At 73.5% G+C, this 115,343-nt stretch carries 97 protein-coding genes and 1 pseudogene (1 of these 98 running past the window's edge); 53 read left to right on the forward strand and 45 right to left on the reverse strand.

The window, feature by feature from the left end; all coding sequences use genetic code 11:
• The 3 genes from ABD352_RS31865 to ABD352_RS31875 form a co-directional block, all read right to left on the reverse strand.
• The coding region (locus ABD352_RS31865) for a DUF6403 family protein (protein ID WP_344616217.1) at positions 1 to 257 on the reverse strand (257 nt) is incomplete at its 3' end.
• Positions 258 to 603: 346 nt separating this feature from the next.
• Complete coding sequence (locus ABD352_RS31870; RefSeq protein ID WP_344616218.1) at positions 604 to 1,275, reverse strand: cysteine hydrolase family protein; 672 nt, start codon at positions 1,273 to 1,275, stop codon at positions 604 to 606.
• A 73-nt stretch (positions 1,276 to 1,348) separates the two neighbouring features.
• Positions 1,349 to 2,323 (reverse strand): universal stress protein, encoded by a 975-nt coding sequence (locus tag ABD352_RS31875; protein WP_344616219.1) that lies wholly within the window; start codon positions 2,321 to 2,323, stop codon positions 1,349 to 1,351.
• A 214-nt stretch (positions 2,324 to 2,537) separates the two neighbouring features.
• Between ABD352_RS31875 and ABD352_RS31880 the strand changes: the two genes are divergently transcribed.
• Complete coding sequence (locus tag ABD352_RS31880; protein WP_344616220.1) at positions 2,538 to 2,741, forward strand: cold-shock protein; 204 nt, start codon at positions 2,538 to 2,540, stop codon at positions 2,739 to 2,741.
• A gap of 83 nt (positions 2,742 to 2,824) precedes the next feature.
• Here ABD352_RS31880 and ABD352_RS31885 read toward each other — a convergent pair whose 3' ends face one another.
• The 3 genes from ABD352_RS31885 to ABD352_RS31895 all read right to left on the reverse strand — a co-directional run bounded on the left by ABD352_RS31885 (position 2,825) and on the right by ABD352_RS31895 (position 5,310).
• Positions 2,825 to 3,379 carry a DUF4240 domain-containing protein gene (locus ABD352_RS31885; protein ID WP_344616221.1) on the reverse strand — a complete coding sequence of 185 codons (555 nt, stop codon included), beginning with the start codon at positions 3,377 to 3,379 and terminating at the stop codon, positions 2,825 to 2,827.
• 99 nt (positions 3,380 to 3,478) lie between these two features.
• Positions 3,479 to 4,555, reverse strand: coding sequence for a glycoside hydrolase family 18 protein (locus ABD352_RS31890; RefSeq protein ID WP_344616222.1), 1,077 nt, complete (start codon positions 4,553 to 4,555; stop codon positions 3,479 to 3,481).
• A gap of 206 nt (positions 4,556 to 4,761) precedes the next feature.
• Positions 4,762 to 5,310 carry a pyridoxamine 5'-phosphate oxidase family protein gene (locus ABD352_RS31895; protein WP_344616223.1) on the reverse strand — a complete coding sequence of 183 codons (549 nt, stop codon included), beginning with the start codon at positions 5,308 to 5,310 and terminating at the stop codon, positions 4,762 to 4,764.
• A gap of 65 nt (positions 5,311 to 5,375) precedes the next feature.
• Between ABD352_RS31895 and ABD352_RS31900 the strand changes: the two genes are divergently transcribed.
• The 5 genes from ABD352_RS31900 (at position 5,376) to ABD352_RS31920 (ending at position 13,777) form a co-directional block, all read left to right on the forward strand.
• Complete coding sequence (locus ABD352_RS31900; protein WP_344616224.1) at positions 5,376 to 6,230, forward strand: phosphotransferase; 855 nt, start codon at positions 5,376 to 5,378, stop codon at positions 6,228 to 6,230.
• A 66-nt stretch (positions 6,231 to 6,296) separates the two neighbouring features.
• Positions 6,297 to 7,211 (forward strand): helix-turn-helix domain-containing protein, encoded by a 915-nt coding sequence (locus ABD352_RS31905; protein WP_344616225.1) that lies wholly within the window; start codon positions 6,297 to 6,299, stop codon positions 7,209 to 7,211.
• A 196-nt stretch (positions 7,212 to 7,407) separates the two neighbouring features.
• Positions 7,408 to 9,390 carry a cell wall-binding repeat-containing protein gene (locus tag ABD352_RS31910; protein WP_344616226.1) on the forward strand — a complete coding sequence of 661 codons (1,983 nt, stop codon included), beginning with the start codon at positions 7,408 to 7,410 and terminating at the stop codon, positions 9,388 to 9,390.
• A gap of 209 nt (positions 9,391 to 9,599) precedes the next feature.
• The gene (locus tag ABD352_RS31915) at positions 9,600 to 11,603 is read left to right on the forward strand and encodes a cell wall-binding repeat-containing protein (RefSeq protein ID WP_344616227.1); all 2,004 of its coding nucleotides are present in this window, start codon (positions 9,600 to 9,602) and stop codon (positions 11,601 to 11,603) included.
• Between the two features lie 164 nt (positions 11,604 to 11,767).
• Positions 11,768 to 13,777: a cell wall-binding repeat-containing protein gene (locus tag ABD352_RS31920; RefSeq protein ID WP_344616228.1), complete on the forward strand. Its 2,010-nt coding sequence runs from the start codon at positions 11,768 to 11,770 to the stop codon at positions 13,775 to 13,777.
• 36 nt (positions 13,778 to 13,813) lie between these two features.
• Here the strand turns inward: ABD352_RS31920 and ABD352_RS31925 are convergent, their stop codons facing one another.
• Complete coding sequence (locus tag ABD352_RS31925; protein WP_344616229.1) at positions 13,814 to 14,299, reverse strand: hypothetical protein; 486 nt, start codon at positions 14,297 to 14,299, stop codon at positions 13,814 to 13,816.
• 51 nt (positions 14,300 to 14,350) lie between these two features.
• The gene (locus ABD352_RS31930) at positions 14,351 to 14,533 is read right to left on the reverse strand and encodes a hypothetical protein (protein WP_344616230.1); all 183 of its coding nucleotides are present in this window, start codon (positions 14,531 to 14,533) and stop codon (positions 14,351 to 14,353) included.
• A 147-nt stretch (positions 14,534 to 14,680) separates the two neighbouring features.
• On the opposite strand from ABD352_RS31930, the gene ABD352_RS31935 reads away from it, so the two are divergent.
• Positions 14,681 to 16,024 (forward strand): ABC transporter substrate-binding protein, encoded by a 1,344-nt coding sequence (locus ABD352_RS31935; protein WP_344616231.1) that lies wholly within the window; start codon positions 14,681 to 14,683, stop codon positions 16,022 to 16,024.
• 104 nt (positions 16,025 to 16,128) lie between these two features.
• On the opposite strand, the gene ABD352_RS31940 is transcribed toward ABD352_RS31935, so the two are convergent.
• On the reverse strand, positions 16,129 to 18,147 hold the full coding sequence (locus ABD352_RS31940; protein WP_344616232.1) for a glycoside hydrolase family 6 protein: 2,019 nt from the start codon (positions 18,145 to 18,147) through the stop codon (positions 16,129 to 16,131).
• Between the two features lie 260 nt (positions 18,148 to 18,407).
• Between ABD352_RS31940 and ABD352_RS31945 the strand changes: the two genes are divergently transcribed.
• Positions 18,408 to 19,172 (forward strand): endonuclease/exonuclease/phosphatase family protein, encoded by a 765-nt coding sequence (locus tag ABD352_RS31945; RefSeq protein ID WP_344616233.1) that lies wholly within the window; start codon positions 18,408 to 18,410, stop codon positions 19,170 to 19,172.
• Between the two features lie 33 nt (positions 19,173 to 19,205).
• Positions 19,206 to 20,039 (forward strand): MerR family transcriptional regulator, encoded by an 834-nt coding sequence (locus tag ABD352_RS31950; protein ID WP_344616234.1) that lies wholly within the window; start codon positions 19,206 to 19,208, stop codon positions 20,037 to 20,039.
• A 273-nt stretch (positions 20,040 to 20,312) separates the two neighbouring features.
• Here ABD352_RS31950 and ABD352_RS31955 read toward each other — a convergent pair whose 3' ends face one another.
• Positions 20,313 to 20,594, reverse strand: a complete 282-nt coding sequence (locus ABD352_RS31955) for a DUF2277 domain-containing protein (protein ID WP_344616235.1) — start codon at positions 20,592 to 20,594, stop codon at positions 20,313 to 20,315.
• A 95-nt stretch (positions 20,595 to 20,689) separates the two neighbouring features.
• Between ABD352_RS31955 and ABD352_RS31960 the strand changes: the two genes are divergently transcribed.
• From ABD352_RS31960 to ABD352_RS31980, 5 genes are all read left to right on the forward strand, one after another.
• Positions 20,690 to 21,562 (forward strand): DUF4132 domain-containing protein, encoded by an 873-nt coding sequence (locus ABD352_RS31960; protein WP_344616236.1) that lies wholly within the window; start codon positions 20,690 to 20,692, stop codon positions 21,560 to 21,562.
• Entirely contained in the window at positions 21,559 to 26,340 is a 4,782-nt protein-coding gene (locus ABD352_RS31965; protein ID WP_344616237.1) for a hypothetical protein, read from the forward strand. Before ABD352_RS31960 ends, ABD352_RS31965 begins: the two co-directional genes overlap by 4 nt.
• A gap of 103 nt (positions 26,341 to 26,443) precedes the next feature.
• Positions 26,444 to 27,604 carry an ATP-binding protein gene (locus ABD352_RS31970; RefSeq protein WP_344616238.1) on the forward strand — a complete coding sequence of 387 codons (1,161 nt, stop codon included), beginning with the start codon at positions 26,444 to 26,446 and terminating at the stop codon, positions 27,602 to 27,604.
• A complete protein-coding gene (locus ABD352_RS31975; protein WP_344616239.1) occupies positions 27,588 to 31,094 on the forward strand; it encodes a DUF5682 family protein in 3,507 nt (1,168 codons plus the stop codon). Before ABD352_RS31970 ends, ABD352_RS31975 begins: the two co-directional genes overlap by 17 nt.
• A complete protein-coding gene (locus ABD352_RS31980; RefSeq protein ID WP_344616240.1) occupies positions 31,091 to 33,331 on the forward strand; it encodes a hypothetical protein in 2,241 nt (746 codons plus the stop codon). Before ABD352_RS31975 ends, ABD352_RS31980 begins: the two co-directional genes overlap by 4 nt.
• 165 nt (positions 33,332 to 33,496) lie before the next feature.
• On the opposite strand, the gene murD is transcribed toward ABD352_RS31980, so the two are convergent.
• From murD to ABD352_RS32000, 4 genes are read right to left on the reverse strand one after another with little or no spacing between them, the layout of a single operon-like run.
• Entirely contained in the window at positions 33,497 to 34,849 is a 1,353-nt protein-coding gene (murD, locus tag ABD352_RS31985) for a UDP-N-acetylmuramoyl-L-alanine--D-glutamate ligase (RefSeq protein WP_344616241.1), read from the reverse strand.
• An 11-nt stretch (positions 34,850 to 34,860) separates the two neighbouring features.
• Positions 34,861 to 35,607, reverse strand: a complete 747-nt coding sequence (locus ABD352_RS31990; RefSeq protein ID WP_344616242.1) for a succinate dehydrogenase/fumarate reductase iron-sulfur subunit — start codon at positions 35,605 to 35,607, stop codon at positions 34,861 to 34,863.
• On the reverse strand, positions 35,607 to 37,544 hold the full coding sequence (locus ABD352_RS31995) for a fumarate reductase/succinate dehydrogenase flavoprotein subunit (protein ID WP_344616243.1): 1,938 nt from the start codon (positions 37,542 to 37,544) through the stop codon (positions 35,607 to 35,609). The genes ABD352_RS31990 and ABD352_RS31995 overlap by 1 nt, the downstream gene beginning before the upstream one ends.
• A gap of 1 nt (position 37,545) precedes the next feature.
• Positions 37,546 to 38,256, reverse strand: a complete 711-nt coding sequence (locus ABD352_RS32000; RefSeq protein ID WP_344616244.1) for a succinate dehydrogenase cytochrome b subunit — start codon at positions 38,254 to 38,256, stop codon at positions 37,546 to 37,548.
• An 82-nt stretch (positions 38,257 to 38,338) separates the two neighbouring features.
• Between ABD352_RS32000 and ABD352_RS32005 the strand changes: the two genes are divergently transcribed.
• Entirely contained in the window at positions 38,339 to 39,247 is a 909-nt protein-coding gene (locus ABD352_RS32005) for a LysR family transcriptional regulator (RefSeq protein ID WP_344616245.1), read from the forward strand.
• Between the two features lie 14 nt (positions 39,248 to 39,261).
• Here ABD352_RS32005 and ABD352_RS32010 read toward each other — a convergent pair whose 3' ends face one another.
• The gene (locus tag ABD352_RS32010; RefSeq protein WP_344616246.1) at positions 39,262 to 40,860 is read right to left on the reverse strand and encodes a diguanylate cyclase; all 1,599 of its coding nucleotides are present in this window, start codon (positions 40,858 to 40,860) and stop codon (positions 39,262 to 39,264) included.
• 57 nt (positions 40,861 to 40,917) lie between these two features.
• Here ABD352_RS32010 and ABD352_RS32015 point away from each other — a divergent pair, with 57 nt between their 5' ends.
• The 3 genes from ABD352_RS32015 to ABD352_RS32025 all read left to right on the forward strand — a co-directional run bounded on the left by ABD352_RS32015 (position 40,918) and on the right by ABD352_RS32025 (position 44,075).
• Positions 40,918 to 41,622 (forward strand): hypothetical protein, encoded by a 705-nt coding sequence (locus tag ABD352_RS32015; protein WP_344616247.1) that lies wholly within the window; start codon positions 40,918 to 40,920, stop codon positions 41,620 to 41,622.
• Between the two features lie 74 nt (positions 41,623 to 41,696).
• The gene (locus ABD352_RS32020) at positions 41,697 to 42,533 is read left to right on the forward strand and encodes an undecaprenyl-diphosphate phosphatase (RefSeq protein ID WP_344616248.1); all 837 of its coding nucleotides are present in this window, start codon (positions 41,697 to 41,699) and stop codon (positions 42,531 to 42,533) included.
• A gap of 81 nt (positions 42,534 to 42,614) precedes the next feature.
• Positions 42,615 to 44,075 (forward strand): sulfatase family protein, encoded by a 1,461-nt coding sequence (locus tag ABD352_RS32025; protein ID WP_344616249.1) that lies wholly within the window; start codon positions 42,615 to 42,617, stop codon positions 44,073 to 44,075.
• On the opposite strand, the gene ABD352_RS32030 is transcribed toward ABD352_RS32025, so the two are convergent.
• The 7 genes from ABD352_RS32030 to ABD352_RS32060 all read right to left on the reverse strand — a co-directional run bounded on the left by ABD352_RS32030 (position 44,063) and on the right by ABD352_RS32060 (position 50,901).
• The gene (locus ABD352_RS32030; protein WP_344616250.1) at positions 44,063 to 44,488 is read right to left on the reverse strand and encodes a ribosomal maturation YjgA family protein; all 426 of its coding nucleotides are present in this window, start codon (positions 44,486 to 44,488) and stop codon (positions 44,063 to 44,065) included. The two genes, ABD352_RS32025 and ABD352_RS32030, sit on opposite strands and share 13 nt — an antisense overlap.
• A gap of 107 nt (positions 44,489 to 44,595) precedes the next feature.
• Positions 44,596 to 45,294 (reverse strand): B3/B4 domain-containing protein, encoded by a 699-nt coding sequence (locus ABD352_RS32035; RefSeq protein WP_344616251.1) that lies wholly within the window; start codon positions 45,292 to 45,294, stop codon positions 44,596 to 44,598.
• Positions 45,295 to 45,368: 74 nt separating this feature from the next.
• Positions 45,369 to 46,214 carry a hypothetical protein gene (locus tag ABD352_RS32040; RefSeq protein WP_344616252.1) on the reverse strand — a complete coding sequence of 282 codons (846 nt, stop codon included), beginning with the start codon at positions 46,212 to 46,214 and terminating at the stop codon, positions 45,369 to 45,371.
• Between the two features lie 541 nt (positions 46,215 to 46,755).
• Complete coding sequence (locus ABD352_RS32045; protein ID WP_344616253.1) at positions 46,756 to 47,181, reverse strand: MarR family winged helix-turn-helix transcriptional regulator; 426 nt, start codon at positions 47,179 to 47,181, stop codon at positions 46,756 to 46,758.
• A gap of 9 nt (positions 47,182 to 47,190) precedes the next feature.
• Positions 47,191 to 47,607 (reverse strand): SRPBCC family protein, encoded by a 417-nt coding sequence (locus tag ABD352_RS32050; RefSeq protein WP_344616254.1) that lies wholly within the window; start codon positions 47,605 to 47,607, stop codon positions 47,191 to 47,193.
• Between the two features lie 66 nt (positions 47,608 to 47,673).
• Positions 47,674 to 49,905, reverse strand: a complete 2,232-nt coding sequence (locus ABD352_RS32055; protein WP_344616255.1) for an Hsp70 family protein — start codon at positions 49,903 to 49,905, stop codon at positions 47,674 to 47,676.
• Positions 49,906 to 50,241: 336 nt separating this feature from the next.
• Positions 50,242 to 50,901: an HAD family hydrolase gene (locus ABD352_RS32060; protein ID WP_344616256.1), complete on the reverse strand. Its 660-nt coding sequence runs from the start codon at positions 50,899 to 50,901 to the stop codon at positions 50,242 to 50,244.
• Between the two features lie 143 nt (positions 50,902 to 51,044).
• Here ABD352_RS32060 and ABD352_RS32065 point away from each other — a divergent pair, with 143 nt between their 5' ends.
• Positions 51,045 to 52,802 (forward strand): hypothetical protein, encoded by a 1,758-nt coding sequence (locus ABD352_RS32065; RefSeq protein ID WP_344616257.1) that lies wholly within the window; start codon positions 51,045 to 51,047, stop codon positions 52,800 to 52,802.
• Between the two features lie 25 nt (positions 52,803 to 52,827).
• Here ABD352_RS32065 and ABD352_RS32070 read toward each other — a convergent pair whose 3' ends face one another.
• The 4 genes from ABD352_RS32070 to ABD352_RS32085 are packed head-to-tail and all read right to left on the reverse strand — an operon-like array spanning position 52,828 to position 57,416.
• A complete protein-coding gene (locus ABD352_RS32070) occupies positions 52,828 to 53,949 on the reverse strand; it encodes an LLM class flavin-dependent oxidoreductase (RefSeq protein WP_344616258.1) in 1,122 nt (373 codons plus the stop codon).
• Entirely contained in the window at positions 53,946 to 55,046 is a 1,101-nt protein-coding gene (locus ABD352_RS32075) for an LLM class flavin-dependent oxidoreductase (protein WP_344616259.1), read from the reverse strand. The genes ABD352_RS32070 and ABD352_RS32075 overlap by 4 nt, the downstream gene beginning before the upstream one ends.
• Positions 55,039 to 56,370, reverse strand: coding sequence for an NtaA/DmoA family FMN-dependent monooxygenase (locus ABD352_RS32080; RefSeq protein WP_344616260.1), 1,332 nt, complete (start codon positions 56,368 to 56,370; stop codon positions 55,039 to 55,041). Before ABD352_RS32080 ends, ABD352_RS32075 begins: the two co-directional genes overlap by 8 nt.
• On the reverse strand, positions 56,367 to 57,416 hold the full coding sequence (locus tag ABD352_RS32085; protein ID WP_344616261.1) for an LLM class flavin-dependent oxidoreductase: 1,050 nt from the start codon (positions 57,414 to 57,416) through the stop codon (positions 56,367 to 56,369). Before ABD352_RS32085 ends, ABD352_RS32080 begins: the two co-directional genes overlap by 4 nt.
• 189 nt (positions 57,417 to 57,605) lie before the next feature.
• On the opposite strand from ABD352_RS32085, the gene ABD352_RS32090 reads away from it, so the two are divergent.
• From ABD352_RS32090 to ABD352_RS32105, 4 genes are read left to right on the forward strand one after another with little or no spacing between them, the layout of a single operon-like run.
• The gene (locus tag ABD352_RS32090) at positions 57,606 to 59,225 is read left to right on the forward strand and encodes an ABC transporter substrate-binding protein (RefSeq protein WP_344616262.1); all 1,620 of its coding nucleotides are present in this window, start codon (positions 57,606 to 57,608) and stop codon (positions 59,223 to 59,225) included.
• A 3-nt stretch (positions 59,226 to 59,228) separates the two neighbouring features.
• Positions 59,229 to 60,149, forward strand: coding sequence for an ABC transporter permease (locus ABD352_RS32095; RefSeq protein WP_344616263.1), 921 nt, complete (start codon positions 59,229 to 59,231; stop codon positions 60,147 to 60,149).
• Positions 60,150 to 60,154: 5 nt separating this feature from the next.
• Positions 60,155 to 61,003, forward strand: a complete 849-nt coding sequence (locus tag ABD352_RS32100; protein ID WP_344616264.1) for an ABC transporter permease — start codon at positions 60,155 to 60,157, stop codon at positions 61,001 to 61,003.
• On the forward strand, positions 61,004 to 62,599 hold the full coding sequence (locus tag ABD352_RS32105) for a dipeptide ABC transporter ATP-binding protein (protein WP_344616265.1): 1,596 nt from the start codon (positions 61,004 to 61,006) through the stop codon (positions 62,597 to 62,599). It abuts the gene before it with no gap.
• Here the strand turns inward: ABD352_RS32105 and ABD352_RS32110 are convergent.
• Complete coding sequence (locus ABD352_RS32110) at positions 62,561 to 64,147, reverse strand: pectate lyase family protein (RefSeq protein WP_344616266.1); 1,587 nt, start codon at positions 64,145 to 64,147, stop codon at positions 62,561 to 62,563. The genes ABD352_RS32105 and ABD352_RS32110 overlap by 39 nt on opposite strands.
• Positions 64,148 to 64,371: 224 nt before the next feature.
• Entirely contained in the window at positions 64,372 to 64,788 is a 417-nt protein-coding gene (gene tsaA / locus ABD352_RS32115; protein WP_344616267.1) for a tRNA (N6-threonylcarbamoyladenosine(37)-N6)-methyltransferase TrmO, read from the reverse strand.
• A 25-nt stretch (positions 64,789 to 64,813) separates the two neighbouring features.
• Here tsaA and ABD352_RS32120 point away from each other — a divergent pair, with 25 nt between their 5' ends.
• The 3 genes and pseudogenes from ABD352_RS32120 to ABD352_RS32125 all read left to right on the forward strand — a co-directional run bounded on the left by ABD352_RS32120 (position 64,814) and on the right by ABD352_RS32125 (position 67,852).
• Complete coding sequence (locus ABD352_RS32120; RefSeq protein ID WP_344616268.1) at positions 64,814 to 65,500, forward strand: GNAT family N-acetyltransferase; 687 nt, start codon at positions 64,814 to 64,816, stop codon at positions 65,498 to 65,500.
• Positions 65,501 to 65,505: 5 nt separating this feature from the next.
• Positions 65,506 to 65,868: pseudogene (locus ABD352_RS57780) on the forward strand (NACHT N-terminal helical domain 7-containing protein); the annotation flags it as partial.
• A 34-nt stretch (positions 65,869 to 65,902) separates the two neighbouring features.
• Entirely contained in the window at positions 65,903 to 67,852 is a 1,950-nt protein-coding gene (locus tag ABD352_RS32125; RefSeq protein WP_344616269.1) for an NACHT domain-containing protein, read from the forward strand.
• Here the strand turns inward: ABD352_RS32125 and ABD352_RS32130 are convergent.
• A complete protein-coding gene (locus ABD352_RS32130) occupies positions 67,807 to 68,409 on the reverse strand; it encodes a mycothiol-dependent nitroreductase Rv2466c family protein (protein ID WP_344616270.1) in 603 nt (200 codons plus the stop codon). The two genes, ABD352_RS32125 and ABD352_RS32130, sit on opposite strands and share 46 nt — an antisense overlap.
• Before the next feature lie 266 nt (positions 68,410 to 68,675).
• Here ABD352_RS32130 and ABD352_RS32135 point away from each other — a divergent pair, with 266 nt between their 5' ends.
• The gene (locus tag ABD352_RS32135) at positions 68,676 to 70,322 is read left to right on the forward strand and encodes a lectin (RefSeq protein ID WP_425553714.1); all 1,647 of its coding nucleotides are present in this window, start codon (positions 68,676 to 68,678) and stop codon (positions 70,320 to 70,322) included.
• Here the strand turns inward: ABD352_RS32135 and ABD352_RS32140 are convergent.
• The 4 genes from ABD352_RS32140 to ABD352_RS32155 all read right to left on the reverse strand — a co-directional run bounded on the left by ABD352_RS32140 (position 70,319) and on the right by ABD352_RS32155 (position 77,182).
• Entirely contained in the window at positions 70,319 to 72,625 is a 2,307-nt protein-coding gene (locus ABD352_RS32140) for an Hsp70 family protein (RefSeq protein WP_344616272.1), read from the reverse strand. The genes ABD352_RS32135 and ABD352_RS32140 overlap by 4 nt on opposite strands.
• 16 nt (positions 72,626 to 72,641) lie before the next feature.
• On the reverse strand, positions 72,642 to 73,760 hold the full coding sequence (locus ABD352_RS32145) for a glycoside hydrolase family 26 protein (RefSeq protein ID WP_344616273.1): 1,119 nt from the start codon (positions 73,758 to 73,760) through the stop codon (positions 72,642 to 72,644).
• Positions 73,757 to 75,703 (reverse strand): glycosyltransferase family 2 protein, encoded by a 1,947-nt coding sequence (locus ABD352_RS32150; RefSeq protein WP_344616274.1) that lies wholly within the window; start codon positions 75,701 to 75,703, stop codon positions 73,757 to 73,759. The genes ABD352_RS32145 and ABD352_RS32150 overlap by 4 nt, the downstream gene beginning before the upstream one ends.
• A 159-nt stretch (positions 75,704 to 75,862) precedes the next feature.
• Positions 75,863 to 77,182 carry an MFS transporter gene (locus tag ABD352_RS32155; RefSeq protein WP_344616275.1) on the reverse strand — a complete coding sequence of 440 codons (1,320 nt, stop codon included), beginning with the start codon at positions 77,180 to 77,182 and terminating at the stop codon, positions 75,863 to 75,865.
• A gap of 17 nt (positions 77,183 to 77,199) precedes the next feature.
• Here ABD352_RS32155 and ABD352_RS32160 point away from each other — a divergent pair, with 17 nt between their 5' ends.
• Positions 77,200 to 77,967, forward strand: coding sequence for an alpha/beta hydrolase (locus ABD352_RS32160; protein ID WP_344616276.1), 768 nt, complete (start codon positions 77,200 to 77,202; stop codon positions 77,965 to 77,967).
• Positions 77,964 to 78,845, forward strand: coding sequence for a phosphotransferase (locus ABD352_RS32165; RefSeq protein ID WP_344616277.1), 882 nt, complete (start codon positions 77,964 to 77,966; stop codon positions 78,843 to 78,845). The genes ABD352_RS32160 and ABD352_RS32165 overlap by 4 nt, the downstream gene beginning before the upstream one ends.
• Here ABD352_RS32165 and ABD352_RS32170 read toward each other — a convergent pair.
• A complete protein-coding gene (locus ABD352_RS32170; RefSeq protein WP_344616278.1) occupies positions 78,777 to 80,222 on the reverse strand; it encodes an MFS transporter in 1,446 nt (481 codons plus the stop codon). The two genes, ABD352_RS32165 and ABD352_RS32170, sit on opposite strands and share 69 nt — an antisense overlap.
• An 85-nt stretch (positions 80,223 to 80,307) precedes the next feature.
• On the opposite strand from ABD352_RS32170, the gene ABD352_RS32175 reads away from it, so the two are divergent.
• Entirely contained in the window at positions 80,308 to 81,264 is a 957-nt protein-coding gene (locus ABD352_RS32175; RefSeq protein WP_344616279.1) for an Lrp/AsnC family transcriptional regulator, read from the forward strand.
• Here ABD352_RS32175 and ABD352_RS32180 read toward each other — a convergent pair.
• The 3 genes from ABD352_RS32180 to ABD352_RS32190 all read right to left on the reverse strand — a co-directional run bounded on the left by ABD352_RS32180 (position 81,236) and on the right by ABD352_RS32190 (position 83,385).
• The gene (locus ABD352_RS32180; RefSeq protein ID WP_344616280.1) at positions 81,236 to 81,631 is read right to left on the reverse strand and encodes a hypothetical protein; all 396 of its coding nucleotides are present in this window, start codon (positions 81,629 to 81,631) and stop codon (positions 81,236 to 81,238) included. The two genes, ABD352_RS32175 and ABD352_RS32180, sit on opposite strands and share 29 nt — an antisense overlap.
• Entirely contained in the window at positions 81,628 to 82,032 is a 405-nt protein-coding gene (locus ABD352_RS32185; RefSeq protein ID WP_344616281.1) for a MarR family winged helix-turn-helix transcriptional regulator, read from the reverse strand. Before ABD352_RS32185 ends, ABD352_RS32180 begins: the two co-directional genes overlap by 4 nt.
• Positions 82,033 to 82,158: 126 nt before the next feature.
• A complete protein-coding gene (locus ABD352_RS32190; RefSeq protein WP_344616282.1) occupies positions 82,159 to 83,385 on the reverse strand; it encodes a diguanylate cyclase domain-containing protein in 1,227 nt (408 codons plus the stop codon).
• A 436-nt stretch (positions 83,386 to 83,821) separates the two neighbouring features.
• On the opposite strand from ABD352_RS32190, the gene ABD352_RS32195 reads away from it, so the two are divergent.
• From ABD352_RS32195 to ABD352_RS32210, 4 genes are all read left to right on the forward strand, one after another.
• Complete coding sequence (locus ABD352_RS32195; protein WP_344616361.1) at positions 83,822 to 86,146, forward strand: putative bifunctional diguanylate cyclase/phosphodiesterase; 2,325 nt, start codon at positions 83,822 to 83,824, stop codon at positions 86,144 to 86,146.
• A gap of 66 nt (positions 86,147 to 86,212) precedes the next feature.
• Positions 86,213 to 87,538, forward strand: a complete 1,326-nt coding sequence (locus tag ABD352_RS32200) for a condensation domain-containing protein (RefSeq protein ID WP_344616283.1) — start codon at positions 86,213 to 86,215, stop codon at positions 87,536 to 87,538.
• 35 nt (positions 87,539 to 87,573) lie between these two features.
• Entirely contained in the window at positions 87,574 to 88,317 is a 744-nt protein-coding gene (locus ABD352_RS32205) for an MBL fold metallo-hydrolase (RefSeq protein ID WP_344616284.1), read from the forward strand.
• Complete coding sequence (locus tag ABD352_RS32210) at positions 88,317 to 88,922, forward strand: DedA family protein (RefSeq protein ID WP_344616285.1); 606 nt, start codon at positions 88,317 to 88,319, stop codon at positions 88,920 to 88,922. The genes ABD352_RS32205 and ABD352_RS32210 overlap by 1 nt, the downstream gene beginning before the upstream one ends.
• A gap of 87 nt (positions 88,923 to 89,009) precedes the next feature.
• Here ABD352_RS32210 and ABD352_RS32215 read toward each other — a convergent pair whose 3' ends face one another.
• The 3 genes from ABD352_RS32215 to ABD352_RS32225 all read right to left on the reverse strand — a co-directional run bounded on the left by ABD352_RS32215 (position 89,010) and on the right by ABD352_RS32225 (position 92,187).
• A complete protein-coding gene (locus ABD352_RS32215; protein ID WP_344616286.1) occupies positions 89,010 to 89,789 on the reverse strand; it encodes a class I SAM-dependent methyltransferase in 780 nt (259 codons plus the stop codon).
• A gap of 41 nt (positions 89,790 to 89,830) precedes the next feature.
• Entirely contained in the window at positions 89,831 to 91,906 is a 2,076-nt protein-coding gene (locus ABD352_RS32220) for an alkaline phosphatase family protein (protein ID WP_344616287.1), read from the reverse strand.
• Positions 91,907 to 91,989: 83 nt separating this feature from the next.
• Complete coding sequence (locus ABD352_RS32225) at positions 91,990 to 92,187, reverse strand: hypothetical protein (RefSeq protein WP_344616288.1); 198 nt, start codon at positions 92,185 to 92,187, stop codon at positions 91,990 to 91,992.
• Between the two features lie 59 nt (positions 92,188 to 92,246).
• Here ABD352_RS32225 and ABD352_RS32230 point away from each other — a divergent pair, with 59 nt between their 5' ends.
• The 8 genes from ABD352_RS32230 to ABD352_RS32265 are packed head-to-tail and all read left to right on the forward strand — an operon-like array spanning position 92,247 to position 100,546.
• The gene (locus tag ABD352_RS32230; protein ID WP_344616289.1) at positions 92,247 to 93,755 is read left to right on the forward strand and encodes a CYTH and CHAD domain-containing protein; all 1,509 of its coding nucleotides are present in this window, start codon (positions 92,247 to 92,249) and stop codon (positions 93,753 to 93,755) included.
• Between the two features lie 60 nt (positions 93,756 to 93,815).
• Positions 93,816 to 94,172 carry an effector-associated constant component EACC1 gene (locus ABD352_RS32235; protein WP_344616290.1) on the forward strand — a complete coding sequence of 119 codons (357 nt, stop codon included), beginning with the start codon at positions 93,816 to 93,818 and terminating at the stop codon, positions 94,170 to 94,172.
• A 3-nt stretch (positions 94,173 to 94,175) separates the two neighbouring features.
• Positions 94,176 to 95,444, forward strand: a complete 1,269-nt coding sequence (locus tag ABD352_RS32240; protein ID WP_344616291.1) for a YqgE/AlgH family protein — start codon at positions 94,176 to 94,178, stop codon at positions 95,442 to 95,444.
• Positions 95,444 to 97,462, forward strand: a complete 2,019-nt coding sequence (locus ABD352_RS32245; RefSeq protein ID WP_344616292.1) for an SIR2 family protein — start codon at positions 95,444 to 95,446, stop codon at positions 97,460 to 97,462. The genes ABD352_RS32240 and ABD352_RS32245 overlap by 1 nt, the downstream gene beginning before the upstream one ends.
• A gap of 38 nt (positions 97,463 to 97,500) precedes the next feature.
• Entirely contained in the window at positions 97,501 to 97,851 is a 351-nt protein-coding gene (locus ABD352_RS32250) for a hypothetical protein (RefSeq protein WP_344616293.1), read from the forward strand.
• A gap of 38 nt (positions 97,852 to 97,889) precedes the next feature.
• Entirely contained in the window at positions 97,890 to 98,543 is a 654-nt protein-coding gene (locus ABD352_RS32255) for a hypothetical protein (RefSeq protein ID WP_344616294.1), read from the forward strand.
• 11 nt (positions 98,544 to 98,554) lie between these two features.
• Positions 98,555 to 99,136 (forward strand): HD domain-containing protein, encoded by a 582-nt coding sequence (locus ABD352_RS32260; RefSeq protein ID WP_344616295.1) that lies wholly within the window; start codon positions 98,555 to 98,557, stop codon positions 99,134 to 99,136.
• 12 nt (positions 99,137 to 99,148) lie between these two features.
• Positions 99,149 to 100,546, forward strand: a complete 1,398-nt coding sequence (locus ABD352_RS32265) for an FAD-binding oxidoreductase (protein ID WP_344616296.1) — start codon at positions 99,149 to 99,151, stop codon at positions 100,544 to 100,546.
• A 407-nt stretch (positions 100,547 to 100,953) separates the two neighbouring features.
• On the opposite strand, the gene ABD352_RS32270 is transcribed toward ABD352_RS32265, so the two are convergent.
• From ABD352_RS32270 to ABD352_RS32290, 5 genes are read right to left on the reverse strand one after another with little or no spacing between them, the layout of a single operon-like run.
• On the reverse strand, positions 100,954 to 101,907 hold the full coding sequence (locus ABD352_RS32270) for an ATP-binding cassette domain-containing protein (protein WP_344616297.1): 954 nt from the start codon (positions 101,905 to 101,907) through the stop codon (positions 100,954 to 100,956).
• Positions 101,908 to 101,918: 11 nt separating this feature from the next.
• The gene (locus ABD352_RS32275; protein ID WP_344616298.1) at positions 101,919 to 102,683 is read right to left on the reverse strand and encodes an ABC transporter permease; all 765 of its coding nucleotides are present in this window, start codon (positions 102,681 to 102,683) and stop codon (positions 101,919 to 101,921) included.
• A 16-nt stretch (positions 102,684 to 102,699) separates the two neighbouring features.
• Positions 102,700 to 103,854 (reverse strand): glycosyltransferase, encoded by a 1,155-nt coding sequence (locus ABD352_RS32280; protein ID WP_344616299.1) that lies wholly within the window; start codon positions 103,852 to 103,854, stop codon positions 102,700 to 102,702.
• Positions 103,851 to 104,129, reverse strand: a complete 279-nt coding sequence (locus ABD352_RS32285; protein ID WP_344616300.1) for an acyl carrier protein — start codon at positions 104,127 to 104,129, stop codon at positions 103,851 to 103,853. The genes ABD352_RS32280 and ABD352_RS32285 overlap by 4 nt, the downstream gene beginning before the upstream one ends.
• Positions 104,130 to 104,132: 3 nt before the next feature.
• Positions 104,133 to 105,050, reverse strand: a complete 918-nt coding sequence (locus ABD352_RS32290; protein ID WP_344616301.1) for a methyltransferase domain-containing protein — start codon at positions 105,048 to 105,050, stop codon at positions 104,133 to 104,135.
• 719 nt (positions 105,051 to 105,769) lie between these two features.
• Here ABD352_RS32290 and ABD352_RS32295 point away from each other — a divergent pair.
• From ABD352_RS32295 to ABD352_RS32345, 11 genes are all read left to right on the forward strand, one after another.
• The gene (locus ABD352_RS32295) at positions 105,770 to 107,188 is read left to right on the forward strand and encodes a class I adenylate-forming enzyme family protein (protein WP_425553717.1); all 1,419 of its coding nucleotides are present in this window, start codon (positions 105,770 to 105,772) and stop codon (positions 107,186 to 107,188) included.
• Positions 107,185 to 107,463: an acyl carrier protein gene (locus tag ABD352_RS32300; RefSeq protein ID WP_344616302.1), complete on the forward strand. Its 279-nt coding sequence runs from the start codon at positions 107,185 to 107,187 to the stop codon at positions 107,461 to 107,463. Before ABD352_RS32295 ends, ABD352_RS32300 begins: the two co-directional genes overlap by 4 nt.
• 38 nt (positions 107,464 to 107,501) lie before the next feature.
• On the forward strand, positions 107,502 to 107,705 hold the full coding sequence (locus ABD352_RS32305) for a hypothetical protein (RefSeq protein ID WP_344616363.1): 204 nt from the start codon (positions 107,502 to 107,504) through the stop codon (positions 107,703 to 107,705).
• A gap of 7 nt (positions 107,706 to 107,712) precedes the next feature.
• The gene (locus ABD352_RS32310) at positions 107,713 to 108,849 is read left to right on the forward strand and encodes a beta-ketoacyl-[acyl-carrier-protein] synthase family protein (RefSeq protein ID WP_344616303.1); all 1,137 of its coding nucleotides are present in this window, start codon (positions 107,713 to 107,715) and stop codon (positions 108,847 to 108,849) included.
• A gap of 174 nt (positions 108,850 to 109,023) precedes the next feature.
• Positions 109,024 to 109,533: a hypothetical protein gene (locus ABD352_RS32315; protein WP_344616304.1), complete on the forward strand. Its 510-nt coding sequence runs from the start codon at positions 109,024 to 109,026 to the stop codon at positions 109,531 to 109,533.
• On the forward strand, positions 109,530 to 110,768 hold the full coding sequence (locus ABD352_RS32320; protein WP_344616305.1) for a beta-ketoacyl-[acyl-carrier-protein] synthase family protein: 1,239 nt from the start codon (positions 109,530 to 109,532) through the stop codon (positions 110,766 to 110,768). The genes ABD352_RS32315 and ABD352_RS32320 overlap by 4 nt, the downstream gene beginning before the upstream one ends.
• Before the next feature lie 29 nt (positions 110,769 to 110,797).
• The gene (gene hppD / locus ABD352_RS32325; RefSeq protein ID WP_344616306.1) at positions 110,798 to 111,898 is read left to right on the forward strand and encodes a 4-hydroxyphenylpyruvate dioxygenase; all 1,101 of its coding nucleotides are present in this window, start codon (positions 110,798 to 110,800) and stop codon (positions 111,896 to 111,898) included.
• Between the two features lie 2 nt (positions 111,899 to 111,900).
• Positions 111,901 to 112,812: a phytanoyl-CoA dioxygenase family protein gene (locus ABD352_RS32330; protein ID WP_344616364.1), complete on the forward strand. Its 912-nt coding sequence runs from the start codon at positions 111,901 to 111,903 to the stop codon at positions 112,810 to 112,812.
• A 23-nt stretch (positions 112,813 to 112,835) separates the two neighbouring features.
• Entirely contained in the window at positions 112,836 to 113,636 is an 801-nt protein-coding gene (locus tag ABD352_RS32335; protein ID WP_344616307.1) for a DUF3050 domain-containing protein, read from the forward strand.
• 25 nt (positions 113,637 to 113,661) lie between these two features.
• Complete coding sequence (locus ABD352_RS32340; RefSeq protein ID WP_344616308.1) at positions 113,662 to 114,657, forward strand: thiamine pyrophosphate-dependent dehydrogenase E1 component subunit alpha; 996 nt, start codon at positions 113,662 to 113,664, stop codon at positions 114,655 to 114,657.
• A gap of 1 nt (position 114,658) precedes the next feature.
• Positions 114,659 to 115,343: the 5' portion of an alpha-ketoacid dehydrogenase subunit beta gene (locus ABD352_RS32345; RefSeq protein WP_344616309.1), read on the forward strand. Its footprint extends 293 nt past the window's final position; the window shows 685 of its 978 coding nt (coding positions 1-685); its start codon is at positions 114,659 to 114,661; its stop codon lies beyond the right edge, outside the window.

Genomic DNA, 115,343 nt, shown 5'->3' on the forward strand with positions numbered 1-115,343 from the left:
GCGGCCTCGCGGGCCGCGGCCTCGCCGCCCCGCCCGGCCGCGATCGCCCCGGCCCGGGCCAGCAGCTGCTCGGCCTCGGCCAGCCGCCGCGGCGCCGCGTCCCGGCTCACGCTCGCCACCCCGATCGCCGCCCGCGCCCCGGACCAGGCCACCGCCCGCTCCCGGGCCCCGGCCCGCCAGCGCGGCACGAACGCGGCCGCGAAGCCCGCGACGACGATCAGCAGCCCTCCGACCACCCACACCGGCCAGGCCGACACCAGCCCACTCCAACCCGATCGTCTCGTTCCCGCAGCTCGCCGCGGGCGCTTCCCGATCATGTCAACACGCCGGGTCGCCCTCGGCAACCGCTCGAAACCATGACAGATGTCATCTTCTCCGCCGTGGCGGATCGTAGCCGCGGCGCTCTTGATCGAAACTTGCCGTGATGGCTGTGAATGGCAGCGACGTGTCGTCGTTCCGGCAGGTCGCGCAGCACGACGCCGTGCGACGCCGCACCCCAGTCGACCCGCTTCACGGCCTCGCCGGCCCAGCTAGCGAGAACCCGGTCGTCAACGCTTCATGAGGCGCTGCCGGCGCGATGCCGTTGCGCCGGCAGCTCGGTGGTCACGCCGTGACGGCCGCTTCGATGACCGCGGCCGGGGCGTGCAGGGCGCCGAGCCGGGCCGCCTCGGCCAGGTGCCGCTCGTCGGTGCCGGAGATGGCGTCGGCCGCCACCACGACCCGGAAGTCCCGCTCGCTCGCGCCGACGATCGCCGCCCGCGGGCAGTTGGGGTAGTTGCAGCCGGCGACCACGACGGTCGAGACGTCGTGGGCGCGCAGGAACTCCTCGAGGCCCGTGCGGTGGAACGCGCCCCACCGCGGCTTCCACATCGCCCACTCGCCCGGCCCCAGCGGCTGGAACCCGCCGGCCAGCAGCCGCTCGGCGTCCAGCCGCGGCGCGCCCGGCGGCACGATCGGCGCGGCCAGCTCGGCGCCGGGGCTGCCGGGGCGCACGATCGGGGCGCCCTCGTCGAGCAGGGTGCGGCGGGCCAGGTCGACGTCCTCTCCGCGGTACAGCCGGATCACGTGCACGATCGGGCGCCCGGCCGCCCGGAAGGCCGCGGCCAGCCCGGCCACGGCGGGCAGGACGGCCGCGGTGCCGGGGATCGGGCTGGCCCCGCCCTCGATGAAGTCGATCTGGGTGTCGATGGTGAGCAGCGCCGCCCGGTCCCACTCGGGGCGCAGCCACCGGTCGTCGGCCAGCCCCGCCGGCTCGACCCCCCGCGTCAATGCCATGCGGGCATCATGCCGCACCCGGGCCGCCGCTGGTTCGCGGCCTGCGGCTCGATCGTCCGACCCGGGCCCTTGCTCAGCGCGCCCGGGGCGTCCGGGGGCGCACCACGGCGACCGGGCAGGGTGCGTGGTGCACCATCGCCCGGCTGACGGACCCGAGGAGCAGGCCGCGGAGCGTTCCGCGCCCGCCCGTGCCGACCACGAGCAGCTCCGCGCCCGTGCTGGCCCGCTTCAGCGCCCCGACCGGCCCGCCGAGCTCGACGTGCAGCCGCAGGTCCACCTCCGGGCACCGCTCGCGCCAGCCGGACATCGCCTCCGACAGCAGCCGCTGCGCCGCCTGGCTGCGGGCGCCCAGGTCGAAGTACCCGGGCAGGGTTCCGCCGAGGGCCGGGTCGACCGGCAACTGGTAGGCGTGCACCGCGGTCAGCCCGGCGCCACGAACCGCCGCCTGCTCGACGGCGAACGCGACGGCCGCCTCGGAGGCCGCGGTTCCGTCGACGCCTACGACGACGCGCCCCTGGTTCGGGCCGCCGACGCCGCGACGCTCGCGGACGACCACCACCGGACAGGCCGCATGCTCGGCCAGGTCGACGGCGGTCGAGCCGGCGACCACCGCGCCGACCTCCCCCATGCCCCGCCTGCCCACCACGACCGTCGCGGCGTGCTCGGACGCCGCCAGCAGGATCGGGATCGGCCGGCCACCGATGGTCTCCCCGGTGATGTCCAGCCCGGCGCAGACCTGGCGCGCGAGGACGGCCGCGTCGGTGATCAGCCGCGCGGCGTGTGTCGTCGGCCGCGGCGCGCCGGCCACCGGCAGCGAGAGGCCCGGTGGCGGGTACACCAGCGTCGGCCCGGCGCAGACGTGGAGCAGGTGCAGCGGCCGCCCCAGGCGCGCGGCGTCGTGCGCGGCCCACCGTATCGCCCGCTCACCTTCCGCGGTGCCGTCCACGCCGACGACCGCCGCCCGGGCTCGCGACCCCTTGGCCGCCATCTCGCTGAACGACATCGGCACGGCCCCCTCGACGTAACCGGTCCAGCAGGCGCTTCCCACCGCGGGCCGCTTCATACATCCGGCCGCACTCATACTCGGGCGACACCCGCGACGGTCGCGACATCTGTCGTGGCACACGTTCGAGTGGATCTTCGGAGTATGAAGGCAGACCTCGGTAGCGCAGTTCACGCCCGGAGCAGGTATGGTACGGGCGGGGCAGAAAGGCCATCGCCGACGATCTGCGATGGACTGCGCCCGCTAACAGGAGGAAAGTGTGGCTAGCGGTACTGTCAAGTGGTTCAACTCCGAAAAGGGCTTCGGCTTCATCCAGCAGGACGACGGCGGCCCGGACGTCTTCGTCCACTACTCCGCCATCGCGAGCACTGGATACCGCGAGCTTGCGGAAGGCCAGAAGGTGGAGTACGAGGTGACCCAGGGCCAGAAGGGTCCTCAGGCGGAGAACGTCCGCGGTCTCTGACTCGGACCTGGCAACAAATCCTGAGCGCCGTCGGAGCGCCGCATGCCCGCCATGCGGCGCTCCGGCTTTCTCGGGGTGACGAACTAGAGGTAGATCTCGGCCAGGCGAGGGTAGCGAGCGCGCACCTCGCCGGTATCGTCATGATCAAATTCGTCGCCGAGTAGCGGCCCGTTGAACGTCGCCGCGGGCAGCTCGGCGCGCGCCGCGTCGACCGCGGCGTAGAAGTCCTCGACCCTTTCGAAGGCCGCCCGCCCGACGTACAGCATGTCCTCGCACTCGAGGAAGTCGTCGTCGGGGTCCATGCCGAGCTCGGCGAGCGTGTCCGGGTCTCGAAGTGCCCGCTCCCACGTACTGCGACCCTGCGCGACGAGCCAGCCGCGGAAGTAGTCAAAGGCGTCGTCCGAGCAGCCCCCCTTGACGAGGTACGCGGCGCCCCAGAGGTTCCAGTCGTACGACTCCGGACCGAGCGCGTCGTAGCGGACCTGGAACGCGACGGCGGCCTCCCGGCCCAGCTCGGTCAGGCGGTGCCCGACCCGACCCGCCACTTCCTCGGCGCCTTCGCCGGTCCGGGTGTCGTCGACGCCCTCGCGCGCGCGGTCCACGATCGCCCAGAACTCGTCCCGATCCATGATCGCCATGCCCGCGATCCTGCCATGCCCCGCTCACCCCGGGGTTCGTCGGCGCCGCCCGATTCGGGGCGGCGCCGACGGCGTGCGATCGGCCCGTGCCGGCCTCGGTCAGCTCTGCCGCAGTGCGGGCATCGGGATCTGGATCTGGTACGCGGTGGCGCCGGCGCCGATGCCGCCCTCGCACGTGTTCGGCGGCACGGTGCCGATGCCGCGGGTGGAGGGCCGTTCGGCCGCCCAGAACATGTAGCCGAGCAGCCCGGCCGTGGTGCCCGCGCCGTTGGGCGCCGCCGACTGCACGAACGTGCCGGTGGACTTCTGCAGCGACGAGGCGAAGTTGGTGCACTCCGGCAGGGCCTTGCCACCGTTGGCGACGAACAACGCACCGGTGAACTTGGCCGGGGCCAGCGGGGGCACCGGCGGCGCGTAGTTCGACTTGCCGTCGATGTGCTCCTGCCAGCTCGCGACCGCCGCGCTGGCCGACGGCTGCCGCGCCGGCACCATCGCGTTGGCGTAGTCCAGGACCGGCTGGTCGGTGCGCAGCCAGTCGGCGGTGGCCTTGCGGTTGAGGGCGATGAGGTACCGGTCGCCGGCGGCCACGTCGATGGTCAGCCGCGCCGCCGGGTTGGCGCCGGTCGCGTCGTACGGCAGCGCCGCGCGGTACGCGTCGATGAACGCCTGCAGCCCGGCGAGGTTCGGACTGGTGCCCTCCTCGTAGTCGATCTCGATGCCGACCCGCAGCCGCTGCGCGACGGCGGCGGCGTTGCGGCCGAGCTGCGCCGCGTTCTCGGTGAGGGCGGAGTTCCAGGCGCCGGTGTAGGTGATGCCGCCGATCGAGAGCATCACGCGGACGCCACGGCCGCTGAAGTAGCCGACGATGTCCGGCGTCATGCCCCGCGGGACGCCCGCGACCGTGGTCGCGTCGTCGCTCAGGTGCAGCAGCTTCAGCGGGTCCACGAAGCTCAGCACGACGACGTTGACGGACGGACGGCCGTCGCCGCGGTCCACCAGCCAGTGGTTCTGGGAGTCGAACTCGGCCACCGTCCGCACGGCACCCCAGGTGCAGAAGTCGTTGCCGCAGTGCCAGGCGCCGTAGATCTGCAGCGGGGTCACCGCGGCGGCGGCCGGACGGGCGGGTGCGACGAGGACGGCGACGATCAGGGCAAGCGCAGCAAGGATTCGGCGCATCGGAGGACTCCCTCGGCCCGCACGACCATCAATTAGGAAAGAAGCCTAAGTGTTAGATCGACAGCTGTACACGGCGCCGGCCAGCGGCGATTTAGGGCCCAGAACCGTTACACCGCGATACCCTGCGGCACGTGTCGATCCCACCGCGCTGGCGCCTGCTCGACGAGGTAACCGGCGCCACCCTCACCGACTGCGTCCAGCTCGAACTACGCTGACGGAGCACCCCCGGCGTCGGCAGGCGGTCGCGCGTCGCGCCAGAACTGCCGTGGTGCGTAGCCCTCTCGGCGCAGCCAATGCTCGGTGTAGACGATCCGTTCGGCCGCGACCACGCCAAGTGGTCCAAGGGGCGGCTCGTCGAGGGGTCGGGACCGCTCGACGTGGTCGGACTGCCAGCGGACCACCGACCAGTACCGCTCGTAGTCAGCGTCACCCGGTTCGAGAATCCGGGCGGTGCCGAACAGCTGCGCTCCCCTACTGCTCGCCTGCCCGACCAGGGGCGCGAAGACGCCGATGGAGACCCGCGGGTCCGCGCGGATGTTGCGCATCTTCGGGGAGGTCCCCATCGCGGTGAAGACGACGGTGAAGTCGAGGTGGAAGTACCGCACGGGGGTCGCCAGCGGCCCATCGGGACCGGCCGTGGCCAGGACGCACATATTCTGCGACGACAGCAGATTGAGGATGCGTTCTTCCAGCCGCTCGCGATCCAGCCGCTTCGTCGGGCTCGGGCCGGCGAGCCACGGGTTCGTCACCACCATGATCGCACTCTGCCAGATCCCGGCTTCCTCGCCGCACCCCGGCGCCGCCTCGTACGATCCCTGCTGTGACGTCCGGCCTCGGGAACCTTTCGGTTCGGCAGCGGGCCCTGGTGGACCGGTGGCTGCCGGGCGCGACCGTCGAGCGGGACCACAGCTGGGGTCTGGTGGAGACGACGGTACTGGAGCTGGCCCACGCCGGATCGCGCTTCATCGTCAAGGCCGGCGGCAACGACGACGCGCACATCGAGCGCGAACTGCATGCCCATCGCCACTGGCTGCACCCGTGGACCAGCAGGGGCCGCGCGCCGTCCCTCGTGCACGGCAGCGCGGACGTGAAGGTCCTCGTCACCCGGTACCTGCCCGGTGAACTGGTACTCGGCAGCAAGCACGCCGACTACCCGGGCACGTATCGGCAGGCGGGCGAGTTACTGGCTTTGCTTCACGCTCAGACCGTCGTCGTGGACGACGACTACGAACGGCGCGAGAACGAGCGGGCGTTGGCGCGCTTCGGTGAGCCACACCGCATCGCCGCGGCCACGGTGGAGCGGCTGCGGGCCGAGATCGCGTCCTGGCCGACGCCGCCGGCGACCCTCGTGCCCACCCACGGGGACTGGCAGCCCCGCAACTGGCTCGCCTGCGACGGGGTCATCGGCGTCATCGACTTCGGCCGTGCGGGGATGCGGCCCGCGGCGACCGACTTCGCCCGGCTGGCCGCCCAGGAGTTCCGCCGCGACCCGAGCCTCGAGGCCGCCTTCGTCGACGGGTACGGTGCCGATCCCCGCGAGACGGGCGCCTGGCACCGCAACCGATGCCGCGAGGCGATCGGCACCGCGGTCTGGGCCTACCGAGTGGGCGACGAGGGGTTCGAAGCCCAGGGCCACCGGATGATCGCCGAGGCCCTCGCGTCCCGCGAGGCCTGACGGAGCGAGCCCGGCGAGGCGGGAAGCGCTTGAGCTTCCACCCGGTGGAACCTTCAAGCTTGGCGCGTGGATCGCGAATCGGAGCTCTACACGATCGGGCAGCTCGCGCAGTACGCCGGCGTATCGGCCCGGACCGTCCGATTCTGGTCGGATCGGGGCGTGTTACCGCCGGCCGGCCGTTCCAGCGGGGGGTATCGGCTCTACGACGTGGTGGCCGTCGCCCGGCTGGAGCTCATCCGGACGCTGCGTGATCTGGGCCTCGGCCTCGATGCCGTCGCGGCGCTGCTGGCCAGGCACGTCACGCTGGCCGACCTTGCGGCGGCTCACGTCAAGGCGCTCGATGCGGAGATCCGCACGCTGCAGGTACGACGCAAGGTCATGCACACCGTTGCCCGCCGGCAGAGCACGACCGAGGAGATGACCTTGATGGCCAAGCTCACCAGACTGTCCGCGAAGCAGCGCCAGCGCATCATCGACGACTTCGTCGAGGAGGCATTCGACGGTGCGGCCGACCCGGATGCCACCGTCATCGCCGGTTGGATGCGCGAGCTGCCCACCGCGGTCGGCGAGGATCTCACCGACGAGCAGATCGATGCCTGGCTGGAGCTGGCCGAGCTGGTCGCCGACCGGGACTTCCGGCAGAAGATCCGGGCGATGGTACTGAGCGCCGCCGATGACCCGCGGGTGGAGTTCGGCCTGAACATCCGGCCGCTCGTCCTCGCCCACGCCGGAGGCGCCGTCGAACGCGGGGTCTCACCCGCCTCCGCCGAGGGCCGCGAGACGCTCGACCGGGTCGTGCCGGCCGACCTGCCCGCCGAAGAAGCCACCGCGCTCGTCGCCTGGCTGGAGATGGTGGCCGACGCCCGGATCGAGCGCTACTGGCAGCTCCTCGGCACGCTCAACGCCACCGACGCGGGACCGCCGGCCGTACCCGCGTTCGCATGGCTGCTCGCGGCGATGCGCGCGCACCGATGCCCGTGATAGCGAGCCCGAGCACGACGACAGGACCATGGCGCAGTGCCATGGTCCTGTCTTCTCGCAGGCCGTTCGCCTTACACTGCGGGTCACCTTCGCGCGGCCGGCACCGCCCACACGCCGTACGCCCGGGGGCTCGACACATATTCGGGGAGGAAACACCTTGTCGTCCACGCTCAGCCGTAGGGCCATATTCCGGGCGGTGGCGGCTGCCGCGGCCACGACCGCCGCCGCGCCGCTGGTCATGTCAGCGACCGAGAAGGCCGCCTCCGCGACGTTTCCCGGCGAGGTCGGCCAGATCTCGTACGTCGTCGGAAACATCATCTACGTCGCGGACGCGAACGGGGCCAATGCGCACGCGATCGTCGACCTCGGCGCACCCGTCGTCGGTAGCGGTGCATGGGCGCCGGACGGCAGCCGGTACTTCTGCAGCGGTGGCGATTCGTTGGGCTCCGCGCCCCCCGGCGGCCCACACGGGACCGACCTGTCGGGTCGCATCATCCCGTCCGTGCGGAACCTCACGTTGACCCGGGACGGTCGCTTCATCATCTTCAGCAACGACAACGGCCTGCACTACTGCGCCGCGGGCGGCAACGGGGACGGCACGCAGCTGTTCTACGCCGGGATCTCGGTCGACCGGCCGACGGTGTCCATGGACGGCATGATCTTCTTCGACCAGGGCGGCACCCTCGACACCCGCTCGATCTTCCGCTTCGACGGCCAGGCCGAGCCCGAGGAGGTCATCACGAACGGCTGGGACGCGGACGTCTCGCCCGACGGGTCGCGGATCGTCTTCGTCCGTAGTGACAGCGCGAACGGCAAGGCCCAGCTGTGGCTGGCCGGCAGCGACGGCTCCAACCCCGTCCAGCTGACCACCGAGGCGGCAGCCGGCGCGTGGAACGTCCAGCCGAACTGGTCGCCGGACGGCACCATGATCGTGTTCGCCAGCGCCACCGGCAACGCCGCCGCCACCGGCATCAAGAAGATCGACGTGGCGAGCAAGACGGTCACGCCCGTGGTCGCCATCGGCGCCAACCCGGCGTGGCAGCCGATCAACCCGGGGCTGGTCGAGCGGGTCTGGGGGCAGACGGCCCTCGACACCGCGATCGCGACATCACGGTACAACTACGCCGACCACGGCAGGGCGGAGACGGGCCGCAAGCAGGCCAAGGCCGTGGTGCTGTCGCGCAACGACGTGTACTACGACGCCCTTGCCGGCTCGGCGCTCGCCGTCAACAAGCAGGCCCCGCTGCTCATCACCCCCCGCGACGGCCTGCCGGCCGGCATCGAGGCCGAGATCAAGCGCGTGCTGGGCAACTCCGGCGACGTGTACCTGCTCGGCGGCACCGCGGCCATCCCGGCCCCGATCGAGGCCCGCCTGCAGGGCATCGGGTTCACCACCCACCGCGTCGCCGGCAACACCCTCTTCGACACGGCCATCGCCGTCGCCAACGCGATCACCACGACGCCCGACACCATCATCGTCGCCACCGCGCTGAACTACTACGACGCCCTCGCCGCGGGCGCCGCGGCGGGCGCCAACCCGGGCACCGTCCTCACGCTGACCGCCGGCGACGACATGCCGGCCGAGACCGCCGCCTACCTCAACCGGTTCGACCCCACCCAGGTCAACATCGTCACCGCGGGCGGCCCCGGCGATCGAGCCTTGATCAACGCCTACCGCCGGGGACAGCTGCCGAACTGGGCCAACCGGAAGTGGGGACGCCACGGCATCATCGGCTTTACCGCCCAGCACACCGCGACGGGGATCGCCAACTTCTTCTTCGGCTCGCCACGCACGGTGGGCATCGCCACGACGGCGTCCTGGTACGACGCCCTCACCGGCGGCGCGATGATCGGCGCAAACAACGGCCCACTGCTGATCACCCTGCCCAACGCCCTGGACCAAGAGGTCATCGACTACCTCATGCCCCATTCGGCGGCCGTGGCCGATGTGGTCCTCATCGGCGGCCCCAACGCCCTGCCGCAGCACCTCGTCGCCCCGATCGGCAACGCGTCCTCGCTGCCGGGTCACTACACCACCAGCGAGACCACGCCGGAGAACTCACTCACGGCGAAGGCCCAGGCCAGGTCGATCGCCACGACGGACCCGAAGGCCGGCAGCCCGAAGGGCATGTCGGACAAGGCCCCGGGCCTCAAGACCAAGAAGACGATGGTGCAGTAGCACGGCCAACCGCCGTCGGGGCCAGAAAGGCCCCGACGGCGGTCAAGGCACGCGGTTCGGCGCAGTGCCACGGGCCTATCTTCTCGCAGGCAGCGGGCCTTACACTGCGGGTCGCCTTCCGCGCGGCCGGCGCCCACCCGCCGTACCCCGGGGGCTCAACGCATATTCGGGGAGGAAACACCTTGTCATCCACGCTCAGCCGTAGGGGCATGTTCCGGGCAATGGTGGCCGCCGCGGCCACGACCGCCGCCGCGCCGCTCGTCATGTCCGCGACCGAGAAGGCCGCTACCGCGACGGTTCCCGGCGAGGTCGGTCGCATCTCGTACTGGGCCGGCAACATCGTCTACGTCGCGGACGCGAACGGGGCCAATGCACGCGCGCTCATCGACAGCATCGTCGGCAGTGGTACATGGGCGCCGGACGGCAGCCGGTTCTTCTACAGCACCGGCACCGAGCTGAACTCCGTGCGAGCCGACGGCTCGGGCCGGCTGCGGCTGCTGAACCTGACCGGGGCGGGCGAGTACGCGCGGGACGTCACGGTGAGCCAGGACGGCCGCCTGATCATCTTCAACGGCGCCAGCGGCCTGCGGTACACCGGCACGGGCGGCAACTGGTACGGCTCGACGCTGCTCTACGCGGCCCCGGCGACCGGCACGATCGAGCGGCCGACGGTGTCCGTGGACGGCACGATCTTCTTCGACCAGGGCGGCGGCCCCGACACCCGCTCGATCCTCCGCCTCGACGGCCAGACCGGGCCCCAGGAGATCATCAAGAACGGCTGGGGCGCGGACGTCTCGCCCGACGGGTCGCGGATCGTCTTCGTCCGCAGTGACATCGTCAACGCCAAGGCCCAGCTGTGGCTGGCCGGCAGCGACGGCTCCAACCCTGTCCAGCTGACCACCGAGGAGGGGGCCGGCGGCGGGTGGAATGTCGACCCGAGGTGGTCGCCGGACGGCTCGACGATCCTGTTCGCCAGCGCCATCAACTCCGGCAACAGCAGGGGCATCAAGAAGATCGACGTGGCGAGCAAGGTCGTCACGCCCGTGGTCACCTACGGTGACACCCCGGCGTGGCAGCCGGTCAGGTCGGGCCTGGTCGAGCGGGTCTGGGGGCAGACGGCCCTGGACACCGCGATCGCGACGTCACGGTACAACTACGCCGACCACGGCAAGGCGGACCCGGTGCGCACGCAGGCCAAGGCCGTGGTGCTGTCCCGCAACGACGTGTACTACGACGCCCTGTCCGGCTCGGCGCTCGCCGTGAACAAGGAAGCCCCGCTACTGATCACCCCCCGCGACGGGCTGCCGGCAAGCATCGAGGCCGAGATCAAGCGCGTCCTGGGCAACTCCGGCGACGTGTACCTGCTCGGCGATGTCGCGGCGATTCCCGCGCCGATCGAGACCCGGCTGAAGAACATCGGGTTCACCACGCACCGGGTCGCCGGCTACACCCTCTTCGACACCGCCATCGCCGTCGCCGACGCGATCACGCCGACGCCCGACACGATCATCATCGCCACCGCGCTGAACTACTACGACGCTCTGGCCGCGGGCGCGGCGGCAGGCGCCAACCCGGGCACCGTCATCGTGCTGACCGCCGGAGCCGACATGCCGGCCGAGACCGCCCGCTACCTCAACCGGTTCGACCCGACCAAGGTCGACATCGTCACCGCGGGCGGCCCCGGCGACGATGCCCTGATCAACGCCTACTACCGGGGACAGCTGCCGAGCTGGGTCAACCGCGACTGGGGACGCTACGACCTCGTCGGCGATGCCGCGCAGGACACCGCGCGGATGATCGCGGAGTTCTTCTTCGGCTCGCCACGCACGGTCGGCATCGCCACGACAGCGTCGTGGTACGACGCCCTCACCGGCGGCGCGATGATCGGCGCGAACTACGGCCCGCTGCTGATCACCGTGCCCAACGCCCTGGACCACCAGGTCTCCGACTACCTCTCCGCCCAGTCGGCGGCCGTGGCCGATGTGGTCCTCATCGGCGGCCCGAACGCCCTGCCGCAGCACCTCGTCGCCCCGATCGGCAACGCGTCCTCGCTGCCGGGGCACTACACCACCAGCGAGACCACGCCGGAGAACTCGCTGCAGGCGAAGGCCCAGGCCAAGTCGCTCGCCGCGACGGACCCGAAGACCCGCAGCCCGAAGGGCACGCCGGACAAGGCCCCTGGCCTCAAGACCAAGAAGACGATGGTGAAGTAGTAACGCCAGCCGCCGCCGGGGCCCAGGAGGGCCTCGGCGGCGGCACAGTGCCACGGCCTACCTTTTCGCAGGCAGCGGGCCTTACAGTGCGAGTCGCCTTCCGCGCGGCCGGCGCCCACACGCCGTACCCCGGGGGCTTCACACGTATTCGGGGAGGAAACGCGTTGTCATCCACGCTCAGCCGCCGGTCCATGCTCCGGGCGGTGGCCGCCGCCGCGGCCACGACCGCCGCCGCGCCGCTCGTCATGTCAGCGACCGAGAAGGCCGCCTCCGCGACGCTTCCCGGCGAGGTCGGCCAGATCACGTACAGCGCCTTCGGCAAGGTCTACATCGCGGACTCGAACGGCGCCAACGCGCGCGTGCTCGCCAGCAGTGACGTCAGCGGTGGTGAATGGGCGCCGGACGGCAGCCGGTTCTTCTACGGCACCGGCGGCCAGCTGTACTCCGTGCGCCCCGACGGCACGGGCATGGTGTCGCTGATCGACGTGCCGACCCACTCCGCGCACAACCTCACGGTGACCCAGGACGGCCGCTTCGTCGTCTTCAGCGACCTCAACACCGGCCTGCGGTACGTCGGCACGGGCGGCAACTGGTTCGACTCGGCGCTGCTTGTCGCCTCCGCCTCCGAGCCCGACCGGCCGACCGTGGCCGTGGACGGCACGATCTACTACGACCAGGGCATCGGCGTCACCGGCTCGATCGTCCGTTTCAACAACCAGACCGGGCCCCAAATCATCACCAACGGCTGGGACCCGGACGTCTCGCCCGACGGGTCGCGGATCGTCTTCGTCCGCACCGAGACCATGCCCGGCCCGTCCCAGCTGTGGCTGGCCGACAGCGACGGCTCCAACCCCGTCCAGCTGACCACCGAGGCGTCGACGGGCGGCGCGTGGAACGTCCAGCCGAAGTGGTCGCCGGACGGCTCGACGATCCTGTTCGCCAGCGCCACCAGCCACCTCACCGCCACCGGCATCAAGAAGATCAACGTCGCGAGCAAGATCGTCACGCCCGTGGTCACCGTCGGCGCCTTCCCGACATGGCAGCCGGTGCGCTCGGGCCAGGTCGAGCGGGTCTGGGGACAAACGGCTCTGGACACCGCGATCGCGACATCGCGGTGGAACTACGCCGACCACGGCCAGGCAGACCCGGTACGCACGCAGGCCAAGGCCGTGGTCCTGTCCCGCAACGACGTGTACTACGACGCCCTGTCCTGCTCGGCCCTCGCCATCAACAAGGAAGCCCCGCTGCTCATCACCCCCCGCGACGGCCTGCCGGCCAGCGTCGAGGCCGAGATCAAGCGCGTGCTGGGCACCTCCGGCGACGTCTACCTGCTCGGCGGCACCTCCGCCCTTCCCGCCCCGATCGAGAACCGGCTCAAGAGCCTCGGGTACACCACCCACCGCGTCGCCGGCGAGAGCCTCTTCGACACGGCCATCGCCGTCGCCAACGCGATCACCACGACGCCCGACACCATCATCCTGTCCACCGCGCTGAACTACTACGACGCCCTCGCCGCGGGCGCGGCGGCGGGCGCCAACCCGGGCACCGTCATCGTGCTGACCGCAGGCGACATGCTGACGCCTGAGACGGTCGCGTACCTCAGGAAGTTCAACCCGACCCAGGTCGACATCGTCACCGCGGGCGGCCCCGCCGACCGGGCCCTGATCAACGCCTACAACCGGGGACAGCTGCCGGGCTGGGTCGGCTTGCGATGGGGACGGTGGGACCTCGTCGGCCAGTTCGCGCAGGACACGGCGCGGATGATCGCCGAGTTCTTCTTCGGCTCGCCGCGCACGGCCGGCATCGCCACGATGACATCGTGGTACGACGCCCTCACCGGTGGCGCGATGATCGGCGCGAACTACGGCCCGCTGCTGCTCACGGCGCCGAACAGCCTGGACCACCAGGTCTCGGAGTACCTGTCCGCCAACTCGGCGGCCATGGCCGACGTGGTGCTCATCGGCGGTCCCAACGCCCTGTCGCCCAACCTCATCCCGCAGCTCGGCAACGCCATCTCGCTGCCGGGGCACTACACCACCAGCGAGACCACGCCGGAGAACTCGCTGCAGGCGAAGGCCCAGGCCAAGTCGCTCGCCGCGACGGACCCGAAGAAGGCCGCCAAGCAGGACAAGGCCCCTGGCCTCAAGACCAAGAAGACGATGGTGAAGGAGTAACGCCAGCCGCCAGCCGAGGCCCGGAAGGGCCTCGGCTCAGTATGTGCGGTAGCGGCACCAGCCGCGCGCCGCCCGGGTGTTGAGCAGGATGACGAACAGCAGCGGGAACGCGATCGACATCAGCGTGGCGGTGTACGGGGCGCCCGAGGTGTAGCCCTGCCACACGCCGCCGGCGATGCTCACGGCGTTGAGCACGGTCAGCAGGACGCGGGCCCAGTTGCGGCCGCGCTGGACCTTGCGGCCCAGGACGATGAAGGCCAGGCCGATCGCGGCGACGGCGCCGACCACGACGTAGGTCGCGGTGGTGAGCATCTCGGGGCGGGTGGTGTAGACGTCGTTGCCGGTGTGGAACTCCCACTTCGGGGCGACGTTCGCCAGCGCCAGCGCCATCAGGGTGGCGCCCGCCAGCACGGCGAGGCCCATCAGGTACTGGAAGATGGCCACGACGTGCAGGGAGATCGGGGCGCTGGAGCGGACTGGGTAGGGGTGCCACGCCTGCTGCGGTTGGTATGCGTACGCCATGGCACTCAGCCTGGCGCCCCGCGACGGAAGCGGACTCCCCGGTTCGTGCCACTACCGGCAGGGTCCCACTGCGGGATAGCGGCCCGCGAACAGGCCCTCGCAGACCCGCCGCTCCAGGTCGGTCACCAACGGCAGCACCCCGGCGAGGGGGTCGGCGTCGACCGCGGCGGAGCGGCCGGTATCGATCTGGTCGCGGGCCTTCAGTGCGCGGCTCTTGGCGGCCGAGAGGGACATGGGCGAGTCCTTCCTACGTAGCGTTACGCAGGAAATGCGTTCCATCCCGTTCCATCGCAAGTTTTGCTCAAGGTTCGACGACGGACCGTGTTCCCCCTGCAGGGCGCCCATAGGGTCGCCGGGGTTATCCACAGGAGGCGGGAGCACGTGGGACGCAAGACATCGATGGTCGCCGCAATGGTCGGGGTGGCAGCCGTCGCCACCGGGTGCGGTTCCACACCCTCGAGCGGCGCCGACCCCGGCAAGCCGATCGTGGTGCACCTCTACGGCTCCGACGCCAACATGAGCAACTCGCTCAAGGACAAGCTGACCGACGCGCCCGCGTTGCTGTCCGGGATGACCGGCACGGCGCCGCTGCTCGCGCTGCCGCAGTCGTTCAAGGATCGCCTGCGTACGGTGGACCCGACCCTCGCCGACTACGGATACGCCGCCGAGGCCTACGACGCGGTGCTCATCGCCGGGCTGGCCGCCGAGTCGGCGCGCACCAGCGACGCGACGACGGTGGCGAAGTTCATGGTCGGGGCGACCACGTCGGGCACGATCTGCGACAGCGCGGCCACCTGCCTGCCGCTGGCCAGGAACGGCAAGGACTTCGCGTACCGCGGGGTGTCGATGCGCCGCAGCGGCTTCACCGACAACGGGGAGCCGTCGTCGGCCTCCTACGGCACGCTGCACTTCGGCCGGGACAACACCGTCAACGACAACCTGACCGAGTACGTGGGCGCCGGTGACGAGTCCCTCGCCTCGTCCACGCCCGCGCCGGCGTTCCCGCCCCCGCTCAAGGGCGGTTCGAAGAAGCCGCCGGCGCTCAAGGTCGGCGGGCTGATGCCGCACACGGGCCGCCTGGCCTTCCGCAGCGCCCCCCGCTTCGCCGGTGCCCGCCTCGCCGTGCAGGACCTCAACGCGGCCGGCGGGGTGCTCGACCAGCCGGTGGAGTGGGTGGACGGCGACGACGGCACGGACGCCGCCGTCGCCGCGGCCACCGTCGACCGGTTCATCGGCCTCGGCGTGCAGGTCATCATCGGCGCGTCCTCCTCCAGCGTGACGAAGTCGGTCATCCCGAAGATCGCCGCGGCCGGGCGCATCCTCGTCTCGCCGTCCTCGACGTCGGACGAGCTGAGCACGGTCGCCGACAACGGGCTGTTCTTCCGTACCGCTCCCCCGGACACGCTGCAGGCCCGGGCCCTCGCCGACGTCATCATGCGCGACGGCCCGCGGAAGGTGACGATCGTGGCCCGCGAGGACGCCTACGGCCTGGGGCTGCAGAAGAACGTCAAGGCCGACCTCGTCGCCTCCGGCATGCCGGACACGGCCGTGTCCCTCGTCTCCTACCCGACCAGCGCCGAAGACTTCGGCGGGATCGCGGCGCGGGTGCGCGCCGACGCGCCCGACGGGGTGCTGATCCTGGGGTACGACGAGACGGCCGCCATCGTAAAGGCCCTCGCGGCGCAGAAGGTCGGCACCTCGGAGGCCACCGCCACCATGCGTTGACGCCGCCTTTCGCCCGGCCCCGGGACCGCGCGGCGGCCGCCGGCCTGGGCGGGCTGAACGGCACAGGGTCCCCGCCGACCGGCGGGGACCCTGCTACGGCACTGCTACAGCGCCGGGTAGGCGTTCTGCATGAGCTGCTGGAACTGGGCGGAGAACCACGCGCCGGAGACCGGGGCGTTGGGCAGCGCGCCGCTGAGGCTGTTGCCGTTGCGGCCGTTACCGGTGTACGTCGGGTCGCACATCCGGTCGAAGCCCTTGCCGCCCGGGTTGTTCGGCCCGGTCGGGATCAGCGAGCTGGACCCGTCCGACTCGCCCGGCGGCTTGATCCACACGTAGGCGTCGATGCCCGTCGCGGGAGTGGCCCGCGGGCGCTCGCCCAGGCCGGCCCCGCTCTGGTTGCACCAGTTGCCGGCGTGGATGCGCCGGTCGATGCGGGACTGGTCGACGTACGTGTTCACGTCCGTCGACGTGCTCGCGGCGGTCGGGCGGGCCGAGCCGCCCCAGCCGTTGCGGCTGGTGTCGATCAGCATGCCGATGTTCGAGTTGAAGCCCTGGCCGACCAGCGCGGTGCGGAACGCCTGGGCGAAGGTGAGCTCATCGGTGTACTGGTTCCAGTCGACCCACTTGGACTGGCGCACGGACTGGCCGTTGACGGTGGTGCTCGGCTGCACCCACGGCTCGGACAGCGCCGAGTAGTTGGCGGTGTTGGTGATGAAGCCGTCGACGGTGTTCACGCCGCCGACGGCGCCCTTGGCGGTGCTGGCGAACAGCTGGGCGGACGGGGTGAAGTTGCTGTCCCAGCCGATCCAGCCGTGGTGGGCGGCGTCGATGTACTCGTAGTTGTTGGTGCCCGCCGCGTGCAGCTTGCCCAGGGCGTACTGGATGCCGGTGACGTAGTTGCCGTTCTGCTTCATGGTGGCGCAGGCGGCGGTCGCGCCGGCCTGGCCGTCGGCGTTGGTCACCAGGTTGGGCAGGGAGTCGATCTCGATGATGTTGACGATCCGGATCGAGGCGTACTTCGAGTCGGCCTCGATGGCGGCGATCGGGTCGATGTACTCCGTCTTGTACCGGCCGATATCCGTCGGCCCGAGCTCGCCGTTGGAGGCCAGCGCCGCGCAGTCGCGGCCCGGCAGGTCGTAGATCACGAACTGGGCCAGGGTCGCGCCCTGGGCCAGCGCGTTGTCGAGGTGCTTGCGCAGGCTCGTGGTGTAGCCGGAGCCCGACGGGGCGGTGATGGCCGCGATCGAGTCGAGCCAGACACCGGTCGGCTGGTTGGAGATGCGGCTGCCGCCCGACTCGGCGGCGGCCTTGGCCGACCAGTCCGGGTTCACGTAGACCTTGGCGCCGACGTACGGGTTGTCGACGTGGGTCCCGCCGCCGCCCGTGGTGGTGACGCTGATCGACACCGCGGCGCTGGTGGTCGTGGCACCGGCCGCGCTGGTCACCTTGGCGGTCAGCGAGTAGTTCCCGGCGGCGACGTTGGTCCAGCTGAAGGTGTACGGCGAGGTGGTGTCCGTACCGAGCAGCGTCGTGCCGTTGTAGAAGTCGACCTTGCTGACCGAGCTGCCGGGGGCGGTGGCCGAGGCGGCCAGGCCGACCGTGGCCGGTGCGGTGAAGCTGGAGCCGTTGGTCGGGCTGGTCAGCGCCACGGTCGGCGCGCCCGGGTTGGTCGAGGTGGACGGCGACGGGCTGGACGAGGACGGCCCGCCGGTGGTGGTGCCGCCGGTGCAGGCGGTGCCGTTGAGGGTGAGGTTCGCGCCGGCCGGGTTGCTGCCGCTCCAGGCGCCGTTGAACCCGAACGACAGCGCTCCGCCGGTGGCGACGTTGCCGTTGTACGACAGGCTGGTGGCGCTGACGTGCAGGCCGGACTGTGTCTTGTCCGCGTTCCAGATCTGGGTGATCGTCTGCGACGAGTTGCCGAAGTCCCAGCCGACGTTCCAGCTGGTGATGGCGTCGCCGAGGTTCGTCACGTCGACCTGGGCCTGGAAGCCGCCGGGCCACTGGTTCACGATCGTGTACTTCGCGGTGCAGCCGGCCGCCGCGAACGCCTGATTGGCGACCACGACGAGACCGGTGGTCGCCACGACTGCGGCGACCGATACTAGGGCGAGCTTGCGCCTCATCGGGTCTCCTCACTGAAGACTTACCGGGCTAGGGCGCAATCACGGTCCGCAGTGTCCCGGGACCGCGTCAAGGCCGCGGCCCGGGCCGCGACGTCTACCACGCGACGGGCCTGAAACTTACGTATCAGCAGGTCCAGCGGGTGAGGTCGATCGAGCCGGCGATCCCCGCCCGGCACGTCCCGGCGCCGTTGATCACGCAGCGCGAGCGGGGCGGATCCGCCGTACCCGCACGTATCGATGCCCGCGCAGTAGGATGCGGCGTGCTGCGGCTGCTGACCCTCAACGCGTTGTTCAAGGGCGACGTCCGCCCGCGGATGGCCGCGATCGGCGCGATGCTGCAGGAGCGCGCCTACGACGTGGTCTGCCTGCAGGAGGTGATGGCCCCGGGCAGCGCACGGCTGATCGCCCGGCTGGCCCCCGCCTACCCGCACCGGCGGCACAGCGGCGCCACTCTGGTCAAGGGCGGCCTGATGCTGCTGTCGCGCTGGCCGATCACCGCCGCGCGGTTCGTCCGGTTCCCGCTCACCCGCCCGGTCCGGCCGGAGCTGCTCATGCGCAAGGGCGCCCAGCTCGCCGTCCTCGACACCCCGGACGGCCGGCTGACCGTGGTGAACACGCACCTGTCGGCCAACCGCGACGACGACTGGGCGCCGCAGAACCGGTACTCGGCCGTGGCCCGCGCCGAGCTGGCCCGCCTCGGCCGGGAGCTGTCCGCCCTCGCCCCGGACGCGCCCGTGGTCGTCACCGGCGACATGAACCTGCCGCGGGAGTCGGCGGTCCTGACCGGGTTCCTGGCGGCGCAGGGGCTGCGCGACGCGATGGCCGGGGACACCCGCCCGACGTACCGGCCGATCCCGCAGTGGCCCGACCCGCCGGCCTTCGACCACGTGCTGCTGCGCGGCCCGGTGGCGGCCACCTGCCGGCTCACGCTCGAGGACGACATGACCACGCTCGGCGACGGACGGCGCGTGTACCTGTCCGACCACTACGGCATCGAGGCTGACCTCAGTACCGTTGCGGCTTGACCTTCACCCTGGGTCAAGGGGCATTGTCGGGGCATGGACACCACGGGGTTGCTCACGATCGGGGTCTTCGCCCGCCGGTCCTGGCTGTCGCCGCGGGCCCTGCGCCTCTACGAGCAGCAGGGCGTGCTGGCCCCGGCGCTGGTCGACGAGCGGACCGGGTACCGCTGGTACCGGCCCGCGCAGCTGGAGCACGCCCGGCTCGTGGCGCGGCTGCGGCGGCTGGACATGCCGCTGGCCCGCATCGCCGAGATCGTGGCGACCGGCGCGGAGGACCCGCAGGCCGCGGTGGCGCTGCTGGACAAGTACTGGACGGACGAGGAGTACCGGGTGGCGGCGCGGCGCGAGCTCGTCGGGCACCTGCGCATCCGGTTGCTCGGCGAGGAGGGGTTGCTGGAGATGTACGACATCGAGGTGCGCGACGTGCCGGAGCAGGTCGTGCTCACGGAACAGCGGCACGTGTACGTGCAGGACCTGCCGGCCTGGATCGACGAGGCGATCGGGCGGCTGCTCAAGCTGGCGCGAGGGCACGGCGACGGGATGGCCGGCCCGTGCTTCATCATCTACCACGGCGAGGTCAACGAGGACAGCGACGGGCCGGTGGAGATCTGCCTGCCGGTGCGCCCCGACCCCGCCCGGGCCATCGAGGCCGCGACCCGGGTCGAGCCGGCCCACCGGGAGGCCTACACCCGGATCACCAAGGCGCAGGTGGCCTTCCCGCAGATCCTGTCCGCGTACGACGCGGTGCGGCAGTGGACCGAGCGGGAGGGCGTGCTGCCGTCCGCCTCGCCGCGCGAGGTCTACTTCGCCGACTTCGGCGCCGCCGGCCCGGACGACCTGGTGTGCGACGTGGCCCAGCCCATCGAGTAGCCCGGCCCGCCGTCGTACCTCCCCGGGCCCGATCCGGTCCCCGGGCATGCACAGCAGGCGCTTGCCCGGATCTGACGGACCGCTATGTCCCGGTTTGGGCGGTGCGTCCAGCCGCGCCCCTGGACGTTCGGGCACAGGTCCAGGGGCACGGCCGGCACGGTCCCGCCCCCTCGGCGTGCCCCAGTGCGGCACAGGCGGGATTTCGGTGCGATGTCGATTGTCGCGGCCCGCGGCCGAACGCAACAGGTCGACCGGCGGCCCGCGGATCGCGGATCAGTTCGCGTCGCGGGGGCCGTAGCGCTCGGCCGCGCGGGCGCGGGCGCGGGCCGCCTCGACCTCGCGGTCGCGCGGCGGCGTGCGGGTGACCAGATTGTCCAGCAGCGTCCGGGTCGCCTCGGCCACGGCTTGCACGGCGGCGTCGAACGCCTCCTGGTTGACCGTGGCCGGCCGGGTCATGCCCGCGACCTTCCGCACGTACTGCAGCGCGGCCGCCTCGATCTCGTCCTCGGTGGCCGGCGGCTCGAAGTTGTTCAGCACCCGGATGTTCCTGCACATGTACCCCACGATGCCAGGCGCGCGAAAAAATGTCGCACCCCCTCGCTACTGTGCCCCGCATCCGATTGATCGCGGTGGAGCGGAGGACGGGTCAGATGGGTTGGCTGGCGGCGGCCGGTGGTTACGAGGTGACCCTGGAGGCGGGGCGTATAGCGTGTCGCAACCCGAAGGGCAAGGTGCTCAAGTCGCTGCCCTCGGCGTTGCGCGACGATCCGGCGGTGACCGGGCTGCGGCAGCTGACCGAGTGGCTGGCCCGGCACGAGGCCGAGGTCCGCGAGCAGATCGACCTGTGGATGATCCGCTCGCTGCCGGTGCCGGCGGCGCTGCTGGCCCGGGTGTGGGCCGACGAGACGTGGCGGGCCGCGCTGACCGACCTGGTGGTCGCCGTCCTCGACGACGACGGCGGCTTCGACCCGGACGAGGCCGGCTTCCTGCGCGACGCCACCGAGGAGGGCATCGGCGTGGTCAACCTCGACGGCGACACGGTGCGGCTGCCCGCCGAGCGGGTCGCGGTGCCGCACCCGGTGCGCCTGCCCGACCTGGAGGACCTGCGCGAGTTCGCCGCCGACCTGGGCGTCAAGCAGTCCGTCGACCAGCTGTTCCGCCAGACCTGGACCCGGCCCGGCGACCTGGAGCCGGGCGCGACCAGCGTGCGCGACTACGCCGGCGGGCGCTTCGCCGAGCTGCGGCACCTGCTGGCCCGCTCCGCGCAGCTGGGCTATCCGGTGCGCGGCGGCTACGCGGTCTGCCGGGTCTTCGAGGACGGCCGCGGGCTGGAGGCGCGCAGCTGGGTCGGGGCCGATGACCCCTATTACGAGGCGGAGACCGGCGACCTGGTCTTCGTCCACCCCGACGGCCGCTCGATCCCCCTCGCCGAGGTGGGACCGGTGGCCTGGTCGGAGGGCATGCGCATGGCCGCGGCGCTCTACGCGGGCCGCAACGTCGAGGAGAACGGGGAAGAGGCATGAGCGTCGAGGAACTGCTGGATGCCGGTGCCGTGCTGCCCGTCGGGACCGAGGCCGCGAAGGACACCACCGACACGCTGACCACGCGCGAGTACGCGCACCCGGTCCTCGGCGACCGGCGGGTGGTCCGGCTCGTGCCCGGCACCCTGGGCCAGGCCGAGGACCTCACCATGGAGTTCCTCGGGTTCGGCGCGCCCGGGACGGTCGCCGAGGTCGGCATGGTGCGCCAGCAGGCGCTGGGCTTCCCGGCCTGGGCCCTCGTGCACGACCCGGCCAACGGCCACCACGCCCTCGCCCTGGTCAAGGACATCGAGCGGCTGGTGCGCACGGCCCGCTCCCGCATCGGCCCGGCCCGCGACGGCTTCAACGAGCTCGGCGACCGGCTGGCCCGCTCGGTGCCGCACTTCCTGCCCACCTTCTACGAGGAGGCGGCCCGCGCGTTCCTCGCCGCCGACAGCCAGTCCTACGCGGCGAGCATGTTCGGCAAGGCCCGCGAGGCCGAGCGGCTCTACGCCCTCGACATCGACGAGGACCGCCAGCACGCGGTGTTCCTCGAGTTCGCCCTGGCCGGCGCGCTGACCGCGAAGGCCCTCGCCCAGCACGCCCGCGACCTCGCCGCCCGGTGCGCGCCCGCCGTGGCCTACGAGCGGTTCCGCCGGCTGTGCGTGGAGCGCACCCTCGGCGGGATGCCGCCCTACGCGCAGATGCACGTCGACCTCGGCCGGCTGGCCAAGGCGGCGAAGCTGGGCGCGGAGGAGGACGAGACGCTGCTGAGCGAGCTGCTGGCCGCCCCGTCGCTGCTGCGGGCGCCGGGCGGGTTCTGGAAGGCGTACCGTCCGGCGCTGGTCCGCATCGCCCGGCGCGACCCGCGGGTGCGCGGGCAGCTGCTCGGCATGTTCCCGCGCGAGGCCGGCTTCGGCACCTGGCTCGACATCCTCGAGGAGTGCGGCGCCACGGCGGCGTTGACCGCCCCGGCCGGCGAGGTCGAGGCGGGCGCCGCCTCCCCCGACGGCCCGGCCGGCTGGCTGGGCAGGGCCGACCGGGGCCGCGGCGGCTGGCGGCGCAACCGCGACGCCCAGCTCTACGGGCTGGCCGAGCGGATGGCCCCGCGGCTGCGGGACGACGCCGTCCCGGTCGACCTGGGCACCGGGCGCCGGGTCGACCTCGACCTCGTCGACCTCATGCTGTCCCTCGGCGTGCCGCTGGACGGCGACTTCTCCCGCTGCGACGTCGGTGACTGGCTCCTCGACGAGTGCGCGGGCCGCCGCGACCTGGCCGAGGCGGCGGCGCACGAGCGGCTGCGGCCCCTCATCGCCAACAGCATCGAGTCGTACCTCAAGACGTGGTACGGCGCCCACCAGGCCCAGGTCGCCATGGACCGGGTCGGCCGGGTGGTGGCCGTGCCGGGCCTGCGCTCCACGCTGCACTGGTGGCTCGACCAGCTCGCCGAGCGCTTCACCGGGCAGGGCCTCACCACGTTCGAGGACGAGCTCGACCGGCTCACGCTGATCGCCTGCCCGGCCGGCCTCGCGGTCAACCCGGAGGCGATCGCCCGCATCGGCGCGCTCGACCTCGGCCCGGTGTTCGGCCGCACGCTGCGGGCCGGGGTGATCGACGAGTTCGGCTGGCCGGCGCTGGAGGCCGCGATGGCGGCGCTACGGGCCGACCGGCGCACCGGCTCCCCGCAGACGACGGCGCAATGGCCGCACCTGGTGGTGCGCTGGGACGAGCGGGTCGTGGTGCTCGGCGACGACGCGACGGTGCTGGAGCACACGCTGCGCATCCCGTCGCAGACACAGACCTGGCGGGAGGCGGTGCGGTTCGTCGACGGCCAGCTCATGGTCGTCTGGCACGACCAGAACGGCCGGGCCGGCTACTGGTCCGGCGCCCCCGACGACGTCTTCACCGGCGACGAGGACGGCGTCCACGAGGTCGGCGAGCGCTCCGTCGCCCTGCCCGGCGGCGGGCGCAGCGCCGGCGGCCGGCCGCTGTTCCCCGGCGACCGGCAGGCCCAGGAGGTCGGCATGGTGAGCACCGACGGGCGGCACTACTGGGTGCTCGTGCAGGGGTCCGACTTCGAGTACAAGTGGGTGGAGTACGACCCGGCGACCGGGCAGCGCGGCCGCGCGTCGATGCCGGGCTTCTTCGAGGAAGGCGCGGTCGACGGGCAACCGCTGCTGCATTGGGAGTGCCGGCTGCTGCCCGCCACGCCGGCGATGGCCCACAGTCCGCTCGGGCAGCGCGACGGGCTCGTCGGCTGGCGCGTGCGCAACAACGGGGACGGCCAGGCCGGCGAGGGGGTCGACGGGCGCTCGTTCACGCTGCCCGCCGGCTCCACCCGGCTCGGCACGCTCATCGGCGCGATCCGCTTCCCCGGGGCCGGCACAGCGCACGGCATGGTCGTCGAGAACAACTGGCGGGAGACCTTGGTCCACCTGCAGACCGCCGACGGGCTGCGCCTGGCCACCGTCGCCGCCAACGACCTGAGGCCCGGGGCGTTCGCCGAGGGCACCGCGTTCGTCGCGCCGCCGGCGTTCTGGCACCTGCTGCGCCCGCGCGACGAGGCCGGCTCGCTGGCCCTGCGCGCCTTCGCCGACGAGCCGGCCGGCGCGCTGCTGGCCGCCGTCTCGGCGCTCGCCCGGCCGGGCAACGACGCGCAGCGCCCCGACGCCAAGGTCGTCTTCACCGACGACGAGGTGCGCGCCGCGGTGCGGGCGGCCCTGCCCGGCATCGGCGACCCGGCGCTGCTCGCCGGCGTCGCCGGGGTGGCCAAGCACGCCGCCCGGGCGGTGCTGCGCCTGGCCCGGCTGGTCGGCGAGACCGAGGCGATACAGGCGGCCCCGGCGGCGCAGGTCGACGACCCCGGCTCCCACCTGCCCACCGACTCGCAGATGAACGAGGCCGTCCAGGGGCTGATCCCGCACTGCCACGGCCACGGCCGCGAGTGGGAGAAGGTCTTCACCGACGTCGGTGCAGCGGTCACCGGCGGGGCGCCGCGCGCGCCGATGGAGGCCTGGCTGCCCGGCGTCGACCTGGACTGGTATGACCTGCTCGGCGCGGTCCCGGCGATCATGCTGCGGGCCGCCGCGCCGACCACCTCGGCCGAGCACCGCGAGACCCTCCTCACCCTGCTCGACGTGCTGGCCGGCTCGGGCCTGATCGATGGCGAGGCGCGCAGCCGCCGGCTGCTGCTGACCTCCGACACCGGCCAGCCGCAGGTCGCCGTCGGGCAGGTGGTGGCCACCGGCGAGGCCCGCCGGATGCTGGTCTTCCAGCTCGACCCCGGCAGGGGCGGGGCCGCCGCCCTCGAGCACGCCGCCGACGGCGTCTTCGGCCCGGTGCCCGGGCACGGCGTGTCCGTCGAGCACAACTACGACCGGCGCGGCGTCGACGGGGCCGCGGTGGCCGCGTTCGTCGCCGCCGGGCGGGCCCACGGCGGCCCGGCCGGGCTGCTGCGCCCCGACACGGTCCGGGCGCTGTCGGCCGCGGCGGGCATCAGCCTCGCCGAGGCCACGGTGCTGCTGTCCGGCGCCACCGAGGGGCGCCGCTGGAAGGCCGGCCGGCCCGAGGACTTCACCCCGGCCGCCGCGTCCGTCTCGGAGCAGGCCATCGAGGCCGCCCAGGATCGGCTGCGGCAGTGGTCGCGGGACACCTTGAACGCGGCCCACCAGCGGCTGATGCCGGCCGACCCGGCGCAGCTGTGGGCGGACGGCCCCGACGTGGCCCGCTTCGCCGCCTGGTGGGCCGAGCAGGTGGGCGTGCGCACCCCGGTCGACGACGACCTGATCGTCGACTGCCGGCGGGCCGGCGTGCCCTGCGACCTGTCCGCGTCGGAGTTCCTGCACGGCCTGAGCAACCCCGACACCTGCCGCTGGCTGCAGGGCCCGGTCCCCGGGATCGACGCCGACGACCTGCTCGTCACCATCGCCCGTGGCCTGCCCTGGCTGGCCCGGCGGCTGCCGGCCGGCGACCCGCTGCGCAAGAGCCTGCCCCGGGTGCTGGAGCTCGTCCGGGCGCTGGCCCTCGACCCCGCCTTCGAGCTGCCGGTCGGCGGCGCCAACGAGGAGGAGCTGGCCGAGGCCGTCGCCGCGCTCGGCCTGCCGGTGCAGACCACCGAACACCAGCTCGACGCCGGGCTCTTCGTCGCCTCGACGGGCAGCTACTACCGCAGGGTGCGGGTGCGCCCGGCGCGGATGGACGGGCTGGACGACCGGCGGGTCGACGCGCTGCTGGACACCATCAACGTGACGGCCCGCCCCGTCGTGGCGCTGCGGGCGGTCCTCGGCGGGGCGCTGGACGCCTGGGTCGCCCCGGTGGACACCGAGGCCCCGCACGACCCGTCCCGGTCGGCGCCGGAGCTGGTCGCCGCGGTGGCCGAGCGCCACGGCCTGGGCGCGGACGCGGCCACGCTGTACCTGCAGCTGCTCGCCCTGCCCGACCCGACCGACCGCAACGTTGCCGAGTGGACGGGCTGGAAGCCGGCCCGGCTGAAGCAGGCCCGGGCCGAGCTCGCCGCCACCGACCTGGTGGTGGAGGCCAAGCGCCCGCGGGCCGGCCGCTCGCTGTTCCTGCCCGGCGGGTGGCTCGCCTGGAAGGCGCCGCTGCTGCCGCTGGAGCGCTGGAAGCTGCAGCTGCTGGTCGGGTCGGACGAGGACGGCTCGGAGCTGGGCTCGGTGGTGCCGGTCGCCCCCGCGCCTCGCCTCTTCCACGTCGCCTGGCAGCGGGTCGTGGGCGGCGACCACCCGCGCTTCGAGGAGCTCACCACCCGGGGGCGTCGATGACCGTCTCCCCCGCCCGCCGCCGGCTTCGTCACGGGGTGCCACCGATGGCTTCCCGGCCGCTGCCGTCCCCGTGTTCTTGCCGCTTCGTCATGAGAGGCCGTCGATGACCGCCACCGTCACCAGCCCCCGGCAGGTCGACCCCGCCGAGCACGCCCACGCGACGGAGCTTGCGTTCCTGGCCGCGTTCGACGGCGGAGCGCGCCCGCCCGGCTGGCGGCTCATCCCGCGGGCCGTCGTCACGTTCATCGTCGGCAGCGACGGCGAGCAGCTGGCGCTGCCCAAGGGCGCCCGGCCCGACGGCGTGCCGGCGAAGCTGGAGATCTCCCGCAAGTTCGTCGGCGACCGGGCCCTGGTCGAGCGCTGCGTCGTCACCCTCGCCGGCGAGCGCGGCCTGCTGCTCGTCGGCGAGCCCGGCACGGCCAAGTCGATGCTGTCGGAGCTGCTGGCCGCGGCCGTGTGCGGCACCAGCGAGCTGGTCGTGCAGGGCACCGCGGGCACGACCGAGGACCAGTTGCGGTACGGCTGGAACTACGCCCTCCTGCTGGCCGGCGGCCCGACCCCGGAGGCCCTGGTGCCGTCGCCGGTGCTGACCGCGATGCGGGCCGGTCGGGTGGCCCGCATCGAGGAGATCACCCGCTGCCTGCCGGAGGTGCAGGACGCGATGGTGTCGATCCTGTCCGACCGGCGCATCGCCGTGCCGGAGCTGGCCGGCACGGAGGCCGCGACGGTGCACGCCGCCCCCGGGTTCACCCTCATCGCCACCGCCAACCTGCGCGACCGCGGCGTCTCGGAGATGTCGGCCGCCCTGAAGCGCCGGTTCAACTTCGAGACCGTGGGCCCGATCCCCGACCTGGCCGCCGAGACCGCCCTGGTCGCCCGGCAGGCCCGCGCCGCCCTGACCCGCGCGCAGACCCCGTTCGAGGTCGACGAGGCCGTCCTGGAGGCGCTGGTCACCGCGTTCCGCGACCTGCGGGCGGGCCGCTCGGTCGAGGGCTGGGAGATCGAGCGCCCGTCGACCGTGATGAGCACCGCCGAGGCCGTCGCCGTGGCCACGTCCCTGGGCCTGGCCGCCGCCTACTTCCCCGGCGACCGCGACGTGCTGTCCCTGCTGCCGGCCCACCTGCGCGGCGTGGTCTGCAAGGACGACCCCTCCGACGGCGCCAAGCTGCTCGGGTACTGGGACGGGCCGGTGCGCCGCCGCGCCGAGGAAGGCGCCCGGCTGTGGCGTCACCTGTGGGAGCTGCGCGATGTCCTCAACGCCTGATCCTGGGGCGGCGCTCGATCAGCTGGCCGGTTCGTCGGTGCCGCTTCTCATCGGGGTGCGGCACCACTCGCCGGCGCTCTCGGCCGTCATGGAGGAGCTGCTGGACGGGTTCCGGCCCGAGGTACTCCTGCTGGAGCTCCCCGCCGAGTTCGCCTCCTGGCTGCCGTGGCTGGCCTCCCCGGACACCCGGGCGCCGGTCGCCCTCGCCGGGGTGCACGGGACCGACGGCGCCCCCGCGTTCTACCCCTTCGCCGACTTCTCGCCGGAGCTGGTCGCGGTGCGCTGGGCGGCCCGCAACGGCGTCGAGGTCGTACCCTGCGACCTGCCCCTGGCCGCCCGCGAGTGGCACGAGCCGCGGTCCTTCCTCGGCCACGCCCCCGAGGTGTCGCTGGGCGACGCGCTCAAGCGGTCCGCGACCGGCCGCCCCGACGAAGACATGTGGGACCGCGTCGTCGAGGCCCGCGCCCCCGGCTCCACCCCGGAGTCGATCCGCCGCGCCGCCCTGCTGGTCGGCTGGGCGATGCGCACCGACGCGGCGGCCGGCGCCGGCGTCGACCCGCTCGACCTGCACCGCGAGGCGTGGATGCGCCGCTGCCTGGCCGCCGCGGGGTCCCGCCGCGTCGCCGCCGTGATCGGCTCGTTCCACGCCGCGGCACTGCTCGCCCCGGACGGCGCGGGCTCGTCCGCCTCCGCCGCGGATCCCGTGGCGGACGGGGTGGTGACGTCACTCGTGCCGTACAGCTTCGCCTTGCTCGACGCCCGCTCCGGATATCCGGCCGGGATTCGGGATCCGCGGTGGCAGCAGGCCGTGGTCGAGGCCGGCGGGCGGCCCGAGGCGGTCGAGGCGGCCGCCCTCGCGAGCGTCGTCGAGGTGTGCGCGCGGGTGCGGGCCGGTGGCCATCCGGCCGGGCCGGCCGAGGCCCGCGAGGTGTACCGGCTGGCCGCCGACCTGGCCCGGCTGCGGGGGCTGCCGGCGCCCGGGCGCGGTGAGCTGATCGAGGCGCTGCAGAGCGTGCTGGCCCACGGCGAGGTGCTCGGCCGCGGCCGGGTCGTCGCGGCCGCGATGGAGGCGGTGCTCGTCGGCGACGTCCGCGGCGCGCTCGCCCCCGGCGCGCCCCGCTCGGGCCTGCGCCCGGCGGTGGAGGCCCGGCTGACCGAGCTGCGCCTGCCCGGCCCCGGCCAGCCGGCCCGCAAGGACCTGCGCCTCGACCCGCTGCGCTCCGACCTGGACCGCCGCCGCGACGTCGCGCTGCGGCAGCTCGCGACGTGCCGGATTCCGTACGCGGAGCCGGCCGCGGTCGAGGGCACCGGCGGCGTCGACGCGCTGAGCACCCGCTGGAGCGTCGAGTGGACGCCGGGCACCGAGGCGATGCTGGACGTCGCCGGGCTGCGCGGGGTGACCCTGCCCCAGGCCGCCGAGGGTGCGCTGCGCGAACAGCGCCGCCGCGAGGAGGGCGCCGAGGGTGCGACCGCCGCCCAGGTCATCGCCGGTCTCGCCGCCGCGGCCGAGTGCGGGCTGCCCGCCCTGGCCGGCGAGCGCCTGGCGGAACTGGCCGAGGTGGTCCCGGCCAGCGCCACGCTCGACGAGCTCATGCGGGCCCTGGCCCTGCTCGACCGCCTCCGCAACGGGCACGTACCCGGGCTGCCGGCCCCGGCCGCGGCCTCCATCGCCGACCTGCCGGCGCTGGGCGAGGCGTTGGAGGCCGCTGCGGTACGGCAGGTCGACGGCCTCGCCGGCTCCGACGACGTCGCCGACGTGCGCGCCCTGGTCGCCCTCGGCCGACGCGCCGACGCCGCCGGGGTGGGCCTGCGGCTGGCCGACGCGCTGGAGCGCCTGAGCGCCGCGGGCACCCCGGCGATGTCCGCCGCGGCCACCGCGGTCCAGGTCATGCTGGCCCTGCGCCCGCCCGCCGACCTGGGCAGCCGGGTGGCCTCGTGGATCGACGCCGCCGAGGCCGACGAGGCCCGCCGCCGGCTGCTCGGCCACCTGCGCGGCCTGCTCGCCGCCGCCGAGCCACTCCTGCAGTCCGCCCCGGACGCCCTCGACGGCCTGCTCGACCGGGTTTCGTCGCTGCCCGACGCGGCCTTCCTGTCGCGCCTGCCGGCCCTGCGCGGCGGCTTCCAGGCGATGAGCCCGGCCGCCCGCGACCGGCTCCTGGCGGTGGTCGAGGACCGCCTCGGCGACGGCCTCACCCGCGACCTGAACGACACCGACCCGGCGACGCTGCTGCGCCACCTGCTGGCCGACCGCGCCGGCCGGGCCGCCGCCGAGGCCCTGGGCGTCCTGCCCAACCCGGCTCCGCCCGCGGCCGATCCCGCGGCGGCTCCGGCACCCGCGGCCGACCCGGAATCCGCGGGGTTCGCCGCCGCCGAGGAGGACGACGGGCGCGCGCTCGGGGTCATCGATCGGTGGCGGTTGCTGCTCGGACGGCAGGAGCGGCAGCTGGGTGGGCTGGCACGGCGGTACGCGGCGGCGCTGGACGAGCTGTACGGGGCCGGCAGCGGCGAAGGGGCCGCGGCCGATGCCGGTGGGCGGGCCGGGCGGGAGGCGCCCTTCCCCGGAGTGCGGGAGTGGGCCGAGGAGCTGTCCGCGCTGTTCGGCACCGGCATCCGCGAGGAGGTCCTGGCCCGGGCGGCCGAGGCCGGGCGGCGCGACGCCGTGCTCCTGCTCGATCCGGGCAAGGTCAACCCCTCGGTGGAGCTGCTGCAGACGGTGCTCTCGCTGGCCGGCGGCCTGCCCGAGAGCGCGATGGCGCGGCTGCGGCCGCTCGTGGCGCGCATCGTCGACGAGCTGACCCGGCGGCTGGCCACGCGGCTGCGGCCGGCGCTGGCCGGGATCACCACGCCGCGCCCGACGTACCGGCCGGGCGGACGCCTCGACCTGGCGCGCACGCTGCGGGCCAACCTCACGACCACGCGACGGGGCGAGGACGGACGGGTGCAGGTCATCCCGGAGCGCCCGGTGTTCCGGACCCGGGCGCGGCGCGGGGTCGACTGGCGGCTCGTGCTGGTCGTGGACGTGTCCGGGTCGATGGAGGCGTCGGTGATCTGGTCGGCGCTGACCAGCGCGATCCTGGCCGGGGTGCCGGCCCTGACGACACACTTCGTGGCGTTCTCCACGGAGGTCGTGGACCTCACCGACCGGGTCGGCGACCCGCTGGGCCTGCTGCTGGAGGTCCGGGTCGGCGGCGGCACCCACATCGCCAAGGGGCTGCGGCACGCGCGGAGCCTGGTCACGGTACCGACGCGGACCCTTGTGGTGCTCGTCAGCGATTTCGAGGAGGGGTACCCCCTCAGCGGCCTCCTCGCCGAGACGCGCGCGCTCGTCGAGTCGGGCGTGACCGTGCTCGGGTGCGCGAGCCTGGACGACGCGGGGCGCCCGCGGTACTCGGTGCCGATCGCCTCGCAGCTCGTGGCGGCCGGGATGCCGGTGGCCGCGGTGAGCCCCCTGGAGCTGGCCCGCTGGGTCGCGGAGAAGGTGCGATCATGAGCCCGACGCTGCCGCCGATCGAGACGACAGTACTGCTGGCCGCAGTCGACTCGCTGCCCGCCCGCCTGCGCAAGAAGCTGGACGACGCCGCGGCCAGGCTCGCCGGCCGCCCGGTGGAGCACGACGGCGACCGCCACACGGTCGCGGTCGACGACGCCACGACGGTGACCCTGACGACGACCGGCGGCGTGGTTCGCGCCGCGGAGGCGGTCACCTGCACCTGCCTGCTGGCGCCGAACTGCCTGCACCGCGCCGCCGTGCTGTCCCTGGCCCCGATCCACGACCCCGCCGCGGAGGACCCAGCCCTGGCGTCCACTGTGGACGGTTCGAGCCCGGCGCCCGCGGAAGGTGACGGCGGCGCAGGCGCGACAGCCGACGCGGGTGCGGGCGGCATGGGCGCGGCCGACGAGACGGACGCGGCACGGCCGAGTGGCGCTGCTACCGGCCGAGCGGGCGGCGTGCCCGGCGGCACGGGCGGGACGCAACCTGGTGACGCGGGCGAGGCGCAAGCTGGGCACGCAGGTGAGGCGCGAGCTGGGCACGCAGGTGAGGCGCGAGCTGGGCACGCAGGTGAGGCGCGAGCTGGGCACGGGGACGGGGTGCGAGCCGGGCACGCGGACGGAACGCAAGCCGGGCACTCGGGCGAGGCGCGAGCTGGGCACCCGGGCGAGGCCGGGCGGGTGGACGGTGCCGAGGGGGCGGTGCCGGAGGAGGGCGCCGTCGTGCTCACCGCGCAGCAACGGGCGGCGGTGGCGCAGCTGTGGCGGGCGGCCTGCGGGGTGCTCGCGGGCGGGGTCAGCGGCTCGGGGACCGTCGCGCGGGCGGCCCTGCTGCGGGCGGCGCACGAGGCGCAGGCGGGCAAGATGTACCGGGCGGCGGCCGCGGCGCGGGTCGTGGCCACGCTGCTGCAGGCCGGGCGGGCCGGGGATCCGCACTACCGGCTGGCCGACCTCGGCGAGGCGCTGCGCGAGCTGCTCACGGTCACGCACCGGCTGATGGCCGGCGACGGGGGCCCGGTCGCGGAGGGGCTGGTGGGCACGGCGCGGCGGCAGTACCACCTCGCCGGGAGCCTGCGGCTCTTCGGGCTGTGCACGACCGCGGTGCTCGCCGGGACGGGGCACGCGGGGGTGGTGACGTACGCGGCCGATCGGCAGGGGCGGCTGTGGATGGTCGCCGACATCATGCCCGGGGACGCGCGGCGGGCCGCCCGGGCCGGGGGTGCCACGCTCGCGATGGGCGAGACGGCGCTCACGCACCGCGGGCTGACCCGGGCCGGGCTGGTCGTGACCGGGGCGACCGCGACCGGCGGGCGGCAGCTCGGGGCCGGCAAGGGGGTCCGGGCGGTCACCGCCGCCGGGGCCGGCTGGCACGAGGAACCCCTGGCGGGGCTGTGGGCGGAGCCGGTCGCCGAGCAGGTGCACCGGGCGTTCGAGGCCCTGGCCGTGCCGGTGAACGACCGGCCGGCCGGCGCCGACCTGCTGTTCCTGCGGGTCACGGTGGCCGGCACCGACGGCGACGCGGTGCTGGCCCGGGACGCGGACGGGATGCCGCTGCTGCTGCGGGTGGCGGTCGACCACCCGGCGCTGGGGTACCGCGACAACCTGCGGGTGCTCGGCCGGGCCGAGGGGCTCGAGATGCTGGTGATCGCCCGGCCGGACCCGGGGCGCCCGGGCACGGTGCTGCCGCTGGCGGTCGCGCCGCCGGAGGGGACCGGATGGCACCTGCCCGCACCGCACGGCGGGCATGCCGACCTCGCCTTCGACCGCCTCCACCGCAGCCAGCTCCCCCAGCCGTCCGTCCTCGGGGAGACCGACGCGGAGGAGGAGCTGCCGGCGGGCGACGCCGGGGAGGAGGAGGAGACGGCGGCGCCCGGGGACATCGCGGAGGAAGGGTGGCGGCCCGCGGTGAGCGACCCGGCGCTGCACCGGCTCACCGCGCAGATCGAGCGCACCATGGCCGGCGGCCGGGTCATGCTCGCGTTCCCGAACGGGCGCGGACCCTCGGATGCCGACCGGCTGCGGGCGGCCCGCCTCGACACCGGCGCCGCCCTGCTCGACGGCCTGATCGGGGCCGCGGCGGACCGGCCGCGGGACGCGTTCGGGCGGCTGGGCGACGACGACGGCACCGCGTTCGCGCGGGCGTGGCTGGCCGCGGCGACGTACGCGGACGCGGCCGGCCGCGCCCTCGCCGAGGCCTCCTGGCTGCCGGGCGACCCCCGCCTGGAGGCGCCCGTGTAGCGAGCCGCAGCCAGGGTCAGGGCCTCAGGCGACCCCCGCCTGGAGGCGCCCGTGTAGCGAGCCGCAGCCAGGGTCAGGGCCTCACCGGAAGGCGCCGATGTAGCGAAGCTGGCCGGGATCAGGGCCACTCCCGCCCCGAGGCGCCGTGCTGGGAGACCGGCGGGGTCAGGGGCGGGTGGCCTCGATGGCGGCGATGAAGGCGTTGGCGCGGGCCTCGTAGTTGTCGTAGCGGCCGTAGCTCGGGGCGGCTGGCGAGAGCAGGACCACGCCAGCCGGCGGGATCAGGGCGCGGGAGCGGGCCACGGCGTCGGGAAGGTCGTCGGCGACCACGCGGGAGACGCCCGGCAGGTCGCCGACCACGTCGAGGATGTGGGAGCCGCTGTCGGGGACGGCGATGAGGGTGAGAGGGACGGCCTTGTCGCGCAGGTAGTCGCGCAGCGGGGTGTAGTCGATGCCGCGGTCCTGGCCGCCGACGATGACGGCCAGGGGGCGGCCGGCGTAGGCCTCGATGGCGTGGATGGTGGTCTGCGGGGCCGTCGAGAGGGAGTCATTCACGAACTCGACGCCCGTCGGGTCCGGGATCGGGGTCAGGCGGTGCGGCAGCGGCGTGTAGGAGCGGACCGCGGCCTCGATCGCGGCGCGTTCGGCGGCGACGTCGATGCCGTAGGCCTGCAGGGCGGCGAGGGCCACGCACAGGTTGCCGGCGTTGTGGGTGCCGCGGAGGGGGAACGCGTCGCGCTCGAAGAGGCGCTCGCCGCCGAGCGTGACCCAGCCGTCGGCGACGTGGAAGGACGCTTCGGTGTTGGCGGGGATCAGCGGGAGGCCGGGGCGGGCGGCCAGCTCCGCCGACAGGGTCGGGTCGGCGGCGTTGTAGACGACCGCCTCGGGGCCGTGCTCGGCGATGTTGAGCTTGTGGGCGTAGTACTGCGACGGGCGGCCGTCGCGGGTCCAGTCCAGGTGCTCCTCGAACAGCGACGTGACCACCGCGACGCGCGGGGAGTCCTGCAGGTCGGCGCACTGGTACATGGACAGCTCGAGCACGTAGCGCTCGGCGGGCGGCAGGGAGAGCACGGCGATGCCGATGTTGCCGCCGAGCTCGTTCGGGCGGCCGGTCCCGGTGAGCAGGTGCGAGATCAGCGTCGTGGTGGTGCTCTTGCCCTTGCTGCCGGTCACGCCGATCGTCTGCTTGGCGTGGCCGGCCATCCACAGCGCGGTACCGCCGGTGATGGAGACGCCCCGGCGGCGCAGCTCCTGGATCCAGGGGTTGGACTCGCCGACCCCAGGGGAGCGCACCAGCACCTCGACGCCGTCCAGGGCGGCGGCCATCGCCTCGCCCTCGTGCAGCTCGGCGAGCCCGGCCAGGCGGCCCTCCCACTTCGTGGCCAGGAACGTGGTCTTGTCCTGCACGACGACGAGGGAGGACGGGCCGACGGGGGCGATCGCCTCGAGCGCGGCGATGCCCTCGCGGCCCGTGCCCCACACCGCGACCCGCCGCCCGGCGAGCTCCGAAAGCTGCATGACTGCGTACTCTACCGGCGGCCGGTCGACGCCTTGCGGTAGTCGCTGTTCAGGCGGCCGATGAGGGTGAGCGGGATGCCCTTGGGGCAGACCGTGGTGCACTCGCCGGCGTTGGTGCAGCCGCCGAAGCCGGCCTCGTCGTGGGCGGCGATCATGCTCAGCACCCGGGTGTCGCGCTCGGGCTGGCCCTGCGGGAGCAGGCCCAGGTGGCCGACCTTGGCCGCGGTGAACAGCATCCCCGAGCCGTTGGGGCAGGCGGCCACGCAGGCGCCGCAGCCGATGCACGTGGCGGCCTCGAAGGCGGCGTCGGCGTCGGCCTTCGGCACGGGCGTGGCGTGCGCGTCGGGCGCGGCGCCGGTCGGGGCGGTGATGTAGCCGCCGGCCTGGATGATCGAGTCGAACGCGCGGCGGTCGACGACCAGGTCGCGCACGACCGGGAAGGCGGCCGAGCGCCACGGCTCGACGTCGATGGTGTCGCCGTCGTTGAAGTGCCGCATGTGCAGCTGGCAGGTCGTGGTGGCCTTGAGCGGGCCGTGCGCGACGCCGTTGATCATCATGCCGCACATGCCGCAGATGCCCTCGCGGCAGTCGTGGTCGAAGGCGATCGGCTCGTCGCCGGCGAGGATCAGGCGCTCGTTGAGGACGTCGAGCATCTCCAGGAAGGACGCGTCCGGGGAGATGTCCTTCACCTCGTACGTCACCATGCCGCCCTTGTCGGAGGGGCCGGTCTGGCGCCACACGCGCAGCTTGATGTCCATTACTTGTAGCTCCGCTGGGTCGGGTGGACGTATTCGAACTCGAGCGTCTCCTTGTGCAGCACGGGCGGCTCGCCGGTGCCGGCGAACTCCCAGGCGGCGACGTAGGAGAACTCGTCGTCGTGGCGCAGCGCCTCGCCGTCGGGGGTCTGGCTCTCGCCGCGGAAGTGCCCGCCGCACGACTCGGCCCGGTGCAGGGCGTCGACGCACATGAGCTCGGCCAGCTCGAAGAAGTCGGCGACCCGGCCGGCGCGCTCCAGGTTCTGGTTGAGCTGCTCGCCCGTGCCGGGCACCTTGACCCGGGTCCAGAACTCCTCGCGCAGGGAGCGGATCAGCGAGATGGCCTTCGTCAGGCCTTCCTCGGTGCGCTCCATGCCGCAGTACTCCCACATGATGTGGCCGAGCTCGCGGTGGAAGGAGTCCACGGTCCGGTCGCCGTTGACGGCGAGCAGCGACGCGAGCCGCTCCTCGACCGCCGTGCGGGCCGCGACCACCGCGTCGTCCGAGGCGGAGACGCGCGGGAACGGGCCCGAGGCGAGGTAGTCGTTGATGGTGTTGGGCAGCACGAAGTACCCGTCGGCCAGGCCCTGCATGAGCGCGGACGCGCCGAGCCGGTTGGCGCCGTGGTCGGAGAAGTTGGCCTCGCCGACGACGAACAGGCCGGGGATGTTGGACTGCAGGTCGTAGTCGACCCACAGGCCGCCCATCGTGTAGTGCACGGCGGGGTAGATGCGCATCGGCGTGACGTAGGGGTCCTCGCCGGTGATCCGCTCGTACATCTCGAAGAGGTTGCCGTACTTGGCCTCGACCGCCGGGCGGCCCAGGCGCGCGATCGCGTCGGCGAAGTCGAGGTAGACGCCGAGGCCGCCGGGGCCGACGCCGCGGCCCTCGTCGCAGACGTTCTTGGCGGCCCGGGAGGCGATGTCCCGGGGCACCAGGTTGCCGAACGACGGGTAGATCCGCTCGAGGTAGTAGTCGCGCTCGTCCTCGGGGATGTCGGCCGGGGCGCGGTCGTCGCCGGCCCGCACCGGCACCCAGACCCGGCCGTCGTTGCGCAGCGACTCGCTCATCAGCGTGAGCTTGCTCTGGTGCGTGCCGGACTCAGGGATGCAGGTCGGGTGGATCTGCGTGTAGCAGGGGTTGGCGAACAGCGCGCCCTTGCGGTGCGCCCGCCACGACGCGGTGACGTTGCAGCCCTTGGCGTTGGTGGAGAGGAAGAAGACGTTGCCGTACCCCCCGGAGGCCAGGACCACGGCGTCGGCCATCTCGGTGGTGATCTCGCCGGTGACGAGGTCGCGCGCCACGATGCCGCGGGCCCGGCCGTCCACGATGACGAGCTCGAGCATCTCGTGGCGGGCGTTCATCTCCACGTTGCCCGCGGCGACCTGCCGCTCGAGGGCCTGGTAGGCGCCGAGCAGCAGCTGCTGGCCCGTCTGGCCGCGGGCGTAGAAGGTGCGCGACACCTGGGTGCCGCCGAAGGAGCGGTTGTCGAGCAGGCCGCCGTACTCGCGGGCGAAGGGCACGCCCTGGGCCACGCACTGGTCGATGATGTTCACCGACACCTGGGCGAGGCGGTAGACGTTGGACTCGCGGGCGCGGAAGTCGCCGCCCTTCACCGTGTCGTAGAAGAGCCGGTACACCGAGTCGCCGTCGTTGCGGTAGTTCTTGGCGGCGTTGATCCCGCCCTGGGCCGCGATCGAGTGCGCGCGGCGGGGGCTGTCCTGGTAGCAGTACGACTTCACCTTGTAACCGGCCTCGGCCAGCGTCGCCGCCGCCGATCCGCCGGCCAGGCCGGTGCCGACCACGATGACGGTCAGCTTGCGCTTGTTGGCCGGGTTGACCAGCTTGGCGGAGAACTTCCGCCGCTCCCACCGGGTCTCGATCGGGCCGTCCGGTGCGGCCTTGTCCTCGACGGGTTCGCCGTCGGTCCAGTACGTCATGTCACTTCACCAACCCGGTCAGCACGGCGAACGGCACGGAGAGGTAGCCGACGACCAGCACGAGCGACAGCGCGAGGGCGATCGCCTTGGCGATGCGCTCGCCGCGCGCGGACTGCTGGCCGAAGGTGCGCAGCGCGGAGAAGATCCCGTGCCGCAGGTGGAACCCGATCGCCACGATGGCCAGGGCGTAGAACAGCGTCACGTACCAGCGCCCGGGCGCGAAGTCGGCGACCACGTTGGCGGAGGGGTGCTGCTTGTCGCCGACCGGGTTCACCGTGCCGGTGGTCAGGTCGAGGATGTGGAAGACGACGAACAGCAGGATGATGACGCCGCCCCAGCGCATGGTGCGGGCCGCGTAGCTGCCCTGGACCTTGGGGCGGTGCGCGTAGCGGACCGGGCGGGCGGCGCGGGCCCGGCGGGCCAGCACGACGGCGGCGAAGATGTGCCCGAGCACGGCCAGCGTCAGCCCGCCGCGCTGGATCCACAGGAACCAGGTGCGCGGCAGCAGCGGCGTGCCGAGGTCGCGCAGCCAGTGCGCGTAGTGGTCGAAGGCGTCCGCCCCGACGAAGATCTTCAGGTTCCCGGTCATGTGCGCGAACAGGAACAGCACCAGCAGGATGCCGGTCCCCGCCATGAGCATCTTCAGGGCGACCGAAGAAGCCTTTTTCTTGGGCTTCGCCGCCTTCGCCGGAGTCGCCCGTTCTGCCGTCATTACCGCCACACCCGCCGACGCTAGGGGCGCCCGCGCCGATTCGTCCAATGCATGACACCCGCAGCGGCAATAGCCGTAGGCTATGAAAGTGCAGCTGCAACAACTTCGATACTTCGTATCCGTCGCCGAACTACGACATTTCACCCGCGCGGCGGAGCAACTCGGTGTGAGCCAACCGACACTGAGTAAACAAATTCACACCCTGGAGGCGACCCTCGGCGCCCCGCTCTTCGACCGCTCCCGCGGCAGCGTCGTGCTCACGACCGCCGGCGAGACGCTGCTGCCCCTGGCCCGCCGGGTGGTCGCCGACGCCGACACCGCGCGCAACGCCGTCCAGGAGGTGGTCGGCCTGCGCCGCGGCCGGGTGCGGCTGGGCGCGACGCCGAGTCTCTGCACGTCACTGGTACCGCTGGTGCTCCGCGATTTCCACGAGCGCCACCCCGACATCGAACTGCACGTGGACGAGGGCGGATCGCAGGACCTCGTCGCCGAGCTCGTCGCGCACACCCTCGACCTGGCGCTGATCGTCGAGCCGGCCCGGGGCACCGACCCGGCCCTCGAAACGGTCCCGGTGCTGCGCGAGAGCCTCGTCGTCGCCTCCGTCGAGCCGCTGTCGGAGCGCATCACCCTCGCGGACCTGCGCGACACCCCGCTGGTGATGTTCCGCACCGGCTACGACCTGCGGGACACGACCCTGGAGGCCTGCCGGAGGGCGGGGTTCACGCCGCGGTACGCCGTGGAAGGCGGCGAGATGGACGCGGTGCTGGCCTTCGTCGAGGCGGGCCTGGGCGTGGCCCTCGTGCCGAGCATGGCCCTCGTCAACCGGCCGCTGCTGCACGCGGCCCCGCTGGTGGCGCCGGGCGTGCACCGAACGATCTCCCTCGCCCAGCGGCGCGAGTCCGTGCTGCCCCACGCGGCCCAGGCCATGCGCGCCACCCTGCTCGACCACGTCGCCGCCGGCCCCCTCCCGGTCGGCGTCCAGGCCTTCTGACCGCCCGGCCCGGCTCAGGACGGGTCGGCGAGGACCCGGTTGCGCCCGGAGCGCTTGGCGGCGTAGAGATTGCGGTCGGCCTGGCTCAGCAGGGCGGCGGCGGTCAGGCCGTCCCTGGCCGCGCCCGCTCCGGCTCGATGCGGCTCCGCGCCGGTCGACCCGAACCAGGCGGTGCTCACGCCGATGCTCACGGTCACCGGCAGGTCGGCGGTCAGCTCCGACCAGTCGTGGTCCTGCACGGCGCGCCGCAGGCGTTCGCAGCGGGTCAGGGCGTCGTCACCGCCGGAGTCGGGCAGTACCACCACGAACTCCTCGCCACCGAGACGGGCCACCGTGGCGGGCTCGTCCACCTCGGCCGCGAGCAGGCCGGCGATGCGCTGCAGGACCAGGTCGCCGGTCTCGTGCGACAGCGTGTCGTTGATGCGCTTGAAGAAGTCGACGTCCACCAGGGCCGCGGACATCGGGATACCGCGCTCGGCCGCGCGGGCCAGCAGGGCGGGCAGCTGGGCGTCGACGAAGCGGCGGTTGTAGAGGCCGGTCAGGGCGTCGCGCAGGGCCATCTCGCGGAACCGGGCGGCCTCGCGGCGGCCCTCCCGGCTCTCGAAGACCAGCTGGGTCAGCCGGGCCCGCTCCTCGCGCTCGGCCGAGCGCAGGGCCTGCGACTCGGCGTCGTAGCGGCATTGCTCCTCGTAGGCCTCCCGCCACCGTCCGTGGGTGGCGTGCAGCTGGGCCAGCTCGCGGCGGGCCCGGGCGCCGGTGTCGGCCATGCCGCGCTCGGCGCAGAGCCGCAGGCACCGCTCGATCGTGGCGGCGGCGCGGTCGAGGGCGCCGGCGAGCCGTTGCGACTCGGCGAGGGTGAGCAGTACCTCCGGGAGCATGTTGCCCTCGACGTCGCACCGGCGGGCGTCCGGATCGACCAGTGGCAGCAGCGTGAGCTCGGCCTCGGCGTGGCGGCCCTGCAGCATCAGGACCCGCGCGATCGTGTCGAGGTCCGGCGGCCGCAGCTCGACGCCGGTGCGCTCGGCCAGGCGGCGCATCCGCTCGGCCAGCTCGCCGGCGGCGTCCGCGTCGCCGTCGCAGTAGGCCGCGTACGCCATGTTGTTGAGCACCGCGCGGCTGAGGTCGTGGTCGCCGGCGGCCGCGGCGATGTCGAGGGCCTCGGCGTGGTACGGCGCCGCGTCGGCCCGCGAGATCACGTCGACGCACAGCGCGAGGTTGACCAGGTGGCTGCCGCGGATCAGGGCCGGCACGTAGTCGGGCAGGTGGTCCACGGCCAGCAGCGCGTGCCGGCGGGCCTCGGCGTTGTCGCCGAGGCAGGTGTGCAGGATCGACAGCAGGAAGTTGCACCGGGCCAGCACGTAGGGCTCGTTCTCGCGCACCGCCCAGCGGTGCACCTCGTGCAGGAGCGGGGCCGCGCCGGCGGGGTCTCCCCCGCGGCACAACGCGTCGGCCGCGACGAGCTTCGCGCGCGCGGCGAGCTCGGGGCGGCCGAGCTCGATCGCGGCCCGTTCGGCGGCCAGTGCGCGCCCGTGCTCGGCGGCGCGCCGGTCGACCTCCATGCCGAGTACCTCGGCCGTCAGCCGCTCGGCCGGGACCAGGAGTGTGCCACTCATGCCCCGCACCATCGGCGGTCGCGCGGCCGAGTTGAGGAGGGGCGATACTTGTCGATCGTGGAGACCGAACGGAGTGAACGGGCGCGGCAGTGGCTGGCCGCGCAAGAGCTGAGCACGGAGGGTGACCCGGACCAGGTGGCCCGGGCCGTCATGCCCGAGATCCGCGGCGACGCCGAGCTGCCCGACGCCGACAAGCTGGAGCTCGGCCTGGGGCTGCTGGAGCTGCTGGACACGTACTGGGTGACGGTGGAGCTGCGCTGGTTCGTCAACGCCGCCGCCGACGAGGCGATCCGCGACGCGCACTGGCAGGCGATCCGCGAGCACCTGGAGCGGCCCAAGCCGAGCGAGGCGGTGCTGTACTCGCTGTGGGTGGACTGGTTCGAGGACATATCCACGGTCGAGCGCGCCTTCACCGAGACACTCGCCCGGGACGTCCCGGCGCTGCCCGACGCCGGCGACGAGCTGCTGCGGCGGGCCGCGGCGGTGCTCAAGGTCAGCGGGCCCGTCCCGTGGAAGCTCAAGCACGCCGTCTACACCGCGGCCGCAGAGGTACCGCGGCTGCGCCCGGCGGTGTTCAACGGCCTGCTGTACAGCTACCACGACGTGTACGGCTCGCTCGAGATCGCCCCGGCGCTGGAGCTGCTGGACAGCCTCGAGATGCCCGACGACACCGAGCACCTTGCCGAGTTGCGCGACGAGCTGACCCACGGCCACGCCAACCGTCACCACCGCGAGGACGCGCCGCCGCCCCCGCCCGAGTAGTCAACGGGAACTTCTCAGCAACGGTCCGGTAAGTTCGCCAGCGGCGTATCGGTGTGGCATTTGGAGGAACGGCTTTGCAGATCTGGGAAGCGATCGTGCTGGGCGTCGTCGAGGGTGTCACGGAGTTCCTTCCCGTGTCCTCGACCGGCCACCTGACCATCACCGAGAAGCTGATGGGCATCCCGATCGACGACAAGGGCGTCACGGCGTTCACCGCGGTCATCCAGGTCGGCGCGATCCTCGCGGCGATCATCTACTTCCGCAAGGACATCATTCGGTTCATCGTCGGGCTGTTCAAGGGGCTGGCCAGCGCCGAGGGGCGCCAGCACGAGGACTGGCGGATGGCCATCAACGTCATCGTCGGCTCGGTCCCGATCGTCATCGTCGGCCTGGCCTTCAAGGACGTCATCGAGGGCGCGCTGCGCAGCATGTGGTTCGTCGCCGCGGGCCTCGTCGTGTGGAGCGTCGTCATGGTGCTCGGCGACCACCTCGGCAAGCAGAAGCGGGCCGAGGGCGACGTGACGTGGAAGGACTCGCTCATCATCGGCCTCGCGCAGTGCGTCGCCGTGATCCCCGGCGTGTCGCGCTCCGGCGCCACGATCAGCATGTCGCTGTTCCGCGGCCTCGATCGGGTGACGGCCACCCGGCTGTCGTTCTTCCTGGGCATCCCGGCGCTCACCGGCGGCGGCGTGCTGGAGGGTGTCAGCCAGTCCAAAGAGATCGCCGCGACCGTCGGCTGGGGCGCCACCGCGATGGGCACCGCGATCAGCTTCGTGGTGGCCTACGTCAGCATCGCGTGGCTGCTGCGGTACGTCGCCGGGCACACCTTCTCCGCGTTCGTCTACTACCGGGTGGCACTGGGCGGCATCCTCGTCGGCCTGCTGGCCACGGGCGCCATGACGGCGACCTGATCTCCTACCTTTTTTGTATCTTTCCACAGACCGAATACACCGTTGACCAATTGACGCATGTCTACGGGTAGAGCTGTAGGCATGCGTAGATTGCCCGCCTTGATCGCCGGAGTGGCCGGCGCGGCCGCCGCCGCGCTGGCCGCGACCGCGCTCGCCGGCTCCGGAGCGCCCGCCGCCGCCCCCGCCAAGCCGAACATCGTCTTCGTCCTCACCGACGACCTGGCCTGGAACCTCGTGCAGCACATGCCGGAGGTCCAGCGCCTGCAGCACGACGGGACCACGTTCACCAACTACACCGTGACCGACTCGCTGTGCTGCCCGTCCCGGTCGTCCATCTTCACCGGCAAGTTCCCGCACGACACGGGCGTGTTCACCAACAACGCCCCCGACGGCGGGTTCAACGTGTTCCACAGCCGCGACGAGTCGAACACGTTCGCGACCGCGCTGCAGGGACAGGGGTACGCCACGGCGATGATGGGCAAGTACCTCAACGGCTACGACCCCAAGTCGCTGTTCGTCCCGCCGGGCTGGTCGGAGTGGGACGTGTCCGGCAACGGCTACCCGGAGTACAACTACAACCTCAACGAGAACAGCACCCTGGTCCACTACGGCAACACCGAGGCCGACTACCTCACCGACGTGGTTGGCACCAAGGGCAAGCAGTTCGTCAAGCGCTCGGCCGCGGCCGGCAAGCCGTTCCTGCTCGAGATCGCCACGTTCGCGCCGCACGGCCCGTTCACCCCGGCCAAGCAGGACCTCGACAAGTTCCCGGACCTCACCGCGCCGCGCGGCCCGGCGTTCGACAGGCTGCCCGCCAATGCCCCGTCATGGCTGGCCGGCAACACCCCGCTTACCGCCGACGAGAAGTCGAAGATCGACACCGACTTCCGCAAGCGGGCGCAGGCCGTGCAGGCGGTCGACCGAATGCTCGCCGGGCTGCGCCAGGCGCTCACCGACGCGGGCGTGGCCGGGAACACGTACGTCGTGTTCAGCTCCGACAACGGCTTCCACATGGGTGAGCACCGACTCACCGAGGGCAAGCAGACCGCCTTCGAGACCGACGTACGCGTGCCGCTGGTCATCGCCGGCCCGAACGTGGCCGCCGGCAAGGAGCGCCCGCAGGTCGTGCAGAACATCGACCTGGCACCCACCTTCCAGAAGCTCGGCGGCGCCCCGATCGCGGCCGGCGTCGACGGCCGGCAGCTCGTCACCCTGATGACGGGCGGCACCACGGCCGAATGGCGCACCGCGTCGCTGATCGAGCACCACGGCCCGAGCACGGACGCCGACGACCCGGACCTGCAGACGGTCCGCAACGGCATGCCGACGACCTACGAGGCCCTCCGTACGCCGGCCTACACGTACGTCGAGTACGACAACGGCGAGCGGGAGTACTACGACCGCACCACGGACCCCGACCAGCTGAACAACACCGCCGGTTCCCTGCCGGCCGCCCGGCTGACCGCGCTGCACGACGCGATGACGGCGCTGAAGAACTGCCACACGGGCACGGCCTGCTGGGACGCGGCTCACGTCTCCTGATCGCCCGGCCCGGTCCTCGTCCGCCGCAGGGCGTGGTGGGCGAGGACCAGCGGGACGATGCCGACCGGGTACCAGCACACATCCGTCCAGTCGAAGGCGTTGCCGAAGATCAGGCGCAGCAGGATGCTCTGCCCGGACAGCGTGCGCGGGACCGGGGTGAGCTGGGCCAGCTCCACGGCCCAGCACCAGCCGAGCGCCCACGCCCCGGCCGTCAGCGGGCGGGCGGCCGGGCGGAGGAAGACCACGGCGGCGTAGACGGCGGATGCGTAGAGGGCCGTCCCGGAGTTCTGTTCCAGCGCGCCGGTGCTGGTGACGTCCCCGCTGAGCAGGGCCCGCAGGCCGAGGGCCACGGCCACGGCGGCGGCCGCCGTGAGGACCGCCGCGACGCGGGTCGCCTTTGCCGACTCGATCACGCCGCGATGGTAGACCGGCCGGTCACGCGACGACTTGAGCGCTCCGCGCGACTTGTCGGATTGTTCACCAGCCGGCGGTCATCGAGCGGGTCGGCCGCCGTTCGTGATCAGGCGGCGGTGTCGAAGCCCGGGTGGGCCGCGGTCAGGATCGCGGGCGCCGGGTCGGTGGCCCAGGCCGCGCGCAGGGCGCCGGCGAGGGTGTCGAGCAGCTTCGGCACGTCGTCGGCGGCGGTCCCGTGCAGGGCCTCGGCGACGATCAGCGCGCGGGTCGTCGACGGGCCGATCGCGGAGCGGCCGCTCTGCCGGTTGGTCCAGCGGCGGGCGTGCGCGAACCCCTCCCCGTCCACGAAGACCACCTCGCGCGGATCGGGTTGCTCGACGGTCCCGCCGAAGGTCTCGTAGGTCTCGGCGCCGGACGCGTAGCCGACCTCGAGGTCGCCGGCCACGCGGTCGAGGTCGATGACGGCCACGGGGATGGCGTACGCGACCGACACGGCGTTGCACAGGTCGACGAGCGGGTGCAGCGCCGGCAGAGTGCCCTCGCGGCGCAGGCGGCGCAGCAGGGATTCCGAGGCGCAGCGGTACTGCGTGGGCTTGACCCCCTGGGCCGCGAAGGCCCGCCGCCAGGCCTGGATCTCCGGCATGGCGCTCTCGCCGGTGCGGGCCAGCCGATCGAGGGCGGTGGCGGTATGCCGGGCCACGGCGGCGGCGACGTCGGCCGTGGGGGTGATGGCCTCCGTGTAGAGCACCCCCGGTACCAAATCCGGAAAGTCCCGCCAGATCTCGTCGCGGTGTCGAAAACGCACCCGCCCATGATCGTGCGGTCCGGCGTCCGGGGCAAAGGTCCACCCGGGCGCCCGCGCAGCGGACCAATCGCCGCTCAGCAGGGGCGGCTGCCGGCGCCGGTGCTGCCCCAGATCCGGTACTCGCCGCCGCCGGGCTGGGTGAGCGAGTAGGTGACGTCCCAGCGCGTGCAGGTCTCCGACTCGCGCCCCTTCGGCCCCTTGCCGGGGTCCTGGCGGCTGCGGAACGTGACCCGCGCCTGCAGCAGGCCTTTGCCGGTCGGGTCGGGCCCGAGCACCAGCAGCAGGATGTCGTCGTCCGTACTCGTGCTGATGCCGTCGCTGAACTTCTTGACCGCGCTCGCGTCGCCCTGGTTGATCGAGCCGCCGGGGTCCATGACGCCCAGCGCGGCGCCGGCGTTGCGGGCGTTGACGGCGGTGAAGTACCGGTCGAAGATGCCGGCCACCGCGGGCGCCTGGACCGGGTCGAGGCTGGGGTCGAGGCGGACGCTGCCGACGTTGGCGGGCAGGGTCGGCGGGCCCTGGGTCGGGGTCGCGCTCGTGGGGTTGGCGGTGGGCGTGGGGGACACGGAGGCGGGGCCGCCGCCGGGACCGCTCGTGGCCGGCGTCGCGGTGGGGCCGGCGGGGGCGGCGGTGGACGGGTCGGAGGCCCCGGGCAGCCAGCGGTCCCGCAGGACGAACGCGATCGTGCCGCCGGCCAGCAGCAGGACGACGGCGACGACGGCCGGGAAGATCCAGACCGGGTGGCGGGGTGCGGCCGGGGGGACCGGGGCCCATTGGGCGGGCGCTCCCCCGGGCGCCTCCGCCGGCCAATGGGTCGGCGCCGCGCCGGGTTCGGCCGGCGCGAGCGGCTGGTTGGGCATGCCGATGGCCGGCCACTGCTGCGCGCCTTGGACCGCGGCGACGCCCGGCGGGCCGGGCACAGGCGGCCACGGCTGGCCGGGCTGCGCGGGCGGAAAAGGCTGACCGGGTTGCGCGGGCGGAAAAGGCTGACCGGGCTGCGCGGGCGGAAAAGGCTGACCGGGCTGCGCGGGCGGAAAAGGCTGACCGGGCTGCGCGGAGGAAAAAGGGCCGGGCTGGGCCGGTGGGTAAGGCTGGCCGGGCTGGGCCGACGGGTTCGGCGGAGACGAGACGGGCCACGGCTGCGCGGCGGCGGCTGCGTCCGGTCCAGGGCCGGGTCCGTATGGCCCAGTGCCCGACGGGTTGGGGCCGGGCGGGTTGGGGCCGGGGATCGACGCGTCGGGGCCGGCGCTGGGCGACCAGGAGGCGAACTGGTCGGCGGGGGCGGAGGCGGGCCAGGCCACCGGGGCGCGGACGGCGCCGCAGGTGGGGCAGGTGCCGTTCTCGTCCGTGTTGGTCTGGCCGCAAACCCCACACTGCCACATGTACCCGACCGAACCGCACATCGACGGCAAACACCATCGGCGCAACGCTCAACATCGACCGCCGTTCGTGCCGCCTTGGTCAGCGCGCGGCCAACGGGCGGAGCAGGCTCAGCAGCGTCTTCGCGTCCGGGGTGGCGGCGAAGAAGGCGGCGTCGGCGGACTCCACCACCTCGACCGCGCGCTCGGCCAGCGCCGCGCCCTTGTCCGTGACGCGCAGCAGCTTCGCCCGGGTGTCGGACGGGTCGACCTCGCGCTCGAGCAGACCCTTGTCCTCGAGCTTCTGCAGGACCTGCGAGGTCATCTTCACGTCCGTCCCGGCGTGGGCGGCCAGGGCGTGCTGGCGGGGGGCCTCGCCGGCCTGGTTCAGCCACCAGGCGCTGGCCAGCAGCACGAACTGGACGTGGGTCAGGTCCAGCGGGGCGAGGGCGGCGGCGATCTCGCGCTGCCAGCGCAGGGTCACGTGCCAGAGCAGGAAGCCGGGGCTCTCGTCGGGTTGATGGGCCACGCCGGGTTTCTAGCCTTCCGCTCGCAGTACCAGTGCGGCGAGCACCACCGGGAAGTCCGCCGTGATCGCGGGGCCGAGCTGCGGGCCGATCTGGGCCGCGGCCGGGCCGGTGATCTCCGTGCGGTACACGACGCGGGTGCCGCCGGACGGGAGCGGCTCCAGGCGGTGCACGGTCGTCACCACGAAGTCGCCGGCGTCCATGATGTCGGTGAACCGCTCATGTGGTACCACATCGGCCAGCACCATCGCGATCGGCTCCTCGCCGGGCGGGGTCATGGTGAACCGCGTGCCCGGCGCGAACGGGCCCTCGATCGCGGCCTTCTCGACGCCCGCGTTCCAGGCCGGCCAGTTCGGCACGTCGACCCAGACGGTCCAGATGCGCTGCGGGGCGGCCGTGCTGTCGACGGCGTGCTCGTACTCCCACATGAGGGTGCCCTCCCACTCGCGAGCTAGTCTTCGCGGAGATTATCGCCGCGCAGACTAACTCGCAAGTCACTGGGTCACGCGGTACTGGGACGTCGCCGACCTGTGCGACGTCCGGCCGACGAGCTGGACGATGACGGTGGTGCCGGTCTTGGTGCCGGCGGGGGCGACCGTCACGCTCTCCTCCACCGCGCCCTGGTCGTCGGCGGTCAGCGTGGTGAGCGCCTTGGTACCGGTCTTCACCTCGATGCGCTCCCCCGGCTCGAACCCGCTGGCGGTCAGCTTCACCGCGGCGCCCGCCTTGCCGCTCGGCGGCTGCACCAGCACGACGGCCGACCCGGCGCCGGCCGAGCGCGCCGGGCTGGCGGACGGGCCGGCGGGCGGCCCGGACGCGGCGACGGAGCCGCTCGGCGCGGGACCGGCGCCGAACAGGCTCTCCACCTTGGTCTTGCCGTCGTGGACGAGGTCGCGGCCCCACGGGGTGACCGCCAGGATGATGGCCAGCGGCAGCAGCGGCAGCGCGGCGAAGCGCAGGCGGCGCAGCAATCCGCCACGGCGCCGCCTCGCCGGCGGCGCGGGCTCGGGCCGCGCCTCGGGGCGTTCGTCATCGTCGTCGGGCGGCATGAGGTCGGCGTCGCCGTACACGGCCACGTTGCCCTGAATCGTCACGCCCGGCCCGATGATGACCGACGGGCGGGGACGGCGCTGCGGCGGCATTTCCGGCGCATTCGGTACGGCCCGCGGCCCCGCCTCCCCCGGAGGGCCGGCGGGATGGACGCTGACCGGGGCGGCGCTCGACCCGGGATAACCGCTCACGGGAACCGCGGCGGACGGGAACCCACCCGACGCGGTCGCGCCGTAGACGGTGCCGGTCTGGGTACGGTCCGCGGGCGGCCCCTCTCCCCCCGGACCGAACGCGCCGCCGCCTGGGCCGAACGCGCCGCCACCCGAACCGAACGCGCCGCCACCCGAACCGAACGCGCCGCCGCCCGGACCGAACGCGCCGCCACCCGAACCGAACGCGCCGCCGCCTGGGCCGGACGAGCCGGCGGACGGGCCGAACGAGCCGGCGGGCGAGCCAGCGGATGTGCCGGACGAGCCGGCCGACGGGCCGAACGAGCCGGCGGGCGAGCCAGCGGATGGGCCGGACGAGCCGGTGGACGGGGCGAAGGAGCCGGTGGACGAGCCGGTCGACGGGGCGAACGAGCCGGGGGCGCCGTTCGCGGACGGGCCGGGACCGTTGGCCAGCAGGAGGGCGCCGAACGCCACGGGGAGCTCGGGTTGCTCCGGCACGACCGGGGCCAGGCCGAACCGGGCGTGCAGCCGGCTCGCCACCAGCGGCAGGCGACTCGACCCGCCGACGAGCACGATCGCGTCGAGCCGGGCGGGCGTGACGCCGGAGCGGTCCAGCACCCGCCGGGTCTCGTCCACGGCGCGGTCGACCAGCGGGCCGGCGATGCGGTCGAGCTCCTCCCGGGTCAGGTGCACGCCCCGGTCGCTGCCCGGGATGTGCACCGGGGCCGACGAGGTCCGGGCGAGCATCTCCTTGGCCTGGCGTACCTCGGACCAGAACGTCCGCCGGTCCCGGAACTCGCCGGGCGTGCCGGGCGCCGCCAGCCGCTGCCAGAGGCCGGGATCGCCGGTGGCGACCAGGTGGCCCAGGTGGCCGACGAGGGCCGCGTCGACGTCGGTGCCGCCCAGGTCGGCCAGGCCGCCGGTGGCGAGCACCCGAAGGCCGGCCGGGGCCGCCTCGACCACGGTGACGTCGAGCGTGCCGCCGCCGAAGTCGAAGACCACCGCGCAGCGGCCCGGGGTGAGGCGGCCGCCGAGGGCGCGGACGCAGTACGTGGCGGCGGACACCGGCTCGTCGAGCAGCGCGACCCGGCCGAGCCCGGCCCGGGCGGCCGCGTCGAGCAGGACCGCCCGCCGGGTGTTGCCCCAGTCGACTGGGCAGGTGAGGACGGTCGCCCCGGCCACCGGCACGCCGGTCTGGGCGGCCTCGGTCGCGGCCCGGCGCAGCACGGCGGCGAGCAGCTCGGCGACCGGCAGCTCGCGGTCGCCCAGCAGGATCGCGCCCTCGTCGATGCGGCCCTTCGGGTTCGGCTCGAACCGGGCGGCGTCGGTCATCATGTGCCGCTCGGCGTCCCGGCCGACGAGCAGCGCGCCGGCCCGGTCGGCGAAGACCGCGGAGGGCAGCATCGGCGAGCCGTCGAACAGCAGCGGCCGGGGCGTGCCGTCGCCACGGTCCACCACCGCGACCGTGTTGGACGTGCCGAGGTCCACCGCGAACCGGAAAGGCATCGCGGCATCCTATCCGCGCCCGTGCGAGCCGGGCACCAGCCCGTCAGAGCCGAGCGAGCAACTCCGGCCCACGCCCGCGCGAGCCGAGCGAGCAACTCCGGCCCACGCCCGCGCGAGCCGAGCAAGCAACTCCGGCCCACGCCCGCGCGAGCCGAGCAAGCAACTCCGGCCCACGCCCGCGCGAGCCGAGCAAGCAACTCCGGCCCACGCCCGCGCGAGCCGAGCAAGCAACTCCGGCCCACGCCCGCACGAGCCGAGCAAGCAACTCCGGCCCACGCCCGCACGAGCCGAGCAAGCAACTCCGGCCCACGCCCGCGCGAGCCGAGCACCGGCCCGTCAGAGCCGGGCGAGCAGCTCCGGGAGCGGCAGGTCGGTGGCGGCGCGCAGCACCACGTCGGCCGCGGAGAAGGCGGTCGGGTCGGTGTACGGGTTGGGGATCGCCACGCAGCGCAGGCCCGCCGCCTTCGCCGCGGCCACCCCGTGCGCGGTGTCCTCGAAGGCCACCACCCGGCCGGGCGGGAGGTCGAGGCGTCGCAGGGCGAGCAGGTACACGGCCGGGTCGGGCTTGTGGCCGGCCACCTCGTCGCCGAAGGCCCGCGCCTCGAACCGCCCCAGCTCGCCGACCCGGGTCAGGTGGTCCTCCACCCACGCCCGGGGCGAGCTGCTCGCCACCGCCAGGCGCAGGCCCAGCCCGGCGGCAGCGGCGAACCAGTCCCGGACGCCGGGGGCGAGGTCGAGGCCCTCGTGGAGGGTGTCGCGGTACGCGATCCGGCGCGCGTGACTGGCCGGGCGGTCGAAGCCGGAGCCCACCGCTGCGGCGAGCGCGGCGTAGTGCTGCTCGGACGTGTCGCCGCCGTGGTCGGCGAAGAACGTGGACTCGTCGAGGGCGAGGCCGTGGTACGCCCACTCGGTCCGCCACGAATCCAGGTGGGTGGTCTCGGTGTGCATGAGCAGGCCGTCGAAGTCGAACACGAGCGCTTCGATGCCGGGTGCCATGCCGGCCACGGTACGGGCGGACGGTGGACCGGGACGGTCCCCGCGGGGGCGTCTATGACGCGCGTCACGTCCAGCGGACCTGCGGCGCAAGCTGGCCGGTGGACCGATTCCCGAGGACACCTCGCATCCAGTACGGTTCCTGCGTGATTCACGGGGATAACTCGGAGCCGGTGTCGGCTCCGGCCGGGGCGGGCCCGCAGGAGCCCGCGGCACCGGCCGGGCCGGAGGCCGCCGCGCCGCCGCTCACGCCGGAACCGCCACCGGCCCCGACCTCCGCGGCACCACCCGCCGCGAACGCCGAACCGTTCGCAGGCCCCGCAGCTCCGGCCGGACCACCGCCGATGGCCGCAACGCCCGAGCCGAGCCCGGCCACCTCGCCGGTGCTTGTCGCCCAAGACCCCGAGAGGCCCGAGCCGAGCCCGGCCACCTCGCCGGTGCTTGTCGCCCAGGACCCCGAAGGGCCCGGGGAGACCACCGAGCCGGTGGCGTACCAGGGGCCGCGCACGACGGTCACCGGTGCGGGCCTGCACATCCCGCAGCAGCGCGGCCCGGAGATGTACACGCCGGCCGCCTACCCGTCGCCGGCGTCGCCGCCCCCGTCGTACTACCCGCCGCAGTACCCCGCCGGCTACTGGCCCGGGCAGCCGCCGCTCCCGCCGCGACCCCGGCGCCGCGGCCTGGTCGCGACCGGCGTCGTCGGCGCGGCCGTCCTGGTGCTCGCCCTGCTCATCGGGATCGCCTTCGCCGGCTCCGGCGGCAGGAAGCCCGTGGCTGGCGACGCCCACCCGCTCGCCGCGCGCTCCACCGCGGCCGGCGCGGCGGCGACCGCGACGGGCTCGCCCAAGGCCGAGACCGGGGTTTCGGGCCCGATCCTGAACGCGCTGGGCAAGCAGTCGAAGGCGCTGCTGGCCGGCGACCGCGACGGGTACCTCGCCGGCCTCGGCGGCGGCCTGCAGGACGGGTTCGCCCGCCGGTTCGGCTCGCTGCGCGCGATGGGCGTGCAGACGTGGACGCCCTCGCTGGTCGACCGGCCCTCGCAGAACGCCGACGGGACCTGGTCCACCCTCGTGCGCTGGGACTACTGCTTCGGCCAGGGCTGCACCCAGACGTTCCCGCAGGTCGTGCAGACCTCGTGGACCGTCTCCGGGAACACGGCGACGGTCGCGAAGTACGAGCAGACCTCCGAGCCGTGGGACGCCTCCGTGCTGCAGACGTCGGTCGGGCGGCACGTCATCGTGGCCGGCACCGCGGCCAGCGCGAGCAAGCTGCAGCGGGTGGTGGCCAAGGCCGACGCCGCCGCGGACGTCGCGGACCGGTTCGCGAAGTGGGACCCGCCGCCGAAGTGGTACATCGTGTACATCGCCGGCGAGGGCGAGTGGAAGTCGTGGTGGGACAACGGCGACATCGGCGCCAACTACGACGGCTACTCGACCGGCCCGCGCGGCATCGTCATGCAGGCCGCCGACGCCGGCCAGGACTTCCTGCAGATCCTGCTCACGCACGAGTTCGGCCACGTGGTGACGGTCGGCGAGGACTACGGCACGGCCAAGACCTGGTGGATGACCGAGGGCATCGCCGACTACATCGCCAACGGCGACGGGCGCACGATGCAGGGCCGGCTGCCCAGCGTGCGGTGGTTCGTCAAGCACGGCTGGGACGGGACCATCACGCTCGGGCCGCCGCCGGAGAGCGCCGGCGGGGAGGAGATCAGCGGACGGTACGGCGTCGCCCTCATCGCCATCAACTGCCTGGCCAAGAAGTTCACCGAGCCGAAGATGCTCGACTTCTTCGGCGAGGTGGTGCGCAAGCAGGCCTCGCTGGAGGACGCCTCGGCCAAGGTCTTCGGCACCGAGTGGGCGGGCGTCGCGTCCTCGTGCGCCGGTCAGGTGCGCAACGCCTGACCGGCGCCCGGGCACACCCGAAGCGTCATGCGAGCCAGTGCGAGGCCAGCAGCTCGAAGGAGCGGGCCCGGTCCCCGTGGTCGTGGGTGATCGTCGTGACGAGCAACTCGTCGGCGCCGGTCACCCGCTGCAGCACCGCGAGCTGCCGCGACACCTCCGCCGCGGTCCCCACGAACTGCGTGTCCAGCCGGTCCTGGACCAGCGCCAGCCGCTCCGGCGGCAGCGGCGAGGCCGATGCCTCCGCCGGCGTCGGGAAGGGGATCGCGCCACGGCCGGAGCGGATGCTGTACACCCAGTGCCCATACGGCGACGCCAGCCGCCGCGCCTCCTCGGCGGTCTCCGCGACCACCACGTCGGCGGAGACCAGGACGTACGGCCGGTCGAGCACCGCCGACGGCCGGAACGCCGAGCGGTAATGCTCCACCGCCTCCAGCACGGTGGCCGGCGACACGTGGTAGTTGGCCGCGAACGGCAGGCCCCGCTCCCCCGCCACCTGCGCGCTGCGCCCGGCGCTGCTGCCCAGGATCCACAGCTCGGTCTTGGCCCCCTCCCCCGGCGTGGCGTGCACGTCGACCCCGTCCCGGGCGTAGGTGCCGCCGATGAGCGCCTGGATGTCGTCGACCACCTCGGCGAAGTCCGGGGACTCGGCGCCGGGCTGCTGCTGCAGGCCCGCGTGGACGGCCCAGCGCGGTGACGCCGCGATGGCGGTGAAGTCGAACGGCGGCGGGATGAGCAGGCCGTCGACGACCGCCGACGAGGTGCGCGGGGCCGGGCGCGGCGCGGCGGCGGCCGCGAGGGCCTCCGCGCGGCGCTGGCCGGAGCGGCCCAGGCCGAGGTCGATGCGGCCGGGGAAGACGGCGTCGAGCAGCCCGAAGCTCTCCACGATGGACAGCGGGGTCTGGTGGCCGACCTGGACCGCGCCCGAGCCGACGCGGATCCGGTCCGTGGCGGCGGCGATGAGCCCGATGAGCACCGCCGGGGCGGCGCTGGCCACGCCGTCGGCGAAGTGGTGCTCGGCGACCCAGTACCGGTGATACCCGTACGACTCGGCCCGCCGGGCCAGGTCGACGCTGTTGCGCAGGGCCGCGCCGGCGTCGCTGCCCGACGGGACGGGGGCGAGGTCCAGAATGGACAGTGGAACGCTCACGACGACCTCCCCAGGACGCCCTCGGCGAAGGCGTAGGCCTCTTCCAGATGCGGATAGCCGGACAGAATGAACTCGGAGATGCCGGCCGCCCGGTACTCCTCGATGCGCGCGGCCACCTCGGCGTGGCTGCCGACGAGCGCGGTGCCCGCCCCGCCGCGGACCAGGCCGATGCCCGCCCACAGGTTGGGCGCGACGAGCAGCCGGTCGCGGTCGCCGCCGTGCAGGGCCAGCATGCGCCGCTGTCCCTCCGAGTCCAGCCCGCGCAGGCTCTCCTGGCGCTGCCGTACCGTTGCCTCGTCCAGGCCGGCGATGAGCCGCTCGGCGTCGTCCCAGGCGCGCTCGGCGGTGTCGCGGGTGATGACGTGCAGCCGGATGCCGAACCGGAGCTCCCGGTCGTGGGCGGCGGCCTCGGCCCGCACCTTCTCCACCTTCTCGGCCACCTGCTCGACCGGCTCGCCCCAGGTGAGGTACACGTCGGCGTGCCGGGCGGCGAGGCGGACCGCGGCGGGCGAGGAGCCGCCGAGGTACACGGTGGGGACGGTCGGCGGCGGTTCGCGCAGCAGCCCGCCCTCGACGGTGTAGTGCTGGCCGGCGTGGTCGAACGGCTCGCCGCGCCAGGCGGAGCGCACGACGTCGAGGAACTCCCCGGCCCGCTCGTAGCGGGCGTCGTGGTCGAGGAAGTCGCCGTAGCCGCGCTGCTCCGCCGGGCTGGAGCCGATGACCACGTTGAGCAGCAGCCGCCCGGCGGACAGCCGCTGGAAGGTGGCGGCCATCTGCGCGGCCAGGACCGGGGCGACGAGGCCGGGCCGGAACGCGACGAGGAAGCGCAGCCGCCGGGTCTGCGCGACGAGCGCGGCCGTGGTCAGCCAGGCGTCCTCGCAGTGCACGCCGGTCGGGGTGAGCACCCCGGCGTAGCCGAGCCGGTCGGCGGCGCGGGCGATCTCGCCGAGGTACTCCAGGCTGGGCGCCCGGTGCGTGGCCGAGCGCGGCAGCGCGGCCGCGTCCTGGGCGCCGATGATGCCGCCGTGGCTGCCCGGGCCCACGGCCCGGTCGTCGCCGCCGGTCGGCAGGAACCAGTGGAAGACGGGGTCACCCATCGGCCAGGCCCAGGTGCCCGCGCAGGGTCGTGGTCGCGTACTCGGCGCGCAGCACCCCGCGCTCCTGCAGCAGCGGCACGACGGTGTCGACGAACTCGTCGAGCCCGCCGGGGACGATGTGCGGCACGAGGATGAAGCCGTCGGCCGCCCGCCGCTGCACGAAGTCGTCGATGGTGGCGGCGATGGTCGCGGGGGTACCGATGAAGCTCTGCCGCCCCGTCACCTCGATGACGAGGTCGCGGATGCCGAGCCGCTTCTCCTCGGCCAGGGCGCGCCACTGCCGGGCGGTCGCGACCGGGTCGTCGAACATGCGGGCCCGGCCCTTGATGATGCTGTCGGCCTCGGGGACGGGGTCGAACGGCGGCAGCGGCCCGTCCGGGTCGAAGTCGCTCAGGTCCTTGTTCCACAGCTGCTCCAGCAGCAGGATCGCGGTCTGTGGGCTGACCTGCTGGCGGCGCACGTGGTGGGCCTTCTCGCGGGCCTCGTCGTCGGTGGCGCCGAGCGCGAAGGTGGCGGCCGGCAGGATCTTCAGCTGGTCCGGGCGGCGGCCGAAGCGGGCCATGCGGCCCTTCACGTCGTCGTAGAACGCCCGGCCGGCCTCGAACGTGCTGTGCCGGGAGAAGATGGCGTCGGCGTCGGCCGCGGCGAAGTCCCGGCCGGCGTCGGAGTCGCCGGCCTGGATGATGAGCGGGCGGCCCTGCGGGCTGCGGGGCACGCCGAAGCGCCCGGCGATGTCGACGTGACGTCCCTTGTGGACGAACGCGCCGGGCCCGGCCGTGCGGGTGAACACCCCGGCCGCCGGGTCGGCCACGACCTCGTCGGCGGGCCAGCTGTCCCACAGCTCGCGGGCGGCCCGCAGCACCTCGGCGGCGCGACCGTAGCGGTCGGCCCGGTCGAGGTAGCCGCCGCGGCGGAAGTTCTCGCCGGTGAACGCGTCGGAGGAGGTGACCACGTTCCAGCCGGCCCGCCCGCCGGTGAGGTGGTCCAGGGTGGCCAGCCGCCGGGCCAGGTCGAGCGGCTCGTTGAAGGTGGCGTTGACGGTAGCGGTGAGCCCGAGGTGGGTGGTGACCGCGCCGAGGGCGCCGAGGACGGTGAGCGAGTCGGGGCGGCCGACGACGTCGAGGTCGTGGATGCGGCCGCGCTGCTCGCGCAGGCGCAGCCCCTCGGCGAGGAAGAAGAAGTCGAACCGGCCGCGCTCGGCGGTGCGGGCGAGGTGCTCGAACGAGTCGAAGGCGATCTGGCTGCCGGCGGCCGGGTCGCTCCACACGGTCGTGTTGTTCACGCCGGGGAAGTGCGCGGCGAGGACGACCTGGCGCTTGGTCATGCCGTCACCGCCGCGTACCGGCTGGCGGGCCGAGCGAGGCCGAGGTGGCCGCGCAGGGTCGCCGACTCGTAGCTGTCGCGGAACAGGCCGCGCCGGCGCAGCTCGGGCACCAGACCGTCCACGATGGACAGCAGGTCGGCCGGCAGGACCGCGGGGCGCAGCCGGAAGCCGTCCAGCCCGGCGGCCTGCCACTCGGTGAGCAGGTCGGCCAGCTCGGCGGGGGTGCCGTTCACGACCTGGGCGTCGCCCGGTGGCGCCTCCCCGACCACCAGGTCGGCGAACACCTTGATTGGCCGGTCGGTGAGCGAGCGGACCTCCTCGGCGATCGCCCGCGCCGAGTCCGCGCCCGACGGGGTGACGAACACGACGTCGGCGTGGGCGGCGGCGAACTCGTACACCGGCCGGGCGTGCGCGAGGACCGCCACGACCGGCTGGCCCTGCGGCGGGCGCGGCGTGATGGACGGGCCCCTGACGCTGAAGTGGCGGCCGGCGAAGTCGATGTAGTGCAGCCGGTCGCGGTCGATGAACCGGCCGGTGGCCACGTCGCGGATCTCGGCGCCGTCCTCCCAGCTGTCCCAGAGGCGGCGCACCACCTCGACGTGATCGGCGGCGTCGGCGAACACCTCGTCGAACGGGCGCCCGGCGTCCGGGGCGACCTGCGCCCGCCAGCCGCCCCGGCCGCGGGAGACGAAGTCGAGCGTGGCCAGCTGGGTGGAGACGTGGAACGGCTCGGTGGTCGTGGTGACCACCGTCGGCACCAGGCCGATCCGCGAGGTCAGCGGGGCGACGCGGGCCGCGATGAGCAGCGCGTCGAGCCGCCCCCGCACGCGGTCGGTGCGCCCCTCGCCGGGGTCGCCGTCCGGGTGGTACGCGTCGCGGTCCTCGATGGTGACGAAGTCCAGCAGGCCGCGCTCGGCGTGGCGGACCAGGTCGGTCCAGTAGCCGGCGGTGAGCAGCTCGCCGGGGCGGGCGCCGGGCGCCCGCCAGGCGTCCGGATGCCAGCCGGCGCGGTCGAGCGCGACGGCCAGATGCAGTCGTTCGGGCATGACGAAACCTCCGAGATCCGGAGCGATTAAGCCGACTAATCCTACGTGCGAACTATGATTTACACCAGGGGTTCGTGACGCGGGCCTCGGTTCGTTGACTTGCCCGGCGGGCCGCTGCTGCACTGGCGAGGACGCCGCCGCATCGATGTCGAGCGGGTCGCCTCCTACACCCTCCATTGGGGATTCTCCATGCGCAGATTTCTTGCCGGTCTCGCCGTGGCCGGCCTGCTCCTCGCCGGCTGCCAGGGCGCCGGCGCCGACCCCGCGGCCGGGGCCGGCGCGCCGGTCCAGGGCGGCAAGCTCACCTGGGGCGTCGAGACCGAGCCGATCACCTTCAACCCGCACCAGTACGCCCAGGCCAAGGCCCGCCTGCTGGTCTGGAACAGCTTCGATGCCCTGCTGACCCACGACGACAAGGGCGGGTACCTGCCCTGGCTGGCGTCGTCGTACTCGGTGTCGGCCGACGGGTTGACGTACACCTTCAAGCTCCGCGACGACGTGACGTTCCACGACGGCGAGAAGTTCGACGCCGCCGCGGTCAAGGCGAACCTCGACCAGCTGCAGGTTCCCGGGTACGCCCCGTCGGTCCTGGCCACCCAGCTGAAGCACTTCAAGGACGCCGTGGTCGCCGACGCCACCACGATCGAGATCCACCTCAACCAGCCCGACGTGCTGATCCTGGACTTCTTCGCCTCGCCGCAGGGCGCCCAGATCGCGCCGAAGTCGCTCAAGAGCCCGAACCTCAAGGCGGGCGGCCCCGACGTGGTCGGCACCGGGCCGTTCATCCTGGACCGCTACACCAAGGGCCAGGAGGTGCACTACAAGCGCAACCCGGACTACAAGTGGGCGCCGTCCAACGCCGGCCACCAGGGCCCGGCCTATCTCGACGAGGTCACCTACCGCTTCCTGGGCGAGTCCTCGGTGCGCGTCGGCGCGCTGACCTCCGGCCAGGTCGACGTGGCCGAGGGCATCCCGGCGACCGAGCAGGAGTCGGTCAAGGCCGACCCGAACCTGACGTTCAGCCGGTCGCTCAACAGCGGCACCGCGTACAACTACTACTTCAACCAGACCCGCGCCCCGTTCGACGACATCCGGGTCCGCAAGGCCTTCCGCGACGCGGTCGACGTGGACGCGGTGCTGCGGGGGGTGTACCGCGGCACGGCCACCCGCGCCTGGAGCATCCTCAGCCCGTCCGGCCAGTTCTACGACCCCTCCCTGGAGAAGACCTACGGCAACAACCCCGCCGATGCCAACGCGCTGCTGGACGAGGCCGGCTGGTCCGCCAAGGACGCCGACGGGTTCCGCACCAAGGACGGCAAGCGCCTCACCGCGCGCATCGTGCTCTCCGCGCCGTACGTGCGGGACAAGCGCGACATCCTCGCCCAGGCGGTGCAGGCCGCGGTCAAGCAGACCGCCGGCATCGACCTGCAGGTGAAGATCGTCGACGCGGGCACCGCGACCGACGCGATCAACAAGAACGAGTTCGAGGTCTTCGACAACTCCCGGGCCGACACCGACGCCGGCGCCGCGCTGAGCCTCATCCTGCCCAAGGGCGCGCCGATCAACCGGCACGGGTACAACTCGCCGGAGATCGACCAGCTGGTGGCCCAGGCCGGCGCGACCGGCGACGTGGCCAAGCGCAAGGAGATCTACGTCAAGCTGCAGAAGCTGCTCACCGACAACGCGACGCTGCTGCCGCTCTACGCCCCGGCCGATCAGGTCGCGGCCCAGAAGAAGGTCGGCGGCCTCGGGTTCGAGCCCACGGCCGGGGTGCCCGGCAGCGCCTACAACGTCTGGATCGGCAACTAGGCCATGCTCAAGCCGATCCTGCGACGCTTGGGAAGCGGGGCGGCGGTCCTCTGGGCCGCCGCCACCGCGGCCTACCTGGCGCTGCACCTGGCGCCCGGGGACACCGTCGACACCCTCGTCGGCGACGGGCCCGACACCCCGGTGATCCGCGCGCAGATCGCCGCCGACCTCGGCCTGGACCGCCCGGCCGTGGTGCAGTACCTCGACTACCTGTGGCGCCTGCTGCACGGCGACTTCGGCCGCTCCTACGTGCTGCAGCGCCCCGTCATCGACATCATCGGCAGCCAGATCTGGCCCACCGTCAAGCTCGCCCTGGCCGCCAGCGCATGCAGCGTCGTCATCGCCGTCGGGCTGGCGCTGCTCACCGCCGGGCGGCCGCGCTGGCTGGCCGGGCTGGTGTCCACGGTGGAGCTGACCGTCGTATCGGCGCCCGCGTTCCTCATCGGCATCCTGCTGCTGAGCCTCTTCTCGTTCCGGCTGGGCTGGTTCCCGGTCTCCGGCGACCGCGACGCCTCGGCGCTGGTGCTGCCCGCGCTGGCCCTCGCCCTGCCGATCGGCACCCTGCTGAGCCAGGTCATCCGGGACGGCCTGGAGCGGGCCGTGGAGGAGCCCTTCGCGGTCACCGCCCGGGCCCGCGGGCTGACCCGGCGGGCGCTGCTGTGGCGGCACGCGCTGCGCCACGCGCTGCTGCCGGCCGTCACGCTCGGCGGCACGCTCATCGGCTTCCTACTCAGCGCCGCCGTCGTCGTCGAGCGGGTCTTCGGCCGGCCCGGGCTGGGCCAGGTCGCCACCCAGGCCGTCGGCGACAAGGACATCCCGGTCGTGCTGGCCGTGGTGATGCTCGCCGCCGCCGTGTACGTGCTGCTGAGCACGCTCGCCGACGTGGCGTACCTCGTCATCGACCCCCGGCTGCGAAGGAGCTGACCACGGTGGACATCTCGCTGCCCGCACCGTCCACGGTGGACCTCCGCTCGCGGTGGCGGCTCCCGGCGGCGGTCGTGCCGCTCGCGCTGCTGGCCGCCGTGGTGGTCGCGGTGCTCGCCCCGTCGCTGCTGACCGGGGCCGACCCGCTGGCCGCCGACCCGCTGAGCGCGCTGCAGCCGCCCGGCGGCGCGCACTGGTTCGGCACCGACCAGCTCGGCCGCGACGTGTTCGCCCGGGTCGTGTACGGCGCGCGGTACTCGCTGAGCATCGGCGCGGCCGCCACGGCCCTGTCCGTGCTCGCCGGCGGGGTCATCGGGCTGGTCGCCGGGCTCGCCCCGCGGATCGTCGACGAGCTGCTGAGCCGGGCGCTCGACGTGCTGTCGGCCTTTCCCGAGGTACTGCTGGCGCTGCTGTTCATCGCCTTCACGCAACCCGGCACGCCCAGCCTGATCCTGGCCATCGCGCTCGCGTTCGCGCCCCGCTACGGGCGCATCGTGCGGGCCCAGACCCTGCTGGTGCGCCGGGCCGGCTACGTCGAGCAGGCCACGACCCTCGGGCTGTCCCGGGCCCGGCTGGCCTGGCGGCACATCCTGCCCAACGTGCTCGGCCCGCTGCCGATCCTGGCCACCATCGGGCTCGGCGGGGCGATCGTCAACGCCGCCGCGCTGAGCTTCCTCGGCATGGGCCCGCAGCCGCCGTCGCCGGAGTGGGGCGCGATGCTCGCGGAGAGCCGCAGCTACCTGCGGGTCGCCTGGTGGACCGCGATCCTGCCGGGCCTCGCCCTGACCGCCACCGTCGTCTCGCTCACCGCCGTCGGCCGGCGGCTGCAGGCCCGCTTCGAAGGCAGGCACTGAATGTCCACAGTGGTATCGAACCTGCACGTGACCTTCCCCGGCGCGGTGCATGCCGTGCGCGGCGTGAGCTTCTCCGTCGAGCCCGGCGAGTGCGTGGCCCTCGTCGGCGAGTCCGGGTCGGGCAAGAGCGTGACCGCGCGGGCGCTCGTCGGCCTGGCCGGAGAGGCCGCGGTGGTACGGCACGAGGGCCTGGTCGTCGCCGGACGCGACACCGGCGGCTTCGCCGACCGGGACTGGCGGCGGCTGCGCGGGCGCCTCGCCGGCCTGGTCCTGCAGGACGCCCTCGTCTCGCTCGACCCGCTGCGCACGATCGGCGACGAGATCGCCGAGACGCTGCGCACCCACCGCATCGGCACCGCGGCCGAGCGCCCGGCCCGGGTGGCCGCGCTGCTCGAATCGGTGGCCGTGCCGCCCGACCGCGCCCGTTCGCACCCGCACGAGCTGTCCGGCGGGCAGCGCCAGCGCGCGCTCATCGCCGCCGCGATCGCCGCCGACCCGCCGCTGCTCATCGCCGACGAGCCGACCACCGCGCTCGACGTGACCGTGCAGGCGCAGCTGCTGCGGCTGCTCGCCCGGCGCAAGGCCGAGGGCGGGGCCCTGCTGCTGGTCAGCCACGACCTGGCCGTCGTCGCCGGGATCGCGGACCGGGTGCTGGTCATGCGGGAGGGCCGGATCGTGGAGCAGGGGCCGGTCGCGCGGGTGCTCGCCGCGCCGGAGCACGAGTACACCCGGATCCTCCTCGCGGCCGTGCCCACCGCCGCCTCCCGCGGGCGCCGGCTCTCCTCCCCCGGCCGGGAACCGCTGCCGCCGCGGGCCGCGCCGGGCGAGGTGGTGCTGTCCGCCACCGGCGTGCACAAGCGCTTCGGTGACCGCAGCGCCGTGCAGGACGTCGGCTTCGAGCTGCGCCGCGGCGAGACGCTCGGCGTCGTGGGCGAGTCCGGGTCGGGCAAGACGACGCTCGCCCGCATCGCGCTCGGGCTCCTGGAGCCGTCGGCCGGGCGGGTGCTGCTCGGCGGCGAGGACTGGAGCGGCGTGCCCGAGCGGCGGCGCCGGGCCCGCCGCCGGCGGCTCCAGGTCGTCTCGCAGGACCCGCTGGGCTCCTTCGACCCGCGGTACACCGTGGAGGAGATCATCGGCGAAGGACTCACCGAGCGCGGCCGGGCCCGCCGGGACCGCGTGGTCGAACTGCTCGAACGGGTCGGGCTCGGCGCGGACCATCTGCGGCGGCGGCCCCGCCGGCTCTCGGGCGGGCAGCGGCAGCGGGTCGCCATCGCCCGGGCCGTCGGGCCGCGGCCGGACGTGCTGGTCTGCGACGAGCCGGTGTCCGCGCTGGACGTGTCGATCCAGGCCCAGGTGCTGGACCTGCTGGCCGAGCTGCAGGCCGCGGACGGCACCGCGCTGCTGTTCATCTCCCACGACCTGGGCGTGATCCACCACGTCGCCGACCGGGTGCTCGTCATGCAGGGCGGCCGGGTCGTCGAAGAGGGGCCGGTGAACGACGTGTTCACCGGCCCCTCGCACCAGTACACGCGGGAGCTGCTCGCCGCGTTGCCGAGCCTAGATCTTGCCGGTGCCGGCGCCCGCGGTGACGCTTGACTTGACGGTGGCCGAGCTCTCCAGCGAGTAGGAGTACGGGATGCTCGCCACGCTGCCGCTGGTCAGGATCGGGCCCGAGTTCACCGTGGTGTTGTTGCGCGCCACCAGGTTGCCCGGGTCCGAGTCGCCCTCGTGCAGGTGGGTCGGCTCGGGGATGTTCTCGAAGGAGTTGCCCTCGACGAGCACCCCGGCGCCCATGGTGGTGGCGATGCCGTAGCTGTAGTCGAAGGACTGGGTCTGCACGTAGTAGTTGTTGAACACGTGAACCGGGTTGGCGAAGCGCACCCGCGGGTTGCGCTCGGCGCAGTTGCTGAACAGGTTGTGGTGGTACGTGACCCGCAGGTGCCCGGTGTCCTCGGACGCGTTGGAGTCGCTGTGCCCGACCAGCGAGCACTTGATGTGGTCGTGGATGCGGTTCCAGGACGCCGTGATGTAGTCGGCGCCGTGCGTGATGTCCAGCAGCCCGTCGTAGTAGTCGGTGCCGTGGCTGGTATCGCTGGACAGGTCATTGTGGTCGATCCACAGCCGGGTGGCGCCGTCGATGTGGATGGCGTCGCCGTTGCCGTTGCCGGCCAGGACCTTCGAGATGTTCATGTTGCGCACGATGACGTTGCTGACGTCGCGGATGTTGATGCCGCAACCGACCAGGCCGGAGCCCGAGCCGACGCCCAGAATCGTCTTGTTGGCCGCCACCCGCACGTCCTCGCTGCAGCTGAACAGGCCGCTGACGCGAATGGTCTGGGTCGCGGCCGACTTCGCCTGGGTGACGAGGTCGGCGTAGCTGGTGACGGTGACCGTGCCGCCGCCGGCGCCGCCCGTCGTGCCGCCGCCCTGGGTCGCCCAGCCGACCGGCCCGGTGGTGGGCGGCGGAGTGCCCGTCGGCCCGCCACTGGTCGGCGGCGTACTCGGCGGTGTGCTCGACGGCGTGGTGGTGCCCGAGTCCGTGACCGACACGTCGTCGAACCGGCCGCTCGCGTAGCCGGTGAACAGGCCGATCCGGCCCGCCGTGACGGCCGTGCTCGTGGCCGAGCCCACGCTGGTGCCGTCGATCGACCCGGAGATGGTCGAGCCGCTGACGGAAAGTTTCAGCGTGTACCACGTGCCGGTGGAGACGGTCCGCGACAGCGTCGCGAGATCGGTGACGGAGCTGCCGTTCATGTACTGCAGGCGCACCGCGCCGCTGGTCAGGGCCAGGCGGTACATCTGGGTGGCGCCGCTGGCCCGGGCGGCCAGCGCCACCACGCTGCCCGAGTTCGCGAACGAGGTGGCCTTGACCCGGGCCTGCACCGAGTAGTTGGTCCAGCTGGTGGAGCCGGCGAACTGGCGGGCCCGGTCGGTGCCGGAGTCGGACTGGTCGAAGGCCTTGGAGCCGTCGGTCACGACGCTCCAGGTGCCGCCGGACTTCGACCAGTCACTGGTGCTGCCGGATTCGAAGTCGGCGCTGAACAGCGTCGCGGCCAGGGCGTCGGGGTTGAGCAGCGCGATGGAGGCGGCGACGAGCAGCGTAGCGGCGCCGCCCAGACCGACCAGCCTTTTCTTGGATGACATTGGCTTCCGTGCTCCTTGTCGACGGGGTTTCGACTAGGAAAGCGCATTCCTAAGGCTCAACGTCCCACCGTAGACAGACCGAAGTCAATGCCTGGCGTTTGCAGGTCAGTTGCAGGAATTCTTGTGGGGTCAGCGCTCGTCGACCGTTTTGGGATCGACGCTCGTCGACCGTTTGGATCAGCGCTCGTCGACCGTTTGGATCAGCGCTCGTCGACCGTTTGGGATCAGCGCTCGTCGACCGCGCCCAGCACGGGCTTCACGTCGAGGACCGGCGTGCCGTGGACGGCCTCGAGCCCGTCGACCCGCACCCGCAGCCCGTCGACGGCGAGAATCCCGGCCCGGTGCAGCCCGATCGGGTTGGGCCGGTCGGGCGCCCGCGTGCTGAACACCCCGGTCTCGGGCCGCGTGCGGTCCCCGCGCGGGTGCACGGCCAGCACGTCCCGGTCGGCCTGGTGCAGCCAGGTCAGCAGGATGATCTGGTCCCCGGGCCGCAGGTCGGCCAGCGCCGCCCGCACCCGCTCGTCGAACACGACCCACGCCGGCGGCGCGCCCTCGTCCCCCTGCCGCGGCGCCCCGGCCCGGTCGGTCAGCTCCGACTCGACCCGGCCCACGGGCCGCACCACGAACCCGTCATGCTCCACCCCCGGCACCCTACACTCGGCGACGATGGAACTTCACGACGTCCTCGAAGCGCCGGTCTGGGCCGCGCTGCACGGGCCGCACCACATCTTCGCCGAGCACTCGGGCCGCGCGGCCCGCTTCCACCCGGATGTGGCCACGTTCTGCGCCCTCGCCCCCGACGCGGGCCCGGAGGCCTGGCCGGACCTGGCCAAGCTGGCCGGCCCGGGCGCGGACGTCCTCCTGGCCGGCCCGGTCCCGCCCGTCCCCGCGGACTGGGCCCTCCGCCACGAGATCCCGGGCGTCCAGCTCGCCGCCGTGGCGCTGGACACCGCGCCGGACCCGTCCGCGGTACGGCTGGGCGCCAACGACGTCGACGAGATGCTCGACCTGGTGGCCCGCACGCGGCCCGGCCCCTTCCTCCGCCGGACCATCGAGCTGGGCACGTACCTGGGCCTGCGCCACGAGGGCAGGCTGATCGCCATGGCCGGCGAGCGCATGCACCCACCGGGCCACACCGAGATCAGCGCCGTGTGCACCGACCCGGCCTTCCGCGGCCGGGGGCTGGCCACGCGGCTGATCCGCGCCCTGGCCCACGACATCCGCGCCCGCGGCGAGACGCCGTTCCTGCACGCCTCGGCCTCGAACACCAACGCCATCCGCCTGTACGAGTCCCTGGGCTTCGAACAGACCCGCCCCACCACGTTCCGAGTCCTGCGCACCCCGAGCGCCTGACCACCATGCGTCCCCTCACCTACCGCGAAGCAGCCGCCCTGCTCGGCGAGCAGGGACCACCGCCCATCCGTTTCGCCGACATGAAGACACGGGCCGAGGAACTGGGCCGGCGGATGACCACGGATCTGCCGGACCAGCTTCGGGGCCTCTCGCGCTACGAACGCACGCAGTGGCTGCTGGCCACGCACACGGTCCTCGTCATCGCCGCGCTGTTCACAGCCCTCGACGGCACGGCCCTGCCATTCGACGTCCGACGGGCCCGGCCGAGCGGGGGCGAAGAGAAATGGGTGCAGCGGCTGGTGAACGCCGAGGTGCCCGCGCCGGCCACCTATCTCGACGCGGACCAACAGGCCCCACACCTGAGGCTGTTCCTGGACGACCATGCGCCGGAGGCGGCCGTAGGTGGCGGTGATCCTGCTGGATGGTTTCGACGAACTGCTCCAGGCGGCCGGGGTCAGCCATACCGACTATCTGGAGCGGGTGGCCCGGTTCCAGCAGCGCGAGGCCGACCAGGGCCGGCCGGTGGCGATCGTGGTCACCAGCCGGATGGCCGTCGCCGGTCATGCCCGCATCCCGGCCGGCACGCCGGTGATCCGGCTCGAACCGTTCGGCCCGGATCAGGTCCGGCGGTGGCTGTCGGTCTGGAACGCCGCCAACGTCGCCGGGCTGCAGCGGCGCGGGCTCGCGCCGCTGACCACCGAGCAGGTGCTCGAGCACCGCGACCTCGCGATGCAGCCGCTGCTGCTGCTCATGCTCGTGCTGTACGACTCCGACGCCAACGCGCTGCAGCGCCACGAGCAGTCCTTGGGCAAGGCCCAGCTCTACGAGCGGCTCCTATGGACCTTCGCCGAACGGGAGGTGCGCAAGCTGCACGGCGGCTCGCCGGAACAGACCATCCGCGAGCTCGTCGAGGCCGAGCTGGCGCGGCTGTCGGTGACCGCATTCGCGGCGTTCAACCGCGGCCGGCAATGGGTCACCGCGGCTGACCTCGACGCCGATCTCACGGCCCTCCTCGGCGACGCCGGCCCGGCCGGCGCGGCCGACCGCCGGGCGCCGCTCGGCCCCGGCGACCGCGTCCTGGGCCGCTTCTTCTTCGTCCAGCGGGCGGAGGCGCTGCGCGACGGCCGCCGCCTGACGACCTATGAGTTCCTGCACGCGACGTTCGGTGAGTACCTCGTCGCCCGCCTCACCATGCACGCCGCACGCGACCTCGCGCGGCAGGAGGCGGCCGCCGCGAACTCGGTCCTCGGCGGCGGCCGCGGCCAGGACGGCCTGCTGTACGCACTGCTGTCCTTCGCCTCGCTCACCGCCCGCGACTCGATCTTGCGGTTCGTGGCAGAGCTGACCTCAGACAGCGAGCGCGACGACGTCCGGGCCTTGCCCGGCGCGCTGCTGCGCCGCATCGACGCGCGAAACGATGCGCGCTTCGCCGACTACGCACCGGCTCGGCTGCCGGCCCCGTCCCGGTACGCCCGCTACAGCCTCAACCTCGTGCTGCTGGCCGCGGCCCTGCACCGTCAAGGCGGCATCCTGGTGAGCGACCTGTTCGGCGGCCTCGACGGGCTCGTCGAATCCTGGCGCCGGCACGCCCTGCTGTGGGCCTCGGCGCTACCCGCCGAGGAGTGGCGGTCCCTGCTGTTCTCGCTGCGCGTGGTGCGCGTCCGCACCGGCGGCCAGCCGGACCTGATGGTCACCATCGGCCGCGCCGACCCGGGCCCGGTCGACCTCGGCTGGCAGTTGGACCACACGCAACCGGTGCCGCCCGATGAGTTGCGGCTGCAGGCAAATCTCCTCTGCGACCGCGGCAACGATCCGGCCTTCCATGCGCTCGATCCACTGCTGAGCCGGATGGGCCCGGGACTCACCTCGGTGATCCGGCAGTTGGATCGTCCGGCGACGACCATCGGCGCCCTGCTGCTCGAACTCTGGTCGGCCGAACCCGAGCAAGAGGGCCTGACCGACCGGCATGCGTTCCTCGTGGCTGCTCTGGTAGACACCTGGCTGCGGCAACCGGAGGCCCGATTCGACGCCCTGATGACGCGGGAACTCGAACTGCTCGAGCGGCACGCGACGATGCTGGATCGCCGGACGTTGACCACGCTGCTGAACGCGCTTTTCCGCAACCCCGCCCTGCTCACTCGCGTACCGCTCCGGCTCGGGCTCCGGGCGGCGGTGGCGAACCTGGCCCGGGCGCCGTTCGACCGGGACGACCCACTCCTTGGCCTCGCGTTCACGCTGGCGAGTCGAGTTCCGCGGGAGGACGTGCAGCCGTCGGAGCGTCTCGAGCCGCTGCTCGAGGACTTGTATCAGTCGACGCTGGGGGATGTGCGGTTGCCGCGCTTCAGTTCGTAGAAGCCCGGGGTCTGCATCATCAGGTGCATGCCGTCGAAGAGCCTGCCGGCGGCCTCACCGCGCGGGACCGGGGTCACCACCGGGCCGAAGACGGCCGTTCCGTCGATGTGGATGGCCGGGGTGCCGAGGTCCTCGCCCACCGGGTCCAGGCCGGCCCGGTGGCTGGACAGGAGGACCTCGTCGTAGGTGTCCACGGTGGACGCTTCCGCCAGGGACTCGTCCAGGTTCAGGGCCTTCAGCGTGCCCCGGTACAGGTCCTCGCCGATCGGCTGCCGGTCGTGGTGGATGCGGTTGCCCATCTCCGTGTACAGGTCGCGCAGGACCGGCGGCCCGTAGGTCTGTTCGGCGGCGATGAGCACGCGCACGGGGCCCAGGGTGTCGGCGAGCCAGGTGCGGTACCAGTCGTCCAGGTTCTCGCGGTCCTTGTTGAGCAGCCAGAGGCTCATCACGTGGAAGCGGGCCTCCACCGGGCGGACCCGCTCGACCTCCAGCAGCCAGCGGGAGGCGTTCCAGGCCCAGGGGCACTTCGGGTCGAACCACATGTCCACGACGATCATGCAGTCATTCAAGCCCCCGGCGTTGGACCGCGGAAGTTCCAATTCGCACCCGATTCTACTGGGCCAAGTTCCGGGAAAAGGTTGGGCTAAGAGGCGGCTAAGCGAGCATCAATGATCTCCACAGATGCGTGTTGAGCTGCGCAAACATTCGCGATCAAAAGCGCACATCGATTGACCGGGGAGCGCGGCGATACCTAGGCTCCGGTCGATTAGGAAACCTTGCGAACAGATCGGTGGCACGCGCGATGGGGATCTCACGACGGACCGTGATCGCTTCCGGGCTCGCGGTGGGCGGAGCGGGGGCGCTGGCCTTCTACGCGACGCCTGACGGGCTGGCGGCCAGCGCCCCCGGGGACGTGGTCGGCAAGGTGACGGTCGGGTACCAGGGGTGGTTCGCCTGCCCGGGCGACGGCGCGCCGATCAACGGCTGGTGGCACTGGAGCCGCGACTGGTCGCAGGCGCCGTCGCCGAGCCAGGCCGCGACCAAGTGCTGGCCCGACATGCGCGAGTACGCCAAGGGGTACCGCACCGCCTTCTCCAACCTCGGCAACGGGCAGCCGGCGAACCTCTACTCCTCCTACGACCAGCAGACCGTGGACACGCACTTCCGCTGGATGCAGCAGAACGGCTGCGACACCGCGGCCCTGCAGCGGTTCAACCCGTTCGGGGGCGAAGGACCGACCCGCGACGCGATGGCCGGGAAGGTGCGCGGCGCGGCCGAGGCGACCGGGCGGAAGTTCTACATCATGTACGACGTCAGCGGCTGGGCCGACATGCAGGGCCAGATCAAGACGGACTGGACCACGAAGATGTCGGCGCACACCGCTTCGGGCGCGTACGCGCGGCAGAACGGCAAGCCGGTCGTGGGCATCTGGGGCTTCGGGTTCAACGACGAGAACCACCCGTGGAGCCCGGCCGCCTGCCTCGACGTCATCAACTGGTTCAAGGCCCAGGGCTGCTACGTGATGGGCGGCGTGCCCACCCACTGGCGCCTCGGCACCGACGACTCGCGGGCCGGGTACCTCGACGTCTACCACGCCTTCGACATGCTCTCGCCGTGGATGGTCGGCCGGATCGGCGACGCGGCCGGCTCGGACTGGTTCTACACCAACCGGACCGTCGGCGACCTCGCCGACTGCGCCGCCCACAACGTCGACTACCAGCCGTGCGTGCTGCCCGGCGACATGACCGTGCCCGGCCAGCGGGCGGGCGGCGACCTCATGTGGCGGCAGTTCTACAACATGGCCCGGGCCGGGGTGAAGAGCGTCTACATCTCGATGTTCGACGAGTACAACGAGGGCAACCAGATCGCCAAGACGGCGGAGGACGCCTCGATGGTCCCGGGTGGCTCGGGCATGCGGGCCCTGGACGCCGACGGCGTGCGCTGCTCGTCCGACTACTACCTGCGGCTGACCAACGACGGCGGCCGGATGCTCAAGGGCCAGATCGCGCTCACCGCCACCCGCCCGACCCCGCCGATCCCGGCCGCCACCCCGACCACGCCGCCGCCGACCACCAGCCCCGGCAACGGCGTGACGCTGCGCGCGCGGGCCAACGACCGGCTCGTCACCGCCGAGAACGCCGGGGCGGCCGCGCTCATCGCCAACCGCACCGCGGCCGGGGACTGGGAACGCTTCGACCTCGTCCAGCTCTCCGGCGGCGACGTGGCGCTGCGGGCCCGGGTCAACGGGAAGTACGTGTGCGCGGAGAACGCGGGCGCGGACGCGCTCATCGCCAACCGCGCCGCGATCGGCGCCTGGGAGACCTTCGGGCTCGTGCACAACCCGAACGGCACGGTCAGCCTGGTGTCGCGGGCCAACGGCCGCTACGTGTGCGCCGAGAACGCCGGTGCCGCGCCGCTGATCGCCAATCGGACCGCGATCGGCCAGTGGGAGCAGTTCGACATCGGTTAGCCGGTGTACTTGAAGGCCTCCACAGTGGACGTGCCGTCGAGGTGCTTGGTGCCGTTGTAGCCGCCGACGACGTACATGACGCCGCCGGAGAGGGCCATGGCCATGCCCGAGCGCGGCACGTCCAGCTTGGGCAGCAGCGGCGTCTTGGCGGCGTCCTGGCACCACCAGTCGTAGACGGTGCTGCCCTGGTTGCCGCCCAGCGTGCACAGGCCGACGCCGGTCAGGTTGGCGGCGACGGCGCCCTCGCGGGGCTGGTCGAGCTTCAGGGTGGGGTTGATGACCACCTTGTGCTGCAGCAGCATGTCGACGGTGTCCTTGGTCCGGTTGCCGTTGGCCTGCTGGATGCCGCCGAGGAACCAGATCGTGCCGGCGGCGTCGGTGGCCGCGGCGAGCTTCTCCCGCTTGTCCGACAGCTGGCCGATCTGGTCCCAGCCCTTCCCGCCCAGCGCCCAGATGGTGTCGGCCGAGTCCCTGTCGGGCTGGGTGCCGCCGGCGTAGACGATGCCCCCGCCGTCGTAGATGGCGGCGCCGGAGTTGCGGGGCTTGGGCAGTGCCGGGCCCTCCTCCCACCGGGTCGCGCCGACTGGCAGCTTCCAGACCTTGTCGGTCGCGCCCTTGCTGGTCAGGCCGCCGAGGACCCAGATGGCCTGGTTCGGGTCGGCCACGACCGCCATGTGCGACAGCGGCTCCGGCAGGTCCGGGCCCTTGCCCCAGGTCTTGTTCTCGATGTCGTAGACGTACACCGTGTTGAGCTGTGGCCGCGGTGCCACCGCGCTGAGGCCGCCGATGACGAAGAGCTTGCTGTCGGACACGATCGCGGCGCCGGCGCCCTCGAGGGGCACGCCGGGCAGATCCGGCAGCTTGGCCCACTGGCCGATCGGCTTCGGGGCGTCCCCGCCGCCACCGTTGTAGGTCTTGAGCGCGAAGATGCCACCGGCGATGACGAGCAGCACCACCGCGATGCCGGCGATCAGCGCCGCCTTGGAGCTGGCCGGAGCGGGCTCCTCGGCATGCCCCACGGCAGGCGATACCGGGGCCGCGGAAACGGGCGACGCGGAGACGGGGACGGCCGACACCGGAGCAACAGAAACCGGGATGCCGGACATGGGCGCCGCGGAGACCGGCACCGGCATCGACTCGGTGCCGTAGGCGGCCGGAGGGCCGGTCATCACCGGCGGACGGGGGGCGCTCACCGACGCGGTGCCGGTGAAGGAGCTGACCAGCTCGGAGGGGTGCACCACGGCGCCCTCGGCCACCGGCAGTTCCGGCTGCTCGAGGACGGTCGGCACGACCTGTAGCTCCCGGTGCAGCATCCGGGCGACCAGCGGCACCCGGGAGGAGCCGCCGACGAGCAGGATGCCGGCCAGGGAGCGCGGCTCCAGCCCGCTCTCGCGCACCACCCGGGCCGTCTCGGCCACGGTGCGGGCGATCATCGGGCCGATGCGGCTCTCGAGCTCCTCGCGGGTGAGGTGCATGGCGGCCTCGACGCCCGGGACGCTGACCGGCGCGACCGTGGTCCGCGACAGCATCTCCTTGGCCCCGCGGACGTCCTCCCAGAACAGCCGCCGGTCGCGGCGGTCCTGAGCGGTGCGCGGGTCCTGCAGCCGGCGCCACACGGCGGGCTCGGAGGTCTGCAGCACGCCGCCGAGGAGGTCGACCAGGGCGGCGTCGAGGTCGAGGCCGCCGACGTCCTCAAGGCCGCCGGAGCCGATGACGGCGAAGCCCTGCGGCTCGTTGCGGACCACGGCGATGTCGATCGTGCCGCCGCCGAAGTCGTAGACCACGACCGCCTCGCCCTGGGGCAGCGGGTGGTTGAGGGCGCTGATGAAGTACCGGGCGGCGGCCACCGGCTCCTGGATCATGCTCACGTCCTGCCAGCCGGCGGCCAGCGCGGCGTCGTGGAGCATCTTGCGCCGGGTCTGGCCCCAGGAGGCCGGGTAGGTGAGCACGACCGGCGGGGCGAAGCGGGTGATCTCGGCGACCCCGACGGCGACGGCCCGCAGCACCGCGGCGAGCATGTGCACGGTGGGCACCTCGGCGCTGCCGAGCAGCACGGAGGGCTCGTCGATGCGCCGCTTCGGGTTGGGCTCGTAGCGGCCGGGGTCGAGCTGGGCCAGGCGCGCGGCGTCGCGGCCGACCGCGAGCTGCCCGTTGTCCTGCAGGAACACGTTCGACGGCATGAGCGGGGCGCCGTCGAAGAGCACGGGGCGGCGCCGCCCGTCCGGGGAGCGGATCACCGCGACCGTGTTCGAGGTGCCGAGGTCGATGCCGACGACGTAGCCGCCGGGCGCCGGGCTCACCATCTGTGCTCCTAGCGGTCTAGTTCGAGGTCGGCAGCGTCCGGCGCGGCACCGAGTCCGGGGACCAGGTGGCGCCGTAGTACGACTGGGCGATGCCCTGGGCGAAGGCGGCCGAGGCGGCCGGCGTGGCGCTGATGCGCCAGTCGGTCTCCTTGACGGACTCGTACCACAGGAAGCCGATGATCTCCGGGTGCTTCGGCAGCGTGCGCAGCAGGTCGGTGATCCACTCCGCCTTGCGGCCCTGCGCGTCGGTCGCCGCCGTCTCGGTGACCACGATCGGGCGCTTGCTGAGCGTCTTGAGCTGGGCGAGGGTCTGCCGGTAGATCTGGTCGAAGGTCTGGTACGTCTCCATGCCCGCCGTGCCGTAGTAGCCCGACAGCCCGACCCAGTCGACGTAGTTGTCGCCGGGGTACAGCTGGGACAGCGGCGTGGAGTTGTCGTAGACGACGTTCGGGCTCCAGACCCAGATGACGTTGTCCGCGCGGAGGGAGTCGAAGATGTCGTGCACGTGCCGCCAGGCCGCGACGTAGTCGCCTTTGTGGTTGCCGTTGGCGGACTCGCCCCACGGGTACCAGTAACCGTTCATCTCGTGGGCGAAGCGGATCGCCACCGGGTAGCCCAGCGCCTTGATGCCCTTGGCCCACTCGGTGATGTAGGCGTCGTAGGTCCCGCCGCTGATCTTCGACAGCCGGAAGGCGGGCTGCGTGCCGCGGTCCTTGTCCTGTTTGGACACGGCGCGGTAGTCCCACGGCTCCCAGCCCAGCACCGGCAGCATGCCGCGGTTGACGATGCGGTCGAAGGGCTGGCGGTCGAAGTGCGGCTGCGCGGCCCAGCCGGAGGAGAACATCATGACCTGCGGCTGCTTGCCGGCGGCCTGGACGAAGCCGTTGTAGTCGGTGAGGTCGCCGGGGCCCTTGTCGGTGAAGATGCCGAAGAACGCCTTCCCGGCCGCCGGGAACACCTCGGGCCGCCGGGCCTGGGTGCTGGGGGCGGGCGAGAAGGTGGGGATCGGCTCCGCCACCTCCTTCTGCCAGCGCACGGCCGGGGTGGTGCGCGCCTCGACCTGCGGGGCGACCACGAAGACGTACCCGCCGATGAGCAACAGCGCGGCGAGCATGAGCCGGGGCAGGGTGATCACGCGCGGCTCCCCCGGACCGGGGCGGGCAGCGGGAAGCCGGCGTGCGGCACGGCCGGGAACCCGCGCACGGTCGGCAGGTCGTCGATCGCGTTGGCGGTGCTCGCCGTGGCCCGGATGGTGATGACGAGCCCGGAGGTGACCGGGTCCTCCTCGGGCACCACGTCGCCGCGCGAGCGCAGCCAGGAGGCGTAGGCGATCAGGGGCGGGACGACGCCGACGACGATGCTCAGGGAGGCCCAGAAGCGAAGGGCGATGGAGTCGTACCCCGCGATGAGACTCGTCCCGATCAGCGCGGCGCCGACGCAGGCCCAGATGAAGTGGGTCCGGAAGGTCTTGGCCCCGTCGGCGCTGCGCAGCCGCCCCTTCGCGGTCACCGCATAGGCCAGCGGCCGGCGGGCCAGCGCGGCCAGCCCGGCGGCGGTGTAGACCGGCACGGCGAAGAGCGCCAGCGCCATGCCGTGCAGCCCGATCTCCTTGCGCTCGTGCCGGGCCAGGTTGAAGCGGCGCAGCCAGAGCCACAGCACGGCCCAGGTGCCCATGCTGGCGGCCCACAGGGCGAGCCAGAGCTGCCACTGGATGTCCGCGGCGTTGATGCCGAGGCTGAGGTACGTCCCGGTGGCGATGACCCCGGAGACCGCCGACAGCGCCACGCTCGGGTAGTAGGACTGCACGAGGCCGTAGCACAGCCGCTGGCCGGCCCGTAGGTTGCGCAGGTGCGGGCGGGAGCGGCGCAGCAGGATCTCCCAGACGCCGTACGCCCACCGCTTCTGCTGGTTGAAATAGTCCGTCCAGCTGGTCGGGCCCTCCCCGACCGCGATGACGTCGGGGGTGTAGATGCCCTTCCACCGGCCGCCGGTGGCCGCGTTCCCGGCGCCCATAACGACCATGCTCGTGAGGTGGTCCTCGATGATCGAGTCCTGGTAGCCGTCGATCTGGCCCCAGGCGGACGGGCGGTACAGGTGGTTGGTGCCGATGAGCAGTGGCGCGTCGAGCCCGTTGCCGCCGCGCTCGATCAGGCCGGAGAAGAGGTACTGCTGCACCGAGGCGCCGTGCACGACCCAGTTGTCGTACATGTTGCCGTACACCTGCGGCGCCACGACGAACGCGACGTCGGGGTCGCGGAAATAGCCGAGCGTGCGCTCCAGGAAGCTGGGCAGCGGCACGTGGTCGGGGTCCATCTGGGCCACGACGTCGTAGGCGTGCTCGTGGGTGGCCCGCCAGGCGTTGTGGTTGCCGGACTTGGTCTTGGCCCGGAAGGCGCCGTGCTCCTGGTTGAACTCGGGCCTGCCCTTGCGGCTGAAGTGGTGCACGCCGAGGCGCCGGCACATGGCCTTGACCCGGGGGTCGTCACCCTCGTCGAGGATCCAGATGTCGACCCGGCCGTCGTAGCGGACCTTCTGCATGGCCCGCAGCGAGCGCTCCACGACGTCGATCGGCTCCTTGGCCGGCACGATGGTGGTGAGCATGGCGATGCGCAGCCCCGGCTCCGGCAGCATCGGCACGGGGTCGCGGGCCTGCCAGGCGAAGACCCAGACGGCGAAGTTCTGCAGCATCCGGACCGCCTCGACGAGCACGACGAAGCAGAACGCGACGCGGGCCACGATGACGTGCCAGTCGCCCGGATCGGCCGACAGCGCCCGGGCGCCGGGAATGTGCTCGGGCAGCAGCAGCCAGCCCACGAACACCAGCCCGGTGAGGAAGTTGGCCGCGATGAGCAGCGACAGCATCACCCGCCGCCACGCTCCGCCGACCTTGCGGAAGGCGACCGGCCGGTGGGCGAGCGCCGGGCGGGTCAGCGGGCCGGTGATCTCGTTACACGCCTCGTAGGCGCGGACGGTGGCGTCCTTCTGCTCCAGCAGCCGGCGCTGCCGCCGCTCGGCGCGGGTGAGCTTCGCCGCGACGGGCTCGGCGGCGGCCGATCGGGGCACGGCGGTGTCCAGCACGACCTGGGCCTCCGATCCTCAGCCTTCCCGCGTGTTTCCGGCTGGCCTGATCGTAGGCACAGATGGCGATGCTCCGGATGGCCCCAACGGGCGATCCGCGACGCACCGACGGTGATCGTCTCGGCAGGTCAGCGCCGCTTTGACAGGCATTGGCGGGCCTTATGGAGGGGGTTGCCTGACATGCAATGTAGAAGATCCGACAGCCTCTTCCGCATCACGAATTTGAATCGCTCCAGAGGGCGAAGCGGCCCGAGGTGTGTCTGGCCGCGGAAATACGTCGGCGGGTGTCGGTTTTGCGACGCCCGCCGAGTGCTCCACAGTGGACGGACCGCGGCGGGCCAGCCACGGCTCGGCGAGCAGCAGGGCGGCGGCCGCCGCGGTGAGCCCGGCGCCGGCCAGGGCGACGGCGCGCACCCCGGGCCCGTCGATGATCTCGCCGCCGAGGAACGAGCCGGCCGCGATGCCCACGTTGAAGGCCGATCCGATGGCGGCGGCCCCGATGTCGGTGCTGCCCGGCGCGATCAGCAGCGTCCGGTTCTGCACCGCCACCGCCATCGCGCTGTACGCGGCCCCGTTGAGCGCCAGGGCGGCGACCGTCACCGGGCGCACCGGCCCGAGCGCGAAGAGCACCAGCAGGGTCGCGCACAGCAGCGCCATCGGCACGAGCAGCGCGCCCCACGGGTGCCGGTCCAGGAACCGCCCGGTCACGAGCGTGCCGGCGAACCCCGCCGAGCCGGCCACGGCCAGGATCGGCCCGAGCGTGGCGGGCGCGAACCCGGCCACGTCCAGCAGGAACGGCGTCACGTACGTCTGCGCCGTCATCGCCCCCGTGACGCCGAGCGTGACGGACAGCGCCAGCACGGCGAACCGGCGGGCGTCCGGGGCCTGGCCGCGCGAGGACGGGGAGGACCCCGGCGGGGCCGAGGGCAGCAGCGCGACGATCGCCGCGCCGGTGGCGACCCCGATCCCGGCCATGACCAGGAACGCGACCCGCCAGCCGGCCTGCTGCCCGAGCCAGGTGCCGGCCGGCACGCCGAGCACCGGGGCGAGGGCGGCGCCCAGCGACAGGCGGGCCACCGTGCGCCCGCGCCGCTCGGGCGGGAAGAGCCCGACGGCGGTCGAGCCGACCACCGACCAGAACAGCGCCTGGCTGAGCCCGACGACGAGCCGGGCGCCGAGCAGCACCGCGTAGCCGGGCGCGAGCGCGGAGACCAGCGTGCCGGCGGAGAACACCGCGAGCGTGACGCCGAGCAGCGGCCGGCGGGGGACGCGCTGGGTGAGCCGGGCCAGCGGCAGCGAGGCGAGCACCACCACGGCCGCGTAGCCGGTCATGAGCAGCCCGATCCGCGACGGCGAGCGGTGCAGGTCGTCGGCGATCAGGGTGAGCAGCCCGACCGGCAGGATCTCGGTGGCCACGAACGTGAACGTGGAGACGGACAGGGCCGCGAGGGCAAGGGTGGCGCGACGGTGCCCGGTCACTGGCCTACGGTAGCCGCATGGCGCTGATCCGTTGCGACTATTATTCCGACGTCCTGGGCTTCGGCACGACGATGAGCGTGCTGCTGCCCGAGCCGCCGTCCGGGCAGATCGGCCTGGGCGGCAGCTCCCGCACCGGGGACTTTCCCACCCTCTACCTGCTGCACGGGCTCAGCGACGACCATGGGGCCTGGACGCGGTACACCTCGATCGAGCGGTACGTCGCCGAGCTCGGCCTGGCCGTCGTGATGCCCCAGGTGCACCGCAGCTTCTACACCGACGAGGCGTGGGGGCGGCCGTACTGGCAGTTCGTCGCCGAGGAGCTGCCGCGCAAGGCCCGGGCGTTCTTCCGCCTCTCCGCCGACCCGGCCCAGACCTTCGTGGCCGGGCTGTCGATGGGCGGCTACGGGGCGTTCAAGCTGGCCCTGCGCCACCCCGACCGCTTCGGCGCCGCGGCCAGCCTCTCCGGGGTCCTCGACCTCGCCGACCGGGCCCGCGACCTGCACCGGCCCGAGGACCCGCGGATGTGGGAGCGCATCTTCGGCACCCCGCCGGCGATCGAGGGCACCGACGAGGACCTGCTCCACCTGCTCGACCGGCCCGGCTCGCTTCCGCCGTTGTACCTGACCTGCGGGACTGAGGACCCGCTGTACCAGGGCAACCTGCGCTTCCGGGACGCGTGCGCCGAACGCGGCATCCCGCTGACGGCGGACTTCTCGCCGGGCGGCCACGAGTGGTCGTACTGGGACGCCAAGATCCGCGACGTGCTGGCCTGGCTGCCGCTGTGATCGGCCCCGACGACCTCGGCGCCTGGCTCGGCGCCGAGGTCGCCGGGACGGTCCTGGTCACCGGCAACCTGTCCGAGGTGCACGTGCTGCGCCTGGCCGACGGCCGCGAGGTCGTGGTGAAGGCCCGCCCGGCCGAGGAGCGGCTGGCCGGCTGCGCGCACGTGCAGCGGCACCTGTGGCTCGCCGGCTTCCCCTGCCCGGAGCCGGTCGCCGGCCCGACCCGGTTCGGCGGGCAGGCCCTGAGCGCCGAGCTGGCGGTCCCCGGCGGCCCGGACCCGGCGCCGCCCGCGGCCGGCCCGACGGCGGCGCTGCTGGCCCGGCTGATCGCGGCCGCGCCGGACGCCCGCACGACGCCGACGCTGCGCCCTTCGCCGCCCTGGATCCGGTGGTACCACGACGAAGGCCCGCTCTGGCCCCGTCCCGACGACCGCGACGCCGACCTGAACGCGGAGCCCAGCTGGCACGACGCCGGCGCCGCGGCGGTCCGGGCCGGGCTCGCCCGGTTCGACGCCCCGCCGGTCGTCGGGCACTGCGACTTCGAGGCCCACAACGTGTGGTGGCGCGGCGGCGAGCCCCTCGCGGTGCACGACTGGGACAGCGCGGTGGCCGAGCCCGAGGCGGTGATCGTCGGCGTGGCCGCCGCGATGTGGCCGGCGGGTCACGGCGGCCGGTCCGGCGCGACGGTTCCGGAGAGCGCGGACTTCCTGGACGGATACCAGCGGTCGACCGGCCGCCCGTGGACCGCGGCGGAGGTCCGCGCGGCGTGGGCGGCCGGCCTGTGGATCCGGCTGTTCAACGACAAGAAGTGGTCACGCGATGGCCTCGTCACGCTGAGCACCGTCGAGGCCGGCGAGCGCGCCGCTCTGGCCGGCCTCTGAAGGCTTCGCCGGGGCCTCCCAGGCGGGGCGGCCGGTGCGGACCAGAAGCAGCACGAGGACGCCGCCGGCGAGCGCGACCCAGCCGGCCACGGTGGTGACGTGGTTGATGGCGTCGGTCGGCGGGTGGTGCGCCGCGAGGCGGTCGGTGAACAGGGCGCCGAAGACGGCCACGCCCAGGGCGAAGCCGAGCTGGCGGAAGGTGTTCACCGCGCCGCCGGCCATGCCGCTGCGCTCGTGCGGGACCGCGGCCAGGGCGGCCGAGGCCATCGTCGGCAGCACCGCGGCCACGCCCAGGCCGGCCACGATCAGGCCGGGGATGAGCGCCTTGCCGCTGCTCGCCGGGGTGAGCCGGGCCTGCAGGAACGCCCCCGCGGCGAGGAGCAGCATGCCGATGCCGATGGTCCAGCGCGGCGCGATGCGCTGCAGCAGGCGGCCGCCGAACGCTCCCCCGATGAACGAGGCGGCCGACATCGGCAGGGCGCCGAGCAGGCCGGCGTCGACCGGGCCCTTGCCCAGGAACTGCTGCAGCCAGACCGTGGTGAACGGCAGGTACGCGAAGGCGGAGGCCTGTGCCAGTACCGCCGCGGCCATGAGGACGGAGAAGGACGGCTTGGCGAACAGGCGCAGGTCCAGCATCGGGTGGTCGGTGCTCCGCTCGATGGCGAGGAACCCGGCCAGGGCCACGGCGGCCAGCGCGAAGGCGCCCAGGGTGGACGGGGCGGTCCAGCCGGCGTCGCCGCCGCGGATGAGGGCGAACGTCACGGCGGCCGCGCTGATCGTGAACGCGACGGTGCCGGGCAGGTCGAGGCGGGCGCCGGCCTTGCCGCGGGACTCGGTGACGCCACGGACGGTGAACCACAGCGCGAGCAGGCTCACCGGGAGGTTGACCAGGAAGATCCAGCGCCAGCCGAGGTGCTCGGTGAGCAGCCCGCCGGCGATCGGGCCGGCGGCCGCCGCGGCGCCGTTGACCGCGCCCCAGACGCCGAACGCCACGCCGCGGTCGCGGCCGGTGTAGGCGACGCTGAGGATGGCGACGGTGGTGGCGAGCATCCCGGCGCCGCCGAGGCCCTGCAGGAACCGGGCGGCGACGAGCAGGCCGGCGTTCGGGGCCACCGCGCACAGCAGCGAGGCGAGGGCGAAGACGACGGTGCCGCCGAGGTACACCCGGCGCCGGCCGTGCCGGTCGGCCAGGGCCCCGGAGGCCAGCAGCACGGCGGCCAGGGCGAGGGCGTAGCCGTCGAGGACCCACTGCAGGCCGCCCAAGGTGGCGTCCAGGTCGCGGGCGACGGCGGGCAGGGCGACGACCACGATGGTGACGTCGACCAGCAGCATGAAAGTGCCGATCGAGACGGCGATGAGGGCGGACCATTTGCGCATGCCGTCGAATGTGGGGTCGCCGCCCGCTTCTCGGTACTCAGAGCCGGCCTGGGCGACGGATCTCGACATTCGTTAGCGTTGGCTGGTGGAACTCGACACGCTGGACCTCACCATCACGGACGCGCTGCGGCTGGACGGGCGGGTGCCGTTCAGCACCCTCGCCGAGGTGCTCGGGGTGTCCGACCAGACGGTGGCCCGCCGCTACCGGCGGATGCGGGCCGGCGCCGGCCTGCGGGTGGTCGGCCTGCCCGACGGGGCCCGGCTCGGGTACGACATGTGGCTGATCCGCCTGCAGACCACCCCGGACGCGGCCGCCTCGATCGCCGACGCGCTGGCCCGCCGGGCCGACACGACGTGGGTCACCCTCACCTCCGGCGGGACGGAGGTGACCTGCGTGGTACAGAACCCGGGCACCGCCGACCGGGAGGCGCTGCTGCTGCAGAAGCTGCCGCGCACCCCGCGGGTGGTGTCGGTGCGGGCGCACTGCCTCATGCACCACTTCGCCGGCGGCGCCGAGGGCGACACCAGGCAGACCCGGCTCACCCCGGAGCAGGTCGCCCGGCTGCGCCCCGCCCCGCCGTCGCCGGGCACGGTGGCCACGCTCGGCGACGACGACCGGCCGCTGCTGGCCGCGCTCAACCGCGACGGCCGGCTCGGCTACCCGCAGCTGGCCGCCGCGACCGGCTGGTCGGAGTCGACGGTGCGGCGGCGGCTGGAGCACCTGCGCGACACGGGGGCGATCTTCTTCGACGTGGAGGTGGAGCCGTCGCTGTACGGGTACCACGCGCGGTTCCTGCTGTGGCTCAGCGTGGCGCCGGCCCATCTGGCCGCGGTGGGGCAGGCGATGGCCGGGCACCCGGAGGTCGTGTTCGCCGCCGCCACCACCGGGGAGACGAACCTCGTGGCCACCGTGATCTGCCATGACATGGCGGGGCTGTACGAGTACGTGACGCGCCGGGTGGGGCCGCTGCCCGGGGTGGACCGGCTGGAGTCGGCGCCCTCCCTGCGCCACGTCAAGCAGGCGGGTGCGCTGCTGACCTGAACGGCCGGAGGTCCGGCTCGACCCACCCCGTCCGGGCCGCGTCCGAGGCGAGCGTCGAGGAGCGGTAGAAGCGCAGGAGGAGCCGCTTGTCCAGCAGGTCCGGGTTCCGGGCGAGGAACACGTCGATGTCCGGCTCGCTCGGGTGCGCCGCGATGAGCTCCACCCAGGCGCGGCTCATCGTCACGTGGTACTTCTGGGGTACCCCGGCGTAGCGGGCGGTGCGCTGGATGCCCTCGCTGACCAGCGGGATCGCCGCCTCGAGGCCGACCCGGCCGATGGCCAGCCAGGTGAGGTGCACGTGCTCGCGGTGCCCGAAGCGCGGCGCGCCCCGCATGACCTCGGCGAAGAGGCCCTCGAACGTGATCATTGGGACAGCGCCCGCAGTACCGCGGCGGCCGAATCGGCGGCGTCTGGCGGCAGGTCGGCCAGCGCCCGGCGCTCCAGCTCCCGCATCGCGGCGAGCACCCGCTCGGCGGCGTCCACGCCGTCCGGGGTGAGGCGCACGATCACCGTGCGACGGTCGCGGGGGTGGGGCTCGCGGGCCAGCAGGCCGCGCTGCTGCAGGCGGTCGAGGATGCCGGTGAGGGTGGTGGGCCGGCCGCCGATCGCGGTGGCGAGCTCGGAGACCGTGCTCGCGCCGCCGGGGCGCTCCCCCAGGTTGGCGAGGGCGTTGAGCTCGGAGGGCGGCAGCCCGAGGTCGCCGAGGTGAGCGGCGAGCCGATGCAGCGTGGCGTGCGTGGCCCGCTGGAGGTCGAGGATAAGTACCACGGATTCGTATCATCCGAAACCGTAGTAACGCGAGCAAGCCCGCGGGCGCCTTGCCCGATAAGTCGGCTTCTGTCTCGATGGACCTCTTCGGCGGAAATATCCCGTTAGTCGCGGCACGGTGTGAAATTACGCCGCGGTGGGCGTGGTGTAGACGTGGTAGGCGCCCGATTTGCGGCGCTTGGCGGTGTACATGGCGGCGTCGGCGTGGCGCAGCAGTGCGTCCGCGGTCGAGGCCTCGTTGCCCAGGGCCAGCCCCACGCTCGCGGTCACCGGCAGCCGGCGGCCCTCGACCATGATCGGCGCGTCGACCGCGGCGACCACCCGTTCCGCGATGCGCACCGCCGCCGAGAGGTCCGGCAGGTCCTCCGCGACGATCACGAACTCGTCGCCGCCCAGGCGGCCCACGGTGTCCTCCAGGCGCAGGCAGTGGGTGAGCCGGGCGGCGACCGCGCGCAGCAGCTCGTCGCCGGCCTCGTGGCCCAGGGTGTCGTTGACCAGTTTGAAGCCGTTGAGGTCGAGCAGCAGCACGCCGACGCGGCGGCCGGTGCGCCGGGCGCGGGCGAGCGCCTGGGCCAAGCGGTCGCCGATCAGTGCCCGGTTGCCGAGGCCGGTCAGCGGGTCGTGCAGGGCGCGGACTCTCAGCTCGGCGGTCAGCGCGACGGCGTCGAGCGCGAGGGCGACCTGGGTGCGCAGCGTCTCCAGCGCACGGCGCACCTCCGCCGGCAGCGTCCGGTCGGCGGTGGCCACCAGCACGCCGAAGAACCGGCCGTTGACGGCGAGGGGCATGACGAGCGCGCTGCGGCCGGCCGACACCCCGGGCACGCCCAGCTCGCCGACCGAGGCGATGCCGATCACCTCGCCGTCCACCAGCCGGGCCCGCAGGTCGGCGGGTGGCTCGACCCGCCGGCCGGCCAGGCCGACGTCGGCGCCGTCCAGGTCGGTGCGGGCCGTGGCCATCACCACGAGCTCGTCGCCGTCCGGGGCCAGCAGCACGGCGAGGGCGTCGGGGGCCTCGGCGCACAGGGCCGCGGTGCCGTCCACCGCCAGGTGGTGCACGGCGGTGGGGTCGGCCGCGGTGAGCAGGCCGGTGCCGATGTCGGCCAGGATCTGGTCGCGGACCATCGCCTTGCGCACCGCGGCCAGGCTGCCGTCGTGGCGGCGCAGCAGGGCCCGGTGCCGCCGCAGGACCACCGCCTGACCCACCAGCACCGCGCCGCTCACCAGCAGCGCCGCCGCGAGGGCGAGCCAGCCCGGCGGGCCGGGCCGGCGGTCCCAGGCGGCCAGCAGCAGCGCGTCGGCCCCGCCGACGGCCACGAAGGCCGCCACGGTCGCCGCCCGGCCGCTCGTGGTCACGACTGGCTATCGACCCGGCGACGCCCGCGTTGAGGACCCCGGGTGTCCGCATTGAGGACGCGGCGCGGACCCGCTGAGGACGCGGCGCGGACGCGGGCGAGGACCCGCTGAGGACGCGGCGCCGACACGGGCCAGGACCCGCTGAGGACGCGGCGCCGACACGGGCCAGGACCCGCTGAGGACGCGGCGCCGACACGGGCCAGGACCCGCTGAGGACGCGGCGCCGACACGGGCCAGAACCCGCTGAGGACGCGGCGCCGACACGGGCCAGAACCCGCTGAGGACGCGGCGCCGACACGGGCCAGAACCCGCTGAGGACGCGGCGCCGACACGGGCCAGGACCCGCTGAGGACGCGGCGCGGACGCGCCAGGGACGCGTTGCGGACCCCGGGCCGCTCATGTCGGCACGACGCCTGCCGATAGAGGACCCGTGACCATGGCCGCCCAGCGGGATACCGCGCTCGGGACATTGTCGCGGCGAGCCGTCGTGGCGATCGTCGGCTGCATGCTGGCCGGCGCCACCTGGACGGTGCTGTACGCCGCCGGCGTGCCGGTGCCCATGGCCATCCCCTACACGCTGGTCCCCACCGGCCTCGTCCTGAGCGCGACGGCCACCTGGCTGGCCGGCGAGGTGCCGGGCCTGGGGCGGGGCGGACGGCAGTTCTGGCGGCGGATCACGGTCTCCACGCTCCTCGTCGGGGTCGGCGCGGCGGTCATGACCCCGGCCCGGCTCAACCCCGACGCCTCGTACGCGCTGACACTGATCCAGCTGTCCGCGCCGGTGCTCGCGATCGGCATCGTCTGCGTGCTGTACGCCCTGTTGCGCCTGCCGGTGCGGGCGCTGTCGCGCGGCGAGTGGGCCCGGCTCGGCCTCGACGGCCTCACCGTGCTCATCACGACCGGCCTGTTCCTGTGGCACCTCGCGTTGCGCCCGATGGTCGAGCACAACAGCGACCTGGGCGTGGTGCTGGGCCTGTCGGTTGTCGGCACCGCCTGCCTGGTGACGCTGGTGGCGGTGCTCAAGGTGGTACTGCTGGGCAGCGGCCCGGTCGGCCGCCGCTCGATGGCCATCCTCGCCTCCACGCTGCTCGCCGGCGGGTTCAGCTCGGCCGTGTCGCCGCTCATCGCCGCCCACCCGCGCTTCACCGGCCTGCAGACCATGCTCACGCTGACCGAATGGCTGCTCGTCGGGTGCGCGGCCTGGGCCCAGTGGCGATCCGCCGGGGCGCAGCAGTCGCAGCGGGCCGCCCGGCCGTACAGCAAGCTGCCGTACTACGCCGGCGGCGCCACGCTCGTGCTGCTCGCCGCCGTCGCCTACACCGACCACCGCGACATCGCCGCCGTGGCCAGCGGCGCGATCGCGGTCAGCGCCGTGGTCGGCGCCCGCCAGCTCGTCGCGCTGCACGACAACGCCCGGCTGCTCGCCTCGGTCTCCGCGCACGAGCAGCGGCTGCGCCACCAGGCCACCCACGACCCGCTCACCGACCTGGTCAACCGGGCGCACTTCACCGACCTGCTGGGCGAGGCCCTGCAGCGCCCGCAACCGGCCGCGGTGCTGCTCATCGACCTCGACGACTTCAAGCTCATCAACGACACCCTCGGCCACGCCGTCGGCGACGAGGTGCTCACCACCGTCGCGAACCGGCTGCGCAGCGCGGTCCGCCACGACGACATGGTGGCCCGGCTCGGCGGCGACGAGTTCGCCGCCCTGCTCTACGACGTGGGCGGCGAGCACGCCATCAGGGTCGCCGAGCGGATCCGCGACGTGCTCACCACGTCGGTCGCCGCCGGCGGGCACGAGCTGCTGGTGCGGGCGAGCGTCGGGGTGGCCACGTCCGCGCCCGGCGACGAGGTCGACACCCTGCTGCGCAACGCGGACCTGGCCATGTACGCCGCCAAGGAGCGCGGCAAGGGCGGCCACTTCGTCTACGTGCCGGGCATGACCACCCGGATCGTCGCGCACGCCGAGCTCGGGGCGCGGCTGCGCGACGCCATCGACGCCGGTCAGCTCTTCCTGGAGTACCAGCCGATCGTGCGTCTCGACGACGGACACACCGTCGGCACCGAGGCGCTGGTCCGCTGGCGCCACCCGGAGCTGGGCATCGTGCCGCCCGGCGAGTTCATCCCGGCCGCCGAGCAGACCGGCCTGGTGGTGCCGCTGGGCCGCTGGGTGCTGCGCGAGGCCTGCGCGCAGCAGGCCCGCTGGCTCGCCGGGCTCGGGCCGGCCGCGCCGTCCTACGTGAGCGTCAACGTGGCCGGCCGGCAGCTCACCGAGGCCGACTTCAGCGCCGACGTGCTCGGCGCGCTCGCGGACGTCGGGCTGCCCGCGCGGCACCTCATGATCGAGGTGACCGAGACCGCCGTGGTCGACGCGGCCGCGATCGCGGTGCTCGAGGCGCTGCGCGACGCCGACGTGCGCATCGCGCTGGACGACTTCGGCACCGCCGCGTCCTCGCTCGGCCTGCTGCTCACCTGCCCGGTGGCCACGCTGAAGCTGGACCGCTCGTTCGTCGACGAGATCACCACGGTGGCCCGGCAGGAGGCGGTGGCCACGGCGGTCATCCGGATGGCCCAGGCGCTCGTCCTGAGCACGGTCGCCGAGGGGATCGAGACCGAGGCCCAGGCCCGGATGCTGCGCCACCTCGGCTACACGTACGGGCAGGGGTACCTCTACTCGCGCCCGCTGCCGCCGGAAGCGCTCGCCGCCCGGTCCCTCGCCGCGCCCGCCCTCGCGGGGCTGGCGGTGCAGCACACGAGCTGAACGCCCGTTCGCTCATCCATTCGTCTCCTTGCCTTCATCGATACCATGCGGGCACGATCAAGAGCCATGGAACGCATTCGGGTGGCGTTTGCGGCGGACGGCGCCGGGGCCGGCGATCTGACGTGGGGCCAGCGGCAGGTGTGGACGGCCATGTGCGAGGTCGGCACCTCGATGAGCATGGGCGGCGTGGTGCCGGTCGGCGACGGGCGCGACGTCGACGACTTCGCGCAGGAGCTGCGGTTCTTCCTGACGCGGTACCCCGCGATGCGCACCCTGCTGCGCATCGCCCCCGACGGCACCACCACCCAGGAGGTGTACGGCACGGGTGAGGCCGACCTGGAGGTGCACACGGCCGAGCCGGCCGAGGGCGCCCAGGCCCTCGCCGACGAGATCTTCGCCGGCTGGAAGGCGCGCAACTTCGACTACACCCGCGAGTGGCCCATCCGGATGGCGGCCGTGCGGGCCGGCGACGGCGGGCCGGTCAGCCACGTCGTCGTCATGGTCTGCCACATCGCCGCCGACGCCGGCGGGCTCGGCGTCATGATCCGCGAGCTGGGCGAGCGCGCCACGATCGGCGAGCGGGCCGCGACCGGGCACCTCGAGCTGGTCGCCAGGCAGCGGGCGGCCGGCCGGCAGAGCGACAACGCGATGCGGTTCTGGGAGACCCAGCTGCGCGCCATCGAGCCGCAGCGCTTCACGCGCTTCGCCGAGCCCGACGGCGACCGGTTCCGGCAGCTGGTCTGGCGCTCCCCCGCCCTGCACCTCGCGGCCGAGCGGCTGGCGGCACTGCTGGGCGTGGACGCCGCCCCGGTGATACTGGCCGCCTACGGCGTCGCGTTCGGGCGGGTGGCCGGCGGCGACGGGCCCTTCGCCGCGCAGGTGATCATCTCCAACCGGTTCCGCCCGGGCCTTGCCGACCTCGTCACCCCACTCGCGCAGAACGGGCTCGTGGTCTTCGACGCCAAGGGAGTCAGCGCGGCCGAGGCGGTGGCGAGGGCCCGGCAGGCGTCGATGAGCGCCTCGAAGTACGCCTACTACGACCCCGACGCCCGACTGGCCCTCATCGACCGGGTGGCCAAGGAGCGCGGCGAGCCGGTCGACCTGGCCGTGTTCCACAACGAGCGGCGGCTGGGGCTGCGCGCGCCGGCCGCGCCGCCCGCCGAGGACGCGATCCGGGCCGCCCTGCCGCGCACCGAGTTCGTGCGGGAGACGGTGATGCCGTACTTCAACGAGAAGCTCATGATCAATATCGACGACCTGCCGGAAACGGTGCAGATCACCACCGAGGCGGACACCGCGTACCTGCCGCTCCCGGACGTCCGGCGGTTCCTGTCGGAGATCGAGAACTTCGTCGTCGCGGCCGCCCTGGACCCCTCCACGCGCACCTTCTGAGGCGTGATCCGCCCGCGGGGGTGGATGATGTCTGCATGGAAGTCACCTGGTGGGGCCATGCGACCGTGGCGCTGCGCGACCGCGGGGTCACGATCCTGACCGACCCCGTGCTGCGCAACCGCCTCGCGCACCTGCACCGGCGGCGCGGCCCCCGGCCGGCGCTGGCCCACCAGCCGGACGCGGTCGTCGTGTCGCACCTGCACTCCGACCACTGCGACCTGCCCTCGCTGCGGGCGCTGCCGGCCGCCACCCGGCTGATCGTCCCGCGCGGGGCGGCCGCCTTCCTGCGCGGCCGCCTCGGCGAGCGCGACTTCACCGAGCTGCGGGCCGGCGAGGAGACCACCGTGGGCGAGGTCACCGTCCGGGCGGTCCCGGCCGCCCACGACGGCGGCCGGACCCCGAAGTCGCGGATCCGCGCGGTGGCTCTCGGCTATGTGATCACCGGCGACCGGTCGGCCTGGTTCGGCGGCGACACCGGGCTCTTCGACGAGATGAAGGAGCTCGGCCCGCTCGACCTCGCCCTCGTGCCCGTGTGGGGCTGGGGCTGGACGCTCGGCCCCGGCCACCTCGACCCGGCCGGCGCGGCCGAGGCGATGCGCCTGACCGAGCCGGCCCGGGCGGTGCCGATCCACTGGGGCACCCTGTGGCCGGTCGGCTGCGGGCGGGTCCGCCCGGACCGCTTCCACCGCCCGGGCGAGGAGTTCGCGGCACACACCCGCACCGCCGCCCCGGGCACCGACGTGCGGGTGCTGGCCCCCGGCGAGAGCATGACCGTTTGATGGTCGTCACACTCGGGGGGCTGGTCACCGCGCTAGCGGTGACCTTCGCGGTAGTGGCGGTCGGCTCGACCGTGCCGATCCTGCCGACGGGGGCGGCGGTGAGCGCGACCGCGGTGCTGGCCGCGCACTACAGCCCGCTCGCCGTGCCGATGGTGGTGGCGGCGGGCGGCCTGGGCGCCTACATCGGCGACGCGGTCACCTTCGCCATCTGCCGGGCCGGCGGCGAGGCGCTGACCCGGCGGCTGCGGCTGCTGCGCCAGCCGTGGCGGATCGCCGAGACCGTGCGGGACCGGCTGCAGCGGCGCCCGGTGTCGGCGCTGCTCGTGTCCCGGCTCGTGCCCGGCGGCCGCATCCCGGTGCTGCTCACGGCCGCCATCGTCGGGCTGTCGTGGCGCACGTTCATCGTGTCGAACGTGGCCGCCTGCGCGCTGTGGGCCGCCACGTACTCGGCCATCGGCCTGCTCAGCCGCAACGTCTTCCCGCAGCCGTGGCAGGGCGTGGTCGCCGCGATCATCATCGTGCTGGCCGCGGGCCAGGTGGCCGGCTGGGTGGAGCGGCGCCGCCAGGCCCGCCAGGACCGCATCTCGGCCGGCGCCAAGTCCTGAAGGGGCGCCAAGTCCAAGAGGTCAGGGCGCCAAGTCCTGAGGGTCAGGGCGCCAAGTCCAAAAGGCCAGGGCGCCAAGTCCTGAGGGTCAGGCGGTGGCCTCGACGTAGATGGTCTCGTCGTTGCGCAGCACCTGGTCGAGGTCGGCCACGTCCGGGATGACGCCCTCGCGGAACGCGCGCACCGCGATCCCGTCCTCCGCGAAGCCGGCGCTGGTCAGCGCGTGCCGCAGCTCCGCCTCGTCGTAGAGCCAGCGGTGGCCGTACACGTAGAAGAGCTGGTTGAACATGAACGCGCCGCGGGCCGGCATCGCCGGGGCGACGCCCGTCAGGGCCCGGTTCATGCGCCGGCGGTGCTTGCCGAAGAAGCCGTCGGCGTTGACGTAGCTCTCGGCGTACACGCGCAGGTCGGGCGTGGTGATCCGCAGCACGCCGCCGGGGCGCAGGATGCGGCGCACCTCGGTCAGCCAGGCGATGCCGGCCCGCAGCGTCACGTGCTCGATGAGGTGCTCGGCGTAGACCCAGTCGACGGTGTCGTCGGCGACCGGGAGCGGGCCGGTGATGTCCATCTCGGTGAAGTACGCGGCGTCGTCGACCCGGTAGACGCGCCCGGCCTCGGTGCGCTGGCCGTCGGCGGCGGTGAGCGAGACCAGGTCGGTGCCGAGCGCCTTCGGGTGGGCGGTCTTGAAGGCGGCGAACTCGACGCCGGTCAGGCCGAGCCGGTCGAAGTGCGAGCGGTCCAGCACCTGGGCGGTGAGCTCCAGCGAGAGCTTCTCGACGCGGGCGAGATCCTCGGTGAAGGAGTCCACCGTGGTCGCGAGCTCCTGGGGGTCCTCCCAGTTCCAGGGCCGTAACGCGTCGTCAGCCATCTCGGTGGCTCCCAATCCGGAGGAAATTCGAGCTTGTTGATCTAATCACCTGGAAGTCGGCCGGACAAGGGAGCGCCCTCGCCGTCCTCGGCCAGGACGTCGCGCGGCGCGGGCACCGGCGCGGAGGCGCGCAGGCCCAGGTCTTCGAGCCAGGCGACGAGCTGCTCGTGGACGGCGACCGGGCCGCGCGGCCGGGCGTCGAGCACCGGCCAGTCGGCCGGGTGGACCAGCACCGCCTCGGTCTGCCAGCCGCCGATGCCGCCGTGCGAGCCCACCAGCTCCTCGAAGGCGGCCACCTCGTCGGTGCCGGGGTCGACCCGGCTGAGCACCACCAGGTCGCCGACGTGGGCCATCGCCTGGTGGGCGAGCAGGTCGGCGGCGGCCGACGGGCCGTAGGGCAGCAGCGGGTCGTCGCCCTCGATGTGCGCGTCGCGCAGCCGGTGCCGGCCGGCCGGGCCGATCGCGAGGGGGCCGTCCGGCGTGCCGACCACGACGACGCCGATGCCGGGGTGCTTGGCCAGGCCGTCGACCAGGCCCGGGCGCAGCTCCTCGACGGTGTCGAGGTCCGCGCGGCCGGGGACGCCGGTGAGGTACAGCATGGCGAGGTTCCCGGACGCGATGGTGACGACCTCGCCGCGGGGGCGATGCGTGACGGGGCCGCACGAGCGGGTCTGGTGCGACACGCCGGCCAGCAGGGCGTTGGCCCGCCCCCAGTCCTCCTCGTCCGGGCCGCCGGAGGCCGGCTCGGCGCCGTTGCCGGCGAGGTCGGCGACGAGGCGTTCGAGCGTCACGCCGTACCGCTGGCTGAAGGTCGCCCCCTGGCTCTGTCCGTGGTCGGAGAGCACCACGATCTGGTAGTCGCGGCCGGCCACCCGGGCCAGCTTGTGCAGGGTCCCCAGCACCCGGTCGAGGCCCTCGAGCGTCTGCATCGCCTCGGGGCGCAGCGGGCCGGCGTGGTGGGCGACCTCGTCGTAGTCGACGAAGTCGCAGAAGATGACGGGGGCGCCGCGGCTCATCTGCTCGGCGATGAGCGAGACGTTGAGGTCGCGCAGGAGCACGTTGGTGACCGCGCGCAGCGCGACGTACGCCGCCGTGCGGGGCACCCTGGGGTACACGTTGCGGAAGCGCTGCCGGCGGGCCTGCTGGATCTCCTTGAGCATCTCGCCGACGGACAGCACGACGGCCCGGGCGAAGCCGTAGGGGCTGGCCACGAAGGCCAGGTAGCCGCGGGCCGAGCGGCCGGGCAGCGCGGCGTTGCTGAAGGTGAGCAGGCTGGTCGGGGCGTCGCCGGAGAACACGTTGCTGATGCTCACGCCGCCGTCGGCGAGCAGGCCGCGGCCGGTGGAGATGCGGGCCTCGACGTCGGCGGCGTCGCGCGGGCGGTTGGTGACGACGAGGCGGGCGGCCTCCTTCTCGTACCAGCGAAACGCCGGGATCTGCGCGAAGTCGCCGTGCATGATGCCGGCCTGGCTGGCCGGGGTGGTGGCCGGCAGCCCGGTGTGCCAGGGCCGCATGGTGTGCGTGCCGGTGCGCACCCACTCGCCGAGGTTGGGCAGGTTGCCGGCCTTGACCGCCCAGGACAGCAGCGGCGCGGAGAGCCCGTCGAGCTGCACGATGAGCACGCCGGGCTCGGTCGCCGGGGTGCCGCGGTGCCGCCGGGCCATCTGGCGCAGCGCCTGGCCGAGGAACACGTCCTCGCTTCCGGCGTCGGCGAGCCAGTTCACCATCGCGGTGAGCGCGGCGGCGAGCCAGCTGGCCACCCAGGCGTCGGCGAACGAGTCCACGCTGACCCCGTTGGCCAGCCGCAGCGCGGTGAACATGACGACGGCCTGGATGACCACGCCGAGCGCGAGCACCCCGATCCCGCCGACCACGACCGCGACGCCGAGCAGCACCAGGCGCATGAGCGTGCCGATGAGCGCCAGCAGGACGGTGAGCTCGACGAAGGTGAGCGGGCCGCCGCTGGCCCGCACGCCGGGCAGCAGCCAGAAGGTGACGGCGAGGACGACGACGCTGGTCAGACCGGAGCGCAGCAGCGACTTGCCCCACGCGACGGTGAGCCGCCAGTCGCGCAGCAGCCGGATGGCGAAGCGCACCCGCTGCCTGACGACACCCACGTGCCCAGATTACGGCCGAGGCCGCCGACCACCCGATAACCGATCAGAGTGACCCAAGTCGCACCCGACCGGACGGCCCGTGCCTATCGCCGCACGCACGCCGGCCGCGGGTCCAGCAGGGCGCCGACCGCCAGCGCGTACCGCTCGGCCGAGCGCACCGTCTCGGTCGCCGCCGACAGCCGCTCACCCAGGTGGACCGGCCGCGGTGCGGCGAGGACGTGGCGCAGGGCGGCGAGCTCGGCCAGGTGGTCGTCGAGCAGCCGGAGGAGGTCGTGGTGCACCTTTCGTTTATCGCATGTTCACCTTCGCACGGTGACGGGTTCACTGCGAGAATGAGTGCATGGCCGGAAAACTCGAGGTTGAACGCAAATACGAGCTCCCGGACGGTTTCACGCTGCCCGACCTGAGGGGAATCGGCGGCGTCGCCACCGTCGGCGAGCCGGATGACCAACGGCTCGACGCCGTGTACTACGACACCGACGCACTGCACCTGGCGCGGGGCCGGGTCACGCTGCGCCGGCGCTCCGGCGGGCACGACGCCGGCTGGCACCTCAAGCGCCCGTCGGGCGGGGAGCGCAGCGAGCTGCAGGTGCCGGCCAACAACCGCCACCGCACCCCGCCGCGGGCCGTGACCGACCAGATCCGCGCGCTGGCCCGGGGCGAGGCGCTGACCCCGGTCGCCCGCATCCGCACGCACCGGGTCGAGCGGGAGCTCAAGGCCGCCGACGGCCGCACCCTCGCGCTCGTCGCCGACGACCGGGTCACCACCGAGTCGCTGCGCAGCGGCCGGGCCCGCGAGTGGCACGAGCTGGAGATCGAGCTGGTCGACGGGGGCGGGGCCGCCCTCGCCCGCCTCGACGCGGCGCTGCGCAGGGCCGGCGCCCGGCCGGCCAAGAGCCCCTCGAAGCTCGCCCAGGCCCTCGGCAAGGAGTACCCGCCCCCCGCGCCGCTGCGGCTGCGCGGCTCGAAGGCCCGCAAGGCCCTGGCCGCCTACCTGGCCGCCCAGCGCGACGCGCTCATCGAGCACGACCCCCAGGTGCGCGAGGGCGACGTCGAGGCGGTGCACAAGATGCGCGTCGCCACCCGGCGGCTGCGCTCCACGCTGCGCTCGTTCGCCCCGGTCCTCTCCGGCGACCTCGACGCGCTGCACGACGAGATCAAGTGGGTCACCGGGCTGCTGGGCGAGGTGCGCGACTGCGACGTCATGGGCGAGCGGCTGGCCGGGCTCGTCGCCGGCGTGCCGGCCGAGCTGGTGCTCGGGCCGGTGTCCGCGCGCATCACCTCGCTGCTGGCCGCGCGGTCGGCCAAGGCCCGGGAAGCGCTGACGGCGGGGCTCGACAGCCCGCGGTACACCACCCTGCTCAACGACATCGACGCGCTCGTGACCCGCACGGCCGAGCCCGACCGGATCCCCTCCCGCCGGATCCTCCGCCGCGCCCGCAAGGCCCTCGACCGGGCCGACGGCCGCCTCGCCGCCGCCGAGCGGGCCGACGGCCGCCGCACCCGGCCCGGGATGCCGACCCCCGACGAGCGCCTGCACGAGGCCCGCAAGGCGTACAAGCGCGCCCGGTACGCGGCCGAGCTGGTCGCACCCGTCGCCGGCAAGCGGGCCACCAAGCTCGCCGACCGGCTCACCGACCTGCAGGACGTGCTCGGCGCACACCAGGACGCCCTGGTCACCGGGGACCTGCTGCGCCAGTACGCGATCGGCGCGCACGGCGCCGGCGAGAACGGGTTCACGTACGGGCTGCTGCACGCCCGCACCGACGAGCACGGCCGCCAGGCGCTGCTCGCGCTGGGCGAGACCAAGGGCAAGGCGCGGAAGGCGAAGAAGGCGCTCTTCGGGTGACAGGGGTGGCGTGGGTTCGATAAGGTTCGAACTCCCGCCCCCGACACCCCGGGTTGACCAGTGCAGCTGCAGATTCACCTCGAGGCCCTGGACAACGGGCCCGCGCCCGACGTCGACACCCTGCTCAGCCTGCAGCGCTGGCTGGTCGGCGAGCCCGACGTCGTGCAGTCCGAGATCGGGCTGTCCACCGCCGGGAGCCCCGGCGAGCTGGGCGCCGCGGTCGAGATCATCAGCCTGGTGCTCGGCACCGGGCTGTCGGTCGGGCAGCTGCTGCTGGCCGTGTCGAACTGGCGCAGTACCCGCCCCGCCGCGCCGGCCGTGATCCTGACCCGGACCGACCCCGACGGCGTGTCCGTACGCATCGAGTCCGCCGACCCGCAGGCCGTGGCCGCCGCCGCCCGGGCGCTCGACGGCTGAGCGGTGCCGGACCTCGCCGACCCGCGGGCGTCGCGGGCAGTGCTCGTGGGCGGGGCGCGGTACACGTCGCTGCCCGAGGTGCCCGCCATCCCGCGCAACCTCAACGCGCTGGCGGGGGTGCTGCAGGACCCCGACCTGTGGGGGCTGGCGCCGGAGCACTGCACGGTGCTGCCCGACCCCGACGACGCCCGGGAGGTCAGCCGGGTGCTGCGGCGCGCCGCGGACGAGACCGCAGCGGAGGGGACGCTCGTCGTCTACTACGCCGGCCACGGGCTCGTCGACCCGGTCGACGGCAGCCTGGTGCTGGGGCTTCGGGACACGGATCCCGCCGTACCGTACGAGGCCGGTCTCCCGTTCGAGCACATCAGGCGGGCGGTCGCCGGCAGCCGGGCCCGGCGGCGGCTGGTCATCCTCGACTGCTGCTATGCCGGGCGGGCCGCCGGCGCGCTGGCCTCGGGCGAGTCCGGCTCCCAGGCGGTGGCCGACCAGGCCGGCACCGACGACACCTGCCTGCTGGTCTCCGCACCGCGCAACCGCACCGCCCAGGCCCCGCCCGGCGAGCCGTACACCGCGTTCACCGGCGAGCTGCTGCGGGTGCTGCGCGGCGGCCTTCCCGACCGCCCGGCCATCCTCGACGTGCGCACCGTCTGGCGCGAGGTCACCCTGCGGCTGCGCGAGCGCGGCTTCGAACTGCCCGAGCTGCGCTCCGCCGGCGACGAGCTGGCCCTGGTGCGCAACGCCGCCCGGCACCGCCGCGACCTCGTCGGGCGGATCGTGGTCGCCACCGCCGCCGTCGAGGACCGCGACCTGCGCCAGGCGGCCGTGCTCATCCTGCGCCACGACCGGGGCCGCGGCGCGGTCGGCGTGCGGATCAACCGCCCGACCGCCGACCCGCTGCCGGCCGACATCCCGCAGGGCTGGCGGCGGCTGCTGACCACCCCCGCGGTGCTGTTCGACGCCGGGCCGCTGAGCCGGTACGAGGGCTTCATCGCGGTCGCGCGGCTGCGCCCCGACGTGGAGCCCCCGCTGCGCTTCCAGCCGATCCGCGACCGGCTCGGCACGATCGCCCTGGCCGCCGACCCGGCCCCGCTGCCCGCCGTGATCTCCGGGCTGCGGCTGTTCAGCGGGTACCTCGGCTGGGGCCCCGAGCAGCTGGAGGCCGACATCGACGGGGGCCTGCTGCTGCTCAGCGACGCCGACGTGCGCGAGGCGCTGTCCAGCCGCCCGCGCGACCTGTGGACGACCCTGCACGCCCGGGCCGCGGGAGAGTGATGGAAGCGCGCCTGATCGACGACATCGTCTCCGCCATCCGCCACGGCGGCACCGTCACGCTCGTGCTGGGCGCCGGCATGACCATGCCCGCCGTGCCCGGCCTGGAGGAGCTCGTCGAGCTGGCCGAGCGCTACGCCGCCGGCCTCGGCGACGACGGCGAGCTGACCCAGGCCCTGCACCAGGCCCGCGCCGCGCTCGGGCCGCACGCGCTGCCGATCGACGTCTACCTGGCGTACCGCCGCGTCTTCACCGCCCGCCGCCGCCCGGGCGAGTTCGACGTGGTCGCCCAGCAGGCCGTCCTGGCCGGCTACCGGGCCCCCGACCTCGCCTCCTCGCCGCTGGCCACGCACGGCATCTGGCAGTGGGTCGACCTGCGCCTCGGCGAGCGGGTCGAGAACAGCCTCGACTGGTGGGAGCTGCCGGCCGGGGTCGAGGCGGTCGGCCGCCTCCTCGCGGGCCGCCCCGACGAGTTCGGCAACGCCCTGCTCACCACCAACTTCGACCCGCTCTTCGAGATCGCCGTACGGCACACCGGCCGCCAGGCGGTCAGCGTGCCGGTCGCCCCCGACGGCCGCCCCGACCGCCGCCCCGAGGGCGAGGGCGCGGTGCAGGTCTTCCACCTCCACGGCTTCTGGCGCCCGGTCAGCGAGGAGGCCCGCGAGCCGCTGCTGCACGACCCGGCCCCGGACGCCACCGCCCCGGAGCCGACCGCCCGGGCCCTGGCCGACCTGGTCACCGGGGATGTCGTGGTCGTGGTGGGGTACAGCGGCTGGGACGACGTCGTGACGAGCGCCCTTCGCGCCGTGGCCGCCGCCCGCCCCGTCCGCGTGCTGTGGGCGCTGCACGACGCCGCCCCGCTGCGCCTGCCCGAACGCCTCGAGGGCCTCGTCACCTTCTACACCGAGGTCGACGGCGACCGCCTGTTCACCGCGCTCGCCGACCGGCTCGAGGTCCCGCCCGCCGGACCGCGCGTCGACCCCCGGCGCCGGGTCCGGCACCTGGAATGGGAGCGGGAGCTGTTCTCGCAGCCGGGCAACACCGCCCCGGAAGGTGTACTGCCACTGCTGCGCCAGCTGGAGCGCCGCTACGGCTGGGGCGTGGACTGGGCCGGCGACCCGCAGCGCCCGCGGCTGCTCTTCTGGCCGGTCCGCCTGCGCGCCCGCGCGTCGCTCATCAACGCCGTGCAGGCCCTCACGGCCGCCGCCCTGTCGGCCCGCGGCGTGCGCGTGGCGATCTGCCTCGACGACTTCGGCGTCGCCGGCCGCGAGGAGCTCAGCGCCGGCTTCTCCGCCGACCTGCTGCGCTGGATGCACCGGGTCGACCCGGCCGCCGCCCCGTCGGTCGCCTCCCTGCAGGACTACGTGACCGGCGCCCCGGCGCACTCCCCCGAGTCGCTGCTGCGCCCGACCGACCCGTGGTCGGTGGCCCGGATCTTCTACGGCGAGCGCAGCCCGTCGCTGTACAGCGTCCTGGCCGCCATCAAGGTCGTGCCGCACCTGGCGCTGCACGACATGGAGCGCAACGCCGGGGCGATCGTCCAGACGCTGCTGAGCAAGGATGCCAACCGCCTCCTGACGCCGCTGACGACCTGGTCCTACCTGCACCATCTGCTGGAGGACGAGCCGGCCGCCGAGGTGATGGCCTACGCCGGCAGCGACGAGCGGCTGCTGTGGGAGCAGTTCCGCGAGCACTTCGGCCTGGGCGGCACCCTGCTGTACAACCCGTACATCAAGCACCTGACCAACGAGTCCCGGATGGTCCGGTGGTCCTCCCCCGCGGAGCTGCGCGCCTACCTCAACTCGACCCGCTCCCTGCCGGGGTGGGGCGAGGAGGGCGGCTACGTGCACTGGCTGGTCCAGAACGCGTTCCTGCTGCCGCGGTACCTGACCGGCGAGGAGTTCCCGGAGGCGGGCGGCTACCGGCTGGACTCGTGGACGGCCTTCGCCGCCGCCCTGGAAGGCGGCATCCCGGTCCTGGACCTGCTGGCCGAGGACGTCTCCGCGTTCTATCTCTCCTGACCTCGCCCTCGTGGCGGTACGGAGGTAGCGTTTCTTCCATGACAGTGGGGGTCCTGTCGACGAGCGGCATCGACCGCTGCGTGGCGCTACTGGGTGAGGATCTGACCGCCTACATCGCCGGGGCGGGGTCGGCGACCGAGTTCCAGCGGTGGCGGGGCGACCGGCGGCGCTGGGCCGAGATGGCCGGGCGGCTGCGCGGTGCCGTCGAGGTGGCCGACACGTTCGCGCGGGCCAACCGGCTCGGGGCCGCGGCCGGGTGGCTGCGCGAGGTCGGGGCGGCCGGGATCGCCGGGCGGTCGCCGGCCGGGATGCTGCGCGAGGCCACCGGGGACACGATCAAGCGCGTGCTGGAGGCCGCCGAGCGGTTCACCCGCCGCGGCCGGGTGTAACACCTCCGGCCGCGGGGCGTGTGCGAGAGTCTGTATACGTGGCTGGCCCGTTGCTGCTTCCCCGCACCGACCTCGAGCACGTCGACGCCGGCGGGGTGATCGACCGGCTCCTCGCCGACCTGAGGGGCGGCCGGCGGCTGGCCGGTGGCGTCCCCTACCGGCACGTCAACGGCTTCACGAAGATCGTGGCGGCGCGCTACGACGACGGCAGCCGGCTCACCCTGCACTACTGGCCGGCCTCCCGGACCGCCGCCGAGCACGTCTCGCGGCCGCACGACCACCGGTTCCCCTTCAGCTCGATCCTGCTCGGCGGGCGGCAGCACTTCATCGAGCTCGACGAGGACCCCGCCGGCGAGGCCTGGCGGCGGTTCACCTATCGGCCGTACCTCGGCGGCAAGATCGCCCGCGTCGCCCCTTCCGGAAATGTCGGACTGGTCGAGGTCCGGCGGGTCGAGCGGGCCCCGCTGCGGGGGCGGTACGTCACCACGTCCACGATCGTGCACCGCGCCGTCACCGACCGGCGGCAGTCCTGCGCCACACTGGTCATGCGCGGGCCCCGGGAGAAGCAGCGCTCGCAGGTGTACTACCGGCCGGACGAGCCCGCGCCGCGGGGCGGGGTGCAGCTCGGCCGGCGGCTGGAGCGCGCGGAGGTCGTGCGGCAGCTGCAGGACATGGCGGCCATGATCGCCTAGGAGGTGTGAGGATGCTGTCGCCGCGGTTCGAGGAGGCGCTGGCGTTCGCGGCGCGGCACCACCATCGGCAGGTCCGGCACAACACCGGCACGCCCTACGTGTCGCACCTGCTCGCCACCTGCGCGATCGTGCTCGAGGAGGGCGGCGGCGAGACGGCCGCGATCGGGGCGCTGCTGCACGACGTGCTCGAGGACCAGCCGACCGGGCGCGGGGCGCTGCGGGCCGCGTTCGGCGACGAGGTGTACCGCATCGTGCACGACTGCACCGACGCCGACCTCGGCGAGCGGCAGGGGCTGACCTGGTGGGAGCGCAAGCGGGCCCACCTGGGGCGGATGGACTCCGAAGCGGGCGCCGAGTCGCTGCTGGTCATCGCGGCCGACAAGGTGTGCAGCCTGCAGTCCCTCGTGGACGACCTGCACCGGTTCGGGCCCGAACTGTTCGCCAGCAGCGCGCGGACCGCCGAGGAGCTGCTGTGGAACTACCGGGAAGTGCTCGCCGTGCTGCAGCGCCGGCTCGGGGAGCGGCCCGTGGTGGTCCGCCTGCGCAAACTCGTGGCCGAGTACGCCGCGCTTGCCGTCGATCCGGCACGGTGACAAGATCTGCCGGTGCGGCTTGATCTTTCTGAGCTCTCCGGCTTCCGCGGCTCCCTCCTCACCCCCTACGACCCCGAGTACGAGGGGGCGCGCGTCCTGTTCAACACCCGCGTGCGGACCCGCCCGGCGCTGATCGCCCGGTGCACGGACGCCGGCGACGTGGCGGCGGCGATCCGCTACGCCCGCGAGCACGGGCTGCCGCTGTCGGTGCGCGGCGGCGGGCACCACGCCAGCGGCCTGTCCCTTGTGGAGGGTGGGGTCGTGGTCGACGTCGGCGGCATGCGCGACGTCGCGTTCGATCCGGCCACCGCTACCGTGACCGTCGGCCCCGGCATCGGCTGGCGCGCCATCGACCAGGTCACCTACGCCGGGCACAGCTTCACCGGGCCCGACGGCCTGGAGTACGGCCTGGCCGGCCCCGGCGGCGAGTGCCCGACCGTGAGCAACGCCGGCTACAGCCTCGGCGGCGGGTACGGCCCGCTCGGGCGCACCTTCGGCCTGGGCTGCGACCACATCCTGGCCGCCGAGATGGTCGACGCCGAGGGTAACGTGCTGCGGGCCAGCGAGACCGAGCACCCGGACCTGTTCTGGGCGCTGCGCGGGGCCGGCGGCGCCGGGTTCGGGGTGGTGACGAGCCTGACGTACCGGCTCAACCCCCTGCCCAAGACGGTCGTCGGCGGCATCATCGCGTGGCCGTACAGCCGGGCCAAGGAGGTCTTCCGGGCCTACCGCGACCTCTACGCCAACCGCGAGGACGACCGGCTGGCCCTCTGCCTGCTGCTCAGCACCGAGCCGTACCCGGACGGCGAGCCCGTCGTCGCCATGTACGGCATGTACGTCGGCCCGCCCGCCGAGGCCGAGGCCGCGTTCGCGCCGGTGCACGCGCTCGGCGAGCCGCTGTTCAGCTCGATCGGCGAGACCGACTACCTCGAGATGATGACGGTCATGGGCGAGGAGATCGTGTACGGCCTGCAGTCGAAGTGGGTCGGGGGGTACTTCTCCGAGGACGGCTTCGACGAGGCCGCCTTCGACGTGCTCGCCCAGCGCTTCGCCCAGTCGCCGTCGGGATTCTCGATGGTCCGCTTCGACCTGCTCGCCGGCGGCGCGATCGCCCGCGTGCCGGCCGACGCGACCGCCTTCGTGCACCGTGACGCACTGCACTATGTCTCCATCATCGCGCAGTGGCCCGGCGACGAGGAGACCGGCGCCAACGTGGCGTGGGTGGACGACTTCGCCGAGGCCCTGCGCCCGCACCTGACCGGCGAGGTGTACCAGAACTACGCCGACCGCGACCTGACGGACTGGCAAACGGCCTACTACGGCGCCAACTACCCGCGGCTGCAGCAGGTCAAACTGGCCTACGACCCGCAGGACGTCTTCCACACCCCGCAGTCGATCCGGCTGCCCTGATATCTGCGGCCCGCGGTCGGCCCGCGCCGCGGGCGAATAGTTAATTGAAATAGTGGCCGTTGACGCGGCCACGGGCCAAGAGCAATGCTTTCAACAGCCGTTCTCACGGCGAATTCCGAGGTCCGGCAGCCGGGCGCGCGGGCTCTGCCTTGCGCGGTTCGGACCGGATGCCGGACCCCGGAACGCCTGCAACGTGCATCGAAAGAATTGCACTTGGAACGCCGCACTCCCTCGAGCGGCGGGCCACATCCGTGCACGCCACGGACGACGGGCGGCCTGAGCGGATCGGGCCCGCGGGCCGCCCGCCCGGCGATGCGAAGAATGCTTGCGCGCGGCCATCGAATTGGCCGAATACATGACTGCGGCGAGGCATCGTGAACGACGCCTCGCCGCAAGTCTTCTTCGCGCTATTCGCGCAGCGACCGGCCGGTCTTGGTGAGGAACACGTCGTCCAGGGTCGGGCGGTGCAGCTCGATCGTGGCCAGCGAGATCCCCGCCCCCTCCAGGGTCCGCATGATCTGCGGGATCGCGGTGTCCCCGGCGTCGACGGTCAGCCACAGCTCGCCGTCCTCGCGCACCTCCACCCCGCGCGCGAAGGGCTGGTCCTTGAGCAGCTCGGCCGCCTTCTCCGCCAGCTCCCCCACGCCGACCGTCACCACGTCGCCGGAGATCTCGCGCTTGAGCTCGTCCGGCGTGCCCTCGGCGACGATCTCGCCGTGGTCGATGATGGAGATCCGGTCGCACAGGGCGTCGGCCTCGTCGAGGTAGTGCGTGGTGATGAAGACCGTCATGCCGTCGGACCGCAGCCGGCGGATCTCGTCCCACATGTGGGCGCGGCTCTGCGGGTCCAGGCCGGTGGTCGGCTCGTCCAGGAACAGCACCTGCGGGCGGTGGATGATGCCGAGCGCGATGTCGACCCGGCGGCGCTGGCCGCCCGAGTAGGTCTTGCACTTGCGGTCGGCGAACTCGGTCAGGTCGAAGGCGGCGATCGCCTCCTCGGCCCGGGTGGCGGCCTCGGCGCGGCTCATGCCGTACATGCGGCCCTGCAGGATGAGCTCCTCGCGGGCGGTCACGTCGTCGGTCGTGCCGCCGCCCTGGGCGACGAAGCCGATGCTGCGCCGCACCTGGGCCTGCTCGGTGCGCAGGTTGGCCCCGGCGATGGTGGCCTCGCCGTCGTCGGGCGGGATCAGGGTGGCGAGCATCCGCAGCGTGGTGGTCTTGCCGGCGCCGTTGGGCCCGAGGAAGCCGAAGATCTCGCCCTCGGCCACGTCCAGGTCGATGCCCTTGACCGCGTCGACGCTGGTGGTCTGCCGCTTCGCCCGGGTCTTGTAGGACTTCTTGAGCCCCTTGGTCTTGATCATTGTCGTACCCCTTACTTGACCGAGCGCGCGAAGAGGCTGGCCGACCAGGTGACCGCGGCGACGACGAGCGCGCCGCAGAAGACGATGCTGCCCCACACGTGGACGTCGCCGGCATCGCCGGCGTAGAGGGCCCGCATGCCGGTGACCGCCCAGTTGAACGGGTTGTAGTCGGCGATGGTGCGCAGCCACAGCGGGGCCAGGGCCAGCGGCAGCAGCGTGCCGGAGAGCAGCATCAGCGGCTGGGCCACGTTGTTGATGACCTGGCCGAGCACGTTGGGGTTGTTCACCTTGATGGCGATGCCGTAGGAGATCGCCGCGGCCGAGAGGCTGATGAGCGCGAGGATCGCGTAGCCCAGCAGGATGTTGCCGATGTTGGTGATCAGCCCGAACGGCACCGACAGCACGGTGATGAGGATCGACTGCACGATGACCGTGACGACGTCGCGCAGCGCCCGGCCGAGCAGCAGGGCGACCCGGCTGACGGTGGTGACCCGGGAGCGCTCGATGACGCCGTTGGCGAGGTCGCCGAGCAGGCCGAAGCCGACGTACAGGCCGCCGCCGATGGCCAGCGCGACAAGCATGCCGGGGACGTAGACGCGGTAGGCGTCCAGCATCGAGGTCTTACCCATCGACTGCAGGGCCGGCTTGAGCAGCGGGGCGAACAGGATCAGGTACACCACCGGCTGGGCGATGCCGAGGAACACCCACAACGGGGAGCGGATCATGAGCAGCATGTGGCGCTGGAAGATGAGCCAGGTGTCGCGCAGGACTTTCACGGTGATATCGCCTCAATCATTGGTGGTGGGCCTCGAGGAGTTGGGCGGCGGCCTCGGCTCCCCCGCCGGCCAGCAGCCGGTCGCCCTCCCCGCGGGCGGCGGTGGCGAAGGCCGGGTCGTCGAGCACGCGCAGCAGCTCGGTCCGCAGCGCGCCGGGCCGGATGTGGTCGAAGGAGACCCGCACCCCGGCGCCGGCGGAGCGGACCGCCTCCGCGTTGAGCGCCTGATCGCCCTTGATCGGCGCGACGACGAGCGGCACGCCGTGCACCAGCGCCTCCGAGACCGTGTTCAGCCCGCCGTGCGAGACGACCGCGTGCAGGTGCGGCATCAGGTCGAGCACGGGGGCGCGGCGGCGCACCAGCACGTGCGGGCCCGGCTCGGCGGCCAGCGTGCGGTCGGGCGCGATCACGACGGCCTGCAGCGTGTCGCCGAGCGGCGCGAGGGCCGCGTCGACGCGCTGGTAGAAGTCCTTGGCGATGTCCATGGACAGCGTGCCCATGGTGACCAGCACGTGCTTGCGGGCCGGGTCGAGCCAGTCGAACGGGAAGTCGGGGTCGGGCGTGCGGGTGGCCAGCGACGGGCCGACGAGCCGCAGGTTGGACGGCAGGTCGGCCGGGGCGCCGGCCAGCGCGCCGGCGGTGAAGGCGATCACGCCGTGCGGCGAGAAGCGCAGGTCGTGCGGCGGCTCGCCAGGGCGCCCGGCGGCCGTCCAGGCGGCGGCCATCTGCCCCTGGATCCACGCCTCGACCCGCGGCAGGCCGTGGCGGAACGGCCGGGTGAGCTCCATCGTGGTCGGCGCGACCGAGACCCAGTGCAGGCCGTGGGCGTGCGCGGCGATGGCGCCGGCGATGGCGTGCTGGTCCACGACCATCACGTCGGGGGTGAACTCGGCGATCGCCGCCTCGATGCCCTTCCGGGTGGTCCGGGCGTGCGGGACGATGTAGCCCTCCCACCGGGACCGGGTGGCGTCGAGGCCACGCTCGGCCTGACCGCGGTGGGCCCGCAGCGGGATCGGATGGATGCGCGCCTGCTCGCCGACGAGCGGCCGCAGGAACGACTCCGAGCCGGCCCACAGCACGTCGTGGCCCCGCCGCAGCAGCGCGTCGGCCACCGCCGCCATCGGGTGGACGTGCCCGAACAGCGGCAGGGAGACGAACAGGAACCTGCTCATGCGCTGCCGCCGGAGGCGTCCACATAGGACGCGACGTCCGCGACGCTCAGCGTCAGCAGTGCCTCCAGTTCGAGTCCGGCGACGTGCCCGGCGAAGTCGACCCCGAACACGTCGGTGAGCCGCCCGGCAAGGGCGGCCACCTCGATGCTGTCCAGGAACAGGTCGCCGTCGAGCCGGGTCGCGGGGCCGATGCCGGCCAGCCACTCGGCATCCTCGCCGGTCACTTCGCGAAGAAGCTCGGCAACGGCGTGCTCGGTGGTCGTCGGCGTGCTCACGGGTCAGTCCTCGGTCGGTAACGCCGCGGGCTTGACCGCGCGCACCGCGCCGTAGGTCATCGCGCCGGTGCTGAACCCCTTGAGCATCAGCGGGCCGGCGTAGAAGAAGCCGAGCACGTCGACGCCCCGGTCGCGGGCCAGGTCGCGCATCATGGCGCGGCCGTTGTCCAGCTCCCGCACCTGGGCGAAGTTCGGCTCCCACGAGTTGGCCACGTTGGCCGACCAGTCCACACTGGACACTTCGGCGAAGCCGGCGGCCAGGGCCAGCCGCTCGTGCTCCTCCAGCGAGGAGAAGCTCGGCATCACCTGGTGGCGCAGGATCTGGTCGACGACGCGGTGCTCCTCGGCGCTCAGCTCGCCGTCGCGCACCGACCAGGTGGCGATGGCCAGCACCCCGCCGGGGCGCAGCAGCCGCATCGCCTCGGCGAAGAACGCGGTCCGGTCGGCGATGTGCATGAGGCTCTCGACGGCCCACAGCGCGTCGAAGGACGCGTCGGGGAAGCCGTTGTCGAGGGCGTCGCGCTGGTGGAAGTGCGCCCGCCCGCCGAGGCCGGCCTCGGCCGCCTTCTCGTTGGCCCGGGCGGCCTGGGCGGCGCTGAGCGTCACGCCCTCGACCTCGCAGCCCAGTGGGCCGGCCAGGTACAGCGCGGGACCGCCGATGCCGCAGCCCACGTCGAGGACCCGGGCGCCGGACGGGATGCCGGCGAAGGCGACCAGTTCGCGCACCAGCCGGTCGGTCGCGGCGTGCCGCTCGTCGTCGTTGCCGGGGCGCTCGCCGACGTCCCAGAACCCGTGGTGGACGTGCTCGCCCCAGAGGTCCTCGTAGAGGTCCAGCGTGGTGTCGTAATAGCGTTCGACGGCCGCGTTGAGTCCCGGACCGGCAGGCGCCGACGGGTATGCGGAACCGGTATCTGCTTTCACAGTCGCAAATCTCCGAAACGGCAGTACCAGGGAATGGGAACGCAACCGCAATAGGCGGTGCGAGCCCGGCCATTGTATGGACGCCGCGACGAGCCTTGTCAATGACCTGGGGAAGTTCCGGAACCGGCGGTACAGCGGCGACCTGGATACTTGCGCAGCCCATATATCCCGCGAGACCACACCTAACGGACGTTCGGACTTCCCCTTGCTGGCGATACCTGAGACCTCGACCCCAAGCGTCCGCAGCTGCCACGAATGTCCGAGTTTGCGGGAATCGCGCGTGGCCGGGACCCGGCCTGACCTGAGCCTTTACCTGAATGTTGACCGTATCGAGCCAAACGATTTTTCACGGGAGGTGGTGTGACAGAACGGACATCCCGTCACATGCTCTGGCTGCCCACTCTTGTAAAACGACCTCGATTGCGTAAGGTCTATGCCTAGTCGAGGTGCCTATTTCCTGCCTTTGCAGCAGCTGGGTGCTTGCGTTCGGACAACGTCGACCGTTGCGGGTGCTTGCGTGCCCTCGATCTCTTCGCAGTGTGTCCATCTTCGGGGGTTGTACACGCTGACCGGTGGCCAGAGTCGGCCGACCGGCCGGTGCGTACGACCCTGCGCGCGGTTTGCTCCCAGCGAGCCCTGGCGCGCCGGCCGCCTCCCGGCGGAAACGGCGCCCCCGGCCCGCCGACGACCCGCGCCCGGTAAGGAAAGGGAATGTTCCGGTGACCGAAGCCCTCGATCCGGGCTGGGTCGACGAGGTGCTGCTGGCGGACGCCGCCGGCCGTCCCGGCGACGCCCCGGCGCTCGTCTTCGACGCCCCGGTGACCCGCGCGGAGCTGCGCCGCCTGGTCGAGCAGAAGCAGGCCGTCCTGGCCGCGGCCGGGATCGGCCGGACCGGCCCCGGCGACGCCGTCGCGATCTGCCTGGCCCCCTCCCTGGCCTTCGTGACCAACCTGCTGGCCTGCTGGCGCCTCGGCGCGCGGGCCGCGCTGCTGGACCACCGCCTCACCCCGTTCGAGGTCGACGCTGCCCTGCAGCGGCTGGCCCCGCAGGCCGTCGTGTCGGCCAAGCACTCCAGCGGCGGGCCGCTGCGCGGTTTCCAGGACGTGCAGGAGCGCGTCGCCACCTACCCGGGCCGGCCGGCCGACACCGCCCACGCCCTGGTCCAGCTCAGCTCCGGCTCCACCGGCCCGTCGAAGGTCATCGCGCGCAGCGCCGCCAACCTCGTCGAGGAGCTGCACCGGTACACCGCGATCGGCGCCGGCGTGCCGCAGCCGGGCGAGCGGATCGTCTGCCTCGCCTCCATGGTCCACGTGCTCGGCCTCGTCGGCGGCCTCCTCTACGGGCTGCACGCCGGGGCCCAGGTCGTGCTGCCGGCCCGGATGACCGCCGACGGGATCCTCGCCGCCGTGGCCGCCGGCCCCGAGCCGACCACCCTGCTGGGCGTGCCCTTCCACATCGAGCTGCTCTCCTCCGGGCCCCGGCCGCCGCGGCTGCCGCAGCTGACCGGGATGACCACCGGTGGCGAGCTCGTGCGGGCCACCGTCCATGAAACTTTCACGGACCGTTTCGGGGTCCGGCTCGGCAACATGTACGGCATGACCGAGGTCGGGGTCATCGCGACCGACCTCTTCGGCGAGCACCGCCCCGCCCTGACCCCGGCGCCCGGCCTGCGGGTGCGCGAGGAGCACGGCGAGCTGCTGGTGTCGCTGGCGGAGTCGCCGTACCTCGGCCTGGTCGACCCGAACCGCTGGGCCGACGGCTGGCTGCACACCCGCGACGCCGGCGCCGTCGACCCCGACACCGGCCGGTTCCGGGTGCTGGGCCGCAACGACTCCCAGGTCTCGGTCGGCGGGCTGAAGGTCGACCTCACCGAGGTCGAGCACACGCTCGCGGCGCTGCCCGGGGTGGCGTCCGCCGTCGTCACGCACGACAAGGCGATCGAGGCCTACGTGATGCTGCGCGACGACACCACGGCGGACCAGGTGCGGGCGCTGCTCGCCGAGCGGCTCGCCCCGTTCAAGCGCCCCCGCGCGCTGCACGTCGTCGAGCAGCTGCCCAGAACGGCCACCGGCAAGCTCGTCCGCGACCGCGCCCTGCTGGTCGCGGCCGCCGTAAAGGAAGGGAACACCCAAGCATGAGCGACGAGACCGCAGGCGAGATCCGCCAGTTCTTACTGGACTCGCTGACCGAGATGAACTACAGCACCGACGACATCGACGACGACACCGCGCTCGGCCCGGCCGGCGCCGACCTCGAGTCGCTGTCGCTGGCCGAGCTGGCGGTCCGGGTCGAGGACCGTTTCGGGGTGCGCTTCGACGACGACGAGGCCGAGAAGCTCGCGGGCATGACGGTCGGCGAGTTCATCACGGCCGTCGCCGAGCGCCGGGCCGCCGCGGCCACCGCGGGCAGCTGAGCGTGGCCGCTGCACCGGGCCGCGCCGAGGTCGTCGCCATGCTGGCCACCTACGGGGACCGGCAGCCCGAGGACGTCGGCGAGGGGATCGACTCGCTGGAGCTGGCCTGGCTCGTCCACCAGCTCGAGCAGCACTACGGCACGGTCCTGGACCTCTCGGACGAAGAGCTCGCCCGGATGTCCACGGTCGAAGGTGCCGTGGAGGTCCTGGCCGGGCTCGAGGTCGAGACGGGTGCCCGGTGAGGCCGTGATGAGCAGGGGTACCGCGGACGTGCTGATCACCGGCGTAGCCGTGCTCAGCGCGTTCGGCCGGGGCATGGGCGCGCTCGCCGCCGGGCTGGACGCCGGCCGGCCGGCGTTCGCGCCCGTCCGGCGCTTCGACGTCACCGGCCGGCGGGTCGGCGTCGCCGCCACCATGGACGGCGACCCGGACCTGCCCGCGGAGCTCGCCGCGCTGACCGCCGAGGCCTGTGACGAGGCCAAGCTGAGCACGGCCGAGCGGGCCGGCGCGCCGCTGTTCCTGGCGGTGCACGGCGACCCGCGGCTGGCCCGCTCGGCCCCGGCCCAGCGCCCGGGCCACGGCGGCACCGCATTCGCCGCCGCCCTGTCCGGCGCGACCGGGCTCGGCCCGTCCCGCGCGTACACGTCGGCGTGCGTCGCGGCCAGCACCGCGATCGCCGACGCAGCCGGGCTCATCGCCCGCGGCGAGGCGGACCGGATCGTGGTGGCCGGCGGATACCTCGTCGAGGCCGACCAGTACGCCCTCTTCGACGCCGGACGCGCGCTGTCCACCGACGGCGCGGTCCGGCCGTTCAGCGCCGGGCGGCGCGGGCTGCTGCTCGGCGACGGCGCCGGCGCGGTGGTCCTGGAGTCCGCCGAGGCGGCCCGCGAGCGCGCCGTGCCGCCCCTGGCCCGGCTGGCCGGCTGGGGCCGGGCCGGCGACGCATACCACCCCTGCCAGCCCGACCCCCAGGGTCGCGGGCTGGCCCGGGCGATCGGCGCCGCGCTGGGCCGGGCCGGGATCGGGCCGGAGCAGCTCGGCTACATCAACGCGCACGGCTCGGGCACCGAGCAGAGCGACGTCGCCGAGGCGGCCGCCCTGCACGCGGCGCTGGGCCCGCACGCGGCCACGGTCCCCGTGTCGTCGACCAAGTCGCTGCACGGCCAGGCCCTGGAGGCCTCCGGCGTGCTGGAGCTGGCGGTGACGCTGCACGCGCTGCGCGGCGGGCGGCCGCCGGTCAACGCCGGCTTCGCCGCCCCCGACGAGCGGTGCCCGCTCAACCTGGTGCTGGGCGCGGCCCCGCCGGTCTCCCCCGGCTACGCGCTGAGCCTCAACGCCGCCTTCGGCGGCGCCAACACGGCGCTGTTACTGGGCGCAGAAGCATGAGCGGTCCGGAGCGGAGCGGAGGGGCCGCTCACAATGGATACGGTTCTCGCTCATGCCACCGGCGGAGCGAAGCGGAGCGATTGGCATGAGCGGTCCGGAGCGGAGCGGAGGGGCCGCTCACAATGGATGCGGTTCTCGCTCATGCCACCGGCGGAGCGAAGCGGAGCGATTGGCATGAGCGGCTTAGCTTCGCGCGCGCTCGCGGCCGGCCTGCAGGTGCAGGCGGCCGCCCGCTGGCCCGGGCCCGAGGACACCGAGCTCCCGCGCCTGGCCGGGTTCATCCACTCCGGCTTCAACCCGATCATCGCGGCCGTAGCCGGGCGCTGCCTCGCGGACCTGCCGGAGAGCGCTCCATTCGCCGAGACCGCCGTCGTGCTCGTCAGCGACCTCGGCGACGTCGAGAGCGCCGCCCACGTGGCCGCGGCCGTGGACGCCGGCGCCCGGGTCGGGCCCCTCTTCTTCTTCCAGTCGGTGCCCAACGCCGTGCTCGGCCACATCGCGGCCAAGCACGGGCTCACGGGGCCGGTGAGCTGCGTGTGCGACGCCGGCTCCGGCGTCGACGCGGCCCGCGGCCTGCTCGCCGACGGCGACGCACACCGGGTGCTGATCATCGAGATCGACCCCGACGACACCGCGGCCGCGGTGCTCGTCGGCCACGAACCCAGGCACGGAGGCGCAGCATGAACGCACACGCGGCGGTGACCGGGATCGGCCTCGTCACCCCGGTCGGCGTCACCGGGGCCGAGGTCTTCGACGCGATGTGCGAGGGCCGGTCCGGGCTCAGCGCCCCGCCGCCGGACCACGCGCTGGCCGGCTCGGTCGACGTGGCCGCGTTCGGCCCGCCCATCGACCCGCTGTCGGTGCTGCCCGGCCCGGACGCGCGCCTGGTCGACCGGTACATCGTCATGGCGCTCAAGGCGGCCGAGGCGGCGCTGGCCCAGGCCGGCATCGAGGCCGGGAAGAACGTCGACCCCTACCGGGTGGCGGTCATCCTGTCCGGCACCGGCGGCCTGGCCACCCTCGACGCGCAGGCGGTGCAGCGGGACAAGCGCGGCCGCGCCGGGGTCAGCCCCTACCTGCTGCCGGGGATGCTGCCCAACATGGGCGCGGCCCGGGTCGCGATGCGCTACGGCCTGCAGGGGTACAGCTCGTCCATCGGCACCGCCTGCGCGGCCGGCGCCCAGTCCATCGGCGAGGGCCTGCGGCTGCTGCGGTCCGGGGAGGCCGACGTCGTCGTCTGCGGGTGCAGCGAGGCGCCGCTGTTCCCGACCCTCGCCGACACGTTCGGCAACGCCCGCGCGCTGGCCCGCGGCTGGGCCGACCCGACCGAGGCGAGCCGCCCGTTCGACCGGCGCCGCAACGGCCTGGTGCTCGGCGAGGGCGCCGGGGTGTTCGTGCTGGAGCGGCCCGAGCACGCCGCCGCCCGCGGGGCCACCAGCCACGCCGACCTGCTCGGCTGGGGCGCCACCAACGACGCGCACCACCCGACGACGCCGCGCCCCGACGGCGCGGCGGCCGCCGAGTGCATGCGCCGGGCCGTGGCCGACGCCGGCCTCGACCCAGCCGACATCGGCTACGTCAACGCACACGGGACCTCCACCAAGCTCGGCGACGTCGCCGAGTCGCTGGCCATCCGGGCCGTGTTCGGCCCGGCCGGCCCGCCGGTCAGCTCCACCAAGGGCGTCACCGGGCACATGCTCGGCGCGTCCGGAGTTGCCGAGGCTGCGGTGACGGTGGAGGCGCTGCGCCGGGGGCTGCTGCCGCCGACGCACAACCTGGACGAGCCCGACCCGGCCTGCGAGCTGGACCACCTGCGCGAGGCCCGCCCCGCGCCGGTGGCCTACGCGCTGTCGAACTCCTTCGGCTTCGGCGGCCACAACGTGAGCCTCGTCTTCGGTCCTCCCGGGTCGGGCGGCTGACCACCCGTACCAGACAGGAAGCAGGCACCATGCAGATCCTCGACACCGACCACATCGAGATGTACGTCGGCGATGCGCGCGCCGCGGCCGAGCAGCTGTGCGCGTCGTACGGCTTCCACGTCCACGGGCAGGGCGGCCCGGAGACAGGCCTGGCCGGCCAGCGCAGCGTGCTGCTGGGCCAGCGCGACATCCGGATCCTGCTCACGTCGGGCCTCAGCAGCGGGCACCGGGCGAGCCGGTACGTGGCCAAGCACGGCGACGGCGTGGCCGTCGTCGCGTTCGGCTGCACCGACGCCGAGGCGACCTTCGCGGCCGCGGTCGACGGCGGGGCCACCCCGATCGAGGCGCCCCGGCGGCTCGAGTCCGGTGACTCGTCGGTGGTGGTGGCCGAGGTGTCGGGCTTCGGTGACGTGACGCACCGGCTCGTGCAGCGGGCGCCCGGCGGCGGCGCGTTCCTGCCGGGCCTGCTCGACACGTCCATGGCCCCGGACGGGCCGTCCGACGACGACCTGCTGCACGCCATCGACCACGCGGCGGTGTGCCTGCCGGCCGGCGAGCTCGAGGCGACCGTGGCCTTCTACCGCCGCGCGTTCGGGTTCGACATGATCTTCGAGGAGTACATCGAGGTCGGCGAGCAGGGCATGCAGTCGCAGGTGGTGCAGAGCCCCTCCGGCGGCGTGACCTTCACGCTCATCCAGCCCGACATCAGCCGCCGGGCCGGCCAGATCGACGACTTCCTGGCCTGGCACGAGGGCGCCGGCGTGCAGCACATGGCCTTCAGCACGCACGACATCGTGGCCGCGGTGCGGACGCTCGGCGCGCGGGGAGTCGAGTTCGCCCAGACCCCGTCGAGCTACTACGACATGCTCGGCGCGCGCCTCGGCGAGGTCGATGTCCCCGTCGAGGACCTGCGGCCGATCGGCATCCTCGTCGACCGCGACCACTGGGGCCAGATGTACCAGATCTTCGCGAAGTCGACGCACATCCGGCGGACGTACTTCAACGAGCTCATCGACCGCCACGGCGCGCGGACGTTCGGCACGAGCAACATCCCCGCGCTGTACGCGGCGAAGGAGCGAGAGCTGGCGGCGGTGCGCAACACCACATTTTCTGAAGGGACCGCACTGTGACCATTTCGGTGACCCGAGACTTCGCGCTCTCGGAGGATGAGCTGGCGTTGCTGCCCACCGACGAGGAGGTGGAGGCGTACGCACGCAACGGGTGGTACCTCACCCGGAAGCTCTTCACCGACGACGAGGTCGACGCGCTCGTCGCGGCCAGCGAGCGGTTCTACGCGGGCGAGCGCTCGCGGACCCTCCCCGCCCGCCCGCCCCGGCTGGCCTACTGGCAGCCCGAGCACGGCCCCGTGCAGCGGCACAACGACTACGTCCACTACGAGCACGACGACATCGCGCGGATCCTGCGCAAGCCGATCGTCGGCGCGGTCGCGGCCCGGCTGGCCCAGGCGGACGAGATCCGCGTCTTCCAGTCGACGCTCATCTACAAGCCGCCGATCGCCGGGGAGCCGTCCAACGTCGTGCCCTGGCACTTCGACCGGCACTACTGGCAGACGTGCACGTCCGACGACATGCTCACCGCGTTCATCCCCTTCCACGACTGCGGGGTGGACATGGGCACCATCACCATGGTCGAGGGCAGCCACCGCTGGCGCGAGATCGGCGCCGACGACACCACCACCCGCCACTTCGCCGACCGCGACCGCAGCGACCTGGAGCGCATGCTCGAGGACAACGCGGCGCACAACCAGGCCGAGGTGCGCAAGGTCCCGATGCTCATCCCCAAGGGACACATGAGCTTCCACCACTGCCGCACGTACCACGGCAGCGGGGCGAACGTGAGCGCCCACCCCCGCCGGGCAATCTCGTTCCACCTGCAGCCGGGCGGCAATGAGTACCGCCAGTTCCACCTCTCCACCGGCGACGCCGTGACCTACAACCACGACGTCCTGGTGCGCCGGACCGAGGATGGGCGTCCCGACTACGCCGATCCGGAGTTCTGCCCCGTGCTCTGGCGAAACGCCTAGGGAGAACAACGAAGGAGTTGGACATGTCCCGCTACGACTGGGGCCAGCGGCACCCGGGCATCGACCGGCTGGAGGCCCTCATCGCCCCCGCCCGCAACGATGTCGTCACCCATCCCATCTACGGCCGCCTGGAAAGCCTGCCGGCCATCCGGACGTTCCTCGAGCACCACGTCTTCGCCGTGTGGGACTTCATGTCGCTGCTGAAGTCGTTGCAGCGCAACCTCACCTGCGTCGAGGTGCCGTGGATCCCGACCGGTCCGACCGGCAGCCGGCGGCTCATCAACGACATCGTCCTGGTCGAGGAGAGCGACGAGCTGCGCGGCGGGTTCATCAGCCACTTCGAGCTGTACCTGCTGGGCATGACCGAGGCGGGCGCGGACCGCACGGTCATCGACGGCTTCATCGAGCTGCTGCGGGCCGGGACCCCGGTGCCGGCGGCGATGGAGCAGGCCGGGGTGCCGGACGCGTCTGCCGAGTTCGTGCGGCTGACCTGGCACCTCATCGAGACCGCGCCGATCCACTGCCAGGCGGCGGCGTTCGCCTTCGGCCGCGAGGACCTCATCCCGGACATGTTCCAGCAGGTCATCAAGGTCAACGAGCAGGACGGGCAGCTGGGCACGTTCGTGGACTACCTGGCCCGGCACATCGAGGTCGACGGCGAGGAGCACACGCCGATGGCCATGCAGATGGTCACCGACCTGTGCGGCGACGACGAGGCCAAGTGGGAGGAGTGTGCCGACACCATCAACCTCGCGCTGACCGCGCGGGCAAAGCTGTGGAGCGGCATCCTCGCCAAGATCGACGAATCCGTCCTGGCCGTCTGATTCGTGTTCCTCTGAAGGAGTTTGTGTGAGTGACGCCGCCGGGCTGCTGGGCTTACCGGCCGATACGGTAAGCCTCCTGTATCGCACGGTCCGCCTGATCAGGCGCTTCGAGGAGCGGGCCATCGAGCTCGTCCGCGAGGGCACGATCGTGGGCGGGATCCACCCGTACCTCGGGCAGGAGGCCATCGCGGCCGGCACCTGCGCCGCGCTGCGGCCCGGCGACGTCATCACCAGCACCCACCGCGGCCACGGCCACGTGCTGGCCAAGGGCGCGGACCCGGCCCGGACCATGGCCGAGCTGGCCGGCCGGGCCACCGGGCTCAACCGGGGCCGGGGCGGCTCGATGCACGCCGCCGACTTCTCGATCGGCATCCTCGGGGCCAACGCGATCGTGGGCGCCGCGGTGCCCATCGCCGCCGGGGCCGCCTGGGCCGCCCGCCGGGCCGGCCGGGACCAGGTCTTCGTCACCTACTTCGGCGACGGGGCGGTCAGCCAGGGCGTGGTGCTGGAGGCGTTCAACCTGGCGGCGCTGTGGCGGCTGCCGGTCGTCTTCGTGTGCGAGAACAACGGCTTCGCCACCACCACCCGCTTCGCCGAGGCGCAGGCCGGCACGGTCACGGGCCGGGCCGCCGCCTTCGGCATTCCCGCGTCCACCGTGGACGCCACAGACCCGGAAGTCGTACTGCGGGCAGCCCGCGAAGCGGTCGAGCGCGCCCGTTGCGGCGGCGGCCCGACGCTCGTCGAGTGCCTGGCCTACCGGTTCGACGCCCACCACACCTGGGAGCACGCGGCCCGGCCGCGCTACCGCACCGACGAGGAGGTGGCCGCGGGCATGGCCCGGGACCCGCTGGAGATCCAGGGCGCGCGGCTCGCCCCGCAGGAGCGGGCGGACATCGACGCGCAGATCGAGTCGCTGCTGGAGCTGGCGGTGCGCTTCGCCCGCGAGAGCCCGCACCCCGACCCGGCCGACGCGCTGGAGCACCTCTACGCCGACGGGCTGCGCGTGCGGGCGGGGGCGTGAGATGACGATCCTGTCGTACCTCAAGGCCCTGAACCGGGCGATCGCCGCCGAGATGGAGCGCGACCCCGCGGTGTGCGTGTTCGGCGAGGACGTGCGCGTCGCCGTGAGCAACGTGACCACCGGCCTGCACAAGAAGTTCGGACCCGAACGGGTCATCGACATGCCGATCTCCGAGCAGGCGTTCACCAGCTTCGCCACCGGGGCGGCGCTGGCCGGGCAGCGGCCGCTGATCGAGTTCCAGATCCCGGCGCTGCTGTTCCTGGCCTTCGAGCAGATCGCCAACCAGGCCCACAAGTTCTCGCTCATGACCGGCGGCCAGGCACACGTGCCGGTCACGTACCTGCTGCCCAGCTCCGGCTCGCGCGGCGGGTGGGCCGGGCAGCACTCCGACCACCCGTACAGCCTCTTCGCCCACGTCGGCATCAAGACCGTGGTGCCGGCCACCCCGGCCGACGCCTACGGCCTGCTCGCCTCGGCGATCCGCGACGACGACCCGGTGGTCGTCTTCGCCCCGGCCGGCGCGGTCGGGGTGCGGGCCGACGTCGACCTGGCCGCCCTGGCCCCGATCCCGCTCGGCGTCGGGCGGGTGCACCGGCCCGGCGAGGACGTGACCGTGGTCGCCGTCGGCCATCTGGTGCACGACGCGCTGGCGGTGGCCGAGGAGCTGGCCGGCACCGTGTCCGTGG

The organism is Dactylosporangium salmoneum (assembly GCF_039532525.1).
Classification (GTDB): domain Bacteria; phylum Actinomycetota; class Actinomycetes; order Mycobacteriales; family Micromonosporaceae; genus Dactylosporangium; species Dactylosporangium salmoneum.

Bases quoted from the DNA above. Each gene is read 5' to 3' on its own strand.
- ABD352_RS32075 (WP_344616259.1), bottom strand. From the start codon at position 55,046: ATGGGTGACCCCGTCTTCCACTGGTTCCTGCCGACCGGCGGCGACGAC.
- ABD352_RS32305 (WP_344616363.1), top strand. From the start codon at position 107,502: ATGCTGGCCACCTACGGGGACCGGCAGCCCGAGGACGTCGGCGAGGGG.
- ABD352_RS32260 (WP_344616295.1), top strand. From the start codon at position 98,555: ATGCTGTCGCCGCGGTTCGAGGAGGCGCTGGCGTTCGCGGCGCGGCAC.
- ABD352_RS32050 (WP_344616254.1), bottom strand. From the start codon at position 47,607: ATGTGGGAGTACGAGCACGCCGTCGACAGCACGGCCGCCCCGCAGCGC.
- ABD352_RS32055 (WP_344616255.1), bottom strand. From the start codon at position 49,905: ATGCCTTTCCGGTTCGCGGTGGACCTCGGCACGTCCAACACGGTCGCG.
- ABD352_RS32230 (WP_344616289.1), top strand. From the start codon at position 92,247: ATGGCCGGAAAACTCGAGGTTGAACGCAAATACGAGCTCCCGGACGGT.
- ABD352_RS32140 (WP_344616272.1), bottom strand. From the start codon at position 72,625: ATGGTGAGCCCGGCGCCCGGCGGCTACGTCGTCGGCATCGACCTCGGC.
- ABD352_RS32215 (WP_344616286.1), bottom strand. From the start codon at position 89,789: ATGGCTGACGACGCGTTACGGCCCTGGAACTGGGAGGACCCCCAGGAG.
- ABD352_RS31890 (WP_344616222.1), bottom strand. From the start codon at position 4,555: ATGCGCCGAATCCTTGCTGCGCTTGCCCTGATCGTCGCCGTCCTCGTC.
- ABD352_RS32280 (WP_344616299.1), bottom strand. From the start codon at position 103,854: ATGAGCAGGTTCCTGTTCGTCTCCCTGCCGCTGTTCGGGCACGTCCAC.
- ABD352_RS32335 (WP_344616307.1), top strand. From the start codon at position 112,836: ATGTCCCGCTACGACTGGGGCCAGCGGCACCCGGGCATCGACCGGCTG.
- ABD352_RS32210 (WP_344616285.1), top strand. From the start codon at position 88,317: ATGGTCGTCACACTCGGGGGGCTGGTCACCGCGCTAGCGGTGACCTTC.
- ABD352_RS32060 (WP_344616256.1), bottom strand. From the start codon at position 50,901: ATGGCACCCGGCATCGAAGCGCTCGTGTTCGACTTCGACGGCCTGCTC.
- ABD352_RS31955 (WP_344616235.1), bottom strand. From the start codon at position 20,594: ATGTGCAGGAACATCCGGGTGCTGAACAACTTCGAGCCGCCGGCCACC.
- ABD352_RS32170 (WP_344616278.1), bottom strand. From the start codon at position 80,222: ATGCGCAAATGGTCCGCCCTCATCGCCGTCTCGATCGGCACTTTCATG.
- ABD352_RS32005 (WP_344616245.1), top strand. From the start codon at position 38,339: ATGAAAGTGCAGCTGCAACAACTTCGATACTTCGTATCCGTCGCCGAA.
- ABD352_RS31960 (WP_344616236.1), top strand. From the start codon at position 20,690: ATGGGTTGGCTGGCGGCGGCCGGTGGTTACGAGGTGACCCTGGAGGCG.
- ABD352_RS32010 (WP_344616246.1), bottom strand. From the start codon at position 40,860: ATGAGTGGCACACTCCTGGTCCCGGCCGAGCGGCTGACGGCCGAGGTA.
- ABD352_RS31965 (WP_344616237.1), top strand. From the start codon at position 21,559: ATGAGCGTCGAGGAACTGCTGGATGCCGGTGCCGTGCTGCCCGTCGGG.
- ABD352_RS32025 (WP_344616249.1), top strand. From the start codon at position 42,615: ATGCGTAGATTGCCCGCCTTGATCGCCGGAGTGGCCGGCGCGGCCGCC.
- ABD352_RS32095 (WP_344616263.1), top strand. From the start codon at position 59,229: ATGCTCAAGCCGATCCTGCGACGCTTGGGAAGCGGGGCGGCGGTCCTC.
- ABD352_RS31995 (WP_344616243.1), bottom strand. From the start codon at position 37,544: ATGACGTACTGGACCGACGGCGAACCCGTCGAGGACAAGGCCGCACCG.
- ABD352_RS31915 (WP_344616227.1), top strand. From the start codon at position 9,600: ATGTTCCGGGCAATGGTGGCCGCCGCGGCCACGACCGCCGCCGCGCCG.
- ABD352_RS32250 (WP_344616293.1), top strand. From the start codon at position 97,501: ATGACAGTGGGGGTCCTGTCGACGAGCGGCATCGACCGCTGCGTGGCG.
- ABD352_RS31990 (WP_344616242.1), bottom strand. From the start codon at position 35,607: ATGGACATCAAGCTGCGCGTGTGGCGCCAGACCGGCCCCTCCGACAAG.
- ABD352_RS32315 (WP_344616304.1), top strand. From the start codon at position 109,024: ATGAGCGGCTTAGCTTCGCGCGCGCTCGCGGCCGGCCTGCAGGTGCAG.
- ABD352_RS32310 (WP_344616303.1), top strand. From the start codon at position 107,713: ATGAGCAGGGGTACCGCGGACGTGCTGATCACCGGCGTAGCCGTGCTC.
- ABD352_RS32195 (WP_344616361.1), top strand. From the start codon at position 83,822: ATGGCCGCCCAGCGGGATACCGCGCTCGGGACATTGTCGCGGCGAGCC.
- ABD352_RS31885 (WP_344616221.1), bottom strand. From the start codon at position 3,379: ATGGCGATCATGGATCGGGACGAGTTCTGGGCGATCGTGGACCGCGCG.
- ABD352_RS31970 (WP_344616238.1), top strand. From the start codon at position 26,444: ATGACCGCCACCGTCACCAGCCCCCGGCAGGTCGACCCCGCCGAGCAC.
- ABD352_RS32105 (WP_344616265.1), top strand. From the start codon at position 61,004: ATGTCCACAGTGGTATCGAACCTGCACGTGACCTTCCCCGGCGCGGTG.
- ABD352_RS31895 (WP_344616223.1), bottom strand. From the start codon at position 5,310: ATGGTGGTGACGAACCCGTGGCTCGCCGGCCCGAGCCCGACGAAGCGG.
- ABD352_RS32245 (WP_344616292.1), top strand. From the start codon at position 95,444: ATGGAAGCGCGCCTGATCGACGACATCGTCTCCGCCATCCGCCACGGC.
- ABD352_RS32160 (WP_344616276.1), top strand. From the start codon at position 77,200: ATGGCGCTGATCCGTTGCGACTATTATTCCGACGTCCTGGGCTTCGGC.
- ABD352_RS32180 (WP_344616280.1), bottom strand. From the start codon at position 81,631: ATGATCACGTTCGAGGGCCTCTTCGCCGAGGTCATGCGGGGCGCGCCG.
- ABD352_RS32085 (WP_344616261.1), bottom strand. From the start codon at position 57,416: ATGCCCGAACGACTGCATCTGGCCGTCGCGCTCGACCGCGCCGGCTGG.
- ABD352_RS32000 (WP_344616244.1), bottom strand. From the start codon at position 38,256: ATGACGGCAGAACGGGCGACTCCGGCGAAGGCGGCGAAGCCCAAGAAA.
- ABD352_RS31980 (WP_344616240.1), top strand. From the start codon at position 31,091: ATGAGCCCGACGCTGCCGCCGATCGAGACGACAGTACTGCTGGCCGCA.
- ABD352_RS32110 (WP_344616266.1), bottom strand. From the start codon at position 64,147: ATGTCATCCAAGAAAAGGCTGGTCGGTCTGGGCGGCGCCGCTACGCTG.
- ABD352_RS32270 (WP_344616297.1), bottom strand. From the start codon at position 101,907: ATGATCAAGACCAAGGGGCTCAAGAAGTCCTACAAGACCCGGGCGAAG.
- ABD352_RS32130 (WP_344616270.1), bottom strand. From the start codon at position 68,409: ATGATCGTCGTGGACATGTGGTTCGACCCGAAGTGCCCCTGGGCCTGG.
- ABD352_RS32300 (WP_344616302.1), top strand. From the start codon at position 107,185: ATGAGCGACGAGACCGCAGGCGAGATCCGCCAGTTCTTACTGGACTCG.
- murD (WP_344616241.1), bottom strand. From the start codon at position 34,849: ATGCAGCTTTCGGAGCTCGCCGGGCGGCGGGTCGCGGTGTGGGGCACG.
- ABD352_RS31930 (WP_344616230.1), bottom strand. From the start codon at position 14,533: ATGTCCCTCTCGGCCGCCAAGAGCCGCGCACTGAAGGCCCGCGACCAG.
- ABD352_RS31925 (WP_344616229.1), bottom strand. From the start codon at position 14,299: ATGGCGTACGCATACCAACCGCAGCAGGCGTGGCACCCCTACCCAGTC.
- ABD352_RS31950 (WP_344616234.1), top strand. From the start codon at position 19,206: ATGGACACCACGGGGTTGCTCACGATCGGGGTCTTCGCCCGCCGGTCC.
- ABD352_RS31975 (WP_344616239.1), top strand. From the start codon at position 27,588: ATGTCCTCAACGCCTGATCCTGGGGCGGCGCTCGATCAGCTGGCCGGT.
- ABD352_RS32205 (WP_344616284.1), top strand. From the start codon at position 87,574: ATGGAAGTCACCTGGTGGGGCCATGCGACCGTGGCGCTGCGCGACCGC.
- ABD352_RS31940 (WP_344616232.1), bottom strand. From the start codon at position 18,147: ATGAGGCGCAAGCTCGCCCTAGTATCGGTCGCCGCAGTCGTGGCGACC.
- ABD352_RS31870 (WP_344616218.1), bottom strand. From the start codon at position 1,275: ATGGCATTGACGCGGGGGGTCGAGCCGGCGGGGCTGGCCGACGACCGG.
- ABD352_RS32090 (WP_344616262.1), top strand. From the start codon at position 57,606: ATGCGCAGATTTCTTGCCGGTCTCGCCGTGGCCGGCCTGCTCCTCGCC.
- ABD352_RS32080 (WP_344616260.1), bottom strand. From the start codon at position 56,370: ATGACCAAGCGCCAGGTCGTCCTCGCCGCGCACTTCCCCGGCGTGAAC.
- ABD352_RS32120 (WP_344616268.1), top strand. From the start codon at position 64,814: ATGGAACTTCACGACGTCCTCGAAGCGCCGGTCTGGGCCGCGCTGCAC.
- ABD352_RS32320 (WP_344616305.1), top strand. From the start codon at position 109,530: ATGAACGCACACGCGGCGGTGACCGGGATCGGCCTCGTCACCCCGGTC.
- hppD (WP_344616306.1), top strand. From the start codon at position 110,798: ATGCAGATCCTCGACACCGACCACATCGAGATGTACGTCGGCGATGCG.
- ABD352_RS32200 (WP_344616283.1), top strand. From the start codon at position 86,213: ATGGAACGCATTCGGGTGGCGTTTGCGGCGGACGGCGCCGGGGCCGGC.